The 112,686-nt window shown below is 69.8% G+C and carries 107 protein-coding genes and 1 tRNA gene (1 of these 108 only partly in view); 49 read left to right on the top strand and 59 right to left on the bottom strand.

Features of this window, described 5'->3' with window-relative positions:
- The 6 genes from VKV26_20725 to VKV26_20700 all read right to left on the bottom strand — a co-directional run.
- On the bottom strand, positions 1-892 hold the 5' portion of the coding sequence (locus VKV26_20725; GenBank protein ID HLZ72335.1) for an MFS transporter. 344 nt of this gene lie to the left of the window's left edge; only the first 892 of its 1,236 coding nucleotides appear in the window; it begins with the start codon at positions 890-892; its stop codon lies beyond the left edge, outside the window.
- Positions 893-1,230: 338 nt separating this feature from the next.
- The gene (locus VKV26_20720; protein ID HLZ72334.1) at positions 1,231-1,371 is read right to left on the bottom strand and encodes a hypothetical protein; all 141 of its coding nucleotides are present in this window, start codon (positions 1,369-1,371) and stop codon (positions 1,231-1,233) included.
- Positions 1,372-1,643: 272 nt separating this feature from the next.
- Entirely contained in the window at positions 1,644-2,084 is a 441-nt protein-coding gene (locus VKV26_20715; protein HLZ72333.1) for an ester cyclase, read from the bottom strand.
- A 372-nt stretch (positions 2,085-2,456) separates the two neighbouring features.
- Positions 2,457-2,942, bottom strand: a complete 486-nt coding sequence (locus VKV26_20710) for a CinA family protein (GenBank protein HLZ72332.1) — start codon at positions 2,940-2,942, stop codon at positions 2,457-2,459.
- 9 nt (positions 2,943-2,951) lie between these two features.
- The gene (locus tag VKV26_20705) at positions 2,952-3,770 is read right to left on the bottom strand and encodes an alpha/beta fold hydrolase (protein HLZ72331.1); all 819 of its coding nucleotides are present in this window, start codon (positions 3,768-3,770) and stop codon (positions 2,952-2,954) included.
- 223 nt (positions 3,771-3,993) lie between these two features.
- Complete coding sequence (locus VKV26_20700; protein ID HLZ72330.1) at positions 3,994-4,602, bottom strand: CehA/McbA family metallohydrolase; 609 nt, start codon at positions 4,600-4,602, stop codon at positions 3,994-3,996.
- Here VKV26_20700 and rhaD point away from each other — a divergent pair.
- From rhaD to VKV26_20680, 4 genes are all read left to right on the top strand, one after another.
- Positions 4,490-6,823, top strand: a complete 2,334-nt coding sequence (rhaD, locus tag VKV26_20695; protein HLZ72329.1) for a bifunctional rhamnulose-1-phosphate aldolase/short-chain dehydrogenase — start codon at positions 4,490-4,492, stop codon at positions 6,821-6,823. The two genes, VKV26_20700 and rhaD, sit on opposite strands and share 113 nt — an antisense overlap.
- A 53-nt stretch (positions 6,824-6,876) precedes the next feature.
- Entirely contained in the window at positions 6,877-7,644 is a 768-nt protein-coding gene (larB, locus tag VKV26_20690) for a nickel pincer cofactor biosynthesis protein LarB (GenBank protein ID HLZ72328.1), read from the top strand.
- A gap of 2 nt (positions 7,645-7,646) precedes the next feature.
- The gene (larC, locus tag VKV26_20685; protein HLZ72327.1) at positions 7,647-8,852 is read left to right on the top strand and encodes a nickel pincer cofactor biosynthesis protein LarC; all 1,206 of its coding nucleotides are present in this window, start codon (positions 7,647-7,649) and stop codon (positions 8,850-8,852) included.
- A 74-nt stretch (positions 8,853-8,926) separates the two neighbouring features.
- Positions 8,927-10,018: an IPT/TIG domain-containing protein gene (locus tag VKV26_20680; GenBank protein HLZ72326.1), complete on the top strand. Its 1,092-nt coding sequence runs from the start codon at positions 8,927-8,929 to the stop codon at positions 10,016-10,018.
- A gap of 15 nt (positions 10,019-10,033) precedes the next feature.
- Here the strand turns inward: VKV26_20680 and VKV26_20675 are convergent, their stop codons facing one another.
- The 4 genes from VKV26_20675 to VKV26_20660 all read right to left on the bottom strand — a co-directional run bounded on the left by VKV26_20675 (position 10,034) and on the right by VKV26_20660 (position 14,205).
- Positions 10,034-10,777, bottom strand: a complete 744-nt coding sequence (locus VKV26_20675; protein ID HLZ72325.1) for a glycerophosphodiester phosphodiesterase family protein — start codon at positions 10,775-10,777, stop codon at positions 10,034-10,036.
- 41 nt (positions 10,778-10,818) lie between these two features.
- Positions 10,819-11,778, bottom strand: coding sequence for an LLM class flavin-dependent oxidoreductase (locus tag VKV26_20670; protein HLZ72324.1), 960 nt, complete (start codon positions 11,776-11,778; stop codon positions 10,819-10,821).
- Positions 11,775-13,094 carry a (Fe-S)-binding protein gene (locus tag VKV26_20665; GenBank protein HLZ72323.1) on the bottom strand — a complete coding sequence of 440 codons (1,320 nt, stop codon included), beginning with the start codon at positions 13,092-13,094 and terminating at the stop codon, positions 11,775-11,777. The genes VKV26_20670 and VKV26_20665 overlap by 4 nt, the downstream gene beginning before the upstream one ends.
- Positions 13,095-13,218: 124 nt before the next feature.
- A complete protein-coding gene (locus VKV26_20660) occupies positions 13,219-14,205 on the bottom strand; it encodes a M48 family metallopeptidase (GenBank protein ID HLZ72322.1) in 987 nt (328 codons plus the stop codon).
- Positions 14,206-14,439: 234 nt separating this feature from the next.
- Between VKV26_20660 and VKV26_20655 the strand changes: the two genes are divergently transcribed.
- Positions 14,440-14,826 (top strand): hypothetical protein, encoded by a 387-nt coding sequence (locus VKV26_20655; GenBank protein HLZ72321.1) that lies wholly within the window; start codon positions 14,440-14,442, stop codon positions 14,824-14,826.
- A gap of 217 nt (positions 14,827-15,043) precedes the next feature.
- On the opposite strand, the gene VKV26_20650 is transcribed toward VKV26_20655, so the two are convergent.
- The 6 genes from VKV26_20650 to VKV26_20625 all read right to left on the bottom strand — a co-directional run bounded on the left by VKV26_20650 (position 15,044) and on the right by VKV26_20625 (position 19,377).
- Positions 15,044-15,535 (bottom strand): B-box zinc finger protein, encoded by a 492-nt coding sequence (locus VKV26_20650; protein ID HLZ72320.1) that lies wholly within the window; start codon positions 15,533-15,535, stop codon positions 15,044-15,046.
- A 6-nt stretch (positions 15,536-15,541) separates the two neighbouring features.
- Positions 15,542-15,961: a 3-hydroxyacyl-ACP dehydratase FabZ gene (gene fabZ / locus VKV26_20645; protein HLZ72319.1), complete on the bottom strand. Its 420-nt coding sequence runs from the start codon at positions 15,959-15,961 to the stop codon at positions 15,542-15,544.
- Positions 15,962-16,017: 56 nt separating this feature from the next.
- Positions 16,018-16,869, bottom strand: a complete 852-nt coding sequence (locus tag VKV26_20640; protein ID HLZ72318.1) for a PHP domain-containing protein — start codon at positions 16,867-16,869, stop codon at positions 16,018-16,020.
- Positions 16,870-16,871: 2 nt separating this feature from the next.
- A complete protein-coding gene (gene rny, locus VKV26_20635; GenBank protein HLZ72317.1) occupies positions 16,872-18,434 on the bottom strand; it encodes a ribonuclease Y in 1,563 nt (520 codons plus the stop codon).
- A 125-nt stretch (positions 18,435-18,559) separates the two neighbouring features.
- Entirely contained in the window at positions 18,560-19,216 is a 657-nt protein-coding gene (locus tag VKV26_20630) for a RecX family transcriptional regulator (GenBank protein HLZ72316.1), read from the bottom strand.
- Positions 19,217-19,303: 87 nt separating this feature from the next.
- Positions 19,304-19,377 (bottom strand) — tRNA-Gly (locus tag VKV26_20625).
- A gap of 165 nt (positions 19,378-19,542) precedes the next feature.
- Between VKV26_20625 and VKV26_20620 the strand changes: the two genes are divergently transcribed.
- Positions 19,543-20,418 carry an LLM class F420-dependent oxidoreductase gene (locus VKV26_20620; GenBank protein HLZ72315.1) on the top strand — a complete coding sequence of 292 codons (876 nt, stop codon included), beginning with the start codon at positions 19,543-19,545 and terminating at the stop codon, positions 20,416-20,418.
- Complete coding sequence (locus VKV26_20615; protein HLZ72314.1) at positions 20,372-20,902, top strand: hypothetical protein; 531 nt, start codon at positions 20,372-20,374, stop codon at positions 20,900-20,902. Before VKV26_20620 ends, VKV26_20615 begins: the two co-directional genes overlap by 47 nt.
- A 248-nt stretch (positions 20,903-21,150) precedes the next feature.
- On the opposite strand, the gene VKV26_20610 is transcribed toward VKV26_20615, so the two are convergent.
- Positions 21,151-21,345: a hypothetical protein gene (locus VKV26_20610; GenBank protein ID HLZ72313.1), complete on the bottom strand. Its 195-nt coding sequence runs from the start codon at positions 21,343-21,345 to the stop codon at positions 21,151-21,153.
- 304 nt (positions 21,346-21,649) lie between these two features.
- Between VKV26_20610 and VKV26_20605 the strand changes: the two genes are divergently transcribed.
- The 4 genes from VKV26_20605 to VKV26_20590 all read left to right on the top strand — a co-directional run bounded on the left by VKV26_20605 (position 21,650) and on the right by VKV26_20590 (position 27,272).
- Complete coding sequence (locus VKV26_20605) at positions 21,650-22,741, top strand: hypothetical protein (protein HLZ72312.1); 1,092 nt, start codon at positions 21,650-21,652, stop codon at positions 22,739-22,741.
- A 559-nt stretch (positions 22,742-23,300) separates the two neighbouring features.
- Entirely contained in the window at positions 23,301-24,455 is a 1,155-nt protein-coding gene (locus VKV26_20600) for a hypothetical protein (protein HLZ72311.1), read from the top strand.
- Positions 24,456-24,474: 19 nt separating this feature from the next.
- Positions 24,475-25,659: a DNA replication/repair protein RecF gene (gene recF, locus VKV26_20595; GenBank protein ID HLZ72310.1), complete on the top strand. Its 1,185-nt coding sequence runs from the start codon at positions 24,475-24,477 to the stop codon at positions 25,657-25,659.
- Positions 25,656-27,272, top strand: coding sequence for a PrsW family glutamic-type intramembrane protease (locus VKV26_20590; GenBank protein HLZ72309.1), 1,617 nt, complete (start codon positions 25,656-25,658; stop codon positions 27,270-27,272). Before recF ends, VKV26_20590 begins: the two co-directional genes overlap by 4 nt.
- On the opposite strand, the gene VKV26_20585 is transcribed toward VKV26_20590, so the two are convergent.
- Both VKV26_20585 and VKV26_20580 read right to left on the bottom strand, forming a co-directional pair.
- On the bottom strand, positions 27,229-28,170 hold the full coding sequence (locus VKV26_20585; GenBank protein ID HLZ72308.1) for a diacylglycerol kinase family protein: 942 nt from the start codon (positions 28,168-28,170) through the stop codon (positions 27,229-27,231). The two genes, VKV26_20590 and VKV26_20585, sit on opposite strands and share 44 nt — an antisense overlap.
- A gap of 228 nt (positions 28,171-28,398) precedes the next feature.
- Positions 28,399-28,857 (bottom strand): carboxymuconolactone decarboxylase family protein, encoded by a 459-nt coding sequence (locus VKV26_20580; protein ID HLZ72307.1) that lies wholly within the window; start codon positions 28,855-28,857, stop codon positions 28,399-28,401.
- A gap of 148 nt (positions 28,858-29,005) precedes the next feature.
- Here VKV26_20580 and VKV26_20575 point away from each other — a divergent pair, with 148 nt between their 5' ends.
- A complete protein-coding gene (locus tag VKV26_20575; GenBank protein HLZ72306.1) occupies positions 29,006-29,878 on the top strand; it encodes a sigma-70 family RNA polymerase sigma factor in 873 nt (290 codons plus the stop codon).
- A gap of 33 nt (positions 29,879-29,911) precedes the next feature.
- Here the strand turns inward: VKV26_20575 and VKV26_20570 are convergent, their stop codons facing one another.
- The 4 genes from VKV26_20570 to solA all read right to left on the bottom strand — a co-directional run bounded on the left by VKV26_20570 (position 29,912) and on the right by solA (position 36,152).
- Positions 29,912-30,928, bottom strand: a complete 1,017-nt coding sequence (locus VKV26_20570; protein HLZ72305.1) for a potassium channel family protein — start codon at positions 30,926-30,928, stop codon at positions 29,912-29,914.
- Positions 30,929-30,945: 17 nt separating this feature from the next.
- Positions 30,946-33,228 carry a VWA domain-containing protein gene (locus VKV26_20565; protein HLZ72304.1) on the bottom strand — a complete coding sequence of 761 codons (2,283 nt, stop codon included), beginning with the start codon at positions 33,226-33,228 and terminating at the stop codon, positions 30,946-30,948.
- Between the two features lie 94 nt (positions 33,229-33,322).
- The gene (locus VKV26_20560; protein HLZ72303.1) at positions 33,323-34,717 is read right to left on the bottom strand and encodes a magnesium chelatase; all 1,395 of its coding nucleotides are present in this window, start codon (positions 34,715-34,717) and stop codon (positions 33,323-33,325) included.
- A gap of 292 nt (positions 34,718-35,009) precedes the next feature.
- Positions 35,010-36,152: an N-methyl-L-tryptophan oxidase gene (gene solA, locus VKV26_20555; protein ID HLZ72302.1), complete on the bottom strand. Its 1,143-nt coding sequence runs from the start codon at positions 36,150-36,152 to the stop codon at positions 35,010-35,012.
- A gap of 185 nt (positions 36,153-36,337) precedes the next feature.
- On the opposite strand from solA, the gene VKV26_20550 reads away from it, so the two are divergent.
- A complete protein-coding gene (locus VKV26_20550; protein HLZ72301.1) occupies positions 36,338-37,303 on the top strand; it encodes a magnesium transporter CorA family protein in 966 nt (321 codons plus the stop codon).
- Between the two features lie 118 nt (positions 37,304-37,421).
- Here VKV26_20550 and VKV26_20545 read toward each other — a convergent pair whose 3' ends face one another.
- The 3 genes from VKV26_20545 to VKV26_20535 all read right to left on the bottom strand — a co-directional run bounded on the left by VKV26_20545 (position 37,422) and on the right by VKV26_20535 (position 41,157).
- A complete protein-coding gene (locus tag VKV26_20545; protein HLZ72300.1) occupies positions 37,422-39,182 on the bottom strand; it encodes an ABC transporter substrate-binding protein in 1,761 nt (586 codons plus the stop codon).
- A gap of 88 nt (positions 39,183-39,270) precedes the next feature.
- Positions 39,271-40,191, bottom strand: a complete 921-nt coding sequence (locus tag VKV26_20540) for an ABC transporter permease (GenBank protein HLZ72299.1) — start codon at positions 40,189-40,191, stop codon at positions 39,271-39,273.
- 18 nt (positions 40,192-40,209) lie between these two features.
- Complete coding sequence (locus VKV26_20535; protein ID HLZ72298.1) at positions 40,210-41,157, bottom strand: ABC transporter permease; 948 nt, start codon at positions 41,155-41,157, stop codon at positions 40,210-40,212.
- A gap of 253 nt (positions 41,158-41,410) precedes the next feature.
- On the opposite strand from VKV26_20535, the gene VKV26_20530 reads away from it, so the two are divergent.
- The 3 genes from VKV26_20530 (at position 41,411) to VKV26_20520 (ending at position 43,451) form a co-directional block, all read left to right on the top strand.
- Positions 41,411-42,088 carry a hypothetical protein gene (locus VKV26_20530; protein HLZ72297.1) on the top strand — a complete coding sequence of 226 codons (678 nt, stop codon included), beginning with the start codon at positions 41,411-41,413 and terminating at the stop codon, positions 42,086-42,088.
- 212 nt (positions 42,089-42,300) lie between these two features.
- Positions 42,301-43,098 (top strand): hypothetical protein, encoded by a 798-nt coding sequence (locus VKV26_20525; protein HLZ72296.1) that lies wholly within the window; start codon positions 42,301-42,303, stop codon positions 43,096-43,098.
- Positions 43,099-43,124: 26 nt separating this feature from the next.
- Positions 43,125-43,451, top strand: coding sequence for a hypothetical protein (locus tag VKV26_20520; GenBank protein HLZ72295.1), 327 nt, complete (start codon positions 43,125-43,127; stop codon positions 43,449-43,451).
- Positions 43,452-43,487: 36 nt separating this feature from the next.
- Here VKV26_20520 and VKV26_20515 read toward each other — a convergent pair whose 3' ends face one another.
- The gene (locus VKV26_20515; GenBank protein ID HLZ72294.1) at positions 43,488-43,934 is read right to left on the bottom strand and encodes an OsmC family peroxiredoxin; all 447 of its coding nucleotides are present in this window, start codon (positions 43,932-43,934) and stop codon (positions 43,488-43,490) included.
- A 299-nt stretch (positions 43,935-44,233) separates the two neighbouring features.
- Between VKV26_20515 and VKV26_20510 the strand changes: the two genes are divergently transcribed.
- From VKV26_20510 to VKV26_20470, 9 genes are all read left to right on the top strand, one after another.
- Entirely contained in the window at positions 44,234-44,446 is a 213-nt protein-coding gene (locus tag VKV26_20510) for a hypothetical protein (GenBank protein ID HLZ72293.1), read from the top strand.
- A gap of 2 nt (positions 44,447-44,448) precedes the next feature.
- The gene (locus VKV26_20505) at positions 44,449-45,099 is read left to right on the top strand and encodes a histidine phosphatase family protein (protein ID HLZ72292.1); all 651 of its coding nucleotides are present in this window, start codon (positions 44,449-44,451) and stop codon (positions 45,097-45,099) included.
- A gap of 253 nt (positions 45,100-45,352) precedes the next feature.
- Complete coding sequence (locus VKV26_20500; GenBank protein ID HLZ72291.1) at positions 45,353-46,501, top strand: acyl-CoA dehydrogenase family protein; 1,149 nt, start codon at positions 45,353-45,355, stop codon at positions 46,499-46,501.
- Between the two features lie 177 nt (positions 46,502-46,678).
- Positions 46,679-48,286, top strand: coding sequence for a carboxyl transferase domain-containing protein (locus tag VKV26_20495; protein HLZ72290.1), 1,608 nt, complete (start codon positions 46,679-46,681; stop codon positions 48,284-48,286).
- A gap of 77 nt (positions 48,287-48,363) precedes the next feature.
- Positions 48,364-48,621 (top strand): DUF433 domain-containing protein, encoded by a 258-nt coding sequence (locus VKV26_20490; GenBank protein ID HLZ72289.1) that lies wholly within the window; start codon positions 48,364-48,366, stop codon positions 48,619-48,621.
- 3 nt (positions 48,622-48,624) lie between these two features.
- On the top strand, positions 48,625-48,990 hold the full coding sequence (locus tag VKV26_20485; GenBank protein ID HLZ72288.1) for a DUF5615 family PIN-like protein: 366 nt from the start codon (positions 48,625-48,627) through the stop codon (positions 48,988-48,990).
- 15 nt (positions 48,991-49,005) lie between these two features.
- Positions 49,006-49,650: a hypothetical protein gene (locus VKV26_20480; GenBank protein ID HLZ72287.1), complete on the top strand. Its 645-nt coding sequence runs from the start codon at positions 49,006-49,008 to the stop codon at positions 49,648-49,650.
- Position 49,651: 1 nt separating this feature from the next.
- Entirely contained in the window at positions 49,652-51,718 is a 2,067-nt protein-coding gene (locus VKV26_20475; GenBank protein HLZ72286.1) for an acetyl-CoA carboxylase biotin carboxylase subunit, read from the top strand.
- 40 nt (positions 51,719-51,758) lie between these two features.
- Positions 51,759-52,688: a hydroxymethylglutaryl-CoA lyase gene (locus VKV26_20470; GenBank protein HLZ72285.1), complete on the top strand. Its 930-nt coding sequence runs from the start codon at positions 51,759-51,761 to the stop codon at positions 52,686-52,688.
- 81 nt (positions 52,689-52,769) lie between these two features.
- Here VKV26_20470 and VKV26_20465 read toward each other — a convergent pair whose 3' ends face one another.
- Positions 52,770-53,549, bottom strand: coding sequence for an enoyl-CoA hydratase-related protein (locus VKV26_20465; GenBank protein ID HLZ72284.1), 780 nt, complete (start codon positions 53,547-53,549; stop codon positions 52,770-52,772).
- Between the two features lie 158 nt (positions 53,550-53,707).
- Here VKV26_20465 and VKV26_20460 point away from each other — a divergent pair, with 158 nt between their 5' ends.
- On the top strand, positions 53,708-54,115 hold the full coding sequence (locus VKV26_20460; GenBank protein HLZ72283.1) for a heme-binding protein: 408 nt from the start codon (positions 53,708-53,710) through the stop codon (positions 54,113-54,115).
- A gap of 13 nt (positions 54,116-54,128) precedes the next feature.
- Here VKV26_20460 and VKV26_20455 read toward each other — a convergent pair whose 3' ends face one another.
- Positions 54,129-55,589 (bottom strand): phosphoglucomutase/phosphomannomutase family protein, encoded by a 1,461-nt coding sequence (locus VKV26_20455; GenBank protein ID HLZ72282.1) that lies wholly within the window; start codon positions 55,587-55,589, stop codon positions 54,129-54,131.
- A 739-nt stretch (positions 55,590-56,328) separates the two neighbouring features.
- The gene (locus tag VKV26_20450) at positions 56,329-57,189 is read right to left on the bottom strand and encodes a protein phosphatase 2C domain-containing protein (protein HLZ72281.1); all 861 of its coding nucleotides are present in this window, start codon (positions 57,187-57,189) and stop codon (positions 56,329-56,331) included.
- Positions 57,190-57,370: 181 nt separating this feature from the next.
- Here VKV26_20450 and VKV26_20445 point away from each other — a divergent pair, with 181 nt between their 5' ends.
- On the top strand, positions 57,371-58,096 hold the full coding sequence (locus VKV26_20445; protein HLZ72280.1) for an FHA domain-containing protein: 726 nt from the start codon (positions 57,371-57,373) through the stop codon (positions 58,094-58,096).
- A gap of 28 nt (positions 58,097-58,124) precedes the next feature.
- Here the strand turns inward: VKV26_20445 and VKV26_20440 are convergent, their stop codons facing one another.
- The 4 genes from VKV26_20440 to VKV26_20425 form a co-directional block, all read right to left on the bottom strand.
- A complete protein-coding gene (locus tag VKV26_20440; GenBank protein HLZ72279.1) occupies positions 58,125-60,128 on the bottom strand; it encodes an ATP-binding cassette domain-containing protein in 2,004 nt (667 codons plus the stop codon).
- Between the two features lie 86 nt (positions 60,129-60,214).
- Positions 60,215-63,190 (bottom strand): FHA domain-containing protein, encoded by a 2,976-nt coding sequence (locus VKV26_20435; GenBank protein ID HLZ72278.1) that lies wholly within the window; start codon positions 63,188-63,190, stop codon positions 60,215-60,217.
- Positions 63,191-63,224: 34 nt separating this feature from the next.
- On the bottom strand, positions 63,225-66,059 hold the full coding sequence (locus tag VKV26_20430; protein HLZ72277.1) for an FHA domain-containing protein: 2,835 nt from the start codon (positions 66,057-66,059) through the stop codon (positions 63,225-63,227).
- A 212-nt stretch (positions 66,060-66,271) separates the two neighbouring features.
- Entirely contained in the window at positions 66,272-66,703 is a 432-nt protein-coding gene (locus VKV26_20425) for a TIGR03668 family PPOX class F420-dependent oxidoreductase (protein ID HLZ72276.1), read from the bottom strand.
- A gap of 188 nt (positions 66,704-66,891) precedes the next feature.
- Between VKV26_20425 and VKV26_20420 the strand changes: the two genes are divergently transcribed.
- Together VKV26_20420 and VKV26_20415 are read left to right on the top strand one after the other, a co-directional pair.
- Positions 66,892-67,824, top strand: a complete 933-nt coding sequence (locus tag VKV26_20420) for an AlkA N-terminal domain-containing protein (protein HLZ72275.1) — start codon at positions 66,892-66,894, stop codon at positions 67,822-67,824.
- On the top strand, positions 67,817-68,941 hold the full coding sequence (locus VKV26_20415) for an aminotransferase class V-fold PLP-dependent enzyme (GenBank protein ID HLZ72274.1): 1,125 nt from the start codon (positions 67,817-67,819) through the stop codon (positions 68,939-68,941). The genes VKV26_20420 and VKV26_20415 overlap by 8 nt, the downstream gene beginning before the upstream one ends.
- 684 nt (positions 68,942-69,625) lie before the next feature.
- Here VKV26_20415 and VKV26_20410 read toward each other — a convergent pair.
- From VKV26_20410 to VKV26_20400, 3 genes are all read right to left on the bottom strand, one after another.
- A complete protein-coding gene (locus VKV26_20410; GenBank protein HLZ72273.1) occupies positions 69,626-71,617 on the bottom strand; it encodes an ABC transporter substrate-binding protein in 1,992 nt (663 codons plus the stop codon).
- An 89-nt stretch (positions 71,618-71,706) separates the two neighbouring features.
- Positions 71,707-72,759: an ABC transporter permease gene (locus tag VKV26_20405; protein ID HLZ72272.1), complete on the bottom strand. Its 1,053-nt coding sequence runs from the start codon at positions 72,757-72,759 to the stop codon at positions 71,707-71,709.
- Positions 72,760-72,793: 34 nt separating this feature from the next.
- Positions 72,794-73,762 (bottom strand): ABC transporter permease, encoded by a 969-nt coding sequence (locus VKV26_20400; protein ID HLZ72271.1) that lies wholly within the window; start codon positions 73,760-73,762, stop codon positions 72,794-72,796.
- Between the two features lie 297 nt (positions 73,763-74,059).
- Here VKV26_20400 and VKV26_20395 point away from each other — a divergent pair, with 297 nt between their 5' ends.
- The gene (locus tag VKV26_20395; protein HLZ72270.1) at positions 74,060-74,896 is read left to right on the top strand and encodes a hypothetical protein; all 837 of its coding nucleotides are present in this window, start codon (positions 74,060-74,062) and stop codon (positions 74,894-74,896) included.
- Between the two features lie 891 nt (positions 74,897-75,787).
- On the top strand, positions 75,788-76,915 hold the full coding sequence (gene ugpC, locus VKV26_20390; protein HLZ72269.1) for a sn-glycerol-3-phosphate ABC transporter ATP-binding protein UgpC: 1,128 nt from the start codon (positions 75,788-75,790) through the stop codon (positions 76,913-76,915).
- Between the two features lie 94 nt (positions 76,916-77,009).
- Here ugpC and VKV26_20385 read toward each other — a convergent pair whose 3' ends face one another.
- The 6 genes from VKV26_20385 to VKV26_20360 all read right to left on the bottom strand — a co-directional run bounded on the left by VKV26_20385 (position 77,010) and on the right by VKV26_20360 (position 83,566).
- Complete coding sequence (locus tag VKV26_20385) at positions 77,010-77,450, bottom strand: cupredoxin domain-containing protein (protein HLZ72268.1); 441 nt, start codon at positions 77,448-77,450, stop codon at positions 77,010-77,012.
- A complete protein-coding gene (locus VKV26_20380; GenBank protein HLZ72267.1) occupies positions 77,450-77,833 on the bottom strand; it encodes a DUF2203 domain-containing protein in 384 nt (127 codons plus the stop codon). Before VKV26_20380 ends, VKV26_20385 begins: the two co-directional genes overlap by 1 nt.
- Positions 77,834-77,853: 20 nt before the next feature.
- Positions 77,854-79,548 (bottom strand): 1,4-alpha-glucan branching protein domain-containing protein, encoded by a 1,695-nt coding sequence (locus VKV26_20375; protein HLZ72266.1) that lies wholly within the window; start codon positions 79,546-79,548, stop codon positions 77,854-77,856.
- A gap of 81 nt (positions 79,549-79,629) precedes the next feature.
- The gene (locus VKV26_20370; GenBank protein ID HLZ72265.1) at positions 79,630-80,913 is read right to left on the bottom strand and encodes a sugar phosphate nucleotidyltransferase; all 1,284 of its coding nucleotides are present in this window, start codon (positions 80,911-80,913) and stop codon (positions 79,630-79,632) included.
- 20 nt (positions 80,914-80,933) lie between these two features.
- Positions 80,934-82,235 (bottom strand): glycosyltransferase, encoded by a 1,302-nt coding sequence (locus tag VKV26_20365; GenBank protein ID HLZ72264.1) that lies wholly within the window; start codon positions 82,233-82,235, stop codon positions 80,934-80,936.
- A 74-nt stretch (positions 82,236-82,309) separates the two neighbouring features.
- A complete protein-coding gene (locus VKV26_20360) occupies positions 82,310-83,566 on the bottom strand; it encodes a glycosyltransferase (protein HLZ72263.1) in 1,257 nt (418 codons plus the stop codon).
- Positions 83,567-83,814: 248 nt separating this feature from the next.
- Between VKV26_20360 and VKV26_20355 the strand changes: the two genes are divergently transcribed.
- Entirely contained in the window at positions 83,815-84,666 is an 852-nt protein-coding gene (locus VKV26_20355) for a deoxyribonuclease IV (GenBank protein HLZ72262.1), read from the top strand.
- A gap of 86 nt (positions 84,667-84,752) precedes the next feature.
- Positions 84,753-85,163 carry a PaaI family thioesterase gene (locus VKV26_20350; protein ID HLZ72261.1) on the top strand — a complete coding sequence of 137 codons (411 nt, stop codon included), beginning with the start codon at positions 84,753-84,755 and terminating at the stop codon, positions 85,161-85,163.
- A gap of 174 nt (positions 85,164-85,337) precedes the next feature.
- On the opposite strand, the gene VKV26_20345 is transcribed toward VKV26_20350, so the two are convergent.
- The 7 genes from VKV26_20345 to VKV26_20315 all read right to left on the bottom strand — a co-directional run bounded on the left by VKV26_20345 (position 85,338) and on the right by VKV26_20315 (position 89,118).
- Positions 85,338-85,589, bottom strand: a complete 252-nt coding sequence (locus VKV26_20345) for an ArsC/Spx/MgsR family protein (GenBank protein HLZ72260.1) — start codon at positions 85,587-85,589, stop codon at positions 85,338-85,340.
- A gap of 132 nt (positions 85,590-85,721) precedes the next feature.
- On the bottom strand, positions 85,722-86,684 hold the full coding sequence (locus VKV26_20340; GenBank protein HLZ72259.1) for a LysR family transcriptional regulator: 963 nt from the start codon (positions 86,682-86,684) through the stop codon (positions 85,722-85,724).
- Between the two features lie 82 nt (positions 86,685-86,766).
- Positions 86,767-87,009 (bottom strand): ferredoxin, encoded by a 243-nt coding sequence (locus VKV26_20335; protein ID HLZ72258.1) that lies wholly within the window; start codon positions 87,007-87,009, stop codon positions 86,767-86,769.
- Between the two features lie 63 nt (positions 87,010-87,072).
- Positions 87,073-87,387, bottom strand: a complete 315-nt coding sequence (locus VKV26_20330; GenBank protein ID HLZ72257.1) for a 2Fe-2S iron-sulfur cluster-binding protein — start codon at positions 87,385-87,387, stop codon at positions 87,073-87,075.
- Complete coding sequence (locus VKV26_20325; protein HLZ72256.1) at positions 87,375-87,743, bottom strand: hypothetical protein; 369 nt, start codon at positions 87,741-87,743, stop codon at positions 87,375-87,377. The genes VKV26_20330 and VKV26_20325 overlap by 13 nt, the downstream gene beginning before the upstream one ends.
- 71 nt (positions 87,744-87,814) lie before the next feature.
- Positions 87,815-88,816 (bottom strand): DUF6687 family protein, encoded by a 1,002-nt coding sequence (locus VKV26_20320; protein HLZ72255.1) that lies wholly within the window; start codon positions 88,814-88,816, stop codon positions 87,815-87,817.
- 8 nt (positions 88,817-88,824) lie between these two features.
- Entirely contained in the window at positions 88,825-89,118 is a 294-nt protein-coding gene (locus VKV26_20315; protein HLZ72254.1) for a hypothetical protein, read from the bottom strand.
- A gap of 240 nt (positions 89,119-89,358) precedes the next feature.
- Here VKV26_20315 and VKV26_20310 point away from each other — a divergent pair, with 240 nt between their 5' ends.
- A complete protein-coding gene (locus VKV26_20310; protein ID HLZ72253.1) occupies positions 89,359-90,591 on the top strand; it encodes a trehalase family glycosidase in 1,233 nt (410 codons plus the stop codon).
- 57 nt (positions 90,592-90,648) lie between these two features.
- On the opposite strand, the gene VKV26_20305 is transcribed toward VKV26_20310, so the two are convergent.
- A complete protein-coding gene (locus VKV26_20305) occupies positions 90,649-91,851 on the bottom strand; it encodes a CoA transferase (protein ID HLZ72252.1) in 1,203 nt (400 codons plus the stop codon).
- Positions 91,852-91,968: 117 nt separating this feature from the next.
- Here VKV26_20305 and VKV26_20300 point away from each other — a divergent pair, with 117 nt between their 5' ends.
- From VKV26_20300 to VKV26_20260, 9 genes are all read left to right on the top strand, one after another.
- Complete coding sequence (locus tag VKV26_20300; GenBank protein ID HLZ72251.1) at positions 91,969-92,847, top strand: hypothetical protein; 879 nt, start codon at positions 91,969-91,971, stop codon at positions 92,845-92,847.
- A 32-nt stretch (positions 92,848-92,879) separates the two neighbouring features.
- Complete coding sequence (locus tag VKV26_20295) at positions 92,880-93,725, top strand: MBL fold metallo-hydrolase (protein HLZ72250.1); 846 nt, start codon at positions 92,880-92,882, stop codon at positions 93,723-93,725.
- 226 nt (positions 93,726-93,951) lie between these two features.
- A complete protein-coding gene (locus VKV26_20290; GenBank protein ID HLZ72249.1) occupies positions 93,952-94,596 on the top strand; it encodes a hypothetical protein in 645 nt (214 codons plus the stop codon).
- 6 nt (positions 94,597-94,602) lie between these two features.
- Positions 94,603-95,670 (top strand): hypothetical protein, encoded by a 1,068-nt coding sequence (locus tag VKV26_20285; GenBank protein HLZ72248.1) that lies wholly within the window; start codon positions 94,603-94,605, stop codon positions 95,668-95,670.
- A 152-nt stretch (positions 95,671-95,822) separates the two neighbouring features.
- On the top strand, positions 95,823-98,048 hold the full coding sequence (locus VKV26_20280; GenBank protein HLZ72247.1) for an LUD domain-containing protein: 2,226 nt from the start codon (positions 95,823-95,825) through the stop codon (positions 98,046-98,048).
- The gene (locus tag VKV26_20275) at positions 98,038-98,502 is read left to right on the top strand and encodes a hypothetical protein (protein HLZ72246.1); all 465 of its coding nucleotides are present in this window, start codon (positions 98,038-98,040) and stop codon (positions 98,500-98,502) included. The genes VKV26_20280 and VKV26_20275 overlap by 11 nt, the downstream gene beginning before the upstream one ends.
- Positions 98,503-98,572: 70 nt before the next feature.
- Positions 98,573-98,782 carry a hypothetical protein gene (locus VKV26_20270; GenBank protein HLZ72245.1) on the top strand — a complete coding sequence of 70 codons (210 nt, stop codon included), beginning with the start codon at positions 98,573-98,575 and terminating at the stop codon, positions 98,780-98,782.
- Positions 98,779-99,318, top strand: a complete 540-nt coding sequence (locus tag VKV26_20265; GenBank protein HLZ72244.1) for a methylated-DNA--[protein]-cysteine S-methyltransferase — start codon at positions 98,779-98,781, stop codon at positions 99,316-99,318. Before VKV26_20270 ends, VKV26_20265 begins: the two co-directional genes overlap by 4 nt.
- 65 nt (positions 99,319-99,383) lie before the next feature.
- Complete coding sequence (locus VKV26_20260; protein HLZ72243.1) at positions 99,384-100,268, top strand: radical SAM protein; 885 nt, start codon at positions 99,384-99,386, stop codon at positions 100,266-100,268.
- Between the two features lie 315 nt (positions 100,269-100,583).
- On the opposite strand, the gene VKV26_20255 is transcribed toward VKV26_20260, so the two are convergent.
- The 4 genes from VKV26_20255 to VKV26_20240 form a co-directional block, all read right to left on the bottom strand.
- Complete coding sequence (locus tag VKV26_20255) at positions 100,584-100,874, bottom strand: GYD domain-containing protein (GenBank protein HLZ72242.1); 291 nt, start codon at positions 100,872-100,874, stop codon at positions 100,584-100,586.
- Between the two features lie 152 nt (positions 100,875-101,026).
- Complete coding sequence (locus tag VKV26_20250) at positions 101,027-102,469, bottom strand: S41 family peptidase (GenBank protein ID HLZ72241.1); 1,443 nt, start codon at positions 102,467-102,469, stop codon at positions 101,027-101,029.
- A 13-nt stretch (positions 102,470-102,482) separates the two neighbouring features.
- A complete protein-coding gene (locus tag VKV26_20245) occupies positions 102,483-103,307 on the bottom strand; it encodes an alpha/beta hydrolase (GenBank protein ID HLZ72240.1) in 825 nt (274 codons plus the stop codon).
- Between the two features lie 79 nt (positions 103,308-103,386).
- The gene (locus VKV26_20240) at positions 103,387-103,833 is read right to left on the bottom strand and encodes a chromate resistance protein ChrB domain-containing protein (GenBank protein ID HLZ72239.1); all 447 of its coding nucleotides are present in this window, start codon (positions 103,831-103,833) and stop codon (positions 103,387-103,389) included.
- Positions 103,834-104,201: 368 nt separating this feature from the next.
- On the opposite strand from VKV26_20240, the gene VKV26_20235 reads away from it, so the two are divergent.
- The 5 genes from VKV26_20235 (at position 104,202) to VKV26_20215 (ending at position 109,897) form a co-directional block, all read left to right on the top strand.
- Positions 104,202-105,428, top strand: a complete 1,227-nt coding sequence (locus tag VKV26_20235) for a sugar ABC transporter substrate-binding protein (GenBank protein ID HLZ72238.1) — start codon at positions 104,202-104,204, stop codon at positions 105,426-105,428.
- Entirely contained in the window at positions 105,428-107,419 is a 1,992-nt protein-coding gene (locus VKV26_20230) for a histidine kinase (protein HLZ72237.1), read from the top strand. The genes VKV26_20235 and VKV26_20230 overlap by 1 nt, the downstream gene beginning before the upstream one ends.
- Positions 107,420-107,577: 158 nt before the next feature.
- Positions 107,578-108,420, top strand: a complete 843-nt coding sequence (locus VKV26_20225) for a class F sortase (GenBank protein HLZ72236.1) — start codon at positions 107,578-107,580, stop codon at positions 108,418-108,420.
- A gap of 3 nt (positions 108,421-108,423) precedes the next feature.
- Positions 108,424-109,188, top strand: a complete 765-nt coding sequence (locus VKV26_20220) for an SDR family NAD(P)-dependent oxidoreductase (GenBank protein ID HLZ72235.1) — start codon at positions 108,424-108,426, stop codon at positions 109,186-109,188.
- A gap of 157 nt (positions 109,189-109,345) precedes the next feature.
- A complete protein-coding gene (locus VKV26_20215; GenBank protein ID HLZ72234.1) occupies positions 109,346-109,897 on the top strand; it encodes a hypothetical protein in 552 nt (183 codons plus the stop codon).
- 94 nt (positions 109,898-109,991) lie between these two features.
- On the opposite strand, the gene sodN is transcribed toward VKV26_20215, so the two are convergent.
- Positions 109,992-110,510: a superoxide dismutase, Ni gene (gene sodN, locus VKV26_20210; GenBank protein HLZ72233.1), complete on the bottom strand. Its 519-nt coding sequence runs from the start codon at positions 110,508-110,510 to the stop codon at positions 109,992-109,994.
- Between the two features lie 165 nt (positions 110,511-110,675).
- On the opposite strand from sodN, the gene lepB reads away from it, so the two are divergent.
- Positions 110,676-111,170, top strand: coding sequence for a signal peptidase I (gene lepB, locus VKV26_20205; protein HLZ72232.1), 495 nt, complete (start codon positions 110,676-110,678; stop codon positions 111,168-111,170).
- Positions 111,171-111,228: 58 nt separating this feature from the next.
- Here the strand turns inward: lepB and VKV26_20200 are convergent, their stop codons facing one another.
- The 3 genes from VKV26_20200 to VKV26_20190 form a co-directional block, all read right to left on the bottom strand.
- On the bottom strand, positions 111,229-111,612 hold the full coding sequence (locus VKV26_20200; protein HLZ72231.1) for a DUF5615 family PIN-like protein: 384 nt from the start codon (positions 111,610-111,612) through the stop codon (positions 111,229-111,231).
- Positions 111,613-111,623: 11 nt separating this feature from the next.
- Entirely contained in the window at positions 111,624-111,860 is a 237-nt protein-coding gene (locus tag VKV26_20195; protein HLZ72230.1) for a DUF433 domain-containing protein, read from the bottom strand.
- A 99-nt stretch (positions 111,861-111,959) separates the two neighbouring features.
- Positions 111,960-112,686: zinc-binding dehydrogenase (locus VKV26_20190; GenBank protein ID HLZ72229.1), on the bottom strand; the 727-nt coding region annotated here is incomplete at its 5' end.

Here is a 112,686-nt window from a genome sequence, read left to right as displayed (position 1 = left end):
GCAGCCCGGCGCCGCGGCAGAGCAGCACAGCCTGTCCGACGCGCAGGCGTCGCTCACTCCAGATCCCCAGCAGCGCACCGAGGATCATTCCCGCGCCCTCCGCGGCGAAGATCAGGCCGATCGCCCCGGCGCCGGCGTGCTGACGTTGGGCGAGCACGATCACGATCAGCGGCATTGCCGGCGAGGCGAGCGCGCCACCAAGGTTGAGCATGGTCATACCGCGCAGCAGCGGCTGCCGCCACAGCCAGACGACGGCCTCCCGCACCTCGCGGTGCAGCGGTTCGTGCACCGCAGTGCGCTCGCCCTGAAGCCGCACGCGCATGGCGAGCAGCCCGGCCAGTGAGGCGGCGTACGAAGCAGCGTCGCAGAGAAACGGCAGCGCCCGGCCCGCGGCGAACAATAGTCCGCCCAGCGACGGCCCGACCAGCGCCACCGCGCCCTCCGTGACCTCGCTCTGCGCGACCGCGGCGGCCAACTGCTCGGCCGGCACGACGTGAGGCAGGCAGGCGGTCTCCGCCAGTCCGAAGACGACGCCGAGCGATCCCTCCACGAAGGCGACGAGGCAGACCAGCGCGAGCGTGAGCCGCCCGAGTGCGAACGCGAGCACAATCGCTGCAAGGCTCAGCGCGCGGCCGGCGTCACAAAAGAGCATGGTGCGCCGCCGGTCCCAGCGGTCAACCAGCGCGCCGCCGGGCAGCATGAACAGCAGCGCCGGCAGCGCCCGCAGCGCCGCGACCGCTCCTGCCGCGGCAGCCGAGTGTGTCAGCGCGAGCACCAGCAGCGGGAAGGCGAGATCGCTGACGCTCGTGCCGGTGGCCGAGACGGTCTGACCGGCCCAGAGCAGCAGATAGTCGCGATTGTGGAAGAGCCGCGGAATCCGAATCGCTCGCACGCGCCACCCCCGCGGGCATCACAAAACCGCGGACGGGAGCCGTCCGCGGTCATCGGAGGGTGGCGGAGCCGGCAGCGCCGGCCGTCAGCCCGCCGATGCGGACGGCAGGAGCGGGCGGAACAGCATCGTCGTCACCTCGGAACGCAGCGATCGTTCGCCAGCGTACGTGGCCACCGCGCGCGCGTCAACGGTTGACGGCGCGCCGCGGCGGGCATCGTGACGATTCGCCGTGTATCGGGAAGCGCGCCGAAGCCGCCCACCTCAGCTCAATGAGGTGGGCGGCTTCGGCGCGACGGCTGGCAAAGACCGGCTGCGCGATCGTGCGATCGGCCGCTGGCTTAGCCGCCGACGATGATAATGCCGCGCTCGGCGAGCGGGCTGTACACCCGTGGCGGCAGCGGCTGCGGGTTGAGCATGACCCATGCCCCGGGCGGCAGCGGCTGCGGATTGAGCATGACCCAGCTTGGATGAATCAGCATCGGGCGCGCCTCCTTGTCGTTAGCGTTGTCATCCGGGTGGCGTTCCCCCGCCATTCCGGTGACACCACCGTACGCGCCCCGGATGCATCGCCGCCGTGAAGTTGGTTCCCGGCGCGCGGTGAACCTGCTCACAGTGCCCGCGCGGCGAGTTCGAACGCTGGGCTGGAGCCGTCCACCACGCGCCCGCCGCGGATCACGCAATCGAACAGTGTCATCGGGCTTCCTTACCTATCTGGAGTGATCAGACACCGGCTGCGGCGGCTGAGCGCCGCTTAGGTCGTCGAGGGCGCGGCGGTAGGCGCGGACTTGGCGGCAAGCTGGGTCTGCAGGCTGTAGTAGTCGAGCCGCGCGTGATTCCCCACGATCTTGCCCATGGAAACGCGGAAGATGTCGGTCCAGCCGACTTCGATGCGGTTCCCCGTCGGCGCCATGCCCTGAAACTCGTTGCGGTGGGTGCCGCGAGACGTGCCGCGCACGGCGACCTTGTCGCCATCGGCCACCATCTCCTCAACCTGCTCTTCCAAGTCCGGGAAGGCGGCGATCGCGGCGGCGAGAAACCCCATGTAGCTCTCGCGATCCAGCGGGCGGGGCACGCCGGCGACGTGCGCGACGAACTCGGGCGCCAGCAGCGAGCCGATCGCGCCGAGGTCATGGGCGTTCACGCCCTCACTCAGGAAGTGATGAACCAGGGCCTTGTTCTCCTCGATCGACACGGCGGCGGCTCCTTTCGTCCCTGCCGCGGCGGCAGGGAGGCCGGTGGTCCGCGGCCCGACCCGGGGCAGCTTCAGCCCCGGCGCAGTATGGCGCGCGTGGCCCACTCAGCCGAATAAACGTGGAGTACCTGCGCCGTCGAGCGGCGGGATCTGGCAATGTTCTTGCGGAAAGGCGGTGCGAATGCGGTCAGCATACGAGAAGGAATAAGCCGACCGACGGTCGCGGCCTTCGCGCAGCGCCAATCGCGGGGAGCCGCGTGCGCTGGCAGTTGGCGAACTCAGCGCACGGCGGCTGCAGGACTCGCCCCCGGCGTGTTGGTCACGTTCGCCTGAAGCCGAGTCGTAGATGTGATGTGCTCGGTGTGCCGCACTTTACGCCTGCCCCTGCGTCGCATCCAGCCACTCGATCACGAAGCGCAGGGCGGTTTCGGCGACGCTGAGCATGTAGGCGCGGCGCGAGCCAGGGAAGAGGAAGCGTTCGATGCGGGTGCCCTCCGGCGTGGCGATGCCAATGTAGACCGTGCCCGCCGGCTTCTCCGCGCTGCCGCCCGTCGGCCCGGCGATGCCACTTTCGGCCACGGCGATCGTGGTGCCGAACGCCTTGCGGGCGCCCTCCGCCAGCTCGTGCACGCCCGGCTCCGAGACGCTGCCCACGCTTCTCGCTGTCTCCTCCGTCAGGCCAAGCAAAGAGCGCTTCGGCCCGTTGTGGTAGGCGGTGATGCCGCCGACAAAGACCTTGGAGCTGCCCGGCACGCTCACCAGCAGCGCGCCGATCAGACCGCCGGTGCAGGCCTCGGCCGTGGAAAGGGTCACGCCGCGCTCGGTGCAGCGCTGGATCACCTGCTCTTCGATCGCCATCGCCTCGCCTCAATCGCCCGCCGGCTGCGCCGCGCCCGTGACTTCAGCGACGAAACCCAGCACCTCGTTGACGAAGCGGTCGGGCTGGTCGCTGTGGATGTTGTGGCCGCAGTGCTCGATCATCACCAGCCGCGCGCCGGGGATCGCCCGCGACATGATCACGGAGCCGCCGGGCGGCGTCTGCTTGTCGTCCAGCCCTTGCAGGATCAGCACCGGCATGTGCAGGCCGCGCAGCTCGTCGGTGAAGTTGTAGCGCGCCACCGCCCGCGCCGCGGCGGCGTAGGCGTGCGGCTCGTTCAGCTGCACACGGCGCTCGTCCGCGGCCAGCGCCTCGGGGTGCGCGGCCTTGAACGCGTCCGTGTAGGCCGCCTGGCGTCGGGCGATCATCGGCGCGATGCCCTCGCGCTCGATCTCGTCGGCTTGGCCTTCCCAGAACTGCGCCGCGGCCTCCTTCACCTCGCTCGACGTGCTGGCGAAGATCGCCGCGCGGACCTTCTGCGGAAAGTCCAGCACCAGCCGCTGCGCGATCACGCCGCCCATCGAGTGGCCGAGCACGATCACGTCGCGCATGCCGGCTGCATCAAGCACGCCGGCCACGTCGGCGGCCCACTGCGCCGGCGAGTACGGTCCCGACGGCTTGGCCGAGTGCCCGAAGCCGCGTACGTCCAGCGCGAGCACGCGGCAATGCGCCGCCAGCCGCGGCAGGGCCTCGCCCCAGTCCATGGCGCTGCCGCCGATGCCGTGAATCAGCGCCAGCGGCGAGCCGGCGCCCTGGATCTCGTAGTAGATGCGTGTGCCGTTGACGTTCGCTTCCATTTCGGCCCTCATCCTCTCCTGTCTCCTTCCCCCAATTTGCAACATCGCGCGAAGCGCGATCTGGGATGAGGGAAGGAGACGATCCAGCCTGAAGCGTTCCGGTTCTCCTGCGGTTAGCCCGACGCCGTCCGAGTCGTGCTGCGCCCGATCGCCCCTCGCCCAGGATTGGGCGAGGGGTATGTGAAATGAGGTGAGGGCCGAGGGCCGAGCGCCGTGCACGTCCATCATCCCTCGATTATTTCCCGCTGAACCGGCGCAGATCGATCGCCCGGTGCCGGCCGCGGCGCAGTTCTTCGACAAGCCCCGACTCGCTCGTGACCGGGCGTTCGAGCTGCGTCGCCGCCGTGCCGACCTCGCGCGGGCTGTGGCAGTCGCTGCCGCCGGTCGGCGGCAGGACCAGCGACGCGCCGAGTCGCGTCGCCGCCGCGTTCTGCGCCGCGCTGTCGCTGCCGTTGATGCCTTCGACCGCATCGAACAACGTTGCGGCGGTGCGCTGATCGACCGCTGGCTGGCCGGGCCGCGCCGGATGCGCCAGCAGCATCAGCCCGCCGGCCTCGTCCACGTGCCGGCGCAGCGAGGCGGCGAGAAAGCAGTCGGGCGGCAGACTGTCCAGCCCGAAGACCAGAACATGACCCAGCTCGGTCGTGACCTCCATGCCGCGCAGCAGCAGCACGCCGTGCTCCTTGCTCAGCGCTTGCAGTTCTTCGAACGGGCGCAGCCGGTCGTGTTCGGTGAGGCAGACCGCGTCCAGATCGGCGGCTCGGGCCAGCCGTGCCAGCTCAACCGGCTGCAAGGAGCTGCAGGCCGAGAGCGGCCGCGTGTGGCAGTGCAGGTCGATCAGCACGGGCGTCTTTCGGGGCCGGCAAGGGCCGCCGCCATCTTCCCGCAGTGTGCCGCCCGCGGGCAACCGTGCCGCTGTACGGCTCTGCCCTCTCGCCGCCCTTCTCCTGTACGCTGTCTGCGGCAGCCGTGCCCGGACGCGTACGCATGAGCGAGGAGCGCGCACGATGCAAAACCGCTGGTCCGCCGCCGAGGCCGAGGGCAAGACGCCGTTTGAGCGGATGCTCTACGCCTCGAGGCTGGTCGGCGCCGACCCGGCGCTGGTGCTCTGGGGCGGCGGCAATACCTCGCTCAAGGTCGAAGAGGCCGACTTCCGCGGCCGCGTCGTGCCGGTGCTGCGCGTGAAGGGCAGCGGCTCCGACCTTAAAGCCATCGCAGGCAAGCACTTCCCCGGCGTGCGCATGGACGACGTGCTGCCGCTCTTCCACCGTGAGGGCATGTCCGACGAGGAGATGGTCGCCTACCTCGAACACACGCTGATGGAGCCGGCCTCGCCGCGCCCCTCGATCGAGACGCTGCTGCACGCCTTCATCCCGGACGCCTGCGTGATCCACAGCCACGCCGACGCGATCTGCGCCCTGACCAACAGCGCCCGCGGCGCCGAAGTCGTGGCCGAGGCGCTGGGCGACGACGTGGCGATCGTGCTCTACCGCCGCCCCGGCTTCCTGCTCTCGCGCGCGGTCGGCGAGGCGCGGGAGAAGCGACCCGACCTGCGCGGGGTGGTCTTGATGAACCACGGTCTCGTCACCTGGGCGGACGAGCCGCGTGAGGCCTACGAGATCCACATCGACCTGGTCGAGCGGGCCGAGGCCTACGCGCGCGAAAAGGCCGCCGGCCGCAGGAGCTTTGCGGCGGTGAAGTCGGCGCTGTCCGAGCGCGAGCGCGAGCGCGCGGCCGCCGCCTTCGCGCCGCGGCTGCGCGGCCTGCTGGGCGAAGAACGCCGCGCCGTGCTGCGCTACGACGCGGCCGAGGACGTGCTCGGCTTCGCGAGTTCGGAGGGGGCGGCGGCGCTGTCGCAGATCGGCCCGGCCACGCCCGATCATCTGCTCAACACGAAGCGATTGCCGCTGTTCGTCGCGGCGCCCGACCCAACGAACCTCGACGACCTCGCGAGCCGTGCGCGGAAGGCGCTGGCGGCCTACCGCGAGCAATACGCCGCCTACGTCGGTCGGCACAACAAGGATAACTACCCGCTGCTGGAGTCGAATCCGCGCGTGGTCCTCGTGCCCGGCCTCGGCATGTGGACGGCGGGCGCCGAGGCGCGGCGGGCGTCGATCGCGGGCGAGATCTACCACCACACGATCTCGGTGATGGCCGCGGCCGAGGCGGTCGGCGGCTACCGCTCGCTCAGCGAGCGCGACGCCTTCGAGGCGGAGTACTGGCCGCTGGAGCTGTACAAGCTCTCGCTGCTGCCGCCGGAGCAGGAGCTGGCGCGGCGCGTGGCGCTGGTGACGGGCGCGGGCGGCGGCATCGGCAAGGCGATCGCCGAGCGGCTGGCCGCGGCCGGCGCGCACGTCGTCGTCACGGACGTGGACCGCGCCGCCGCCGATGGTGTGGCGCAGGGCATCCGCGCGGCGCGCGGCGAGGGTCGGGCCGCCGCCGTCCCGCTCGACGTGACGGACGAGGCCTCCGTCGAGGCGGCGTTTGAGCGCACGGCCCTGCTCTACGGCGGCCTGGACATCCTCGTCTCCAACGCCGGCATCGCCCTGCCCGCTGCGGTTCACGAGCTGGCGCTGGCGGACTGGCAGCGCAGCTTCGCCGTCAATTCCACGGGCCACTTCCTGGTGGCGCGGGCGGCAGTGCGGCTGCTGCGGCGGCAGGGGCTGGGCGGCAGCATCGTCTTCGTGGCGACCAAGAACGTGCCGGCGCCGGGCAAGGATTTTGGCGCCTACAGCGCGGCCAAGGCCGCCGAGACGCAGCTCGCGCGCGTGCTGGCGATCGAGAACGGCGAGGCCGGCATTCGCGTGAACGTGCTGCACCCAGACGCCGTCTTCCGCGGCACCAACCTCTGGTCGCGTGAAGTGCGCGAGCAGCGCGCCCGCGCCCAGGGCATCGCCGTGGACGAGGTCGAGGAGTTTTACCGCAAGCGCAACCTGTTGCAGCTCTCGGTCACGCCCGGGGACGTGGCCGAGGCGGCGCTGTTCTTCGCCTCCGACCGCTCCTCGCGCACGACCGGCGCCACGCTGGCCGTGGACGGCGGCGTGCGCGAGGCGTTCCCGCGCTGAGGCGCTCCGTCTTCCTGCGTCTTCGTCTTCGTCGTTTGCAAGGAGTCACGATCATCAACCGCGAACGGCTGGAAAAGCTGCTGGAAGAGGTACGCGGCGGCACAGTGACGCCGGCCGAGGCGGCGGCGGCGCTGGAGACGTTGCCCTTCGAGGACATCGGCTTTGCGCACGTCGACCATCACCGCGCCCTGCGTGAGGGCTTCCCCGAGGTCGTGCTCGGCCTGGGCAAGTCGCCGGAACAGGTGGCCGCGATCGGCAGCCGCATCGCCGAGCACGCCGCGCGGCTGCTGGTCACGCGGGCCACGCCGGCGCAGTTCGCGGCGCTCGCTCCGCTCGTCCCCGACGCCAGCTATCGCGCCGAGGCGCGGGCGATCGTGGTCGATCGCTGCGCGGCTCAGGCGAAGCTGCCGGGCGTGGTCGTGCTCTGCGCCGGTACGGCCGATCTGCCCGTGGCCGAGGAGGCGGCGATCACGGCCGAGCTGGGCGGCAGCGCCGTCGAGCGTATCTACGACGTGGGCGTGGCCGGACTGCATCGCCTGCTGGCGCACCTCGACACGCTGCGCGCGGCCAACGCGCTGGTCGTGGCCGCGGGCATGGAGGGGGCGTTGCCCAGCGTGGTCAGCGGCCTGGTTGCCGCGCCGGTGATCGCCGTGCCGACCTCGATCGGCTACGGCGCCAGCTTCGGCGGCTTGGCGGCGCTGCTCGGCATGCTCAACAGTTGCTCCGCCGGCGTCGCGGTGGTCAACATCGACAACGGCTTCGGCGCCGGCTACCTCGCCGCCACGATCAACCGCCAGGCGCACGGCGCGGGGCGGCCCTGACCATGCGCGTCGCCTACTTCGACTGCCCCTCCGGCGCCAGCGGCGATATGCTGCTCGGCGCCCTGGTCGACGCCGGCGCCTCGCTCGATGCCATCGTCGCCGCGCTCGCCGGCCTGCCCGTCGGCGGCTATCGGCTGGAGTCGCGCCGTGTCGACCGCGCCGGCATCGCCGCCACCAAGGTAGACGTGCTGCTGGAGGAACGCGAGCAGCCGCATCGCTCGCTCAGCACGATTCTTGGCCTGATCCGCGGCTCCCACCTGCCGCCGAGCGACGTCGAGCGCGGCGCGGCCGTGTTCACGGCGCTGGCGGAGGCGGAGGCGAAGGTGCACGGCGTCGGCGTCGAGCAGATCGAGTTTCACGAGGTCGGCGCCGTCGACGCGATCGTGGACGTGCTCGGCGTCGTGTTGGCGCTGCGGCTGCTCCGCGTGGAGGCCTGCTTCGTCTCGCCACTGCCGGCCGGCGCCGGCACGGCGAAGACCGCGCACGGCGAGATCCCGGTGCCCGGACCCGCCACGCTGGAGCTGCTGGCCCGCGCCCGCGCGCCGATCGCCGCGCCGCGCGAGGGAGAGCGCTTCGAGCTGGTGACGCCGACCGGCGCCGCCCTGCTGACGACGCTGGCTCGATTCGAGCGCCCGGCGCTGCGTCTCGAACGGGTCGGCTACGGCGCCGGCGGCCGCGACACGCCGGGCCGGCCGAACGTGCTGCGTTGCTGGCTGGGCGAGGCTGCGGGTGAGGCGACGGCTGCGCACTCGCAGCGCGAGATGCGGCTGCTGGAAACGAACATCGACGACATGAGCCCGGAGCTGTTCGGCTGGGCGCTGGAGCGACTGTTCGCCGCCGGCGCGGTCGACGCCTGGTGTACGCCGATCCAGATGAAGAAGAACCGCCCCGCCGTGATGCTGCAGGCGCTCTGCCCACCCGAGGCAGAGGCCGAGGTCGTGCGCACGCTGCTGCGCGAAACCTCGACGCTCGGTGTGCGCGTGCGCGAGGTGCGCCGCTACGAGGCCGCGCGCGAGTCAATGACCGTGACCACGCGGCTGGGCGAGGTCCGCGTCAAGGTGAAGCGCCTGCCCGGCGAGCCGCCGCGCGCCGCGCCGGAGTACGACGACTGCCGCGAGCTGGCCCTGCGCAGCGGCTTGCCGCTGGCCGAGGTCTTCCGCATCGTGGGCGAGGCCGCGGCCCGCGTGCTGGATGCGCAGCAGGGCTGAGCCGCGCGGCCAATGGGAGGCGCTTCGCGCGACGGCGTGCAGGTCAATGCGGCTGCCTCCCGTACAATCGGAGCATGGCTCGACGGTCTCTGCCACGGTTGCTCGGCTGCTTGCTCGCCGTGTGCCTGCTTGCCGTGGGCGCGGGCTGCGGCTCGAAGTCCGCGGGCCCGCCGACCGTCAGCCGCGTCGAGCCGGCGACGGTGGCGCCCGGCCAGGACGCCTTTCTGATCGTCGAGGGCAGCAACTTCGCCCGCAACGCCGGCGTGAGCGTGGGCGGGCAGGCCGTCGCCGCAACATGGGTGAACGGCTCGGTGCTCACCCTCGTCGCGCCCGCCGGCCTGAGCGCCGGCGCCTACAACGTGACCGTGCGCAACCCCGGCGGCGCGGACAGCACCTTGCCGAACGGTCTCACCGTCGCCGGCGGCGCCGCCGCTGGTGCGGCGCCCACGGCAACCGCCGCGCCCGTCGCGTCACCCAGCGCCACGCCTCGGCCCACACCGAGCCCGATGCCGTCGCCCACGCCGAGCCCGACCCCCACGCCGTCGCCCACGCCATCGCCGACGCCCAGCCCGCGCCCGACGCCGTCGCCCAGCCCCTCGCCCAGTCCAACGCGGGCGCCGGCCGCCGTGCCGGCCGGCACGCTGGAAGGGATGGTGTGCCAGCCGGCGGAGTTCGGCAATCAGCAGCCCTTGCGCAAGCAGCGCATCGCCAACGACGCGCTCGACGATCCGGGCACCGCCGCGCGGCTTGGCCGGCTCGACGGCTACCAGGTGACCTACGCCAGCTTTCCCGGCACGCGCAGCTCGACGCCGGTGAGCGCCAACACCGACTGCTACGTCGAGCTTTACGGCACGCCGGAGGGGGCGGAGGCGGCCGTGAAGGCGCAGCAGATCTTTCCGCAGAATGTGAGCGTGCAGGAGGTCCAGGCAGGCGCGCTGGGCGGCGCCGCGCGCAGCTTCGAGGGTACCTACAGCGACAGCCGCGGCCAGACCTTCGCCTACACTTTCATCAAGTGGCAGCAGGGCCGTTTCGTCGGCTCGGTGACGATCATCGGCGCCAGCAACGCCCTGGCGCGCCCCGCCGTGCTCACGCTGGCGGCGGCGATGGACGCCCGCATGGCGGCCGCCGTCTCGCGCGAGGGCAGAGCCGGCGGCGTCGCTCGATGACGGCTGTTTGCCCGGCTACGCGCCCACGGCGGCGCGCACGCGCTCGGGGAAGTTCGAGCAGATGCCGTCCACGCCGAGGTCGCGCAGGCGGGCGATCTCGGCCGGCTCGTCCGGCGTCCAGGTGAAGACACGCAGGCCGCGGCGCAGCGCCCGCCGCAGCAGCGCGTCGGTGACGAAGGTATGATTCGGGCTCACCGCCTGCGCGTTCTGCGCCAGGGCCACGGCGCACATCTTCACCGGGTCGGGGTCGCGCTCCGACCAGAGCTGGCCGCAGGGGATCTCCGGCGCCAGCTCGCGCACGCGTCCCACCACCTGCGGCTGGAACGACCAGACCATCACGTCGTCGGCCACGCCCATGCGCCGCACGAGCTGCACCACCGCCGGCTCGATCGCGCGCTGCTTGATCTCGGCGATCAGCAGCGCCCGGCCACGGGTCAGCTCCAGCACCGCTTCCAGCGTGGGCACGCGCTCGCCGGCGAAGCGGTCGCCAAACGTGCGCGCGCCCGCATCGAGTCGTTGCAGTTCGGCCAGCGACTTCGTGCGCACATCGCCCGTGCCGTCGGTCGTGCGGTCTACCTCGTCGTCGTGCAAGAGTACGGGCACGCCGTCGGCGGTGCAGTGCACGTCGATCTCGATCGCCTCGCTGCCCAGCTCGAGCGCGGCGCGGATGCCGGCGAGCGTGTTTTCGGGCGCGTGCCCCTTGCACGCCGCGTGCGAGATGATCAGCGGCCGCCGGCCCCATTGGGGTGAAGCGCTCAAACCGGCACCCTCCGCATGCGCCTCGCCGCGGCTTTCGGCCCCTACCCGGCCAGCTTCGCCAGCAGCGCCGCCGCGCGGTCCAGCGAGACGCGCCGGTCGTCGCCGGCGGGGATCGGTGTGGCGATCACTTCGCCCGCGCCCGCCTCGATGAACTGGCGCAGCCGCGCTCCGACCGCCGCTTCGTCGCCGTGTGCCACGACCTCGTCGATCATCGCGTCGCTCCACTCGCCGCGCAGCGCCTCCTCGTAGCCGGCGTCGCGCAGCATCGTGGCGTAGTAGGGCAGGCGCGGATAGCCGGCGAGCTGCTGGCGGGCGGCGGCGCGCACGGCGGCGGCGTCCTCGTTCACGCAGATCGGCACATGCGCCACCAGCGGCGGCGCCTCGCGCCCGGCGCTCGCGGCGCCCTGGCGCAGCGCCGGCAACGCCACGTCGCGCACGTAGGGCAGCGGGCAGATCCAGGTGATGGCGCCGTCCGCCAGCTCGCCGCAGAGGCGGAAGGCGTTGACGCGCAGCGCCGAGGCCATCACCGGCACCGGCTGCGCCAGCGCCGCCGCCATGCGGCCATGCGCGTGGTAGAAGTCGCCGTCGAGGTCGGCGCCGCCCTCGTTCAGCGCGGCCTTGACGATGCGCAGGTACTCGCGCAGGTGGCCGAGCGGCTTGACGAAGGGAATGCCGAACATGCCCTCGACGCTGGGCTTGTGGCTTGGCCCCAGACCAAGGCGGAAGCGGCCGGGCGCCAGCGAGGCGATCGCCGCCGTCTGCTGAACCACCACGATCGGATGGCGCGGCAGGATGGGAATGATGCAGGTGCCCAGCAGGATGCGCTGCGTGCGCACCGCGGCCGCACCGAGGATCGTCAGTCCGTCGGCGCCCATGCCGCCGGTCGTCAGCCAGGCCGCCGGCACGCCCACCTGCTCGTAGCGCTCGATCGCCGCCAGCGTCGCCGCGGCGTCGCGTTCCTGCACGTGCAGGCCGATCGTCCCTGTGCTCATGGCACTCATGGCTGCTTCGCTCCCGCCCGGTAGGATTCTTCCAGCAGATCCACAACGTGCAGCACCCGCGCCTTCAGCCCGGCGCGGCGCACGCCGTTCTCCAGTTGCAGCATGCAGCCGGGGTTGGCGGTGACGATGATCTCCGGCATCGCCTCGCTGACCTCCTCCATTTTGCTGTCGAGCACCTGCAGCGACATCTCGCGCCGTACGACGTTGTAAATGCCGGCGCTGCCGCAGCAGCGATCCGAGCCAAGCTCCACGAACTCCACGCCCGGAATCGCGCGGATCAGCTGCCGCGGCGACTCCTTCACCCGCTGCGCGTGCGCCAGGTGGCAGGAATCCTGGTACGTGACGCGCGCGTTGACGGGGCCAAGCCGCTTCTCGTCGATGCCGTGCGCGGCGAGGAACTCGGTGACATCGCGCACCATACCGCTGAAGCGCTCGGCCTTCTCGCGGTACGCCTCGTCGTGCGCCAGCAGCTCGTGATACTCCTTCAGCATCGAGCCGCAGCCGGCGGCGTTGACGATCAGCGCATCGACGTTCGCCGCGAGCACCGCGTCGATGTTGCGCCGCGCCAGCCGGCGCGCTGCCTCGCGGTCGCCGCCGTGCACCAGCAGGGCGCCGCAGCACTGCTCGTTGGGCAGCAGCACCACGTCGCAGCCGTTGCGGCGCATCACGTTCAGCGTCGCTCGTTCCGAGGCGGCGTACATCTGCGGCATCACGCAGCCGACGAACATCGCCACCCGGTGCCGCCGCGGCCCCACGGCCGGGTAGAGCCGCCGGCGCGGGCGGAACGGCCGCTTCGAGAGTGAGGGCATCATCGCCTCAAGCTCGCGCAACGGCGGCGCCAGGCGCAGGACGCCGCTGCGCTGCACCAGCCAGCGCAGGCCGGAGCGTTGGTAGAGCCGCAGCGAGGCAGCGACGCCGGAGAGCACGGACGTATGCAGGAAGAGCGCACGCGTGATCGTCCGGCGCAGCAGCCGCGGCCGGGCCGGGCCTTTGCCCTGCGTCAAGATCTGCGAGCGCGTCGCCTCCATGATGCGGCCGAAGGGCACGCCAGAGGGGCAGACCGATTCGCAGTTGCGGCACTGCAGGCACAGCTCCATGTGCCCCACGAAGCCGTCCGAAAGCGGAATGCGGCCCTCTTCCGCGGCGCGCATCAAGTAGAGCCGGCCGCGCGGCGACTCGGTTTCGAGGCCGGTGGCCACGAACGTCGGGCAGTGCATCAGGCAGAGGCCGCAGTGCACGCAGCGCGCCAGGTCGGCGAAGGCGGGCGCGTCCGCCCCGCTGAACGCCGAGCGCCCCGTCGCCGCAGGAGAGGTCATCGGTGCCGTCCTCGCGCGGCCGCCAGGAGGGGAGGCCGCGCCCCCAGTGTCAGCGATCGGCGGGCGCAGCGACAAGCGCGGGACGCGCGCGGCGCGGCATCCCGGCCGGATTCTGCTCGGGCCGCTACTGCGAGGGGCCGCGGTAGCCGCGGTCGAAGGCCTCGCGCATCTTGCGGATGGTATCGCCGGCCTTCTCCGCCGCGTCCTGGGCGCCGCCGGTGTAGTGGCGCACACCCGCGCCGAGCTCTTCCTGCCAGGAGGGTTTGGCGTCGCCGCGGCGCAGGTATTCGCCGCGCAGGATGCGGTCGTAGCCGCCCTCCTGGATCCACTCGCGCAGCAGCGCGGCGCGCATCACCAGGAACGGATGCGTCATGTCCAGCGTGTTCAGCACCTTCAGCACCTGGTCGAGCACGTTGTCGACCTGGCGGTACTCTTCCGCCTGCACCAGGAACTCGTTGAGGTTCATCTCCTCCGGCGTGCCGCCGCCGGCGAGGCGCATCATCGTGCTCATCGCCGCCTCCGGCTGCTGCACGGTGAGCAGGCCGGCGCGGTCGGAAGACAGCTCGCTCTTGCGGTACCACTCCAGCAGCGCGTAGAGGATCGGTTTCGCCGCCATGCCGATCAGCGGGAAGCCCGAGGCCGCCAGCCGGATCAGGATCGCCAGCATCGTGTGGTAGAGGGCATGGCCGCTGAGCACGTGGCCCAGCTCGTGCCCCATGATGTTCTCGACCTCTTCGTCCGGCAGCAGCCGCAGCGATCCGGAGAGCAGCAGCACCCAGGGTTTGTCCACGCCGTAGGCGCCCGCGTTCACCGCCGGGCTCTGCGCCACGTAGAGCGGCACCTCCTCGGGCGAGTCGAGCGTGTCCTGCGCCTGCAGCCAGAGCCGGTGCAGGCGCGGAAACTGGCGCGGCGCGACGCGCACCGAGTCGGCTTGAAACGCCAGGCGCAGGCCGCGCTCGCCGAAGGCGCCGATGATCTTCTTCAGCACCTCGTCGAAGGCGGGGATGGCGCGCAGGGCGGCCAGCGCCGCGCGGTCGGCCGGGTGCTCCCAGGCGCGCGAATCGATCTGGTCGAGGCGGCGGCGGATCGGCACGATGGCGGTGCTGGTCATGGTCGTTCCTTGCGCGAAGCGCGAGCGGGGTCGTCGTCCGCCGACGGATCGCCCGTGTGCCTGCCTTAGTAGCCTTAGTAGTATGTAGTATCGCTGTGCGGCGCAAGCCCGTGAAGGTGCTGGCCCCGAATCCGACCTCATGCGCCTCAAGGACGATTCGGAAGCGGACCGGCTGCGGGCTGGACTGCCGGCGAGCGGCCTCGCTATACTGGCATCCGAAAGAGGAGTTCGAGCTTGCCACGTCAGACCCGCCGCAGCCGCAACCAGGCGCCCAGCCTGCGCAAGGGCCAGCAGCCCGCGGTGCCGGCGCACTTCTACCGCCGCACACCCGCGCCCACGCTCGAGCCGCCGCCCGGCAGCGAGGAGCAGGCGGGCGAGCCCGATCTCGATTCCGCGGCGCTCGATCGGCCGGCCGCGCCCAGCAGCAGAGCTCTAGCGGCCCCCGGCGCACCGGCAGCGACGGCCGGTCCCCGAGGCCGTACGGCCGCACGCGCGGAGGCCGCGCGCGAGCGGCTGAGCCACACCGATTACGGCTACGTGATCGGCGAAGTGAAGCGCATCTTTGTGACTGCCGCGATCATCATCGTCTTGCTGATCGTGATCGCCATCCTGCGGCATTAGGCGCGGCATTCGGCCCTCATCCTCTCGTCTCTCCTTCTCCCAATCCTGGGAGAAGGAGACGATCCAGCCTGGAGCGTTCCGTCGCCGGTGCGGTTACCCCAACGCCGGCCGATTTCTCCTCCGCCGGATCGCCCCTTTCCCTCATCCCAAATCGCGCCCCGCGCGATGTCAGAGATTGCGGGAAAGGGGACGGGGGATTGAGGGCCGTCAGCCACGCCTACTTCAAGTAGTTCACGGACACGACCGCGGCGATCACGACGAAGATGTATCCGTAGAGGTCGTTCTGCGGCAGCAGCGTATGCGGCGACGCCACCAGGTTGTGGATCAGGTAGACCAGCACGCATGATGCCGCCGCGGCCACCTGCAGCGAGACGCCGCGCCGCCGGTTGGTGACGCGGCCCATCGCCTCGGCCACCAGCCAGCCGTAGCCCAGCGCGGGCAAGAAGATGAAGATGCCGAAGATGCCCGCCGAGCGCGGAAGTAAATAGCCCCAGAGCACGCCGACCACCACCGCCACGACCGCCGCCGCCGCAATGCCGCGCACCAGCAGCGCCGGCGAGACGGAGTAGATCACCGGCCGGCGCAGGTTGGCGCAGCTCTTGCAGCGGGCGCCCACCGGTGTCTGCACCATGCAGCGCGGGCAGATGGGCGTATCGCACTTGCCGCAGCGCAGCTCGGTCTCGACTTGCGGGTGTTGGGCGCATTGCACCGAACGCTATCCCCTGGTCCCGTCCACATCTACCGCGAAGGTTAGCTCGCCCTCGCAGGCGAGGGCGCCGTCGACGGTAGCGCGCGCGGCGCCTTTGCCGATCGGTCCTCGCTGCCGCGTCAGTTCCACTGCCAGCCGCAGCGTGTCGCCGGGCACGACGCGGCGGCGGAAGCGCACGCCGTCGATGCCGGCGAAGAAGCCGATCTTGCCACGGTACTGCTCCTGGCTGAGCAGCGCCACGGCGCCGACCTGTGCCAGCGCCTCGACGATCAGCACGCCGGGCATCACCGGCAGGCCGGGAAAGTGGCCCTGGAAAAACCACTCGTTGATCGTGACGTTCTTGATCCCGACCGCCCGTTTCCCCGCCTCGATCTCGACGATGCGATCAACCAGCAGGAAGGGAAAGCGGTGCGGGATGATCTCCATGATGCGGGCGGCGTCCCAGACATTCGGCGTGATCGGCGCGGCGTCTCGCGGCTCGCTCACGATACGACGACCACGGGGCAAGCGCAGCCTTCGCCGGCGGCGAGCAGCGCCTCCACGGCCTCGTCGGGCAGGGGAATGTCGCCCGGCTCGCGCTCACCGGGGTTCTTGAGCGCGTGGTAGTCGCTGCCGCCGGTGGGCAGCAGCCTCAGCCGCGTGGCGATCGCCAGCAGCTCCGCCACCTTCTCGGGGCCGAGATCCTTGTAGTAGACCTCCATGCCGCCCAGCCCCTGCCCGGCGAGCTCCGCCAGGATCGCCTCCGCGTTCGGCGTGTAGTGCGGGTGTGCGACGACGGGTAAGCCGCCGGCCTTGCGGATCATCTGCACCGCCTCCGTCGGCGTCAGCTTCTCGCGCTCGGCGTAGGCGGGGCCGTTGCGGCCGATGAAGCGGTCGAACGCCTCGGGAATCGACTCTACGTAGCCGCGTTCCACCAGGTGCTGGGCGACGTGCGGCCTGCCCACCGAGGCGTCGCCGGCGATCTCCTGCACCCGCTCCCACGATACGTCCATACCCAGCGCCCGCAGCTTCTCGATCATACGCAGGCCGCGGCCCAGCCGGCCCTCGCGGAAGCGGGCCAGCTCCGCCTGGAACGCCCGGTCGTCGATGTCCATGAAGTAGCCGAGCACGTGCACTTCGCTGCCGGGAATGTCGGTGCTCAGCTCCACGCCGGGCACGAGGCGGATGCCGTGCGACTTGAGCGCGGCCGCCATGTCGCGCACCCCCGCCGTCGAGTCGTGGTCGGTGAGGGCGATGGCCCGCAGGCCGGCGCGCGCCGCCAGGGCAGCGAGCTCGCCTGTCGTCTTCTTGCCGTCTGAGTGCGTGGAGTGGGTATGAAAATCTCCGCTCGCCATGGCTAGCGCGCGTACTCGACGGCGCGCGTCTCGCGCACGACCGTGACCTTCACCTGGCCGGGATACTCCATCGTCTCCTCGATCTTGCGGCTGAGGTCGCGCGCCAGGCGCATCGTCGCCAGCTCGTCGATCTGCTCGGGCTTCACGATCACCCGCACCTCGCGCCCCGCTTGAATCGCGAACGACTCGCGCACGCCCTCGAAGCCGTTGGCGACGACTTCCAGGTCTTCGAGCCGCTTGACGTAATACTCGAGTGACTCGCGCCGCGCCCCCGGCCGCTGCCCGGCGATCGCATCGGCGATCTGCACGAGCGTGGCCTCGACGCTGCGTGGCTCGACCTCGTCCTTGTGCGCCTCGATGCAGTGCACCACGGCCGGCGGCATGCCGAAGCGCTTCGCCAGCTCGGCGCCGATCTGCGCGTGGCTGCCTTCAACCTCGTGGTCGGCCGCCTTGCCGATGTCGTGCAGCAGGCCGGCGCGGCGCACGATCGAAACGTCGGCCTTCAGCTCCGCCGCCAGCAGGGCGCCGATCTGCGCGGTTTCCTGCGAGTGCTTGAGCACGTTCTGACCGAGGCTCATGCGGTACTTGAGCTTGCCCAGCAGGCGCATCAGCTCGGGATGCAGGTTCGGCACGCCCGCCTCCACCGCCGCCGTCTCGCCGTCGCCGCGCAGCGACGCCTCCACCTCGCCGCGCGCCTTCTCCACCACTTCTTCGATGCGCGTGGGGTGAATGCGTCCGTCCTGCACGAGGTGCGAGAGGGCAATGCGCGCGATCTCGCGGCGCACGGGGTCGAAGCCGGAGAGCGTGACCGCGTCTGGCGTGTCGTCGATGATCAGGTCGCAGCCGGTCGCCTGCTCCAGGGCGCGGATGTTGCGCCCCTCGCGCCCGATGATGCGGCCCTTCATGTCGTCGCTGGGGATGGGAACGACCGAGACCGTGGTCTCGGCCGTCACGTCCGAGGTAATGCGCTGGATGGCGGTGGCGACGATTTCGCGGGCGCGGCGGCCGGCCTGCTCCTTGTACTCGGCCTCGATCTGCTGCATGCGCCGGATCGCGTCCTCGCGCACCTCGCGCTCGACTTCGCTCATCAGCAGCTCGCGGGCCTCGGCGCTGGAGAGCTGGCCCACGCGCTCGATCTCGTGCAGCCGCTGCTGGCGCAGCTCTTCGAGCTGGGCGCGGGCGGCCTCAGCCTCCTGCTCGCGCTGCGTAAGCTGCCGTTCGCGCCGTTCGTAGGCTTCAGCCTTGCGGTCGAGGTTCTCCTCCTTCTGCACGAGGCGGCGTTCCTGCCGCTGCAGCTCGCCGGTGCGCTCGCGCAGCTCCAGCTCGGCCTGGGTGCGCAGGCGGATCGCCTCTTCCTTCGCTTCGAGCAGGATCTCTTTCTGGCGGGTCTCCGCCTCGCCGACGATGCGCGCCGCATTGGCCTGGGCGGCCTGCCCGTCCGGTTGCTCCGCCTGCGGCTGCCGGAGCGGCTCGGTGGCCGGACCGGGCTTGCGGGCGTAGAGATACATCGCACCGGCGGCGAGAAGGAGGACCGCAATCGCCAGTACGATCACCAGTACCAGCATATGCGCCTCGCTTTCGCAGGGATGGACAGACAGCACCGCGCCGCGGCCTGCCTGTCAGACCAGTGTACGAACGTGGTTAAGCCAGTGTCAACGGAGGATCGGTAACAGAAAGTACGTAAGCGGTATTACTCGTCGTCCTCGGCCGACTCGCCGCCGCGTTCACGCCACAGCTCGCGCACGATCGGCCCGACCACGCCGTAGCCGAAGCCGCGCCGCTGCAAGAAGCTGCCCAGCCGCCGGTAGAACTCCTCGTACGTCGCCACGCGCAGCTTCGCGGCGTGGGCACGGGCGACGGCGCGGACCTGCGCCTCGTCGTCGACTTCGCTCAGCGCCGCGGCGGCGCCGGCGTCGCGCACGCCGCGCGCCCGCAGCTCGGCGGCCAGCAGCGAGCGGCCGCGGGCGTGGGCGCCGCTGCCGCGTTCGGCCACCCACTGGCGGGCAAACTGCTCGTCGTTCAGCAGGCCGGCGCCGCGCAGGCGCTCAACCGTCGCCGCGATCGCCTCGGCGGGCAGCCCTTTGCGCCGCAGCCGATCGCGCAGCTCCTGCTCGGAGCGCGGACGGTAGCTGAGGAGATGAAGCGACGCTTCGTAGGCGCGGTGGCGCGCGTCTTCCTGCTCCAGGCGGTCGCGGAGGTCGTCGCTTGCTTCCTGCCCGACGCGCAGGCCGAGCGCATAGACGGCCTCGCGGTGCACCCGGACCCAGGGTTCGCCGGCCGCTTCGTCGACGATGACCGCGACGCGTCCGCCGCGCCGCTCGCGTTCGATGCTGGTGATCGTGCTCATCTCATCGGTTCATCGGCCGGCCGCAGGGAGCGGGCGAAACAAAGAACCGGCGCCCACCGGCGCCGGAGGTGCGGTTCTGCATCGCGGTGGAGCGGGTGGCGAGAATCGAACTCGCGCATCAACCTTGGGAAGGTCGCAGGCTACCATTACATCACACCCGCGCAGCCCCACAAGTTCGATTGTAGGCCGGGCGCCGAACTGGCTGTCAAGCGCGTGACCGCCGACGGCCAGCCTCTCGGCGGGCTGTCGCTCTGGACGATGCGCGGCTAGACTGAAGGCGGCCCGCGCCGGATGCCGCATCCAGCCGGCGTGGTTCGGAGGCAGCGATGAAGCTCGGCGTCGTCTTCCCGCAGACCGAAATCGGCAACGATCCCGCGGCGATCCGTGATTACGCGCAGGCGGCGGAGGGCGCCGGCTACAATCACCTGCTGGTCTTCGACCACGTGGTCGGCGCCGATCCGGCGCAGTACAGTCCCTGGCGCGGCCCCTACACGTTTCAAAGCGCCTTCCACGAACCGTTCGTGCTCTTCGGCTACCTGGCCGGGCAGACGCGCCGGCTCGAGCTGGTGACGGGTATCCTGATCGCGCCGCAGCGGCAGACGGCGCTGATCGCCAAGCAGGCCGCCGCGGTGGATGTGCTCAGCGGCGGCCGGCTGCGCCTCGGCGTGGGCGTGGGCTGGAACGCCGTGGAGTTCGAGGCGCTCGGCCAGGACTTCCACACGCGCGGCCGGCGCATGGCGGAGCAGATTGGGCTGCTCCGCGCCCTGTGGACGAAGCCGGTGGTGGACTTCGACGGGCGCTGGGACCGCGTGCGCGCCGCCGGCATCAACCCGCTGCCGGTGCAGCAGCCGATCCCGATCTGGATGGGCGGCATGAGCGAGCCGGTGCTGAAGCGCATCGCCCGCCTGGCCGACGGCTGGTTTCCGCAGTTCCAGCCCGGCGATGAGGCGCGGGCAATCCTCGATCGCCTGCACGGCTACCTGCGCGAGGCCGGCCGTCCGATCAGCGCCGTCGGCATCGAGGGGCGCCTAAGCACGTCGCAGGTGCCGCAGGAGCGCTGGAGCGAGGCCGCCCGTGCCTGGCGCGAGATCGGCGCTACGCACCTCTCCTTCAACACGATGGGCGCGGGCTTCAGCACGCCGCAGCAGCACATCGATGCCGTACGCCGCTTCCATGATGTCGTCGCAGCCGTCGCGGTCTAGCGGCGCGGCGCCTCTTGCTGGCGGCGACACGGCCGCGATCGCCGCGCTGCCGGGCGTCATCGCGGTGCACCGCAACACCACGCACTGGTACAACAACGCCAGCTTCGCGCTGCCCTTGCTGGCCGCGGTCGTCGTCGGGCTCGTCGGCCTGGCGCTGCGGCGGGGAGACGTGCTGGCCTTCGCGGGCTTCCTGTTCGTGGTCACGGCCTGCATGGCGCCGGTCGTGCTCGTCTCCTGGCGACAGACGCCGACGGCGGTGGTGCTGACCGGGGACGAGATCGTCGCCCTGCACGACGGCCGCACGCTCAAGCGCCTCGCCTGGACGGAGGTGCGCGGCGTGACGCGGCGCGAGACGCAGGGCAACGTGCGCTGGCACGTCACGGCGGCAACCGGCGAACGCATCGCCCTCGACGGGGAGATCGCGGATCTCCCCGGCCTGCTGCGTGAAGCGCGCCGGCTGGCCGGGCTGCCCGCGGCGGAGTAGGGCGGTGCTGCCCGCGTGGCGACGATCGTTGCAAGGACCGCGACCGGGCGCTTTCTGACGCTCGGGCACGGAACCATGAGCCGGCTCCGACACCGCGTTTGAGAACGCGCCCCCTGCTCGCGGCGGCGCAGCTCCGGCGGTCGGAGATGGGGTGCGAACCGCGTTGGCGAAAGTGAAACGAGCGCCGTGCCCGCCGCCCCACCCGACGTGGGGCGGCGGGCACGGCGCTCGCTCGTGGCATCGGCAGCCTAACGGTGCTCGGCGAGCTGGACGATCGCCAGCGCGGCACGGAAGTACTTATTCCGGCCGAGATCGCCGATCGTCTTGATGTTGAACGCCTTTTGCAGCAGTTCGGCATCGCCGGCGGAGACACCCTGCAGCGCGTCCACCGGCGCGTTGACGAGCTCGTGGAACGGCGTCTGCTCAAACGCCTTGTCGACCACCTGGCGCGGCGCCCGATCGGCGCCATCCGTCGCCGCTTGAGTGTGTCCGGCAGCAGCACCGGCACCGGACGGTGCGGTTGCCGCGGCGCCGGCCGAGGGACCGGCGCTCGGCGCGCTTCCGATCGGTGGACTCGTGGATGGGCTCGCGCCGGCCGCAGCACTGCCGGACGATGATGGTGCAGCCGCGCCTGCCGGCTGTGCGACCGGCGCCGAGGGAGCGCTCGCTGCCGCGGGCGTGCTCGACGCGCCCGGGGCTGCCGGCGTGGCCGGCGTGCCGGACGGAGATGCTCCGGCCGGGTGCTGCATGCCGGCTGCAGCGCTGCTCGGCGCCGCTGCCGAACTCGCTGCACCATACGTACCTGGCGTGCCCGGCGCCGATGGCGAGGCAGGAGCCGCCGGTGCGCTTGCTCCAGACGGCGTGCCTTGCGAAGCCAACCCGCTCGGTGTGGCCGGCGCCCCCGACGCCGATGGCATACCGGCTGCCGACGGCGCACCGGGCGACGCGGCGCCCAGACCAGACGGCGTCCCCGACGGGGCCAAGGACCCCGCTGCCGTGGCGCCCTGCGAAGCGATGCCGCCGGGCGACGCCGGCGCGCTCGGCATCGACGAGCCGGAGGGCACACTCGACGCGGCCGGCGCGTTTGCCATACTCGGCGTACTCGATGCCGATGGCATGCTCGGCGTGCTTGGCATGCTCGGCGTGCTTGGCGCAGCCGGCGTGGCTGGCGTACTTGTCGCTCCCAGACCGCCCAGAGCCGACGGGGCGCCTGGCGCACTGGATGCCGTCGGGCCGGCGGGCATTGCCGGCGCCCCTGACGCGGCCTGCGCGCTCGGCGTTGACGGTGCGCCTGCGGCGCTGGAAGCGGATGCGGGCGTGCTGCTCGGTGTGGCCATTCCGCCTGGCGCGGCCGAGGCCGCAGGTGCGGACGGTGTACTGGCAGTCGGCGCCGCGCCGGACGCCGCGGAGGATACCGCCGGCGTGGGCGCCGCAGGCGGCGCGGCATGTTCCGCTACGCCGCCGGCGCTTGAGGTCGAGGGATGCAGCGGCGTGACGTTTCCCGTCTCGGACAGCCGGGATGTGACCTCACCTGGAGTTTCTTCCCCCAGCTTCGCCGTCTCGCTGCCGAGCGACGGCATGGAGGGCAGCCTGCTCGTCACTTCGCTCGCGCCCGGCAGCTTCTCGCCGATCTCAGCCGCGCCCGGCGCCTTCGCTGCGAGGTCGCCCACGCCGGGGGCCCTGGCGGCAATATCGCCCGCGCCGGGCATCGAACGGATATTGGACTCCAGCTCGCCTGCGCCTGCTGCACCGGCGGTCCCTGCCGAAGCCACGGCGCCGCCGATGCCATGCCCGCCGACCTCCGCCAGCCCCGGCCGAGACTGGGACGTGTCCGACTGAGCCGCGGCGGCGACCTGCTGGTCATCAAGATGCTCGGCGTCGTCCGCGACCACCACGTCGTTCGGGCTTGCGGAGCGCACCGAAGCCACCGGCAGCCAGTAGTCGCGCCAGAAGGTAACATCGACCTTGAAGTAGCGCCCGCTAATCTCCTTGACCTTGCCCAGATGCTTCCCGCTCTCCGTGTAGACCTTCGTGCCGACCCTGAGTTCCTCAGACGCGTCAGACATCGATCTCCTCCGTCTTCGAGCGTACGTCGCACCGCGGGGCACGATCGGCCGTGATCGCACCCCATTGCTCGTGACACGTAACAATCTGCTTACCCGCGTAGTCTGTCAAGTGCCGTGAGCGGTAGGCACGCGGCGGCACAGGCCGGCTTGCAGGGGCGTTCACGAGGCATCGCCGCCGCGTCCGGCGCCCTCCTCGCGCTGCCGATGATTCCGCAAGCACCGTGATCCGACCGACGGCGCCCGTCCCGTGCGGCCGGCGGACGACGCGCCGCGCCGGGGTATAATCGGCACGAAAGCGGAGGGGCGTGGCAGGGCGCCTCCCGGGAGGCGCCGTGTCCGGTGCACGTCGCTCAGCGCAGACGCCCGCCTGGCGGACGGGGCTGGCCGCGGCCCTGCGCCGCGCCGCCCGCGTGATCGCGCCCGGAGGCTCAGCGGGCATCCCGCCCGTGACGCCGGCGCCGCGCGATGCGGCCGGTGAGGTGGACGCGCGCGATCAATCGACCGAGGAGGCGCGACCCGCGGATAGTGCGGTCGTCGATCCGCTGGAACGCGCCCGCGCCGCCCTGCGCGATGCACGGCAGCATATGTCGGCCCTGATCGAGAGCGACGCGCCTCCGCCTGCGGCACGGGCCGAGCTTACGCCTTCCATCCCCGACGAGTCCGCCGAGCTGCGAGGGTTGATCCGGGAGCTGCGCGCGGAGCGGCTGCGACTCACCCAGGAGGTTGCGGAGCTACGCGGACTGCTGCTCGACCTCGGCGCAGACGTGCGCCGGCTCAGCGAATCGCTCACGGCCGCGCGGCTTCCTGGCGCCGCTGGCCCGCGGCCCCTGTTGCCCCCAGCCATCCCGTCGATCTCTGCGCGTGAAAGCGTTTGGTCCGAGCCGTCGCCCGCATTGCCGGCGGGCGCGGGTGAGGCATCGCCGCCGGCGCCGGCTGCTGCCCCACAGGCCGGCGATCGGCAACCCGCCGCGCAGGCGCTCGAGTCCAACAGCGCCTCGGCGCCCCTGCCGTTTGCGGGCCGGCTGATCGGGCGGGATTTCGGTTGGCGCGCTCGCCCGGAGGCGGCCATCGCCGCCGGGGGCGCCTGCGAGGAGGAGACGGCCGGGCCGGCCGAACGCCCGGCGCCTGCCGCGTCCGAGGCCGGAGCTCCCCCGGTTCAGGAAGCCGCGGCAGCAGTCCCAGCCGCCTCCGCCGAGATTCGGCTCTCCGCGGTCAGCACGCGGCTGGTGGTCGGCCCGGTGCGCTCGATCGGCCGGCTCACGGCGTTGGAGCGTCGCCTCACCCGCGATCCCGTGCTCGGCCAGGCGACGCTCGCCGACTACCGGCGCCAGACGGCCACCTTTGTCGTGACGCCGCGCGAGCCGATCGCCCTCACGGCGCTGGAGCCGGCGCTCTGCGGCGCCGAGGCGGTCCGGATCGAGGCAGCCTGGCAGCCGGATGGCGCCCTGCGTCTCTCGCTGCTGACGGCACAGGAACACGGCGCCTGAAGGCGGCGCGGACGGGCGTATGTACCTCGCGCGCCTGAGGCTCAGCAACTTCCGCAACTACGAGCGCCTGGACTTCACTCCGGGCGCCGGCGTCACGTTGATCCACGGACAGAACGCCCAGGGCAAGTCGAACCTGCTGGAGGCGATCTACCTGCTGGCGACGACGCGTCCCGCCCGCGGCAGCGAGGCCGATCTGATCCGCTGGCAGGCTGCGGCCGAGGGCTTCGGCGTGGCGCGCGTGGTGGGCGAGGCGGAGCGCAAGCAGGGCCCCGTCGCGGTGGAGATCGCCGTGGCGCCGCGCCAGGAGAACGGGAGCGTGCCGGAACGGCGGGGCGCCGGCCACGCCAGCAAGCGGCTGAAACTCAACGGCGTGCCGCGCCGCGCCTCGGACGTAATCGGCCAGATCGCCGCCGTGCTCTTCACCGCCGCCGACATCGACCTGATCACGGGACCGCCTGCACTGCGGCGGCGCTACCTCGACATCACGATATCACAGACCGATCCGCTCTACGTCCGCGCCCTGCAGCGCTACCAGCGCGTGCTGCTGCAACGCAACTCGCTGCTGCGCCGCATCGGCGAGGGCCAGGCGCGCAGCGACGAGCTGGCCTACTGGGACGAGCAACTGGTGCGCGAGGGGGCGCAGATTGTGCGCACGCGCCGGCAAACGATGGCGGCGCTGGAGATCGCCGCGCGCGAGGCGCACGCCGCGCTCAGCGGCGGCCGTGAGCGGCTGACGATCGCCTACGCGCCGCAGACGCCGCTGCCGGACGGGCCTTCGCCGCCGCTTGGTGAGATCGAAGCCGGTCTGCGCGGCGGCCTGCACCGGCAGCAGCGCCGCGAGATCGCCCTCGGCCAAACGCTGATCGGTCCGCACCGCGACGACCTGCAGTTCAGCCTCGACGGCGTGCTGGTCTCCGCCTTCGGCTCGCGGGCGCAGCAGCGCACGGCGGCGCTGGCTCTGCGCCTGGCGGAAACCGTCTTCCTCACCAGCGCCGGCCGCGATCCGCCGCTGCTGCTGCTGGACGACATCTTCTCGGAGCTGGACGAGACGCGGCGCTCGGCGGTGCTGGACGCGCTGGGCGGCGCGGAGCAGGTGTTCGTCACCACGGCCGAGCCGGAGCGCTTCGGCGCCAAGTTCCGCCGCGGTGCCGCCGTTTACGAAGTCTGCGCCGGCGTCTTGCGCCGCGAGGAGCAGAGCGCGTGATCCGTGTGCCGATGCCGACCTGGACGCGGTGGATCCTCTTCTCCGCCGCGCTGCTGTGCTGGTGGCTCGGGCTGGTCCTGAGCTTCGGCGGCTTCGCGGCCTGGGCTCAGGCCAAAGCCTCCGCCGATCCGCTTGCCGAGGTCGTTCTGGGCAGCGTCGGCGTCGTCCTCTACGTCGCCGGCTGCGGCCTCGGCCTGCTGGCGATGCCCAAGTTCACGGGCATCACCGGCATCGCGCTCGCGCCGGTCTTCGCGCTCGCGGCCCTGGCGATGCTCTCTGGCGCCGTCGCCGTGCAGCGCTACGGAGAGATGGACGATCCGGCTCGGGCGAGCACTGCTCTGATCGTCGGCGGCGTGCTCTGCCTGGGGCTGGCGTTGCTGTTCCTGGCGAATTGGCTCGCCTGGATCAAGCAGCCCGGTGCCTCGGCCACCGTGACGCACGTGCTGCGCGCCGCCGCGATCTGGTGGGGCACACTGCTTGTGGCGCAGGCGGTCGAAGCCGCCGTGCTGGCCTTCGCCGAGCTGTCGCGAGGCGTAGGGCTGCACGGCGACGGGCACGATCATCTCTTTCTCGTCCTGACGTACGCCGGCTCGGCCGCCATCTACATCGCGGCGGGCGCGGTCCTCTTCTGGCACGGCGCAGGCGCGCTCACAGGCGTCCCCTCGCGTGGCTACCGGCCGCCCGCATTCTGGAAGCCTGGGCTCATCGCCGTGACCGCGATCGGCGCCGGCGCCGTGCTGCTGCTGGGCAACGCGGCGATCTGGCTGCTGCCCCTGCTGCACGTGCTCGCCGTGCTGCTGCCCGGCATCAGTATCCTGGCGCTGGTCTCTCGGGCCGGGCGCCGCGGCGGCTTGCAGGCGCATTCGTCCTGGCGCGAGATCACGCTGATGGTCGCCTACGGCGCCGCGCTTGCCGCCACCGTCGCCGGCATTGTCAACACCACGCTGCTCGTGGCCGAGTTTCTGCCTTTCCTCGGCGAGTTCAACCGCAGGTCGGTCACGGCGCTCAACGATCGCACCGCCTTCGTCCTGCTGTTGATCGGCATCTCGGTGCTGGCGCCGCTGGACGAGGAGTTTTGCAAGGGCTTCGGCGTGCGCCTGCTGAAGCGGCACAACCCCACGCGCTACCAGGCGTTCCTCTGGGGGCTGGCCTCGGGCGTCGGCTTCGGCATGGTCGAGGCCAACGCCTACGGCGCCGGCGCCTTTCATCAGTCGGCGTACCGCTGGTGGGACGGTGTGCTGCTGCGCGGCGCGGCCAGCTCGCTGCACGCACTGACCAGCAGCATCGTCGGCATCGGCTGGTTCTACTGCTTCCGCGGCCGCCGGCTGCGGTTTGCCGGCTTCTACCTGCTGGCCGTCGTCCTGCACGGCTCCTGGAACGCGATGAACCTGCTGACCGTGGCGCGCGTGCTGCCCGGCTTCAAGCGCCTCTCCGACCACGCCGTCGAGATCGGGCTGGAAGTTGGGTTGGCGATTATCGCCCTGGGCATCCTCACCGTGCTCTGGCGGCTGGCCCGCCGCCTGGCGCACGACGACACGTCGCCGGCTGAGTTGCCGCCGGCGCCGCCACTCAGCGCCGCTCGGCCGCTGCCGGCCGCGTCGGCGTCGGCGTGAACAGCGGCGAGTCCAGGCCGGGGGGCACGATCACCGTCAGGGCACGCGGCACGGCCGAGAAGGTCATCGGCGTCGTGCCAATGGGTTCGCCGTCCGCCTGCACCGGCAGCGGCCGCGCCGCCGCGATCCGGACGCGCGCCGCCTGCACGTAGACCTCGTCCGCCCGCGGCGGCCGCCCGGCCAGCGTGCGCACCACCTGCGGCAGCAGTTGCCGCACGCCGGCGCCCGCATAGACGCGGAGATCGAGCAGGCCATCGTCGATGCGGGCGCGGTGGGCGGCGTGCAGCAGGCCGGCGTAGAGCCGCGTGTTGCCGACGATCGCCGCCAATGCTCGCCCACGGAAGTGAACCTCGCCTGCCTCGATCGCCAGCGGCCTGCCGCCGTGGCGCAACAGGTCGGAAACGCCCGCGGCGAGATAGGCGTAGCGCCCCCAGCGCCGTTTGCGCTCCGCCATCACGGCCCGCACCGCGACTGCATCGACGCCGACGCTGGCCAGCATGAGGAAGTAGCGATCGCCGACGCGGCCAAGGTCTACGCGCCGCCGCTCGCCGCTCAGCATGAGGCGTACGGCCGCGGCCGGATCGGCGCTCAGCCCCACTTCGCGCGCCCAGAGATTGATGGTGCCCGCGGGCAGCACGGCCAGCGCCGTTTCGCTGCCGGCGAGGCCGTTCACCGCTTCGTTGATCGTGCCGTCCCCGCCGCAGACGAGCACCGCCTCGCTGCCGCGCTGCGCGGCCAGTGCGGCCAGTGCGGTCGCGTGCCCGATATGGGCCGTGGTGCGACATTCGACGCGCCAGCCGCGCCGTTCAAGCTTTTCCAGCGCCGCCGCAAGGCGAGACAGCCGCAGCCGGCGGCGGGCGCTCGGATTGCGGATCACGGTGAGCAGCCTGGCACTCATGCGGGGCCATTAGCCTTGACGGCCGGCAGGGCGCCAGGTACACGCGGCGCCCATGCCGGCCGGAGGGTGCGACCGACGATCGGCGGCGTGCTGGTCGGTCTCGTCAGTTTCGCCACGTGCTCGCTGATCGAGCAAGCCGCCGGCCGAGAATCGCGGTGATGTCCGAGGCTGACAAGGGCGGCGCCGTCCTCGTTGCGGCACGCGGTGTCGGCGCCGCCCGGCTGCCGCTCAAGGCGCCCAGCAGCCGGCGGGCTGCCGCGTGGCGACGTTGAAGCGATTCCAGACGTTGATCAGCGCGATGTGAACCAGCAGCTCCGCGAGCGCCGGCTCGTCATAATGGCGGGCGGCCTCCTCCCAGACGGCATCCGGCACGGGATCCTCACGGTCGCTGAGCCGGGTGACGGCCTCGGTGAGCGCCAGCGCGGCGCGTTCGGCGTCGCTGAAGTAGGGCGTGTGCCGCCAGGCCGCCACGGCGAAGAGCCGCTCGTCGCTTTCGCCGGCCTGCTTCAGAAAGCGGGGGTGCATGTCGACGCACACGCTGCAGCCGTTGATCTGGCTGGCGCGCAGCTCGATCAGGCCGATGGTAGAGGCCGGTACGCCGCCCTTCTCGGCGGCCGCCGCCAGGGCCTGCAGACCCGGCACCACGTCGGGCATGATCGTCGCGATATTGTTCATTCGCGGTTCCACGGTTGCGCTCCTTCAGAGAGTTTCAGACGTTTCGGATGAAGTTGCTGACGCAGGACGCTGGACCGCCAACCGTATTCAGCCCCCTTGTCACAGCGGCCGGCTTTGGCCCGTCATGGTGTTGACGGAGCGAGGCGGAGGATTGTGACCGATGAACGAGCGCGAATGGCTGGCAGACCGCTTCGAGGAGCAGCGCGGCCACCTGCAGGGCGTGGCCTACCGCATGCTCGGCTCGCTGAGCGAGGCGGACGATGCCGTGCAGGAGTCGTGGCTGCGGCTGAGCCGCGCCGGTGCGGACGGTATCGATAACCTGGGCGGCTGGCTGACGACGGTGGTGGCGCGCGTATGCCTGGACATGCTGCGCTCGCGCAAGTCGCGGCGCGAAGAGTCGCTGGACGTGCGGACTGGCGAGCCGCCCGCGAGCGCCGCCGCCGGCGCCGACCCCGAATACGAGGCGCTGCTGGCCGACTCGGTTGGGCTCGCCATGCTCGTGGTGCTCGACACCCTGAGTCCGGCCGAGCGGCTGGCCTTCGTGCTGCACGACCTGTTCGCCGTGCCCTTCGAAGAGATTGCGCCCATCGTGGGGCGTTCACCGGTTGCGGCACGGCAGCTTGCCAGCCGCGCCCGCCGCCGGGTGCACGGCGCGGCGCCGGCTCGCGCTGCCGATCTCGCTCGCCAGCGCGAAGTGGTCGACGCCTTCCTCGCCGCCTCGCGCGCCGGCAACTTCGAGTCGCTGCTCGAGCTGCTCGACCCGGACGTGGTGTTCCAGGCCGACGAAGCCGTGCCGGCGGGCTCACCGCGGGAGGCCCGCGGGGCGGCGGCCGTGGCCGCGCAGTTCTCGGGGCGTGCGCTGCTGGCGCGGCCAGCGCTCGTCAACGGCGCCGTGGGCGTGGTCGTGGCCCCGCGCGGGCGGCTGATGCTCGTCCTCGGTCTCACGCTCGCGGGCGGCAAGATCGCCGCGATCGACGTGATCGCCGACCCGGAGCGCCTGAGCCAGCTCGAACTGGCGGTGCTCGACGACTGACCGGCAAGGGAACCGAAGCGGAGCGGCGTCAGCTCAATTCGGCCCCCGCGGCGGCAGGCGCGCCGGCACCGCCACGCCGCCGGCGTGGATCTGCGCCAGTTCGGCCTCCGGGCCGAGCACGATCAGCTCGTCGCCGCCGGCCAGGTCGTGCGTGCGCTGCGGCGCCACGATCAGCTCGCCCGCACGTCGCAAAGCCAGCACGGTTGTCGTGGGACAGGCGGCCAGCAGCCGCGCGACGGTCGTCGGCTGCTCGGCGGCGTCGTAGAGCAGTTGCGCGAGAATCGGCTCGCTCTCGCCGGCCGATGAGGCTTGCAACGCGTCGACGAACAAGGGCTGGATTGCCCAGAGGGCCATCTGGCGGCCGGCGATTAGATAGGGCGAGACGACGCGGTTGGCGCCGGCCTGGCGCAGCTTGCGCTCGTTCTCCGCCTGGCCGGCGCGGGCGACGATGAAGAGCGCCGGGTTGAGCGATTTCGCGCTCAGCACGATGTAGGTGTTGTTGGCGTCCGTGTCCGAGGCCGCGATCAGGCAGCGCGCCCGCTGCACGCCCGCGCCAATAAGCGTCTCGTCCCGCGTCGCGTCGCCAGGAGAGACGAGGTAGCCGCGGCGCTCCGCGAGCGTGACGCGCTCCGGCGTGGTATCGACCACGACAAAGGGCATGCCGCGCGCCGCAAGCTCGGTCGCCACCTCCTCACCGACGCGGCCGAAGCCGCAGATGATGAAGTGGTCGCGCAGCGCCTCGACGCGGCCGCGCATGCGCTGCCCTCCGAAATAGGCGGCGAACTCGCCTTCGAGCGCCAACTGCGCCACCGTGCCCGCGGTGTAGACGAGTACGCCCGCGCCGATCACCAGCAGCACGATCGTCAGCAACTTGCCGGCGACCGTCGTGACCTGCGGCCGCTCGATGCCCGCGGTGGCGATCGTCACCACGGACTGATAGAGCGCATCAAACGGATCGATACGCTCCACCAGCGCGAAGCCGGCCGTCCCCAGCGCCAGCAGCGCGAGCACCGCCAGCGCCGCGCGGAGCAGCCGGCGTCGCGCGGACACGCCGGGACGCTCAGTCGTTATTTGCCGTTGATCGTCTTGCGCTTCGACGCCACGTAGTCGACGAGGATGTACTGACCCAGCTTGTCGGGCGTCGTGTAGAAGACGCGCCCCTTGTTGATCCGCGCGACCTGGTTGACGAACTCCTTGAGGTAGTAGTTACGGTCCAGCATGAAGGTATTGATCACGATGTCCTTCTGCGTGCACCGCTTCACTTCTTTGAGCGTCTCCCGGATCGTGACCGGGCTGGGCGGATAGGCGAAGTAGGAGCGGCCGCGCTCCAGGTGCGCCGTCGGCTCGCCGTCCGAGATCATGATGATCTGCCGGGTCCCCGCCTTGTGCTTGGCCAGCAGGCTCTGCGCCAGCATCAGCGCGTGGTGCATGTTCGTACCCAGCACCGACTCGTCCCAGCGCACGTAGGGCAGCTGTTCCGCCTGCAACTCCCGCGCGTAGGCGGAGAAGCCGATAATGTAGAGGCTGTCGCGCGTGAACTGGCTGCGAATCAGGTTGTTCAGCGCCAGCGCCACCTTCTTCGCTGCCTGGAAGCTGCCGCGCAGCGCCATCGACCACGACAGGTCGAGCATCATCACCGTCGCCGTCTGCGTCAGCAACTCCGAGCGGTAGACCTCGAAGTCGTCCGGGTGCAGCTTCACCGGCACACTGGGGCCGTCGCGGTAGAACGAGTTGGTGATCGTGCGCTGCAAATGCAGGTGGAACGGGTCGCCGAACTCGTAGAGCTTGGTGTCCTCGTTGCGCTCGCCGCCCTGGCCGCGCTCCTTCACCGCGTGCTTGCCGAAGCTGTCCTTCTTGAGCTGCGCGTAGATCTCGGTCAGCGCCTTCTGGCCGATCTTGCGCGTGCCGCGCGGCGTCAGCTCCCAGGTGTTGCCCTTGCGGCGGATGTAGCCCGCCTCTTCGAGGATTTCGAGGAACTGCTTGAGCTGCTTCAGCGTTTCGGCCGCCTCGTCGCCCAGCAGCTCGCGCAGCTTCTCCTCGTCGATCTCGTCGATGTCGCCGCCGTACTGCGTCTTCTCGAGCTGGCGCTCGAGCTGGTCCATGCCCTGCATGCGCTCCATCAGGCGCATCGCCTCGGAGAGGTCCAGCTCTTCGTCGCCGCGGAAGGCGTACTGGTTCTGCAGGTCGCGCATGTTGCCCATGAACTCGAGGTTGGCGCGCAGCTCGTCTAACTCGGCCTGCAGCTCCGGATCGCCGATCTTGTCGTTGAGCAGGTCTTCAAGCTGGCGGCGCATCTCGCCGGGCATGCTGCTCAAGAGGTTCTGCATCTGCGCGATCTGCTGCTGCATGCCCTGCAACAGCTCGTCGAGGCTCTGCGGCGGGTTGTCGCCGAACAGGTCGCCGTACTGCTGCATGAACTGGTCGAAGTTCGGCTCGCCGCCGCCCATCTTGTCCTGGAGCATCTGGTTGAGGTCGCGCACCATCTGCTTCATGCGCGCCAGATCTTCCGGCGACATGTTCTGGATCTGGTTGTACATATCCTTGAAGAAGGTATCCATCATCGCCTTCTTCAGGGATTCCATCAGCTCCTGGAACTGCGCCTGCGCCTCCGGGTCCATGAACTCGTAGTTCTGCAGCTCCTTGACGGCGCCGCCCAGGTCGCCCGGCAGGTTTTCGAGGAAGTTCTTCTTGCGGCCGGCGATGTTGCGCAGCATCTGGCCGAACTCGTCCTGACCGCCGCCCTGCTGGCCTTGCTGGCTGCCCTGCTGCCCGCCTTCGCCGCTCTCGCCCTGCTGCGCCCGCGCGCCTTGTTGCCCGCCCTGTGCGCCGGCCTGCCGTCCCTGCTGCTGGCCGCGCTGCCCGCGTTGCTGCTGCCCGCCCTGCATCCCCTGCTGGCCGGCGGCCTGCATGCCGTCTTCGCCCGCTTCGCCCTGCTCGCCGGATTCGCCGGCCTGCTGGCCTTCCTGCGGCTGGCCGTCCTGGCCGCCACGGGCTTGCGGCTGGCCGCCCTCGTCCCGGCCGTTGACCTCGTCCAGGCGGCGGTCGATCGTCTCGCGCTCGCGCTCCACGATCTCGTTCAGCTTGCGCTTCAAGTCGTCGAAGACAGAGCTGAGGTTGAAGCGGTCGAGCTGCTGGCGGCGTTGCTGCCGCAACTGTTGCAGCAGATCGCGCAAGCCCTGCATGCGCTGCATGCCGGGGCCGCGCATGCCGCGCTGCATCATCTGGCGCAGCGCGTGTTGCAGGTCGCCGAAGTTCATCAGGTCGTCGGTAAGCGACTCGAGCACGTCGTCGGCGTTAAGCTCGGGGATCTCCTGCGTGCCGTCCCACTCGGTATAGCGGTAGAGAACCATCGTGTCCGTCCGTCCTGCCCGCGGTTCCTGCCGCGAACCGTTGGGCGGCTGCAGCCGCCCTGCCTGTCTGCGCCGTTGCCGAACGCCGCCGGGCTCAGCCGCGGTACTGGGCGCGCCCGCCGACTTTGTCCTTGTTCAGCCGCTTGTTCAGGTGCAACCCTTCCAGGATGAACTCGACCGCCGAGGCGGTGAGCGCCGGGTTGCCGCCGGCGCCGAGCTTGTTCACGGCGCGGTCCAGCCCCTCGATGCTCTTCGCCACCTTGACGTAATCCCTGGACGGCATCTGGTCGGAGACGTCGAGCGAGAGGCCGCTCTTGAATTTGGCGACCACGTCTTCCAGCTCGCCGATGTTGAAATTGCGGTTGAACACCGCCGCGGCGCCGCCCTGGATCAGCTTGTCGATGATCTGGTCCTCGCGCCCGTCCTCCACCGTCTCCAGCTCGATCTTGCCGCTGATCGCCGGCACGATGTAGGGCAGATCGGAGATGCGCGGCACGACTTCGTCCTCGCTCAGGCGAATCGAGCGCCGCAGCGCGTTGGCGAGCAGGCTCTCGTAGTCCGCGATCGAGGCGCGCACGGAGACGCCGGAGCGCTGGTTCACATCGGGGCTGCGCCGCGCCAACCGCGTGATCTCGGCCACGATCTCCTTCATGTACTGCGGGACGGTGACCTTGTAGTCCTCCGCCGGGAACTGCCACATCTCCCGCTCCATGATGTCGATCTCGTGATCGACGTTGCGCGGGTAGTGGGTGCGGATCTGCGCGCCGTAGCGGTCCTTCAGCGGCGTGATGATGCGGCCGCGGTTGGTGTAGTCCTCGGGGTTGGCGCTGGCGACGACGACGACATCGAGCGGCAGGCGGATGCGGTAGCCGCGGATCTGCACGTCGCGCTCTTCCATGATGTTGAGCAGGCCCACCTGGATGCGCTCGGCCAGGTCTGGCAGCTCGTTGATGCAGAAGATGCCGCGGTTGGTGCGCGGCACCAGGCCGTAGTGGATCGTCATCTCGTCCGAGAGGTACCGGCCCTCCGCAACCTTGATCGGGTCCACCTCGCCGATCAGGTCGGCGATCGTGATGTCCGGCGTGGCGAGCTTCTCACCGTAGCGATCGTCGCGCCCGAGCCACTGGATCGGCGCCGCGTCGCCCTGCTCGGCGATGATGTCGCGGCCGCTCCTGGTGATCGGATCAAACGGGTTCTCGGGGATCTCACAGCCGGCGAGCACAGGGACTTCCTCGTCAAGCAGGTTGACGAGCGAGCGGATCAGGCGCGACTTGGCCTGGCCGCGCTCGCCGAGGAAGATGATGTCTTGCCCGGCCAAAAGCGCGTTCTGAATCGCCGGGATCACCGACTCCTCGAAGCCGACGATGCCGGGAAAGATCAGCTCGTCTCGGCGGATCTTCTCGATCAGGTTCTTGCGCATCTCCTCGCGGACGCTGAGCACCCGGTAGCCGGATGCCCGTAGCTCGCCCACGGTACGGGGTTTCTCCATCGATGGTGCCACAGTGTCCTCGTCTCTTTGGTCTCCGACGGCGTCCAGGCCAGGCCCGGTCCCCGATCAGGCGGCCGGCCGCGCCGGCGATGCAGCGTGATGGGCGGATCCAGCCGGCACCGCCGTGATCCAGCGCGCCGGTGCCCCGCGATCCCGCCAGCCCCAGTATAGCGCCTGCTATCGTCCACGCTGCGCGCGGCTATGCAGCAGCAGCGGGCCAGCGGTGCGCGCATCGTACTCCGGCGGGCGCCCGCGCCACAACCCGCCAGATCGGTCAGGAGTTCGTCGCGGGCTACGCCTCCGCCGGCGCAGCGAAGCGATCGAGGGTAAACAGTTCGATCGGGTGCCGCGTGCGGCCATCGATCGCGAGCTCGGCCAGGACTTCGCCCATGACGCTCGCGAACTTGAAGCCGTGGCCGGAGAAGCCCGCGGCGATCGCCACCCGTGGGTACGCCGGATGCAGGCCCACGGCGAAGTGCTCATCCGGCGTGTTGGTGTACATGCAAACGGCCGTCTCAGTCGGCTGCCCGTCCAGCCCCCTGAACGAGGCGCGCAGGCAGGCGCGGATCGCCGCGATCTCCGTGCCGCCCACGCCGCGCTCGAGCGCGTCCGGGTCCACGCTGATGCCGCTGTGGTGGAAGCCGGCCTTCACGCCTTCGCCGTGCAGGTCCGGCAGGCCGTAGAAGGCGTGCACGGGCTTCTCCCAGATGAAGACCGGCAGCCGCTCGGAGCGGAAGCGCTCGGCGCCTGCGTCGGGCCGGAACCAGCAGAGCACGTTGCGCTCGGGCGCCAGCGCCAGGCCGAGATCCGCGAGCAGCCGTCCTGCCCAGGCGCCCGCCGTGACCACCAGCCGATCGGCCTGAAACCGCTCGCCTGCCGCCTCGACTTCAACGCCGTCGCCGGCGATGCGCCAGCCGCTCACCGGCGTCTGGAAGCGCAGATCGGCGCCGAGGGTGGCGGCGCATTGCAGGTGGGCGCGGATGCAGTCTTCGGGAAACAAGGCGCCGGCGGCCGGGTCGACGAGCGCGACCTCGGCGTCGTCCGGCGTGATCGGGTAGCGGCGGCGCAGCTCTGCCGCGTCGAGGATCTCGTGCCGCAGGCCATGCTCGCGGGCGCTGGCCAGCGAGCCGGCGACGGTGGCGCTCTCCGGCCTGCCGATCATCAGCCCGCCGGTGATGCGCAGCAGCTCGTGCCCGGTCTGCAGCTCCAGCTCGCGCCACAGCTCGTAGGCGCGCAACAGCAGCGGCACGTACTGCGGCCCTTCGATATAGGACTGGCGGATGATGCGCGAGCGCCCGTGCGAGGAGCCGCGGTCGTGGGCAGGGGTGAACTGTTCCAGACCGAGCACGCGCCGGCCCCGCCGGGCAAGGTGGTAGGCCGCGGCGCTGCCCATGCCGCCCAGCCCCAGCACGATTGCATCAAAGCGTGCCGCCACGCCACGCCTCCCGGTACCGCGCTTCCCGCTTCAAGTGATTCAAGTCAATGGGCGCGGAGGCGCGGCGTCAAGCGGCAACGCAAGCCGGCGCCGCCACGGCTGGCGGAAACAGAGGCGATCGGACACACTCGGGCGAGGGCCGGTCGGTGGGCCGGTGCCGCCCCAACGCTGCGGAGGCAACCACCATGATCCATGTGCGCGCCCGCGGCAGCGACGGCCGCGTTTATATCGATCTCCCGATCGACAGCCTGCACGCGATGGCCGACGACGAGCATGCGCTCGTCTGGCTCGACCTTGAAGCACCCACGCCCGATGAGATCGGGCTGGCCGGCACCATCTTCGGCTGGGTGCACCTGACCGTCGAAGACCTGGTGCGGCAGGGCCAGCGCGCGAAGCTGGAGAGCTTTCCCGGCTACTCCTATCTGGTGATGCATGCCCTCAGCTACGACGCTGCCGGTGGACGCCTCGCCACGCCCGAGCTCGATTTTGTCATCGGCCGCAACTACATCGCCAGCGTGCACGCGCAGCCGCTCGCGCAGATCACCCAGAGCCGCGAAGCGCAGCAGCGCACGGAGCAGATGCTCGGCGCCGGGCCGGACTACCTGCTCTACACGCTGACCGACCTGCTGGTCGACAGTTACTTTCCGGTGATGGATCAGCTCGACGATGCCCTCGACGGACTGCAGGACCAGATCGTCACGAAGCCGACCAACGCGGAGATGTCGCGCATCTTTGATATGAAGCGTGACGCCGTGCTCCTGCGCAAGGTGATCAGCCCGCAACTGGAGATCTTCTCGCGGCTCACCAGCCCGGACACGGGCATCGTGCGGCCGGAGACGGCCGTCTACTTCCGCGATGTACACGATCACGTGATCCGCATCTTCGAGGTGGCCGACGGCTACCGCGACCTGCTCGCCGGCGCGCTGGACGCCTACCTCTCGACGGTCTCGAACCTCATGAACGACGTGATGAAGCGGCTGACCGTGCTGACGGCGTTGTTTCTGCCGATCACCGCGGTCAGCGGCCTGCTCGGCATGAACCTGCGGCGTTCGCCGCCGTGGACGGACTCGCTGTTCTGGGTGTTGGTCGGCGTGCTGCTGGGCCTGAGCGCGGCGCAGTTCGTCTACATGCGGCGCCGCGGCTGGACCTGACGCCGGACGGTGCATCAGGCGGGAGAAAGCGGCGATCGCCTCGCGCCGAGCGAGCAATGGCGCTGGAAGCAGCGCTCGCCTGCGCCACTGCTGCTCTGAGTCGGTTTCGCTGCACGGGTTAGCTATTGGGCAGCGGATCGAACCAGCAGTTCTCCCACTCGCGGTAGCTGTTCGAATTGCCCATCTGCATCTGCTTATAGTTGCGGAAGCGCTTGCGCGCCAGCTCATCTGTACCGGTCGAGACTAGCCAGACGTTCGGCGCATCGTCCACCAGCAGCAGCTGCAGATCGCGCACGATCTTCTTCCGCGCGTCCAGGTCGAACTCTCCGCGCTGCTGTTCGAGCAGGGCGTCGGCCTGCGTGCTGGTGTAGTGCGTGTTGTTGGCGTTGCCGTCGGAGTGGAAGTAGGCATAGAGGCCGCGATCGGGATCTTCCCACGACCAGTCGCCGAAGCTGGTCATCTGGTAGTTCTGGCCGCCGCGGTAGACCTGCGTGATCCAGGCGGTGTCTTCGATCTGGTCGATATCGATCGTGACGCCGACGGGCTTCATCACCTGCTGCAAGATCTGCGAGACGGCCGGCCCGGAGTACTGGCGCGAGATCGTCGTCTTGACGCGCAGGGGCTTGTCCGCGGTAAAGCCGGCCGCTTCGAGCAGCGCCTTGGCCTTCGCCACGTCGGTCTTGGGGAAGTCACTCTCTTTGAGGCCCCAGACGCTGGCGAGGGGCATGGGGCCGGCACGCTGGGCGAGGCCGCCGAAGATCTTGATCATGCTGTCGTAGTCGGCGCCGTAGAGGAACGCCTGGCGCACGCGCTTGTCATTGAACGGCGGCGCGGTCGTGTTGAAGAACGCCTTGGTGCCCGAGTTATTTGAGCCGGTGCGCTTGATCTCGTTCACATCGGGGAGCGAGTTCTTAATCTCGTCAATGGTCGAGAAGGGGATCGTCGGCGGCGAGCCGCCCCAGATTTCCGTCTCGCCGGCGCGGAAGTTGGCCGTGCGGGCGCCGAGGTCCGGCACCACGCGCATCACCACGTGATCGAGAAAGGGCTGGCCGCTGCGGAAATACTCCGGGTTGCGGTCGAAGTGCAGCGCCACGCCCGATTGCCAGTCCTTGAAGAGGAACGGCCCGGTGCCGATCGCTTTGCGGTTCACGTCGGGCGTGTCCGCCAGCTCGTGCGGCATGATGATGCTCCACGTGTGACCGGCGATGGCGATGAAGGCGGCGTAGGGCTGCTTGGTGGTGACGACCACGGTGTTTGGATCGGGCGCCTCAACCTTGTCGACCGGCGCCCAGGCCGAGCGAGTGCGCAGCTCCGGGTCCGAGCCGCGCATGCGGTCGATGCTGTACTTAACATCGTCGGCGGTGAACGGACGGCCGTTCACGGGCGCCGTGTTGTGCCACTTCGCGTTCTTCACCAGCGAGAAGCGGTACGTCAGCTTGTCGACCTGCTCCCAGCCGCTGGCCAGCTCGTCGGAGACATAGATGATGCCCGGCGCGGCCACGAAGTCCTCGGCGCGTTTGAGCAGGTGGTTGTAGACCAGGTTCGCCGCCTGGATCGATCCGGGCGTCTCTTGGCGATGGTTGTCGAGCGAGATCGGCTCGTCCGGCTGGTCAATGTTGAACGTGCCGCCGCGCTTGGCGTTCGCAAGCGCGGGATCGGCCGTTGCGAGGGCCTGGGCGGTCGGTGGCGCCGGCGCCACGGTGCCCGCAACGCGGGCGTTCGACCCCGCGGTTGCCGCCGGCTTACTGCTGTTGTTGCCGCTGGAGCAGCCGGCGGCGGCGGCCATCGCCGCCGTGAGCGCCGCCGCGCCGCCGGTCAGGAAGCCGCGCCGCCGCACGCCTCGTCGCGCCAGTGCTGTCCAGTAGCCGTCCTCTGCCATGGTGCCTTCTCCTTGTCCTGCTGTCCTGCGTGGCAGACGGCGCGGGCGCCGGGGCCGCGCCGTGGTGTCCTTGCGCGTCGGCGCGCGGTCATGCTCGGCCGCGCAGCCGTGGGTCCAGCACATCGCGCAGCGCGTCTCCGAACAGGTTGAAGCCCAGCACCACGAGGGTGATAGCCGCGCCGGGGAAGAAAGCCAGCCACCAGGCCGTCTGCATGATGTAGATCGCGTCGCCCGAGAGCATTGAGCCCCAGGTGGCCGTGGGCGGCGGCGGCCCCAGGCCGAGGAAGCTCAACGAGGACTCCACCAGGATCGCCGTACCGAAGCGCGCCGTGACGACCACGATGATGATCGCCGTGATGTTCGGCAGGATGTGCCGCACCATGATGCGCAGGCTGTTGGCGCCCGTACTGCGCGCCGCCTCCAGGTACGGTTGTTCTTTGATCGAGAGCACCGGTCCACGCACGATGCGCGAAAGCGAAGGAAAGGTGACCAGCCCAATGGCGATGCTGACGTTCTTCACCGATGGACCGACGAGGCCGACCAGCGCGATCGCCAGGATCAGCCCCGGAAAGGCCAGTGCGGCATCGACGACGCGCTGCAGCACCATGTCTACTGCACCGCCGAAGTAGCCGGAGACCACCCCGATTGCGGTGCCGATCGCGGTGCCGATCGCGACCGAGATGATGCTCACTTCCAACGACGCCCAGGCGCCGTAGACGACGCGGCTGTAGACGTCGCGGCCATAGTTGTCCGTGCCGAAGTAGTGCCGGCCGCTGATGCCGTGCAGCACCTCGTTCGGGTTGAGCGCATTGGGATCGTGCGTGGCGATCCATGGATGCACGATCGCCATAACGATCAGCACCAGGGTAATCGCCCCGCCGAAGGCGCCCAGCGGCTTGCGGCGGCAGAAGCGGGCAACCGCCAGCGGCCAGGAGACGATGCTCGTCGCCGGGGTGTCGGGCGCGAACACCAGCCGATCGTCGCGAGCGGCGCGTTCCGCGGTGGCCATCTGCTGCGTTCCCCCCGCTTACGAATAGGTGATGCGCGGATCCAGATAGCCGTACAGCAGATCGACGAGCAGGTTCATCAACAGATACACGAGGGAGAAGATCAGGACATAGGCCTGCACCAGCGGGTAGTCGCGACGGCTGACCGCGCCGAGCAGGCTGCGGCCCATGCCGGGCAGCGCGAACACCTGCTCGGCGATGACGGCGCCGCCAAGCAGCACCGAAAACTGCAGGCCAAGCACCGTGACGATTGGAATCAGCCCGACCTTGACGCCGTGGCGGAGGACCACGGTGCGTTCGCGCAGCCCCTTGGACCACGCCGTGCGGATGAAGTCTTGCCGTAGGATCTCGAGCAAGCTGGAGCGCATCAACCGCAGCACGAAGGCGGCGGAGCCGACACCGAGCACCAGTGCCGGCCAGATCATGCGCCGGAAGTTCATGCCCGGGTCGTGCCACGGCGTGGCATAGCCCGTGAGCGGCGGCTTCCAGCCGAACCAGATCTGCGGCAGGGTGATCAGCAGGATCGCCAGCCAGAAGGAGGGAATGGCGAGGAAGAGGATGGCCGTGAAGCGCAGCGACTGGTCGAGCAAGCTGTCCTGGCGCACCGCCGAGAGGATGCCCAGGGGGATGGCGAAGACGGTCGAGATCACCACGGCGAGCAGCGCCAGTTCGAGCGTGACGGGGAACTTGTCGCGCACCACGTTGGCCACCGGGCGATATTCCCATTGCGACTGGCCGAAATCGCCGGTGAGCGCGTGGCCGATCCACTTGATGTATTGCACCGGCAGTGGGTCAGTCAGTCCCAATTTGACACGGTAGTCGTGGATCTCCTGGGGCGTGGCGTCGTTGCCCAGCTTGAGGGCCGCGAGATCGCCGGGGATGACTCGAATCAGCGCGAAGGCGCCGAACGTCACCAGCACCAGCACGGGGATGCTCGCGAGCAGGCGGCGCAGGATGTAGGTCGACATCGGCGCCCCCCGCAATGCTGGCAGGATCCGGTTTCGATGGCGGACTGGTCAAGCGCTCAGTATTGGTGAAGATAGGGCATCAGCCGGCCGCTGGCAACTGTGTGTTGTTCCGCTTTCAGACGAGCCCGTAGTCCGGGCCCGGTCAGGATTCGGCGCCGGTACACCCACGATGTTGTGCCCGCTCGGGATCGATCCTCGAAATGTGGTAGCGTGCGCGGCAAGGACGACAAGCAGCAGTTTCGGAGGACAGACCATGGGTGGAGAGAAGTGCGCACTGCTCTTTGTGCAGGCCGACGTGGAGCCGGGGCATGAAGCCGAGTGGAACGGCTGGTACAACCGCAAGCACGTGCCGGACCTGCGCTCGGTGCCGGGCATCACCAGCGGCCGGCGCTTCGAAGTTGCGGCGGAGTACCCGGGTGTCGGCCCCGCCGGGTCTCTGCCGCGCTACCTCGCCCTCTATGACCTGGAGAACGCCGCCGTGCTCAGCGGCGAGGCATACGCCGCCCTGTCGAAGCCGCCGCTGCGCACGGACGAAGACCGCGCCATGCTGCGCCTGTTCCGCAACGTGAACCGCGCCGTGTTCGAGCAGATCTCGGACGGCCGCGGCCAGGCGAGCGATCCCACGACCGCTGCCGGCGGCCAGCTCGCCGTCGGCCTGGTGCCGAAGACCGGTTACGACGAGGAGTACAACGCCTGGTACGACGACGAGCACATCCCCTTATTGCTGAAGGTGCCCGGCGTGCTGCGCGCCCGCCGCTTCCGTGCGCTGGAAGGCGAGCCCCGCTACCTTGCGCTCTACGACCTGGCCGCGCCGGAGGTGCGCCACAGCCCCGCCTTCTCGCAGGCGGCCGACACGCCCTGGTCCGCTCGCATGCGCGCCCACTGCGAACGACGCCTCACCGGACTCTACCGGCCGGTTGCATCGTCGTAACAGCACCTGCGGCCGCGCCCGCTCCGCGTTTGCAATAGGAAACTCTCGTTTGACCGATTTTGCCGGTCTATGCGCGCTCGGTTACAGTACGGTCCTGCGGCGAACGATCTGACTCACGGTGGCACGTATGTGTGCGATCCGCGGGAACCGGTGCACAGAAAGGAGAAGCCCACGCGATAACCGGGCTCGGCGCCCGTTGAAGGATGACACCGATGAATCGTCGAACAATGTGGCTCGTGGGCGTCGCCGTGGCCGTGCTCGTCATCATTCTCGTGCTGGTCGGGTTGGTGCTCGCCACACGCGGCTCGGGCAGTGGCACGGCAGATAACCCCGGCGGCGGCGATGTTGGCGGGGGAGCGGCGCCCGCCAACGCCCAGGCAGACAAGCAGACGGCGACGCAACTCCCCGTTCAGCTGGCGAAGTTGCCGCCGCCCGAACAGCCGTTTCACGGCTGCCCGGGAACCGGCGACGGCGGCGATCCGGTGCTCAATACCCTCAAGAACCGCACCGATACCGGAAACTGGACCCCGGTCGCGTTCGATGCACTGGAAAAGCTCGCCTGGCCCCATGCAGCCGAACGCACGAAGTACGACTCCTGGTCGAAGGATGTGCGCGCGCAGATCGACAAGTACAACGGCATTCCGGTGCAGATCGAGGGCTATCTCTTCGCTGCACATAAGCAAGGGCCAGAGTCCAACAACTGCCATGCCGCCGGCCTGACGGACTTCCACATCTGGCTCACCGCCGGACCGAAGGAGGACCGCACGGCCTCGATCGTGGTCGAGATGACACCGCGCATGCTGGAGCAGCACCCGAAGTGGACGGTCGACGTGCTCAACCAGATCGCCCACAACAACGAACGCGTGCGCGTCAGCGGCTGGACGATGTTCGATCCCGAGCACCCCGACCAGGTGACCAAGACCCGCGGCACGATCTGGGAGATCCATCCCGTGATGCAGCTCGAGGTGATGCGGGATGGCCGCTGGCAGAGCCTCGACGACCTGAAGTGAGGCGTCGGACGCGAGGAGGAGACGCCATGAGCTTGTTCGATAAGGCCAAGGACGCGGTCGATCGGCTGGCGCACCAGGCGGCGCCGGCCAAACCTCGTGCGGACCAGCCACCGCCGGCGTCGAGCGCCGCGGACGCGTCCGCACCGATCCACAAGGCGGTGAACCTCAAGCTGTGGCTCACGGTGGAAGGCGACCAGCCCCCGGCTGCGGACTTTTCCGCGCTGGCACAAGCCGCGGTGCGCTCGGCGCTGGGCTCAGGCGCGACCGCCGACGGCACGGCCGTGACGTTCCAGGTCTTGTCTGTCGAAGAGACCTCGGAGACGCCCGACGAGGCCGACATGTCCCACGCCTGACCGCGCGACGGCAGGGCCGCGACGCGCCGCCGCGGCTCAGTCCAGTGTGGCGTTCACCGTGATCCCGACGTTGCCGCGCAGGGCGTTGGAGATCGGGCAGCCCTGTTCGGCGGTGTGCGCCGCCTCGGCAAAGGCGGCCTGCTCGAGGCCGGGAACCACGCCGCGCACGTCCAGTGTCATGGCCGACACGCGGAAGCCGCCGCCCTCGTTGCGATCGAGCGAGCAGACGGCGTTGACCGTGAGGCGCTGCGGCGGCGTCTTCTGCCGCGCCAGCGTGGCGGCGAAGGCCATGGCGAAGCAGCTCGCATGCGCCGCGGCCAGCAGCTCTTCGGGGCTGGTGCGGCCGTTGGCCTGCTCCGTGCGCGACGCCCAGGTGACCGGCGCCTCGCGCAGGGCGCCGCTGCTTTCCAGGCTGAGCGAGCCGCTGCCGTCGATCAGCTGGCCGGCCCACACGACCACGGCCCGGCGTTCTGCCACTGCCATCACGCACTCCTTCTGCACCGGTCGTCCTTACAGATGGTTTCAAAACCGGCGTTCAGGTGCGATCGCACACCTACAAGCGGGAACTCGAGCCGGTTTTGAAACCATGTCTTAGCCGGCTGCCTGGCCGGCCGGCCGTCCTCAGTTCAGCGGCACAGGAGGGCTGCCGCAAGGCGCGCAGGAGCTATCTCGGCAGCGGCCCAGGCGCTGCGTGTAAGCGCGGGCTCGGATACACTCGCGCAAGACCTGCCGCCCGCGGCCGTGGGCCGGGAATCTCGAGATCGAGCGAGGAGTCGAACACGATGGCCGTAGCGTGGGCGGAGATCGCGCCCTTTGTGCAGGAAGCGTTCGACCGCGTGGGCCGTGTCGAGCGCGCCGACGTGGTGGACCTCGCCTACGACCAGAATGCGAACGATGACGTGGTCGACGCGCTGGACATGATCGGCTCGCGCGTGTTCCCGACCGTGGAAGCGACGCGCGATTTCCTGGTCGGTCAGAAGGCGGTCAGCGAGTAGCGATGGCGCGCCAGCCGGGCAACGAGGCGGCGGCCGTGCCGGCCGGCACGGTCTATTGCGTGCGGCACGGGCTGGTTCACAACCCCAACCGCATCGCCTACGGCTGGCTGCCGCGCTACCGCCTGGCGGAAGTAGGCCGGCTGCAGGCGGCGGCCACGGCAGAGTACCTTGCGGGCCGCGGCATCGGCTTCGTCCTCACCAGTCCGCTGCTGCGGGCGCGGCAGACGACAAGCATCATCGCCGCGCGGCTGCCGGACGTGCCGGTGCGCCGCAGCCGGCTGCTGATCGAGAGCGGCCTGGCGCGCCACTGGCAGGGCGAGAGTTGGAGCGAGATTCCCCTGAACCACGCCGCGGCCTGGGAGCTGTTCCAGAATGCGCCCGGCGCGCTGACGCTGGGCGAGCCGATGGCGGCGATGGCCGCGCGGCTACGTCGGGCGCTGGCGCTGGCGCTGCGGCTCTCCGGCGGCCGCCCCGCCGTCTGTGTCTCCCACCGCGACCCAATCCTGGCGCTGCGGCTGGCGGTCGAGGGGCGCTCCTTCGATTTGCTGCACCGCACCGCCTGCAACCCCGCCTCCGTCACCGCGATCGAGTCCAATGCCGGCCATCTGCGGCTCGTCGAGTATGTTGAGCCGTACGCCGGCCCGGCGGAGTGACATGGCCTTGCGGCCCTCTATCCCCCGTCCCCTTTCCCCAATCCTGGAGGGAAAGGGGCGATCGTGTGGAGCAGGAATCGGACGGCGTCGGGTTAACCGGTCAGCGATCGGAACGCTGCGCACATGATCGCCCCTCGCCCATTGCGATGGGCGAGGGGCGGGGGTGAGGGGCCGTGGCTGCTTTCCGCGGCGGCGCCCGCGGCGCTACCGTGAAGGGGAAGCGTTTGCCGTGGCGGCGAGGGAGGCTCTGGCCATGGAGTTTGAACTGGACGAGGCGCATCGCCTGCTGCGCGACACGGTCGGCAACTGGGCCGCGCGCGAGATCGGCCCGATCGCGGCCGAAATCGACCGCCGCGACGAGTTTCCCATGCAGCTCTGGCCGCAGATGGGCGAGTTGGGCCTGCTCGGCGTCACGGTGCCGGAGGACGCCGGCGGCAGCGGCTTTGATCTGCTGGCCGGGGTGTTGGCGATCGAGCAGATCGGCCGCTTCTCCGCCTCCGTCGCGCTCTCCTACGGCGCCCACGCGAACCTGTGCGTGAACAACCTCTATGTAAACGGCAACGAGGCGCAGCGCCGCCGCTATCTGCCGCCGCTGATCTCCGGCCAGGCCGTTGGCGCGCTGGCGCTGACGGAGCCGGACGCCGGTTCGGACGCGGTCGGCCTGCAGACCACGGCGCGGCGTGACGGCGACGACTATCTGCTAACGGGCTCGAAGCTGTACATCACCAACGGCCCGATCGCCTCGACCTTCGTGCTCTATGCCAAGACCGAGCCCGAGCGCGGCTCGCGCGGCATCACCGCCTTTATCGTCGAGCGCGACTTTCCTGGCTTCGCGGTGGCGCGCAGTCTGGAGAAGCTTGGTCACCGCGGCTCGCCCACGGCCGAGCTGCGGCTGGACGACTGCCGCGTGCCCGCGCAGAACGTGCTGGGCACGCTCAACAACGGCGTCGAAGTGATGATGTCCGGCCTCGACAGCGAGCGGGCGTTCCTGGCCGGCGAGCAGCTCGGCATCGCTCAGGCCTGTCTCGACGACTCGATCGCCTACGCCAGGGAGCGCAAGCAGTTCGGCCAGCGCATCGGCGACTTCCAGCTCGTGCAGGCGATGCTGGCCGACATGTACACCGAGCTTGAGGCCGCGCGCTGGTTGACCTACCGCACCGCCTGGCTCGCCTGGCATGCGCCCAAAGGCGTCCGTTTCAACAAGGAAGCCGCGGCGGCGATCCTCTACGCGGGCGAGATGGCGACGCGCTGCGCACTGAAGGCGGTGCAGATCTTCGGCGGCGCCGGCTACATGGCCGAGGCGCCGGTGGCCCGCTACCTGCGCGATGCCAAGCTGCTGGAGATCGGCGCCGGCACCAGCGAGATCCGCCGCCTGATCATCGCCCGCGAACTGCTCAAATAGCCCGTACCGCACTCTCCCCCTCTCCAGTGCATGGAGTGCATGGAGTGCATGGAGTGCATGGAGAGGGTGCCGGGGCCAGAGCGCAGCGCAACCGTCGGAGACTTGAAACGAGGCCACGCTATGACCACCACACTGGACCGGCTCTCCCTCGACGGCGCCGCCGCGCCGCTCGCCGCCCTGCCGCAGCTGCACTCCGCGATCGATCCGGAAAGCCGCGAGTTCCGCCAGAACGCCGAGGCGATGCGCTCGGCGGTGGCCGAACTGCGCGAGCGCGTGCGCACGGTGCAAGCCGGCGGCGGCGAAGCCGCGGTGGAGCGGCATCGCCGCCGCAACAAGCTGCTGCCGCGTGAGCGCATCGACCTGCTGCTCGACGCCGGCTCGCCGTTTCTGGAATTGAGCCCGCTTGCCGCCTGGGAGATGTACGACGGCGACGCACCCGCGGGGGGCATCGTCACCGGCATCGGCCGCGTCTGCGGCCAGGAGGTCGTGATCGTCGCCAACGACGCGACGGTGAAGGGCGGAACGTATTACCCGATCACCGTGAAGAAGCACCTGCGGGCGCAGGAGATCGCGCAGCAAAACCGGCTGCCCTGCATCTATCTGGTCGATTCCGGCGGCGCCTTTCTGCCGCTGCAGAGCGAGGTCTTTCCCGACCGCGAGCATTTCGGCCGCATCTTCTACAACCAGGCGCAGATGTCGGCGGCGGGCATTCCCCAGATCGCGGCGGTGATGGGCTCCTGCACGGCCGGCGGCGCCTACGTGCCCGCGATGAGCGACGAGACGATCATCGTGCGCGGCAACGGCACGATCTTTTTGGGCGGGCCGCCGCTGGTGAAGGCGGCGACGGGCGAAGAGGTCACGGCCGAAGAGCTCGGCGGCGCCGACGTGCACACGGCCGTCTCCGGCGTGGCCGACCACTACGCCGTCAGCGACGAGCATGCGCTCTCGATCTGCCGCAGTATCGTCGCCAATCTCAACCGTGAAAAGCAGTTTCCCTGGCCCGTGACACCGCCCGAGCCGCCGCTCTACGACCCGCAGGAGATCTACGGCGCGGTTCCGGCCGATCTGCGGCGCAGCTTCGACGTGCGCGAGATCATCGCCCGCATCGTGGACGGCAGCCGCTTTCACGAGTTCAAGGCGCGCTACGCCACCACGCTCGTCTGCGGCATCGTGCGAATCATGGGCTTTCCCGCCGGCATCGTCGCCAACAACGGCATCCTGTTCTCCGAAAGCGCACTGAAGGGCGCACACTTCATCGAGCTGTGCGCGAAACGCAAGATTCCGCTGATCTTCCTGCAGAACATCACCGGCTTCATGGTGGGCAAGGAGTACGAGAACAAAGGCATCGCCCGCGACGGCGCCAAGATGGTGATGGCGGTGGCCAACGCGGCGGTGCCGAAGTTCACGGTGGTGATCGGCGGCTCGTTCGGCGCCGGCAACTACGCGATGTGCGGCCGTGCCTACTCGCCGCGTCAGCTCTGGATGTGGCCCAATGCGCGCATCTCGGTGATGGGCGGCCAGCAGGCGGCCAACGTGCTGCTGACCGTGCGGCTGGACGGCCTGCGGGCGCAGGGCCGTGAGATGAGCGGCGAGGAGCAGGCCGCCTTCATGCAACCCGTGCTCGATACGTACGAGCACGAGGGCAGCCCCTACTTCAGCACGGCACGGCTCTGGGACGACGGCATCATCGATCCGGCCGACACACACACCGTGCTCGGTCTCGGCATCTCCGCCGCGCTCAACGCCCCGATCGAGGAGACGCGGTGGGGCGTCTTCCGGATGTAGACTTGAGTTGAGCGAGCGGCCCGCGGATTGTCTGGTTGACCGGCCTGCACGTCGGGAAGAAACGGATGGCTAGAGCAATGGGCACGAACTTCGCTGAGTGCGAAGATTGGCGCGATCTGATCGTGCATAATCCCGATATTTTGGGCGGAAAGGCAACGATACGCGGCACGAGACTTGCCGTGGACATGATTCTCGACGATCTGGCGGGTGGCCATGCGGCCACCGAATTGTTAGAAGCGCTGCCCACGCTTACGGAAGCGGGGCTGCGCGCCTGTCTTGCCTATGCCGCCGAGAGTGTCCGATCGGAGCACGTTCTCTCGCTCGAAGCCGATTGACAGGTGAAGTTTCTAGCCGATGAGAACGTGCGCGAACCGATCATTTCTGCGCTTCGAGCAGACGGTCATACCGTTCTGAGTATTGCGGAGACATCGCCGGGAATTGATGACGTCCGCGTGCTTGAAATGGCGCGCAAGACGGAGTCCGTTCTGCTCACCCACGATCTTGGAATCAGCGAACTCGTGTTTAGGCGTCGCCTGCCTCCGCTTCCGGGCATCATGCAACTGCGCTTCCCCTCGCGGATGCGATACTCCGAAATGGCTCGGCTGGTCGTCGCCGTGGTTCGCACGGGTGCCAACTTTCGCGGCCAAATCGCAACGATCACGCGCCGCCGGGTACGCTTCGAGCCGCTGCCTCCCAATACGTGAACTGGAGTACGTCGCGTGCCGCTGCAGAATCGCGTAACGCCGTGGGGCGAGATCATCAAGACGCCGGCGCGCGGCACGCTGTTCGGCAACCGCGGCGGCTGCTTTCACACGGTGGACCAAGAGCTGCTGCCGCTGAAGCGCTGGGTGGGGCGGCGCTGGATCGCTTGCCTGCTGGAGTTCAAGGGCCGCCGACGCAAGCTGATGCAGCCCAACCGCTACACCGAGCTGTTCTTCCTCGACGAGGCGACGGCGCTCGCCGCCGGCCACCGCCCATGCGCCCAGTGCCGCTGGGGCGACTACAACCGCTTCATCGACGCCTGGCTTGCCGGCAACGCGGTGCTCCGCATCGAGCGGGCGCGCTGCACCGACGCGATCGATGCCGTGCTGCACCGCGAGCGCGTAACGCCGCGCCGCGAGAAGGTCACCTATCTCGCGCGGCTCGGCGATCTGCCGGACGGGGTGTTCGTCACGTTCGACGGCGCGGCCGGCGCCTGGACGCCGCGTGATGGCCGGCTGCACCGCTGGACGTCGGCAGGGTATGCCGAATCGCGGCCGGCAGCCGCCGTGCACGAGGTGAGGGTGCTGACGCCGCGCTCGATCGTGAACGCCATCGCCGCGGGCTACGTGCCGATGACGCATCCAACGCTGGCGAACGCGTAGAATCCGGGTAGGGGCCATCGCGGCCACGCACTCCGCGGAGAGCGCCGTTCTGTTCGGAAAAATCCTGATCGCCAACCGTGGCGAGATCGCGGTGCGCATTGCACGGACCTGCCGTGCGCTGGGCGTGCGCGTCGTCGCGGTGTATTCCGATGCGGACAGCACCGCCCTGCATGTGCGCGTGGCGGACGAGGCGTACCGCATCGGTCCGCCGCCCGCGCGTGCGAGCTATCTCAACATCGACGCGATCCTCGAAGCGGTGCGGGAGAGCGGCGCGGAGGCGATCCATCCCGGCTACGGCTTTCTCTCTGAAAACGCCGAGTTCGCGGAGCGTGTGGCGGCGGCAGGGATCGCCTTCATCGGCCCGCCGGCCGCCGCGATCCGGGCGATGGGTGACAAGGCGGAGGCGAAGCGGCTGATGGAGGCCGCCGGCGTGCCCGTGGTGCCCGGCTACCAGGGCGAGGACCAATCCGACGCACGGCTCGCGGCCGAAGCGCAACGCACCGGCTTTCCGCTGCTGATCAAGGCGTCCGCCGGCGGAGGCGGCCGCGGCATGCGCGAAGTGCCCGACCTGGCTGCCTTCCCCGAACAACTGGCCGGGGCGCGGCGCGAGGCGCTTTCGGCCTTCGGCGACGATCGCATGCTGCTGGAGCGGCTGGTGCAGCGTGGGCGTCACGTCGAAATGCAGGTCTTCGGTGATGCGCGCGGCAACATCGTCTACCTGGGCGAACGCGACTGCTCGGCTCAACGCCGGCACCAGAAGGTGATCGAAGAAGCGCCCTCGCCGGCCGTGGACGAGGCGCTGCGGCGGCGCATGGGCGAGGCGGCGGTGCGGGCGGCGCGTCGCGTCGGCTACACGAACGCGGGCACGGTCGAGTTCCTGCTGGCCGAGGGCGGCGCGTTTTACTTCCTGGAGATGAACACGCGCCTGCAGGTGGAGCACCCGGTGACGGAGTTCGTGATCGGGCTTGACCTGGTGGAGTTGCAACTGCGCGTGGCCGCCGGCGAGCCGCTGTCCTTCACTCAGGATGCGGTGCACTTGCGCGGTCATGCGATCGAGGCGCGGCTCTACGCCGAGGATCCGGCGCACGGCTTCCTGCCTTCGACCGGCCAGATCACCCGCTTCGATTTGAAGAGTGCGTTTCCCGTTCGCCGGCAGCCGGCTGGTGAGGACGTGCGCATCGACTCCGGCTTCGCGGCCGGCGCTGCCGTCAGCCCCTACTACGACTCGATGCTCGCCAAGATCATTGCCTTCGGCGCCGACCGCGAGCAGGCGCGCGAGCGCTTGCTGCACACGCTGGAGACGGCGCACGTCCAAGGCGTGCAGACGAACCTGTCATTGCTGAGCGCGGTCATCGCTTCGGACGCCTTCGCGGACGGCGCCGTGACGACCGACTGGCTGGAACCGTTCTGGCAGGAGACGCTCGCAGAGCACGCCACCGCCGCGTTTCCCCACGAGGCGCTGCTCGCCGCGGCCGGCCTTGCGCTCACGGAAGCGGCGGCAGACCTGGCGAGCGATCCCTGGCGCTCGCTCGGCCCGTGGCGCGTTTCGGCGTTGCCTCGAACGTTACGCTTCCAGAGCGGTGCAGCTACGGCGATAGTCACGGCCACGCCGGATACCGAGGCAAATGCCTGGCAGGTGCAGATCGACGGTCGCTGGGTCACTTGCCGCTTCGAGCGTGTTTCGCCCGACGAGCTGCTGGTCATGCGTGGGCACAAGGTGGTGGACGTCCGCCTGCTCGATCGGGCGGGCATGACGGCGCGGTTGCAGGTCGGCGGCAGCGAGTACGAGGTTGTGAGCCTTGCTACACCAGCGCCCGACATCGCGGCGGCGGGCGCCGAGGCGGGGACGGGCAGCGGCCGGCTTACGGCGCCCATGCCCGGTGTGATCGTCAAGCTGGGCGTGGCGGAGGGCGAGCGCGTGCAGGCGCACCAGACGCTGGCCGTGCTCGAAGCGATGAAGATGGAGCACGCGATCCAGGCGCCGGCGGAGGGCATCGTTTCCAGGGTCCATGTGAGCGAAGGCAGCCGTGTCGCCGGTGGCGCGCTGCTGATCGAGCTGGAGCTGTGAGCACGGCCGCGCCACGGCGGGAGAGACGGGCATGGGTGTGTTGAGCGGCGTGCCGCGCAAAGTCCGCATCGTCGAGGTCGGGCCGCGCGACGGCCTGCAGAACGAAGCGGTGATGGTGCCGGCGGCGGACAAAGTCCGCTTCATCAATATGCTGAGCGCCGCCGGCTTCCCCGAGGTCGAAGCGACCTCGTTTGTGAGCCCGAAAGCGATCCCCCGCCTGGCGGACGCCGGCGAGGTTTTCCCCGCGATCGAGCGGCGGGACGGCACGCGCTATCCTGTGCTGGTGCCGAATGTGCGCGGGCTGGAACGGGCCGTTGAGGCGGGTGTGACGGAAATCGCGGTCTTCACCGCCGCGTCAAACACGTTCAATCAGCACAACATCAACGCCACGATCGACGAATCACTGGAGAACATCGCCGCCGTGATGGCGCGGGCGAAGCCGCTGGGCCTGCGCGTGCGCGGCTATGTCTCTACCTGTTTCGGCTGCCCCTTCGAGGGCGAGGTGCCCGCCGCGGCCGTACTCGACGTTTCTGTGCGCCTGCACGACCTCGGCGTGGACGAGCTCTCGATCGGCGACACGATCGGCGTGGGCACGCCGAACCAGGTGGAGGAAGTCGTCGGGCTGCTGCTGCAACGGATTCCGGCGGGGCGGATCGGCCTGCACCTGCACGACACGCGCGGCACGGCGCTTGCCAACACCGTCGTGGCCTTGCAGATGGGCATCACCTGCTTCGACTCGGCCGCCGGCGGGCTGGGCGGCTGCCCCTACGCGCCCGGCGCCTCGGGCAACCTGGCGACGGAAGATCTGCTGTACCTGCTGCACGGCATGGGCATCGAGACCGGCGTCGATCTGGAAAAGGTGGCCGAAGCCTCGCGCTTCATCCAGGGCGTGCTCGGCCACGCGCTCACCAGCCGCTATCTGGCGGCGGGGCGTCCATCCTTCGGTTCATCCCCTGGCCCCCAATTCTAGGAGACGGGGAGTCTTCTTCTCAGTTCGTGCCGAAGCTCCCCCTCCATGCCATGGAGAGGGGCCGCGGGTGAGGCCGCGCGCTCATCGCCCGGTGAACTGCGGCGAGCGCTTTTCGATGAACGCGGCGATGCCCTCTTTGGCGTCGGCGCTCTGACTGGCGCGTTCCTGCTGCTCTGCCTCGAAGTCCAGCATGGCCGCCAGCGGAGTGGTGGCGCTCAGGTCAAGACCGCGCTTGATCGTCGCGTAGGCGGCGGTCGGCCCGGCGGCCAGCTTCTCGGCGAAGGCGAGGGTGTCGGCAAAGAACGTATCGGCGGGGAAGACGCGGTTCACCAGGCCGATGCGCTCGGCCTCGCGCGCGGCGATGATCTCGCCGGAGAGCATCAGCTCCATCGCCTTGCCGTGCCCCACCAGGCGCGGCAGATAGAAGAGGCCGCCGGCGTCGGGAATCACGCCGATGCCGACGAAGACCTGGCCGAAACGCGCTGCCTCCGAGGCGAGGCGCAGATCGCAGCAGAGCGCCAGGTTCAGCCCCGCGCCGACGGCCACGCCGTTCACCGCGGCAATCACCGGCTTGGGTAGCTCGCGCGTGCGATTGATGATGGGGAAGTACCACTGGCGCAGGATCTCGCCGGAGCCGAGGCCGGATGCCATGGCCCTCAGGTCTTGCCCGGCGCAGAAGCCGCGGCCGGCGCCGGTGATCACGACGCAGCGCACGCTCGCGTCCTCGCCGCAGCGGTCGAGCGCCTCGCGCCACTCGCGTGCCATCGCTTCGTTCATCGCGTTGAGTTGCTGCGGCCGGTTCAGCGTGATCAGCGCCACGCCGTTCGGCTGCACTTCGAACTGCACAGCCTCGTCGCTCATCGTCTTCCCCCAGACCGGCAGCGCCGCCCCGGCAGGCGAATTGTTGCCCGCGCCGCCCACGCGGCCGCCGCTCGTGCGGATAGCAATGCTACCATGCTGGCCGGCGGCCGATCTGGAAACCATCTGCAACGGTGTACGGTGTACAAGGAGCACTGGCGATGAGTCTCACCAGCAACGAGGCGCTGCGCATGGTCGCGGCCGCGCAGCAGAAGGCCGGCGAAGCCGGCGCCGCGATCAGCACCGCCGTGGTCGATGCAGGAGGGCACCTGCTCGCGCTGGTGCGCATGGAGCGTTCGCCCTGGCTCACGGCCGACTCGGCGCACGCCATGGCGTACACGGCCGCCGGCTTCGGCATGGCGGGCGCGAAGCTCACCCGCTTCGCCGCGGCGCCGTGGTTCCAGGCGCTCACAGTCCAGAGCGGCGGCCTCGTCACCGCCGCCGACGGCGCCCTGCCGATCAGGCGCGACGGCAGCGTAATCGGCGCCATCGCCTGCAGCGGCGCCAGCGACGAGGTCGATCTGGCCTGCGCCGAAGCCGGGATCGCGGCGCTTGGCGTCAGCGTGTGACGCCGCGCGGCGGTCAGCCCACGCCGGCGAGCTGCTTGCCCGCCTCCAGCACCCGCGGCACCAGTTGCTCGTCCTGCACCTCGGTGTAGATACGCATCAGCGGCTCAGTGCCGGAGAAGCGGATCAGCAGCCAGCCGCCGCCGGCGAGGTTGAACAGATAGCCGTCGAGCCGGCTGCTGCCGGTCACCTTCTGGCCGGCGACTTCGCCGGGAGCCGCCTTGTCGAGGCGGGCGATGATCGCGGCGCGCTGCGCGGGGTCGAACTGCACGTCGGCGCGGTCGTAGAAGTGCGGCCCGACCTTCGCGTACAGATCCTGGATGAGCTGCGTCGGCCGCTTGCCGGTGCGCGCCACGAGGTCGAGCATGAACAGCCCGGCCAGCACGCCGTCGCGCTCGGGGATATGGCCGCGGAAGCCGTAGCCGCCCGATTCCTCGCCGGCCAGCAGCGCGTCGAGCGCCATCATGCGCGGGCCGATGTACTTGAAGCCGACGGCTGTCTCCTCGACCGGCACGCCGTAGATCTCACCCAGGCGATCGATCATGCGTGTCGTGGTCAGCGAGCGCACGATCGGCCCGCGCATGCCGCGCACTTCGAGGAAATAGTAGGCGAGCAGCGCGAAGACCTGCAGCTGAGTGACGAAGGCGCCGTTCTCGTCCAGCACACCCAGCCGGTCGGCGTCGCCGTCGGTGGCGAGGCCGAGGTCGAAAACGGCGGTTTCGCTCTCACTGAACGGGTCGGCGCGCTGCTGCATGACCTCGGTGATGGCCTGCAAGTTGCGGGCGATCGGCTCCGGCGCGTGAATGCCGGGGAAGCGCGGGTTGTACTCATTGTGCAGCTCGGTGATGCGCACGCTGCCGCCGGCGAACAGCTCGGCGAAGCAGCGCTGGCCGGCGCCGTACATCGAGTCCACGGCCACCCGCAGCCCCGATTGCTGCAGCCGCGGCAGGTCGACCATGCCCGAGATACGTTGCAAGTACGCGGGCACGAAGTTCGGCCGCTCCAGCAGCCCCTTGCTCTCGGCTTCCTCCAGCGCCAGGCGCGGCGGCTCGCCCGCGGCCAGGATCTCCTCCAACGGCGCTTCGAGCTTCGCGACGACCTCGGGCGAGGCGGAGCCGGCGTAGTCGGGCTTGTACTTGAAGCCGTTCCACTCGGCCGGGTTGTGGCTGGAGGTGATCACCACGCCGCCGCCGGCGCGCCGCTCGATCACGCCCACCGAGCAGGCGGGCGTGGGCGCGAACTGAGCGCCAAGAAAGACCTTGATGCCGGCAGCGGTCACGACCTCGGCGACGGCTTCGGCGAAGCGGTTGGAGCCGAAGCGCGTATCCCAGCCGACGACGAGGCCGCGTTCTGCCAGTCCTTCGGCCTTCAGCAGCCGCGCGACCGAAGCGGCGAGGGCACGCACGTTGCGAAAGGTGTACTCCTCCGCCATTACCGCGCGCCAGCCATCCGTGCCGAACGTGATCGGGACCGTCATGCCTCTCTCCGGCGACGAGTGCGTCAGCGCAAGTATAGGCGGCGCCGAGGAGACGGAGCAGTAGCGCTCCGGGGTGGGGCGAAGGGTCGATGCTGCACTGAATCAGGTGATTGGCACTGTGAGGCTCGCGGTGGGCGGAGCGAACGGCAACCAAGATTCAACCGATCCTTCAGCGCAGGAGCGTGACGCGCGGCCTGATGGCTGGCGAAGTTCACGGCGCCGCGTCCAGAGTTCGATGAGAAGACGCTGCGCTGGCGCAGCGTGAGCCTCGAGGAGCGTGGCCGAGCACTGGTCGATCTGCTTCGCTTCGTCGACGCGATCGCCCGCTGCCCTCCGAAGCGCGAAATGTTCCCGGCTTTCCGCGCAGCGCCTGGCATCGCCGCGGTGGGAATGGCTAAGACATGGTTTCAAAACCGGCGTTCACGGGCGATCGCATACCTTCAAGCGGGAACCCGAGCCGGTTTTGAAACCATCTGTAAGGCGTCCGCGTGCTGAGCTTCCCGCAGCGGGTGGAAGGCCTTGCCCAGGCACCGCGGACCGCGCGGATCTCCTTCGCCTTCGGCGGAGCGATCGCGCTGAATTACTGCCATAGGCTGCATGAAATGCTCGGAGCAGATGATACCCGCGCCAGCCGCGCGGCAGGGCTGCTCCCCGCCTAAACGCTTCATCGCGGCGCGTGGAACGCCGTCTCCAGCTCTGCCGTGCGCCGGCACGCATCCCTGCAAACGTTCTGCGCGGCTCAGCGGCGGCGGCGGAAGATGCGGAAGATGCGCGGGAAGAAGTCGGCCTGCGCCGGATGCTCTTCCTCTTCGATGCTGACTCTCGTGCCAACTTCGACGACGACGAGGGTGGCGTCGTCGCGGCCTTTGCGCTCTTCGACGAGCGCCAGCACGCTCTCGACGGCGGCCTGCGGCTCGACCCCCTCAATCTTCGCGGCCAGCTCGTCGTCATCGATCACGCCGTGCACGCCGTCGCTGCACAGCACCAGACGTGTCTGGCCGCCGGTGTCGGTTTCGGTCTTCACCTCGGCCTCGACCTTGTGGTCGAGGCCCAGCGCCCGCGTGATGATGTTGCGCCGCGGGTTGTGACGAGCCTCCTCGGGCGTGAGCTTGCCGCTGTCGAGCTGGTCCTGCACCCAGGAGTGGTCGTGGCTGAGCTGGCGGATCTGGCCGTCGCCGACGACGTAGGCGCGGCTGTCGCCCACGTTGGCCACGATGATCTGGTCGTCCAGCACCGCCGCGGCGACCACGGTGGTGGCCATCGGCAGCCCCTCATCGGTCTGCTGCGCGGCCGACTCATGAACGCGCCGGTTCGCCTGCCCCACCGCCTCGATCAGGTCAGTTACCGGATCGCCGGTCTGGGCGGCGAAGTAGGCCCGCTCAACGCTTTCCACGGCGAGGGCGCTGGCGACTTCGCCCTTGAGGTGGCCGCCGACACCGTCGGCCACCACGTAGAGGTTGCCATGGGAGGCGCGCAGGGCCGCGCGATCTGGCTCCGAAAGCCGGAAGCTGTCCTCGTTCTCCAGGTGCTTCGGCCCCTGGCGGCTGCCGCCGGCGGCGAGTCGCCCGGTCTGGATGTTGAAGCGATGCGTGTCGGTCATGAAACGGGCCGCCACTCCTGCTGAGCGCCTTGGCGCGCCGCCGCTGCCGGCGAGCCGATCGTGCCGCAGCACCCGGACCGGCTGCAATCACACCTATTTTATCCATGGCGGCCGTGTTGGCTACACGCCGGCGTTCTGCTGCGCTACGCTGTTGACCGCAGCGCCATGCGGAGGTGACAGAATGGCGGACGCCGACGCCATCCGCCTGACGATTCGGGGGCCGGGGGGCGGCGAACGCGAGGTTCGCCTCGACGCCGACCTGATCCGCATCGGGCGGGCGCGCGACTGCGATGTGACCCTGGACAGCGGCTACATTTCGCGCTACCACGCCCGCCTGGAGCGCAGTGGCCGTAGCTGGCAACTGGTCGATGAGGGCAGCAAGAACGGGGTGATCCTCAACGGCAAGCGCGTCTCTCGCAGCCATGCGCTGTTCGCCGGCGATGCGGTGCGGCTGGGCGACTTTACGCTGATCGTGCACATGGCCGACGAGCAAGACGCGGATCGAACGATTATCTACCCCTTCCCTGCCGACGCCGAGGCCGAGCCGGAGACCGCGGGAGCCTCAGGCACCGAGGCGGCCGAAGCGCCGGCCGAGCTCCACGCCGCGGCCATGCCGGCGGCTCAGCCGGCGCCGGCAGCGGCCGTCGCAGCTCCCGAGCCGCCGCGGCCCGTGCACCTTGAGCCGCGTGAAGCGACGATCTTCAGCACGCTGGAGGCGGCCGCGTCGGCCGGCGCCGCGCCGCGGGCGCTCGGCGATGCCGCCTGGGCCGCCGGGACGTGGGACGGCGCGATGCTCGAACGGCTGCTGGCGCGGCTCGATCGCAAGCTACGCGATCAGTCCTGGCCGGGCGTCGAAGCCGACCAGGCCGGCGTCTATCGACTGGTTGGCGCGGCGGGCACGCGCTAGGTCCGCTCGCGGGCGGCGGGACCGCTGCTCAGCGCCGGTCCTTCAGCCGTTGCAACACCATCGCCGCGAGCAGCCCCACCACGACGAAGCAGGCGAGAATCAGCCAGCGGCCGGCCGCGTCGCCGTCCAGGGCGTCGGCGTACGGGAAGGTCTCCGGCACCGCGGCCACGGAGAGCACATGCGTGACGCGCCCGATCGCTTCGTGCGTCCAGCGCGTCGCCACAAGCGCCGCCAGCGGCTGTGCCGGCCCCAGATCCTGCACCGGCGTGAGCCCGCCCGCAAAGAGGATCTGCGGCACCATCAGCAAGGGCGCCGCGACGATTGCGCGGTCGGCGTTCGACACCGCGGCAGAGACGGCCAGCGCGACGGCGACCGAGGCGATGCCGCCCAGCAGCAGCGAGAGGAACACGCCGTCGATCGGCCCGGCGGGATACGGGAGATTGACGGCGCGCACGCTGCCGACCGCGTGCGGCAGGGTAACCAACCAGTGGTCGACGTGGCCGGGGAAGTCGATGTGCGCCGCGGCGACGCCGAGCAACAACAGGCTCTGCACGGCCATCAGCAGCGACAACACGAAGAACTTTGAGCCCACGTACGGCCCGATGCGCAGGTTGACCAGCCGTTCGCGCCGGTAGATCGCGTGCTCCTTCGCGATCTCGCGGATCGCGTTCAGCGTGCCGAGCCAGACGGCGACGGCGGCGAGGATGAAGGCGAGCTGTGCGCCCTTGAGTGCGCGGTTGTTGCCGTTGCCGCCGGCGAGCTGGCAATCTGCCGGCAGCGTCGTGGGCGAACTGACGCTGGTGCAGCCCGGACCGGAGAGCGCAACCAACTGCGCACCCGGCGGGACGTTCACGATCTCACCGCTGCGCAGATCGCGCGATGCCACCTGCGCGTTGCCGCCCTTCACCGCGATCACCACCACATCGCTCTGCGGCTTGTAGATGTCGGGCTGAAACAGCGCCCAGAGCAGCAGCGCGATGATCGGCGCCTGCAAGACCAGGACGAGCAGGTATTTGGGGTCGTTGACGATCGTGTTCGCGTAACGACGGCTAAGCACGCTGAACTGGCGCAGTGGGCCGATCGGCTTCAGCGCCGCCTTGGCCGGCAGGGCGCGCGGGACGGCCGCGGGCGTCTCTCCCGGCCCGGTTGCCGGCGGGCCGAGCTGGTCGGTGATCTGTGCGCGATACTGCGGCGAGTCGAGAAACGTCTGCTCCCACTCCTCCGACGTGCGCTCATCTGACAGCTTGACGTAGACCTCCTCGAAGTCGGCGGCGTTGAAATAGGAGAGGGCGGCGTCCGGCGAGCCGAAGAAAGCCATGCGCCCGCCGCCGGCGAGGAAGAGCACGCGATCGCAAATGGCGATGTTGCGCGTGGCGTGCGTGACGATCAGGATCGTGCGGTCCTGGTTGGCGAGGCCGCGCAGCAGGTCCATCAAGCGGCTCTCGGTCGCCGGGTCGAGGCCAGCGGTCGGCTCGTCGAGGAAGAGGAGCGGTGGCCTGGTCAGCAGCTCGACGGCGATGTTGACACGCTTGCGCTGGCCGCCGCTGAGGTCGTGGATCATCTTCTTGCGCTGTTCCTGCAGGCCAAGCTCCTCGATCAGCTCGGCGACACGCCGCTTGCGTTGCTTGCGCTTCGTGCCGGCGGGCAGGCGCAACTCCGCCGCGTAGCGCAGCGCTCGCTCCACGCTGAGGCGTGTGTGGATGATGTCGTCCTGCGGCACGTAGCCGACGTGTGTGCGCAGCAGGCGGAAGTTCTCGTACAGAGGCAGCCCGTTGACCGTGACCGTGCCGCGGGAGGCCGGCCGCACGCCGCTGAGCGCCCCGAGCAGCGTGGTCTTGCCCGCGCCGGAGATCCCGACGATGGCGACCAGCTCGCCGGGCTCGGCGATCAGCGAGACGTCGTGCAGGATGACCTGGCCGCGGCCGATCTCGGTGCACAGGTCGCGGGCTTCGAGCCCGATGCCCTCGGTCGAGGGCGCGGCATCGGCATGCGTGTGCGGCCGAGATGGGCGGCGGAAGGGCAGTTTGAGCATGACGCCGTCATCGTACGGAGCGCTCCGGCGCTGCCGGCATCCTCCGGCCGGGCCACACAGGCGGATGGATGGAGTAGGGCCGAGGGCTAGCGCCGGTCCTTCAGCCGTTGCAGGCTGGTGGCGATCGCCCCGAAGACGACGACGAAGCCGAGCAAGATCAGCCAGCGGCCGATCGCAGAGCCGTCGATCGCCGCCGTCTGCGGGAACTGCTCCGGGATGATCGCCAGCTTCACCACGTCGAGCACCCGGCCCAGCGCCTCGTAGGTCCAGCGCGTCGTCACCAGTGCGGCCAGCGGCTGCGCCGGGCCAAGATCCTTCACCGGCTGCAAGAGGCCGCTGAAGAGGATCTGCGGCAGCATAATCAGCGGCGCGGCGAAGACGGCGCGATCGGGGTTGGAGACCGCGGCGGAGACCGCCAGCGCCACAGCCACCGAGCCGGCGCCGCCCAACGCCAGCGAGAGCCAGGCGCCGCTCAAACCGCCCATGCCGCCAGGGATGTGGATGCGCAGCGCCGTGAGGCCCAGCAGCAGCGTCGCCTGGATCACGATCAGTGCGAACAGCACGGCGAACTTGGAGGCGATGTAGGGAAAGACCCGCAGGTTCACCACGCGCTCGCGCCGGTAGATCGCGTCCTCGCGGCAGATCTCGCGGATGGCGTTGAAGGTGCCGAGCCAGACGATCATCGCCGCAAGGATCAGGGCGAGCTGCGTGGCTTTGCCCGCGTTGGTGTTGCCGTTGCCGCTGGCCAGGTCACATTTGCCGCTCAGACCGAGCGTGGCGATCGCCTGCTCGTTGCAGTCCTCGCCGGTGACGGCGACCAGCGTCGCTCCCTTCGCAATGCCCGTGATCGCACCCGTCCTCGGATCAGGCGTCACCGGGCGCACCACGCCGCTCTCTTTGGCGAAGACGAGCACGCCGCTCGGCCGTGTGAACACCGCTGGTTTGAACAGCAGCAAGAGGAAGAGCGCGAAGATCGGCGCCTGCAGCAGCAGGATCGCCAGGTTCTTGCGGTCGTTCAGCACGATGTTGGCGTAGCGCCGTGTCAGGATCTGGAACTGGCGCCAGGCCACGGGCTGTGGCCGGTGCTTGCCGGGGCCGGCTGCCTGCGGCCTCGGCTGCGCCGGCGCCAGGCCGGCGGCGACGCCCTGCGGGTGCTCCAGCCGCGCCTGGATCTCGTGCTGGAAGAAGGGCGACGCCTGGTACGACTGCTCCCATTCTTCGGGCGAGCGAGTGTTCTCGATCAGGTCGTAGATGTCTTCGAACTCGGAGACGCCGAAGTAGTCCAGCGCGGCGCGCGGCGGGCCAAAGTAGGCGATACGCCCGCCGCGGGCGAGGAAGAGCGCCTTGTCGCAGAGCGAGACGTTACGCGTTGCGTGCGTGATCAGCAGCACTGTGCGCCCCTGGTCGGCGAGCTGGCGAAGCAGCGCCATCATGCGCGTTTCCGTGCCCGGATCGAGGCCGGACGTCGGCTCGTCCAGAAAGAAGAGCGGCGGCTGCGTCAGCAGCTCCACGCCGATGCTGACCCGCTTGCGCTGGCCGCCGCTGAGGGCGCTGATCGGCGTCTCGCGCTGGCGTTGCAGGCCGAGCTCCTCGATCACCTCGCCGAGGCGGGCGGCGCGTTCGGCCGGCGTCACGTCTTCCGGCATGCGCAGTTGCGCCGCGTAGTCCAGCGCCCGCTCGACGCTCAGCTCTTTGTGGATGATGTCGTCCTGCGGCACGTAGCCGATCTGCGCCCGCAGCGAGTCGAAATGGTCGTAGAGCGAGAAGCCGTTGAGCAGGACCTGGCCACTGGTCGCCGGGCGCAGGCCGCTGAGCGCGCCGAGCAGCGTCGATTTGCCCGCGCCGGAGACGCCGACCACGGCCACGAACTCGTGCGGCTGCACGACCAGCGTCACGTCCTGCAGGATCGCCGTACCCTTGCCGACAAGCTTGCGCAGGTTCCGCGCCTCCAGCAGGATGCCGGTCGTTTCGTCGAAGTGCTCGATCTCGCCCTGGCGCACCGTCAGCCGGTACGGCCCGATGCGGATCACGTCGCCCTCGCGCAACTGGCGCTCGGCGATCGCCTCGCCGTTGACGTAGGTGCGGTTCGTGCTCTTGAGATCGGTAATCACCCAGGGCGCATCGGCGGCGGCGCGGACGATCACAGCATGCTCGCGCGAGACCTGCGGCGAGGCAAGCACCAGGTCGTTGCTGCTGACGCGCCCGACGCTGATGCGCGCCGCGCCCGGCGCGTGCGGCACCACGCGCGGCCGCGTATCGCCGCCGGCCGGCAGCGGCGCGGGCGCGAGCGGCGGCGCGCTGCCGTCGCGGGCCGGCTCGATCGCGGCGGTGGCGCCGAACACACCAGCCGCAGCCGGCGCCTCGGCGCCGCCTTGCCGGTGAATCGCCTGCGTAATGCCGTCGGGGTCCGGCGAGCCTGCAGGCGAGGGCACGAGCGTGGGCGGATCGTCCGGACGCAGCGCGAAGGTGATCGTGACCGCGCCGGAGAGCTGGAAAGCCTCGCCGTCGTTGAGCAGCGCCTCTTCGATCGGGCGGCCGTTGATCGAGGTGCCGTTGCGGCTGTGCAGATCGACCAGTTCCCAGCGTTCGCCGCGCCGGCGCACCACGGCATGGTGTACTGAGACGGTGGGCAGGTCGATCGGGATGTCGTTGCTGTTGCCGCGGCCGATCGTCACCTCGTCGCGCTGCATGCGCACGCTGAACTGGCGGTTGGGCGTGTGCACATACAGCACCGGGCGGAAGTCCGCGGCCGCGGCGGGGCGGACCGGCTCGGGCGGCGCGTGCAGCGTGACCTGGAACGAGCCGATGCCGATGCGGTCGCTGGGCCCGACTTCGGCGGTCTCGCTGCGCAGCACGCGGCCGTTGAGCGTGGTGCCGTTGGCGCCGCCCAGGTCTTCGACAAAGACCGAGGCGGCGCGGCGCACGATGCGCGCGTGGTGGCGCGAGACACTGGCATCGGCCAGCACCAGGTCGTTGTCGCTGGAGCGGCCGATGGTGAGATCGTCCTTGTCCGATGCCTCCCGGCGGGCGTCTCCGTCGCGTTCGATCAACAGTTCGAGCATGGTCCGTCCATGATAGTGATCGCGTGGCAGATCGTCATCGCCGGTCCTTCAGCCGCTGCAGGCCCACGGCCAGCGCCCCGAACACGGCCACGAAGCAGAGCAGGATCAGCAGCCGCGCGATCGCGCTGCCGTCGGCGGCGTCCCGAAACTGGAACTTACTCCTCAGGGTCGTCGCGGTGGAGAAGAGGTTCGAGACGCGGGCCAGCGCTTCGAACGTCCAACGGCTGGCGACCAGCGCCGCCAGCGGCCTCGCCAGGCCGAGCTGGCTCACGGGCACGAAGATGCCGGCGAAGAAGACCTGGGGCAGCATGATCAGCGGCGCCGCAAAGACCGCCCGATCCGGATTCGAGACGGCGGCGGAGACGGCCAGCGCCAGCGCCACGGCGGCCGAACCGCCGAGCACGAGACAGATCCACATTGCCGCGTCGGCGCCGCCGCCGGGCAGATCGACCTTGATCGCGACCACGCCGAGCAGCAGCGACGCCTGCACGATCACCAGGGCAAGCAGCACGGCGAACTTGGAGGCGATGTAGGGAAAGACGCGCAGGTTGACCAGCCGCTCGCGCCGGTAGATCGCGTCCTCTTTGGAAATTTCGCGCACGGCGTTCAGCGTGCCGAGCCACACGGCCGTGGCCGCGAGGATAAAGGCAAGCTGCACCGCCTTGTTCGCCTTCCAGTTACCGTCGCCGCTGTCCACAACGCAGGTGTTGGACGGCGCCGGATGCAGGCGGTCGCAGTTGCCGGTGAAGGCGGCGGGCTGGGAGCCGAGCCGGCCGATCGTGTAGCCGCTGGGCCGCTGGAACAAGTTCGGCTGCGGGAAGAGCGCCCAGAGCAGGATGGCGATGATCGGCGCCTGCAAGAGCAGGATGGCGAGGTTCTTGCGGTCGCGCAGCACGATCTCGGCGTAGCGCCGCGTGAGGATGCCGAACTGCCGCCAGGCTTCGTTGCGTGTGCCGTGCTGGCCCGGCCCCGCCGTGACCGGCCGCGGCTGCGCCGGCGTGGCGGCCGCGGCGCCCGGCTGGTTGACGATGCGGCCGGCGATCTCCGACTGGTAAAGCGGCGCGCCGCGGAAGCGCTGCGCCCACTCCTCCGGCGAGCGCGTGTTCTCGATCAGGTCGTAGATCTCGTCGAAGCGACGCACCCCGAAATACTGCAGCGCCATGTCGGGCGCCCCGAAGAAGGCGAGCCGCCCACCGCGCGCGAGGAAGACCACACGGTCGCACTGCGCGATGTTCACCGTGGCGTGCGTGATCAGCAGGATCGTGCGGCCCTGGTCGGCGAGCTGCCGCAGGAGGGTCATCATGCGCGTCTCGGTCGCCGGGTCGAGGCCGGACGTCGGCTCGTCCAGAAAGAAGAGCGGCGGCTGCGTCAGCAGCTCCACGCCGATGCTGACGCGCTTGCGCTGCCCGCCGCTGAGGCTGGCGACGACCGTGTGCTTCTGCTGCTCCAACCCCAGCTCCGCGATCACCTCCGACACGCGGGCGTGGCGCTCGGCCGGGGTGGTGTCCGCCGGCATGCGCAGCTCGGCGGCGTAGCCCAACGCCCGCTCTACCGTCAGCTCCCGGTGAATGATGTCGTCCTGCGGCACGTAGCCGATCTGCTGGCGCAGTGCGTCGAAGTGCTCGTAGAGCGAGAAGCCGTTGAGCAGCACCTGGCCGCTGGTCGCCGGGCGCAGGCCGCTGAGCGCGCCGAGCAGCGTCGACTTGCCCGCGCCGGAGACGCCGACGATGCCGACGAACTCGTGCGGCTGCACGACGAGCGTGATCTCGTTCAGGATCGTCTTGCCCCTGCTCACCTGCTTGCTGAGGCCGAACGCCTCCAGCAGCATGCCGGCGGTCTCGTCGTAGTGCTCGATCTCGCCCCGGCGCAGCGTGAGCCGCACGGGGCCGATGCGCACCACGTCGCCTTCGGCGAGCCGGCGCTGGGTCACCGCCTCGCCGTTGACGTAGGTCCGGTTCATGCTGCCCAGGTCGGTAATCGTCCATGGCGCGCCCTCGGCCGGCCGCTCCAGGAGCGCGTGTTGGCGCGAAACCTGCGGCGAGTCGAGCACGAGCTGGTTCTGCGGCGAGCGGCCGATGGCGATGCGCACCGCGCCCGGGCCATGCGGCAGGATGCCGTGACCGCCCGTCCGCCCGCCCGACGAGACGCCCAGCGCCGGCGGTTTCAGGCGGAAGGTCAGCGCCACGTCGCTGCCAAGCACGATGCGGTCGCCGTCGCGCAGCGCCGCCGACTCGACCTGGCGGCCGTTGACGAAGCTGCCGTTGCGGCTGCGCAGATCGATCAGCGCCCAGCCGTCGTCCTGGCGGCAGATGATCGCGTGGCTGGCGGAAAGCGTGGGCGCCGAAAGCGAGATGTCGTTGCCAGAGGCGCGGCCGACGGTCGCCTCGTCGCGCTGCATGACGTAGCTGAAGCTGCGCCCATCCGCTTCGATCAGCAGCTCAGGCCGGTCCAGCGGATCGGCGTGCCCGGCCGTTCCTGCCGTGCCGGCAGCGGCGGTCTGGCGCAGGGTGTCCGGCGCGGGTGACGGCGGGGACGGCTGGCCATTGCCGCCGGCGGCCGCGGTCTCCACCAGAGGCCGGCCGATCGCGAACACGCGGATACGATACGTGCCGACGGTGAATTCTTCGCCCGCGCTCAGCGGCGCCGACTCGCTGCGCAGCAGGCGGCCGTTCAGCCGCGTGCCGTTGGCGCCGCCCAGGTCTTCGAGGTAGAGCGCGCCGGCGCGCGTCAGCACGCGCGCGTGCTGACGCGACACGCTCTCGTCGGGCAGCACCACGTCGTTGCCGGGGGCGCGGCCCAGCGACGCCTCGTCGCGGGCAACGGTCTGTTCGCACGCCGCGGAACTGCCTTCGATGCGAAAGCGCAGCATCGTCGCCGTTTCTTACGCAGCAGTCGTGGCCGTGAAAATCACCGGCGCTCCTTCGCCCAGCGCACACTGTTGCCCGTCCGGGCGCAAGGGAGCGTGGTTGCCGATAGCGCCAGGAGGGTTTCGTTGCTGGAGGCGCATCCGCCGGTCCGTAGCCGGCATCGGCGCTGGACGGCCGAATCATGCGTAACTCCGCGGCAACGCCGGCCGGCGTGTCAATCTTCTATCGCCGGCCAGTGCCAGTCTAGCACGCGCTCCGGCTGAACGCGGATCACCGGCAACTCCTCCAGCGACATCTCGCGGTACTGCGCGTAGCGTGCGCGCAATGCGGCGATCGCCGCCCGTTGCTCCTCGCCCGGCGGCACAATGCGGGCGCGGCCGCGCAGCTGCAGCCAGTGCAGGCGGCGCCAGTCTTCGTCGTAGTCGTCCACCGTCAGGCAGACGGCGGGATTCCCCTCCAGGTCGCGCACGCGGCGCAGGCGCTCGACCGGCACGCGTTTCGGCTTGCGATCGAGCGGCGTGTAGACGAGGCCCTCGTGCAGCGCGAAGCAGACGGGTACGACGTGCGGCCGGCCCGCGGCATCCGCGGTCGCCAGGTGGGCGACCCGATGGGCGAGAAGGAAGGCGGCCTGTTCTGCCGTGAGCACCGTTGGGCCTCCTGGTCGGCGCCGGCTCGCCTATCCCTGCCTCGTTCGGGCGTGGCTGTTCCCTCCCGACACGGGAACGGACCTTTGCAGCACGGCCGATGACGTGCGTGCGGAGCGGAAGGCCGGTTGAGCCATGGCGCACTCCAATCCGATCGCGGGCCGGCGGCGCTCTCGGCTACAGTGAATGCATGGGATGTGCTGCCCGCCCGCTGCGCCTGTCGCCGCGCCAGCCCTATGCCTTCGATCACGCCCTCACCTACTTTAATCGCCGCGCCGGCGAGCTGGTCGATCGCGCGGATCTCGGCTGCTATCGACGGCTGTTCGCGCTGCCTGACGGCCTGTTGCTGGCCGAGCTGCGCCCCGGCGAAGCTGGCAGCCTCGTTTTGACCGTGCGCGGCGTTGCCGGCGGCCACCAGCCCTGCGAGGCCGACGTGCAGGCCGTGGCCGCAACGTTGACGCGCACGCTCGGACTTGAGGACGATCTTGCGGACTTTCGTGACGCGGCGGCGGGCGATGCGGCACTCGCCGGCCTTGTGCGGCGCTTCGCCGGTCTGCGCCTGATCAGCACGCCGGCGCCGTTCGAGGCGTTCGTCTGGGCCGTGCTGGGCCAGCAGATCAGCCTGCACGTCGCCTTCCGCCTGAAGGCAGCGCTGGTGCAGCGCTGCGGCGCGCCTGCCGAGATCGACGGCACGGTGTTTTGGGCGTTTCCAACCGCCCGGGTCCTGGCTGCGCAGAATCCGGACGAACTGGCGGCGCTGGGCCTCGGCCGCCGCAAGGCCGCGACGATCGTACACGTCGCCGGCCTGGTGGCCGGCGGCGCCCTGAAGCTCGAACGGCTCGCCGCCCTGCCGCTTGACGAGGCGGAGCGCGAGCTGACGGCGCTGCACGGCGTCGGGCCGTGGACGGCGCGCTACACGTTGCTGCGCGGGCTGCGCCTGGCCGATGCCTGCCCGGTGAGCGACGGGGGCCTGATGGCGGCCTGCGGCTCGCTCTACGATCTCGGGCGCAAAGCCACCAGCGCAGAGGTCGAGGCGTTTTCCGAGCGCTGGCGTCCGTATCGTGGCTACGCGGCGTATTACCTCTGGTTCATGCTGGCACGGATGGGGAGGGGCGATGGCTAGCCTGGTGGCGCGGTCCGATTTTGAGCTGCCCGACGGGTTGATTCACCTCGCGCCCGGCGGCGAATCACCGTCGTTGCGCACGCACCGCGCGGTGCTGGAGCGCTACTTTGCCAGCAAGGGCACGGGCCCGGCGGGCCAGCGCACGCGGGAGGAGGTGACGCAGTCGGTACGCGGGCTGGCGGCCGAGCTGTTCGGCCTGCCCGGCGCCGAGACGATCGCCTTCGTGCCCTCGGTCTCGGACGGCATGAACGCCCTCTCGCACGCACTGCCGGTGCGGGCCGGCGACAACGTGGTGATCGAAGACCGCGAGTTCGGCGCCGTGCTCTATCCCTGGCTGCATCTCGAACGGCAGGGTGTCGAGGTGCGGTTGGTGCGCCAGCGCGATTGGGAGCCGGCCGAGGGCGCCTTCCGCGCCGCGATCGACGCGCGCACGCGCGCCGTCGCCTGCAGCCAGGTCAGCTTCCTCACCGGGCTGCACCACAACCTCGAAGCGCTCGCCGAGCTGGCGCGCGCGCGCGGCGCCTGGCTGGTGGTGGACGCGACGCACGCGGCGGGCGCGGTGCCCGTGCCCGGGCCGCTCTGCGACTTCGTGCTCTCCGCCTGCTACAAGTGGCTGCTGGGCTGGCATGGCGTGGCGCTGCTGGGCTGGAACCGCGAGCGCGTGCCGGAGATCGAGCCGGCGCTGCTGGGCTGGAAGACGCCCGAGGCGGTGCCCGACCGCGAGCAGCCGAAGACGTACGTGCGCAGCAGCGACGCGACGCGGCTGGAGATCGGCAACCCGAGCTACGTCGGCATCTTTGTGCTGGAGAACGCGCTGCGCTACCTGCAGGCGATCGGCATTGAGCGCATCGCGGAGCACGATCGCGCTCTGAGCGGCCGCCTCAACCGGGCCCTGCGCGAGCTGGGGCTCGACGTGGCTACCCCTCTCGACGCGAACTACCGCGCGGGCAACACCTGTTTCTGGCACGCTGAGCCGCAGGCACTGGCGACGAAGCTGGCCGCGGAAAGCATCTGGGTGAACGGCAGCGACGGCCGTATCCGCATGGGCACGCACCTCTGGTGCGGCGAGGCGGATGTGGAAGCGGCCGTGGTGGCGGTGGATCGCGCGATCGGCTGATCTTTGGCCCTCGGCGCTCGCCTCATTTCACATACCCCTCTCCCAATCCTGGGCGAGGGGCGATCGGTCGCAGCACGACTCGGACGGCGTCGGGCTAACCGCAAACCGATCGGATCGCCCGGCGCCGGATCGTCTCCTTCTCCCAGGATTGGGGGAAGGAGACAGGAGAGGATGAGGGCCGAACGGCAGAAACAAACACAAAAGTGCGAGAGGAGCGCCACCCCTGCGCTCCTCTCGCGTGGCTGCGGTGATGCTTCGGTGCGCGACGGACCGAACCCCGACCGTTGCGCCACATCCCCGACGCCGATGCACGCGGCGGGCGACCGGGCTACTGCGCCCGCCGGTCCACCAGCAGGATAGGTCATGGCGCCGCCGGAGAAAGTCCGGCGGGTCGCGCATCGGCTGTCAGGATTTTCCTGACAGCGGGATTCTCGGCCCTCTCCCCCGGCCCCTCTCCCAATCCCGGGAGAGGGGAGCTTGCAGGCAAGAAGATGGAGGCTGAAGGCGCGGCCGGGGCGGCGCGAAGGGCCCAGGCAGGGAAAGATGGCCGCTCCGCAGCCATGCGGGTGCGACCCTGCGGCAACCGGATAACCCGGCGCGGCCCCGGACCTTGCTCCCCAGGATCGCCCCTCTCCCTCTCTCCAGTATTGGGAGAGGGAGAGGGGACGGGGGTGAGGATGAGGGCTACGCCGGCCGCCCCTTGAACGTCGGGTCGGTATTGTCAATCCAAACGTTCGCCCACAGGTGATAGTACTGGAACCACGGGACCATGGGGACGTTGTGCAGGTAGTTCCAGGCGTTGAAGTCATCGATCAGGCAGATCATGCCGATGTTCTGGAAGACCTTGTCCAGCATGTAGTTCTGGATGTCGTAGCCCGTCTGGCGGCGCGTCTCGTAGTTGAAGTCGCCGCGCTGCTTGTCGAGCATCGCATCCAGGTCTTTGTCGGCAAGACCGGTGAGGTTGTACGGCGAGCCGGAGTGCAGGCCGTTGTACACCCACTCATCCAGGTCGGCGACGCCGTTGCCGTAGCTCCAGTAGAAGTCGAACTTGTGCTGCAGCAGCGCGGCGATGATCTCGGTGTAGCCGGTCGTGTCCTCGTGCCCGTTGAACTTGAAGCCGAGCACGTCCTGCAGATTCTTCTGCAGCTGCGGGAAGTACGCGGGAATGTAGCCCGGCGTGTTCGAGTAAATGATCTCCGTGCCGGCCGGCATGCCCGCGGCGCCGCCGGCCGCGTCAAAGAGCTGCTTCGCCTGCTTGATGTCCGCGTCGCGGTCGGCCGGGTTGTCGTAGCGGTAGCCGGGCTTCTTCAGCAGGTCCGACTGCGGAATCGCCCAGTGCGTCACCGGCCAGGAGATCAGGCCGTTCAGGCGGTAGCGGCCCTGGTAGACCGTGTTGCCCATGGCGTTGCGGTCCACGGCGATGCTGACCGCCTGGCGGTAACGGGCGTCCTTGAACGGGCCGTGATCCACGGGCAGCAGACCGCCGATCGGACCCGTCACCGGGACGGAGATCAGCTGCATGCCCGCGTTCTCCTTGGCGACGCGGGCGCCGTTCGAGTAGTTGTTGTACTGGACGAAGTCGACCTGCTTGGCCTTGATCGCCGCCTCGATCGCATTGTCGTCGCCGGGGATCCAGGTGTTCTCGATCACATCGAGGAACGGCCTGCCCTTAGCGAAGCCGGAGTCCTTCAGGTGCCAGTCCGGGTTCTTCAGGTAGCGGACGATCTTCAGCGCCTGGAACTGGTCGAGAATGAACGGCCCGGAGCCGATCAGCTTGTCCGGCGAGTTCATCTCGTCCGACGCGGCGTCGACCAGCGTCTGGCTGATGATCGAGCTCGTCGGGCCGGCGACGATCGCGAGGAACGGGGCGGCCGGCGCCTTGGTCGTGAACTTGACGGTGGTGGCGTCGGGCGCTTCGATCTTGTCGACCATCGAGAGCAGGCTGTAGAGGTTGGGGTAGTTGCCGGCGCGCGGGCTCTTGGCGTTCATCTGCCGCTGGAAGCTGTAGACCACGTCGGCGGCCGTCACGGCCTTGCCGCCAAGCGCATTGTTGGGCGCCAGCGGCGTCTTCGTCTGCCACTTGGCGTTCGGGTTGAGCTTGAACGTATAGGTGAGTGGATCCGGTTGCTCGGGCATCGCGGTGGCGAGGTCCGGCGAGAGCGCCTCCGTCGACGGATCGTCGAAGACCAGCAGCTTGCTGAACAGCATCGACCAGATGCCCCACATCGGGCCGAAGCCCGACTGGTGCGGGTCGAGGTTGTCCGGCGGCAGCGCGTCGTAGCTGAACTGGCGCCAGGTGCCGCCCGTGGTCTTCGGCATGTCGAGCTTCTGCAACGTGCCGCTCGGCTTGCCGTAGGTGGTGTTCTGAATCGCGCCGCCCGCGGCGGCGGCCGGCGAGCCGGCAGGAGCGGCGGGGCGTGCGGTGCCCGCGGGCGCGGCGGTGCCCGCGGGCGCGGCCGTCGCCGCCGCGGTGGCAACAGACGATGCCGTCGCCGCGGCCTTCGTCGCCGTGGCCGCGGTTGTGGCGGCTGCGTTCTTTTTGTTGTTGTTCGACGAGCTGCAGCCGACCAGCACAATGCCGGCCGCGCCGGCGCCCACCATCGCCCCCCGCTGTACGAACGTCCGCCGGGCCAGGCGGCGGCCTGCTAGCCTCGTCCAGTAATTGCTATCGGCCATCTCCTCGCTTCCCTTCCCTTGATTCGCCCCAGCGCACTCTGGAGCGTGCCCATTCCAGCCGCGTTCGTGTGCGGCAGTGGGGCCCTCGATCAGCGCGCCCGCAGGCGGGGGTCGAGCACATCGCGCAGCGCGTCGCCCACGATGTTAAAACCGAGCACCGCAAGTGAGATCGCGGCGCCGGCGAAGATCGCTTCGCTAGGCGCCTGCTTGATCAACTGCGTGCCCTCATACGTCATGTAGCCCCAGGAGACGCCGACGGGGGCGACGCCGAGGAAGGAGAGCGCCGCTTCGGCGAGGATGCCGGCGCCCACGCCGATCGTGAAGATCACGATCACCGGCGCCCAGATATTGGGCAGGATGTGCGAGACGAGGATGCGACGGTCGGGTGCGCCGATCACCTGCGCCGCTTCAACGAAGGGCAGGGCGCGCACCTGCAAGACCGTGCTGCGGGCGATGCGTGAGATCTGCGGCGTGGCCACGATGCCGATGCCGGCCGTGATCAGGGCGATGCTGGGCTGGCCCACGGCCGTGAGCAAGAGCAGAAACAGCAGCGGCGGGAAGGCCTGCAGCGCATCCATCACCCGCTGGGTGACCGTGTCGAACGTGCCGCCGACGTAGGCGGAGAGACCGCCCAGCACGACGCCGAGGAAGGTGCCGATCAGCAACGAGCCCAGACCGACGCCGAGCGAGCGCCGCGCGCCGAGAATGACGCGGGTGAAGAGGTCACGCGAGCCGCCGTCAGTGCCGAACCAGTGCTTCGCTGATGGACCGGTGTTCGAGATCGCCTGCGCGGCCTGCGCGTGCGCCTTCGCGGTGCACTCAGGAGTCACGCAAGAAACATCGTCGGGATTCGTGTTGGCCGCCGGTGCTGCCGCTTGCGGCCTGACGGTGAAGCGCGTTTCGGCGCCATACGGCGCGACCCAGTGCCCGAACAGCGCGAGGAAACCGAGCACGACGATGAGCGCGAGGCCGAAGACGCCGAGCGGCTTGTGGGTGAAGAAGGTGCGCGCGGCTTTGAAGCGCTTCGGCGCCAGCCGCTCTTCCGGCTCCGCCAGGGCCTGAACCGCGCTCGTACTCCTCGCGGTGGCAGTCGTCGCGTTCAATGAGGTCTTCGCATTCGCCACGGTTTCGCCGTCCCCCATGTGCGCTGCGATCGGTTCGCGAACTCCGCTGCACTCACGAGTAGCGGATTCGAGGATCGAACCAGGCGTATGCCACATCAACGAGGATATTCGTCAGCACGATCACCACGGCGACGGAGATGACCGCGCCGAGCACCACGGGCAGATCGTTGAGCCGCAGCTCGGTCACCAGGTACAAGCCGATGCCCGGGATATTGAAAATCGACTCGAGTACGACGTTACCGCCGATCAGGCCGGCCGTCAGCAGACCGATGATCGTGATTACGGGGATCATTGCGTTCTTCAGCGTATGGCGCATCACAACCACCGATTGGCGCAGGCCCTTGGCCGTTGCCGTGCGCACGAAGTCCTGTCGGGTCACTTCCAGCATCTGTGAGCGCAGCAGGCGCATGATCGCCGCACTTGAGGCGAAGGCGCCGGCCAGTGCCGGCAAAAGCATGATCGATAAGTTGCGCAGCGGATCGTCGAATAACGAGCGATAGGCCGTCTGATTCAAACTTGGCGTCCAGTTGAAGGTCTTGATCGTGAAGAGCAACATCAGCGGGGCGAGGAAAAATGATGGAATGGCGAGCAGACCGATGGAGAAGATGCGTAAGACATAGTCAACCCACGAATCCTGCCGCACCGCGGCCAGCACGCCGATGGGAATGGCGATGATCGTCGCGAGAATGATCTGAATCAGGCCGAGCTCGATCGAGGGGCCGGCGCGATTGCCCAGCTCGGTGCGCACCGGATTGTACGGCGCCGTCAAAGACTTGCCGAGGTCGCCGACAAGGAGATGGCCGACGTAGCGCACGTACTGCACCACCAGCGGCTTATCTTCGCCGAGCTGAACCTGAATGGCGTGCTTGTTGCGTGCGCAGATCTCCTTGGAGAGCTGGCACGAGGCGGCAAGTTGCTCGGCGCGTGACGGCCGCACGTGGCTGACAAAAAACACCAGCGTTACGACCATCCAGATGACTGGAATGGCGAGCAACAGGCGCCGGATGATGTAGCGCTGCACGCCTGGTTACCTCGCTGACCCCGGGGACTGGCGGAAAAGTGAACGCGGGTCGGGTCCCGAAGGCCCGCTGTTCCACGCGCATTGCAGGGAGTATACGCACGATTTCCGCAACCGAGTCAACCCTGATCGCGGCTAAACGGCGGCGCGCCGGCCGCGCCGGCGTTGACTCCCGGCGCCAGCGAGTATAGCCGAGGGTTGCGTGCAATCAAAGCGCCGTGCTGGTGATCCGCGCGCTCGCGTAGGATGGACGGGACCCGCCATGCTGGTTCGGCGCCGGTGCAGCCCGCGGGAGGGGCGGTGTTCGGGACGTTACGCTGCGGTTGCTTCGCGCTACTGGTGTTCGCCGCGGTGCTGCTCGGCGCCGCGGCGCTCGTTCTCTGGCTGCTGACTCGCGACGTCGGCCCCTCCTTCAGCAACGGCGCATACACGGTGGAGGCGCCCGGCGGCGTACGCGTCGATCGCATCACGCCGCAGGCCGCGGCCAGCTTCGAGGCGAAGGTGCCGGCGCCGAACGGCACGCTCGACGTCGGCCGCATCGGCCCGGCCGACCTGCTGCGGCTGAAGCTGGGCGGCATCACCTTCTCCGAGGAGGAGGTGAACTCGGAGCTGGCCCGCCGCCTGGCCGCGCAGCCGGTGCACGGCGACGGCATCGACGTCGACCGGATCTTTCTGGAACTGCACGCGCAGAACAGCCGCGCATACCTGTATGCACGCGTCTACGGCGTGAAGATGACCTTCTCCGCCCGCATCGCCTTCAGTGTGCAGAACCGGCAGGCGCGCGCCACGCTCTCGGACATTCATGCCGGCAGGATGCCGATCGGCTTCGTGCTGCCGTCGCTGCTCGATTGGACCGGCAACACGGCCGCACTGGAGAACCGGCTGGCGCTGGCCCTGCCCTCGCAGGTGACCGCGGTGCAGACCAAAGAAGGCGAGCTGCACGTCGATATCGACCCGCTACGCCTCGGCCGCGCCCTGCCGGCCTCACTCGCTGGCCTTGCGGCGGCGCCGGCGCGGTTTGGGCGGCGGCTCGTCTCCCTGCGGCGCAGCAGCGTCGCCTGGGGGTGCGCTCGCGGCCGCTCCGCCGGCGCCGGCGGCCGCTTCGGCCGCCTGGGCAGCCGCGGGCGTCTCGCCTGACGCGGCAGGAGCTGCCGCCTCAGCCGATTCCGGCGCGGCGCCGTGCTCGCCGGCGGCGTCCGCGCCGGCGGCCGGCTCAGCGGCGGTATCCTCGCGTGGCGGCCCGCTGTAGGAGGGCGCGGCGAAGGCGCGCAGCAGCGCGGCGCGGAACTTTTCGCGCGTGGTCGGCAGCGTGGCCACCAGCCGCTTCTGGCCAGCGATGACGATGCTGATCCGCTCGTCGCCGCTGCCCGAGTTGGGCACGCCCAGCAGGTAGCGCGGCCCGACGCGCACCTCCACCGCGTACTCCGCCTCGGGCGGCGCCTCGCGCCGGCTCGCCCGCGGGTCGTCCAGCGCGTGCCAGAGCAGCGCGAGCGAGCGGGTGAGGCCGTAATTCAGCCGGGCGCTGTGCAGCCGCCCCGCGTCGTTCAGCAGTTCGCGCGCCAGCCGCGCAAGGTGCTCTTCGACGCCGAGCTCGGCGAGTTGCTGCTCCACGCCCTCGCGCACGCCGCGCACCAGCTCCAGCTGCGCCGCCATCGCTTCGCAGGTGGCCCGCCACTGCTCGTCCTGGCCGCGCAGCTCCTCGGCCAGCGCCGCCAGCTCGGCCCACTCGTCGCTTCCCGTCTGCTCCTCGGCCATGCCGCCTCCGTCTTCTATGCATAGATGCACATCTGCACGAGTTTCGGGTCGAGCCGACGCCGGAGGGGGCCGGGCCCGACGCCCGCGCGGCTTCGGCCCGCGCGAGCGGCAATCGCCTATTCAGTATAACGATCACGCTATCGACACTCTCCGGCCGGACCCGTATGATGGCGAGTCAGAATCCGCGGGCGGCGGGCAGCCCCGCCGGCGGCACAGGCGGCCGAATCCCGCGCGAGGAGCGCCGGCGGCCGCGCCGAACGGGAGAGCGAGCTCATGGCCAGGGTCTACCTGGAAAACGTCACCAAGCGCTTCGAAGGCGGCGTGATCGCGGTCAACGACCTTTCGCTGGAGATCCGCGATCAGGAGTTTCTGGTGCTCGTCGGGCCGTCCGGCTGCGGCAAGTCGACGGCGCTGCGCATGATCGCCGGCCTCGAACAGATCACCGACGGCAGCATCTACATCGGCGAGCGCCGCGTGAACGAGGTGCCGCCGCGCGACCGCGATATCGCTATGGTCTTCCAGAGCTACGCGCTCTATCCGCACATGAGCGTCTACGACAACATGGCTTTCGGCCTGAAGCTGCGCCATGTGCCCAGGCGCGATATCGAGTCGCGCGTACAGGAGGCGGCGCAGATCCTGAGCATCGAGGCGCTGCTCAAGCGCAAGCCGCGCCAGCTCTCCGGCGGCCAGCGCCAGCGCGTCGCGCTGGGCCGGGCGATCGTGCGCGAGCCGCAGGCCTTCCTCATGGATGAGCCGCTCTCCAACCTCGACGCCAAGCTGCGCGTGGAGACGCGCGCCCAGATCGTCAAGCTGCACCACCGCCTGCGCACGACGACGATCTACGTCACGCACGACCAGGTCGAGGCGATGACGATGGGCGATCGCATCGCCGTGATGCGCGACGGCATCTTGCAGCAGCTCGACACGCCGCAGGCGCTGTACGACCGGCCCGCCAATGTGTTTGTGGCCGGCTTCATCGGCAGCCCGACGATGAACATGCTGCCCATGGCCGTGCACGCCGAGGGCGGCGAGGTTGAGCTGGTGCGCGAGAGCGTGCGGCTGTCCGTGCCGGCGAGTTTGGCCGGCGGCATCGCGCACTACAACGGCCAGGACGTGATCGTGGGGTTGCGGCCGGAGGACGTCGGCGACCGGGCGGAGGCCGATTGGTCGGCCGGCACGCTGCCGGCGACGGTGGATGTGCTCGAGCCGCTGGGCAGCGAGGCGTTCCTCTACGGCACGGTGGGCGGCCAGACGGTGATCGCCCGCGTCAACCCGCGCGCCCAGTTCGGCATCGGCGACCATGTGCAGCTGCAGGCCAACCTGAACCACCTGCACGTCTTCGATCAGGAGAGCGGCGTAAACCTGCTCCACCCGGCGGCGGAGCTGGTGGGCGCACGGTAGGGAACAGGGAACAGAATGTGCAGGGGCGCATCGCGTGCGCCTTTCGCAGCGCCAGCCGCGACACCCAGCCCCGGTGGGGAACAGAAGATCGGCGCTAAGGAACGACACGGATCGTGCCGCTGAGGCGGGGGTTGACGGCGTCGTGCCAGTCGTGCAGACCGGCCGCCGTGACCGTCACCTGCGCCGAGGCGCCGGGGGCGATCTGACCCGCGTCGAACAAGTTGGCCTCGACCGAGACGGGATGGTGCGGCACCGTGTCGCTGTTCACGAAGGTCACGGCGCGGCCCGCCTGCACCGTCACCGTGTCCGGCGCCGCGCCCCCGGCCGACAGCACGATTTGGCCCGGCGTGCCCGGCCGGGCCACGACGGTTGTGGATGGCACGGCCGCCGCCGTGCGCGCGGCGGGCGCTCGCGTGGGCGATACGGTCGCGGTTGCGGCCGGATGATTGTTGCTCGCCTTGCAGGCGCCGAGCAGCAGGCAGGCGGCGGCCGTGGCGATCACGGCGCAGCACCGGCGCGTCGGGTCGGCCGGCATCAGAGCTCGCTCAGCGGCCGGCGCCCGGCGAAGCCGGTATCCGTGCCGTGCCAGAAGGCGATGTCCGCTTCACCGAGCCGGTAGCAGAGCAGCACTTCTTCGCCGTTGCGCAGATGGGGAAAGTCGATCAGCCCGGACTCCACATCTTTGACCTGCACGCCCAGCGCGTTGATCCGCTCGAGCGCCCGCCGGGCCAGCAGCAGCGGGTCGTCCGGCCGCGAGGCGCCGTGGCCGTTCGCGGACAAACGCGCCCCCGGCGTCACGACGCCGGCAGCAGCGCCGGCCTGGGCCTGCCGTGCCAGCGCCCGCCGCAGTTCTTCAAGCAGGCCGATCACTTCGGGCAACGCGGCCCGCGCCTCTTCGACCGTCCAGTAGCGCGGCATCGGTGCATCGCCTCGGCGGTTCAACCAGCGGCCGGCTCGCGGCTGCGGAAAAGCCGGTAGTCGATCATGGGAAAGACCTTGTCCAGCTCCCACAGCTCCTCGGCCAGCGTACACCCGGCCGGCCCCGGTTCGCCGCTGTCGGCGAACGCGGCCAACCGGTTGAAGCGGTCCACGTGGCTCTCGAAGCGCTCGATCGCGTACTCGCGCGCCTGGCCGGTGGTGACGAGGAATGGCCAGTCGCTCGACTCCAGCAGCAGCAGCTCGCGGGCACACTGGTTCAGCACGATCGCCAGGCCGCCCTCCGCGGCCGGATGTTGCTCCACCAGCCGCTCCATGCGGCGCTCGCCCGCGTGGATGATCGGCCACATCCATTCCGTGTCGGCGTTGAGCCAGGTGAAGTGATTGCCCGCCTGCCCCCACGAGCTTTCCGGCAGCGCCAGCACCTCTTCAGCAGGATGCGCGGCCACCCAGCCGCCCGCGGAACTGAGGGCGATGCCCGGCCGCCGGCTCAGCCGCTCCAGCACCTTGCCCAGCCACTCGATGCCCTCAAACCACCAGTGGCCAAACAGTTCCGTATCGTACGCCGCGGCGATGATGCCCGGCCCGCCGGCGCGCGCCCGGTAGCCGTTCAGCTCGTCCTCGACGAGCCCGGCGAAATGGTCGGCGTGCGAGTTGGTGCGATCGAAGGCCACAGCCGGATCCCAGCGATCCTTCTCACCCAGGTCGACGCCGGCGCCGGTCACGCGCCAGTAGTGCAGGCCGGAGACACCGTCGCGCTTGTGAAACTCGCGGTAGTCGAAGTCGCCGGGGTAGCCGTGCGAGGCGGACCAGACCTGCAAGCCGGTGCGGCTGTTGCGGCCCAGCACGGCTACGTCGGGCGTCTCGACCCAGTAGGGCAGGAAGGTCGTGCGGTCGCGCGGCGGCGGATAGTCGGGCAGCGGCACGACGTAGCGCCGCGGAATGCTGCCGTAGGGACCGACCGCGTCGCCCTGCGCCTTGCCGACGGGCGCGCCGCCTTCGAGTGTGTGCGTCTCCACGAAGAAGAGGTTGAGCCCGTTCTCGGCCATGAAGGTCTGCACGCCGGGCTTCACGTAGCGCTGGCCGCCCAGCTCGGCCATGAACGAGGGCCGGTAGGCGCACTCGGGCAGCCAGCAACTGCGCGGCTCGCGGCCGAAGTGGCGGCGGTACGATTGCGCTCCGACAGCGAACTGGGCGCTGATCGTCGAGTCCCGCTCCATCAGGGGCATGTAGCCATGCGTGGCGGCGCTGGTGGCGATCTCCAGCAGCCCCGCGTCTTGCAAGGCTTTGAAGCCGCTGAGCACGCTGCCGCCCAGCTCCTCATACAGCGCCAACAGCCGCTCGTACCGGCCGCGATACCAGCGCGCCGCGGCCAGCCGGCGATCGTCGCCCGCGTGTGCGAAGCGCTGCACGTCCTCGGCGGCGCGCGCGTGCTTCTCTTCCATGAAGTCGCGCAGGTTGGCGCGCACGGTGCCATCGGCGAGCTGCTCGGCCAGGATCGGCGTGATGCCGATCGTGAGGTTGAACGGCACGCCGCGCCCTTGCAGCCCGCGCAGCACGTCCAGCAGCGGCAGATACGTTTCCGAGGCCGCCTCGTGCAGCCACTCTTCGCCGTGCGGCCAGCGGCCGGCGCGGCGGCAGTAGGGCAGGTGGCTATGCAGAACGAAGGAGAAGGCGCCGATCGGTTCCTCGCCCATTGTTGCTTCCGTATTCAAGCTGGCCGCGTGTGCGGCCATGGCTAACCCAAGCTGGCCGCGGGCGCGGCCATGGTACGGCGGTCAGACGCCATGGATGGGCGAGGCACGGAACGAGCGCACCGTCTCACCGCTTTCCACCCATGGACCGAAGAAATCCTCTTCGCGGGCATTGGGCGGGATGATGCAGTTGCGGCCGATGCCGAGTCCGGCGGGCAGGCGAGCCCGCTTGCCGACAAGCGTGATTCCACTCCAGAGCAGGTCGGGCCGCGCCTTGTTCGGGGTGAAGTCATCGCCCGCGCCCACGCGGCAGCCCTCGGCCACGTGCACGCCCTTGTCGAGAATGGCGCGCTCGATCACGGCGCCGCGAGCGATGAAGCAGTCGTCGAACAGGATCGAGTCGCGCACCACGGCGCCGTCCTCGACGTAGACGCCGGGTGAAAGCACCGAGTGTTCCACCTGGCCGTTGATGATGTCGCCGGCGTTCAGCAGGCTGCGGGTGACGTAGGCGCGCGGCCCGATCTTGGCCGGCGGCAGCGTGGTGTGGCGGGTGTGCAGGGCCGTGTTGGGGTTGTAGAGGTCCAGCTCCGGCAGATCGACCAGCAGATCCATGTTCGCCTGCCAGTAGGCGTCGATCGTGCCCACGTCGCGCCAGTAGCCGTGCAGGCGGTAGCCGTAGACGCGGCAGTCATCGATCATCTCCGGCAGAATATCGCGGCCGAAGTCGTGCGTGGTGTTGCGCGCCGCGTCGGCCACCAGCCGCTCGATCAGCACGTCCTTTTTGAAAACGTAGATGCCGGTGCTGGCGGTGGTGGTGCGTGGCTCGGGCGGCTTCTCATCGAAGCCGATCACGCGGCCGTCACCGTCCATCGTGATCAGGCCGTAGCGGCTCGCCTCCTGCAGCGGCACGTCGTAGACCGGCACGGTCACGTCGGCGCCTTTGGCGTGGTGAAAGGCGATGAGCTGGTCGTAGGCCATGGTGTAGACATGGTCGGCGGAGAGGAGCAGCACCGTCTCGGCCTGCGATTCCTCCACGAAATAGAGGTTTTGATAAACGGCGTCCGCCGTGCCGCGATACCAGTCGGAACTCTCTCGTCCAAGGTAGGGCTGCATCAGGGCGATGCCGCTGCCTTCGCGGTCCATCCCCCAGGGCCGGCCGATGCCGATGTGGGCGTTGAGCGATCGCGGCCGGTACTGGGTGAGCACGCCCACCCGCCCGATGTCCGAATTCATGCAGTTGCTCAGCACGAAGTCGATGATCCGGTACTTGCCGGCGAAGATCACGGCCGGCTTGGCGCGCTCCTCCGAGAGAATACTGAGGCGGTCGCCCTGCCCGCCGGCCAGCACCAGCGCGAGCACATCTTTCACGCGTGGAGTCCTCCTGCTGCCTAGCGGCCGGCGCGGGTCAGCAGCCGCGCCGGCGAGCGGGCCGCCTCCACGTGGCCGGCGAGCGTGTTGAAGATCGCGAGGTAGTCGCGCAGGTAGCGCGTGATCAGGAAGTTCTCGCGCACGTGCTCGCGGCCTTCCGCGCCCAAATGATCGGCCACGTCGGGGTGCTGCAACAGGTAGCCAGTGCGATTGACGCATTCAGCGGTGGTGTTCACCAGGTAGCCCGTGCGGCCGTAGAGGATCTGCAGCGGGATGCCGCCGACGTTGCCGGCGACGACGGGACGGCCCTTCCACAGCGCCTCAGAGACCACCAGGCCGAAACCCTCGCGCACCGACTTCTGGATCACGACCTTCGCCAGCGACTGAAAGGCGTTCACCTCGACGTTGCCGACGCCGTTGAGGTTGGAAAGGATGTGGATGTCGTAGTCTTCGCCGGCGCGGCGCACGGTGCGCTCGTACCAGGCCCAGCCTTCGGGGTCGTCCGCGGCCATGCTGGCGACCAGCACGAGCTGCAGGTCGGGCCGGTCCTGTTTCAGCGCCCGGTAGACATCGATCACGCCCAGCGGGTCTTTCCAGGGGTCGAAGCGGGAGATCTGCGAAATCAGCGGCCGGTCGGGGTCCACGCCGTAGCGCTGGAGGATGTCGCGCCCCACATTCTCCGGCAGCGGCACATTCTTGGGGCTGAGTGGGTCGATCGCGGGCGGAATGGTGAACAGCAGGGGCTTTTCGAGATCATCCTTGACGTACTCGGCCATGGTGAAGATCGCGGCGTCGTACGGCTCAAGATACGGGTGCAGCAGATCCCAGACATCGACCTGGCTGTCGGTCAGGTCGATGTGACAGCGCCACACCCATTTGCCCGCCGGCCGGTGGCCGAGGCGCGCGGCCGCCATCGCCAGGATGCCCGCCGGCTGCGGGTCGTGGATCACGACGAAGTCGTAGTCCTCGTCGAACATGTCGGCGTTCTGCTGGTTGTAGCGCGTCCAGATCTCGCGCATCTGCGGCGTCCACTCCAGCAGCATGCCTTGCAGACTGTTGTGCATCGCCTTGGTGACGTTGAAGAACTCGTCGGAGCCGCGGATCACCTGCCAGTCGGCTTCGAGGCCCAGGTCGGTCATCAGCGGCACGAGCGTGGCCAGGATCTCGGCCACGCCGCCGCCGAAGGCCGTGGCGTTCACATGCAGCACGCGCGCCCCGCGCAGGCGCCCGGCGAGCTCGAGGATCTCTTCGATGCGCGCGTCGCCGATGATCGGCCGGTACGCTTCGATGCTCTTGGGGGTCGTCGGCACAGATCCAAACATTGCCCGCTTTCCACCCGCGCCGCCCGGCCCGTGAACGGCGGCATTCTTGCGATGCTGCGATCGCCGGCGTTCGCTCAGGCGCTGACCCCCACGGACACGACGCGCCGCAGCAGTTGCAGCGTGTCTGCGAGGTAGCGTGTGATCAAGAAGTGGTTGGCCACGTGGCGGCGGCCGTTTTCGCCCATCCGCTCGCGCAGCGCCGCGTCCGCAAGCAGATCGGCGATGCGGTCGCTGCTCACCGTGGTGGTCGGCACCAGGAAACCGGTGACACCGTCCACCACCTGCGCCGTGGTGCCGACCGTACGCCCGGCCACCACCGGCCGGCGCTGCCACATCGCTTCGGAGAGCCACAGCGCGAAGCCGCGGCGCAACGATTTTTGCACGACGATACTGGCGGCGTGACGGCAGGCGTTGATCTCGGCGTTGCCAATTTCGGCCGCGAGCGAGGGCAGGATGCAGGACGGCCGCTCGTTGGCCAGCCGGGCCACGGCGTTGAAGTACCCGCGCGTCTCCTGGTCGTCGCGCAGCGAGGTCGGGATAATCGCGAGCTGCAGATCGGGGAAGCGGTGCAGCAGCTCGTCGTAGACCTCGATCAGGCCGAGTGCGTCCGCGCCTACATCGAACGGCGCAATCTGCGCGATCAGCGGGCGGCGCGCATCGATGCCCAGCTTGCCGGCCAGCAGTTCCACCGTTTCGGCGTCAAGCGGCACGTTGCGCGGGCCGAGCGGGTCGATGCCGGGCGCGATCACCTGCACCAGCCGCGCCTGCCAGCCGGGCGGGGAGAATGACGGGTCTTCGAGCATCGTCGCGTCGAACCCCGCGGCGGAGGGGGAAAGGTCGCTCCAGGCGTCGGCCGCGGAGGCGGAGAGATCGGTGTGGCAGTTCCAGATCCAGCGGGCGCCGCTCGCCTGCGACTGTCCCTCGTCGATCATGCCGATCAGCTGCGGATCGTGCACGATTACCGTGTCCCAGCCGCCGCTCAGCGAACGACCGGCATCGGCCACGGCGCGTAGCCAGGCGCGGCGGGTTTCGGCGGTCCAGGTGTCGCCGGCGCCGTTCAGACCCTCGTACAGGGCGACCAGTGCCCCCTGCGATTCGTGGTCGGTCTGCACCACCTGCCAGGCCGCGTCGATGCCCAGGTCGCGCAGCAGCGGCACCGAGGAGGTGAGCAGATCCGTCGTCCACGAGCCGAACGAACGCAGCGACAGGGCGAGCAAGTGCAGGCCGCGCAACGGCTCGGCCAGCCGGCGCAGTTCGGCCACGCGCTCCGGGCCGATCAGCGCTTCGTACTCTTCCAGCCGGCGGGGCGAGAGGGCGACGGTACCCAGCATCGGCAGCTCCGCGGCAGGGTGGCGGTCAGGCGCCGGAGAATGCTCCAACGCCGGATGGGAGCGCGGGTGAGCGGGGTCGTTTGCGAGCGGCGGACGGGCCGCGAGCGGCGCGGGTACGAAAACTCCGCGCGCCGGGCACGGCGATCGTATCGACGCCGTTCTGGCGCTGTCAATCACGCCGCGTTAGCCTTGAGAGGTCGCGACGAACACGCGTTCGTTGCCTGAGCATGGATCGGGAGCGGTGTTCCATGAAGATTGGCGCTCATGTCTCGACGGCCGACGCCCTCTCGCGCTGCGTTGATCGCTGCTGCGAGATCGGCGCCGAGGCGGTCCAGATCTTCGCCTCGGCGCCGCAGAGCTGGCGGCCCCTCGCGCACGGCGAAGAGGCGATCGCCCAGCTCAAGAGCCACGCCGTCGAGGCGGAGGTTGCGCCGATCTTCGTGCACGGCATCTACCTCATCAATCTTGCGGCGGAGAGCGCGGAGCACGTCGAGAAGTCGGTCACATCGCTCGCCGCGGCGCTGCAGTTCTGCGAAGGCGCCGGCGCCCTGGGCACGATCTTCCACGTGGGCAGCCATAAGGGCGCCGGTTTCGACACAGTGCGGCCGCGCATCGTCGCGGCGATGCAGGAGGCGCTGACACGGGCGCCCGGCGAGAGCTGGCTGATCATCGAGAACAGCGCCGGCGCCGGCAACACGATTGCGGCGAAGTTCGCGGAGATCGGCGAGCTGATCCGGGAGACCGGCAGCGATCGCGTAAAAGTCTGCATCGACACTTGCCACGCCTTCGCCTCCGGCTACGACATCGCCGAGCCGGCGGGCATCGAGGCGGCGATGGCGGAGTTCGACCGCGAGATCGGCCTTCACCGGCTCGTCGCCGTGCACGCCAACGACTCGAAGGGGCCGCTGCTGAGCGGCAAGGATCGGCACGAGAACATCGGCGAAGGCTACATCGGCATCGGCGGCTTCCGCACGGTGATGAGCCACCCGGCCTTCCGCGACGTCCCCTTCCTGCTCGAGGTGCCCGGCTTCACGGGCAAGGGCCCCGACCGCGAAAACGTCGAGATCCTCAAGCGCCTGCGCGACGAGGTGTTCGGCTGAGGCGAAGACCGCCGCTCAGCGCCCGCCGCAACCAGCCACCCTGCAGACGTTCCTCTGCGGCGCCTTGCCGGCAAGGAGAGTTGACCGTGACGACATCGACCAACGAGCTGATCGCCGGCATGCCCTTCGCGCAGTTGCTGGGCATCGAGATCGTGAGTGCGGCGCCGGAGCGCGTGCTGGCGCGCATGTCGGTGCGCGCGGACCTGTGCACCTCGCCGGCGATCTGTCACGGCGGCGCCTTGATGGCCTTCGCCGACTCGCTGGGCGCGGTTGCCACCTCGCAGAACCTGCGCGCCGGCCAGGGCACGACGACGATCGAGTCGAAGACCAACTTCTTCGCGCCTGCGCCGCTGGGCAGCGTCGTGCATGGCGAGTGCACGCCGCTGCACCGCGGCCGCCGCACGATGGTCTGGCAAACGCGCCTCACCAACGCTGAGGGGCGCCTGCTGGCGCTGGTCACGCAGACACAGATGGTGCTGGAGGCGGCCGGGGGATGAGGCCGCTTGTGGCCCCCATCCCCTGCCCCTTCCCCCAATTCTAGGGGAAGGGGAGATCTATGATCGGGGCATTGGGGCTGAAGACGGAGCTTCTGCGTCTCCCCTCTCCCAGGATTGGGAGAGGGGTACGTGAGATGAGGTGAGAGCCGATGGCCGTGGGGTGGGACCAAATCCTCAGCCCAGCACCCGCTCCAGCTCTTTCGGATCGCCGCCGATGACGAGGCGATCGCCGGTCAGCACAATCGGGCGGCGGATCAGGCGCGGCTCATGCGTCATGAGATCGAGCAACTGCGCGTCGTTCGCCGTGGCCGGGTCGAGGCCGAGCGGGCGGGCGCTGGGGCTCTTCCAGGAGAAGATCGCCTTCATGCCGCCGGCAAGCCGTGCCAGCGCGGCGATCTCCTCGCGCGAAAGCGGCTTGCGGAAGATCTCGCGCGGGTTGTAAGCGACGCCGTGCAGATCGAGCCAGCCACGGGCTCGGTTGCAGGTCGTTCAGCCGCGTTTTTCGTAGAGCGTGATCGTACGTTCGGCCATCGGCACCTCCTCACGCCATTTGTCGGGTCAGTCGCCGGAGCGCGCCAGCACACGCGGCGGCGGCGCCAGGTCGGGAAACGTATCGCGCGCCGATTCGGGCAGGATGAAGCGGTACATGTTGTGCAGCGTCTCCACGAAGGCGTGCACGGTGCGCGCGTGCTTGCGGTTGCGGCGGAAGATCAACGCGATCTGGCGCTTGAAGCGCGGCACGCCGATGATCTCGACCTCGGCCAGGATGCCCAGCTTCAGCTCGCGCTCGACGGAAACGCGCGGCAGGATGGCGATGCCCAGCCCCTCCTCGACCATCTTCTTGGTCGCCTCCATGCTGTCGAGCTGCATGGCGTGGATCGGCACCAGGTTCGCCTCGCGGAAGATGCCGTGGATCAGGCCGTAGTAGCTCGAGCCCTTGTCGAAGAAGATCAGCGGCTGGCGGCTGACCTCTTCAATGCGCGCCGTGCGCGTCTGCGCGAAGGGGTGGTTGTGCTCGGTGACGAGGATCACCTCGTCGTCGTACAGGTGGATCGTTTGAATCTCCGGGTGCACGAGGGCGCGGACGAGGCCGACCTGCACCTCGTCGTTGAGCAGCAGCTCGAGCACGTCGTCGGAGCGGCCGGTACGGATCGAGACATCCACGCGCGGATAGTGGCCGCGGAAGGACTTGAGGATGCGCGGCAGCACGTAGGTGCTGATCGTCAGCGCCGAGCCGATTCGCAGATTGCCCGCCTCGGCGTTGCGCAGCGCTTCGAGCGCGTCCTTGCCTTCCTGCACCGAGGCCAGCGCCTTCTCGGCGTACGCCAAAAATGTCTGGCCCGCGTCCGTCATGCGCACGCTGCGGCCGGTGCGCTCGAACAGCTCCTCGCCCAGCTCGCGTTCGAGCGTCTGGATACGCGCCGTCACAGACGGCTGCGTGAGATAGAGCGTCTCGGCGGCGCGGCTGAAGCTGCGGTGCGCGGCCACCTGCACGAACGCCTCGATCTGCGCCAATTCCACGCCGCGCCCCCGCTCATGCCGCTTATATCTATGATGCGTAACTGTAGCATGGGGCGGTGTCTATGGGAACGGCGGTCGTGCGTTATGTGTTGGCCGCGCTCCAGGCGCGGTTCTTCTCGATGTAGTCACGCCACTGCTTGGGCACGTCGTCTTCGTGGTAGATCGCCGTCACCGGGCAGGCGGCCTCGCAGGCGGCGCAGTCGATGCACTCGTTGGGATTGATGTAGAGCTGGTCCTCGCCCTCGTAGATACAGTTCACGGGGCAGACATCGACGCAGGACTTGTCTTTCACGCCGATGCACGGCTCGGCAATGATGTACGGCATGACGGAGTTCCACTCCCTGGCTGCAGCGATTGATGGGCCGGCGGCGCCGCTCAGGGCGCCGACTCACTCCGGCGGCGGCAGCACGCCCGGCTTGCGCACCTCGACATCGCCCTGTACGCGGGCCTGGCAGGCGAGGCGCACGGGCGTGTTCAGCACGGCGCGGCCACGCCCTTCGGCCAGACTATACGACTCAAAGCGGCTCATAGAAGAGAGTTGGTCGCCCCCGGCCAGCACCGAACAGGCGCAGGTCGTGCACTCGCCCTTGCCGCCGCAGGTGGTGGGCCAGTAGTAGCCGCGGGCGTTGGCGCCCGCCATGATCGTCTCGCCCTCGGCAACGTCGATCACATGGCCGGCCGGCTGCACGGTCACGCGGGGCATACGGCCTCCCATGCCCGCTCGATCGTGCCCTCCGCGATCAGGCGGCCGTCTGCGTCGGCCGTAGCCGTGACGTGCCACTGCTCTCGATCGCCCGGCATTCCCGGACTACGTTGTGCACGCAAGTGAATGTACTCGCCTTGCTTTAGCCCTGCTCGATGGTTAATGTCCGCCGCAATGCTTAGCCAGCGCCCGTCGTGACGTTCCAGCCGCTGCTCGGACTTCGCGATACATCGCTCCATCAATGCGACCAGCGCCGGCGTGGTGATCACGGCGCGATCGGGCGGCAGGTGCGTGGTCGTGTGCGCCGCAACCACGATCGTGTGCAAGTTGGAGACGGTTCGCACCACGTCGGACAACGCGGTCTCCCGCTGCGTGCTGCGAGGAGACGAGCACCCTCGTGCAACCATCGTAGCGCACGGGCCCGCGATCAGCGGCGCTCAGAGTAGGGGCTCCAGCGCAGCGTTTCGTCGTGGGCGTGCGTGCGCAGGAAGTCCAGGGCTTCGGCTACCACCGTCTCGCGGTCGATCGAGGATGGCGAAGCTGAGCCGCGGCCATCGTCGAACCAGAGGCGCGACCGCGGCTGCCAGACCGGATCGGCGCGCCAGCGGCCGTCCCTGCGCTCGAACATGTTCAAGCGCGTGGCGAGGCCGCTCAGATTGATGCGTGGCCGCGGCCGCCACGAGCGCAGCTGCACCCAGCTTTCGTAGCGGTATTCGAGCGTGTAGGTGTTCTCCGAGCGCACGGTGAGCAGCCGCGAGCGGCCCGCCGAAACCGTCAGTCCGATCAGCGGGTGCAGGCGCAGCGGCGTGTCGAGCACGACGAGATCGAGCTCGGGCACGCTCTCGATCTGCACGGCGCCGGAGTTGAAGAGGCTGTCCGCCTGCAGGACGTCCGAGTACTCGCCGATCCAGAGCAGATCGAAATCGCGGATGTTTTCAAGCATGGCGGGCATCTGCGGCAGCAGCGCCTCGAACAGGGCGGCGCCGCGGCCGGCGTCGTCACGACCGGCCAGTGTGGCGGCGAGCGGTGACTCTGCCGGGTCGCGGAAGGCATTCACCGCGCAGACGAAGCCGGTTGCATCGAGATCGTGGGCGATGCCGAACTCGGCCCCCTGCGCCAGGCCGGCGATCTGCTCCGCGCGGCGCAGCGCCTCCTCCGGATGCAGGAGTGCCCAGATGGCTAGCAGGGCGCCGGCATCGAACGCCGGGCACGTGACGGCTGCAGCGCGGGCGATCAAGGCGCACGCCTGCGGGTCGCGCAGGGCGCGGAGCACGGTTTCGGCGGCGGTGTCGTCGATCAGGCGGGGCGGTGTGGCCGAGCCGGGGTGATTGCTGATGGCGAGCAGGGTGTGCGCGGAGGGAGAAGCGTTGACGGCGATGTGGGGCGTCGCCTCGAGTTCAGGTTCCGGCGGCAGGAAGCGGGAGGGCATTCTGCGCCTCAGGCGGGCCGCGGCCGGCCGGCAAGGGCCATAAACTCGTCTTCCCACTGCAAGACGATGAACAACAGGCGGGCGTTGATCGCATCGGGCACGCCGCGCACGCCCTGCTCCTGCAGCCGCTGCTCCAGCTCGGCGGCCAACTCCGGGCTGGCGGCGCGCGGCGGGCCGGCCTGGCGCTCCGTCTCCATGATCAGCGAGACGAGGCCGGGATCGACGAAGACGTTCTCTTCTTCAAGCTGCGCGGCGACCCATTCCGCGCACTCGTCCAACAGGCTCTGGCTCTCGGTCTCCATCCGGCTCCGGCTCGGCCTCGTTCTTGGACTTTTTGTCTCCGTGCGGCCAGGGCAGGCGCAGAGCGCGGACAACTTCCGCGGCGTCTACTGCCGTTTGCGCCATCCTAGCATGCCGGCGGGTGCGCGGTGGCAAACGACGTCGCAGCCCTCCTGCACCGCGCGGGCAACCCCGGCTTGCGCGGACCAACCCGTCCCTGCACCCTTCACCCTGTACCCGCTACCCTTCGCCGAGGCCCGCTGATGGACGAACGCTCTGGCCTGCTCGCCCTCGCCGAACGCCAGCTCGCGGCGAACCGTCAGCGCGGCGTCGGCGCGGCCAGCGGCCTGCCCTACGACTTCGTCTGCCCCTCTCGCAGCCACTATCCCTTCCAGTGGTTCTGGGACTCCTGCTTCCACGCCATCGCCCTGACACACATCGACGTGCGCCTGGCCGAGCAGGAGCTGCGCTGCCTGCTGCAGGGCCAGCGCGCCGACGGCTTCATGCCGCACATGCTCTTCTGGGACCAGGCCAGCTACCGCGCGATGGCCGAGTCGTACAACCTGCCGAAGCTCGGTGGCTGGACCAGCGACATTACACAGACGCCAATGCTGGCCGCGGCGCTGCGGCGCGTCTACGAAGCGGGCCGCTCGCGCACATTCCTTGAACAAACGCTGCCCGCCGCCGTGCGCTGTTACGACTGGCTGCGCCGCAACCGTGACCCGGACGGAGACGGCCTGCTCAGCATCCTGCAGCCCGACGAATCCGGCCTCGACGCCTCGCCGAAGTACGACCGGGTCCTCGGGCTGACGGAGCCGACCGAGGCCGGCCTGCGCGCGGCGATGCAGGGGCTGTTCGACCGCTACGCGCCGCTGCGCAGCGACAACGCGGCCATGTTGGCGCTCGACGCCTTCAACGTCGAGGACGTGCTGGTGAACACGGTCTACGCCGACAACCTGCGCGACCTCGCGGCCCTGCTGCGCGAGGCCGGCGACGCCGTGGCCGCCCACCGGTACGAGGACGAGGCGGCGCGCACGCTGGCGGCCCTGCTGTCAAAGTGCTGGGACGAGGGGGCCGGAGCCTTCTGGGACCTGGCCGGCGCCGCGGAGGAGCCGCAGCGCGTGCTGACGATTACCTCGCTTTTCCCGCTGCTGCTGGGCGACCTGCCGGCCGAGATCGCTGCAAAGCTCGTCAAGCACGTGACCGACGAGGGCAAGTTCTGGGCGCGCGTTCCGGTGCGCTCGGTCGCGGCCCGCGAGCCGTCCTACGATCCGGGCGAGGGCATCATCTGGCGCGGGCCGGTCTGGCTCAACACGAACTGGTTCTTGATTCGCGGCCTGCGCCGCCACGGCTACGATGCCGAGGCCGAGACGATCGCCGCCGCCAGCCGCGAGCTGGTGCTGCGCCACGGCTTCCGCGAGTACTACAACCCGGAGACCGGCGCACCCGGCGGCGCCGTGGGCTTCGGCTGGTCCACGCTGGTGATCGACATGTGAGCTGGCGCAAGCACCATCGGCGACTCGGCGGCCGCGGAGACGGCGCCCCGCCGGCGCTCAGATCACGCCGCGCTCGTGCAGGCCGCGCAGGTCCGCCTCGTTCAGTCCCAGCAGCTCACCGTAGACGGCGGCGTTGTACTCGCCCAGTTCCGGGCCGGGCCAGCGCACGGCGCCGGGTGTCTCGGAGAACTTGGGCACGATGCCGGGCATCTTCACGGGGCCGATCTGCGGGTGATCAACGCTGATGATGTCGCCGCGGGCGTTGATGTGCGGGTCGGCGACGATCTGGGCGGCGTTCATGATCGGGCCGGCGGGCACGTCGGCGGCGTCCAGCGCTCCGAAGGCATCCTCGAAGTCGCGGGCGGCGATCCAGTCACGGATGATCGCTTCCAATTCGTCGGCGTTGGCGGCGCGGGCGCGCTGCGTGGCGAAACGCTCGTCCGTCGCCAGCTCGGGACGTCCGATCGCCTCGGCCATGCGCGCCCAGACGCGGTCGCCGCCCGCGGCGATCTGCAGCCAGCGGCCGTCGCGCGTCAGAAAGTTGCCGGCGGGCGCAAAGCCGGGGTTGCGGTTGCCGATGCGCTCGCGCACCACGCCGAGCCGGTCGTAGGCCGGGATCAGGTCTTCGGAGATGCGCAGGATCGGCTCGAACAGCGCCAGGTCCACGTCCTGGCCGGCGCCGCCGTGCACGTCGCGGTGATAGAGCGCCATCAGCGTGGAGAGGGCGCCGAACATCGCCGTCGTGAAGTCGGCCATGGCAAAGGCCGGGCGCACGGGCGGGCCGTCGGGATAGCCGCTGACGTACATCAAGCCGCTGTAGCCGAGGGCGATGCGATCATAGCCGGCGCGGTGGCTGTACGGTCCCGTCTGGCCGAAGCCGGAGACGCGGATCACGATCAGCCGCGGGTTGACCTGGCGCAGCCGCTCCGGGCCGAGGCCGCGCCGCTCCAGCGTGCCGGGCGTGAAGTTCTCGATCAACGCATCGGAGACGCGCACGAGTTCGAAGAAGAGTGCCTGGCCCTCCGGTTCGCGCAGGTTGAGCGTGACCGAGCGCTTGTTGCGCCCCGTCGTGGCCCAGGCGAGCGAGACACCGTCCACGCGCTGGCCGCCGGAAGTGCGCAGCGAGTCGCCCGTGCCCGGCTGCTCGACCTTGATCACGTCGGCGCCGAAGTCGGCCAGCAGACTGGCGCCGAACGGCCCGGCGATCAGCGTGCCGATGTCGAGCACGCGCAGCCCCGCGAGCGGTCCCGTGCCGGTCATTGTCCCAACCTCCGCGCTGATCGCGCCGCAGTTCATCCTACGCCGCCCGCCCCGCCGCGGCCACGCCGGCCCCGTGTATAGTGGGGCGTGCGAGGCCGATCGGGCAGGAGGACGCACATGACCACGCCGGCAGCGCGAGCCCAGGATCTGCAGCTTGGCCAGAGCGCGCCGCCGCTCGTGAAAGTGGCGCGCAACTTCGCCTCCGCCTCCGAGAACAAGATCCACGACGACGAAGAAGCGCGGCGCTACGGCCTCAAGGGCGGCCTCGTCGGCGGCGTCTCGCTCTACGCCTACGCCAGCGAGCTGATCGTCGCGCTGCTGGGGCCAGGCTGGCTGCAGAGCGGCCGCGCCTCGGTGCGCTTCGTCAAGCCGGTCTACGACGGCGAGACGGTGAGCATCGTCGCCACGCGCGGCTCGCCGGCCAGCAGTGACGGACTGCGGCTCGAATACGCCATCTTCGGACCCGAGGGCCAGACCTGCGTGCTGGGCGACGCCGCGATCGGCGGGAGCATGGCGCCCGCGGCCGAGTGGAACTATGCGCCCTGGCCGGGCCGCGCCTCGCTGCACGGCGCGCGGCCGGCGCTCACGGCGTCGTCGGTGCCGCTGGGCGTGGCCCTCGATCCGCATACGGTCGTCTTCGACCCCGAGACGGTGCAGCAGTACGCCGACGACCACGAAGACGCCGGCCCGTGGTATCGCGGCGGCTCGGTCTTTGGCCTGCCGATCGTGCCGCCGGGGCTGATCGCCGGCCAGGTGGCGCGGCTGCTGCGCGAGAACTTCGAATACGGCCCCAGCGTTCATACCGGCAGCGAGATTCAGCACCTGGCCGTGCCGCTGGCGGGCGGCGCCTACACCGTTGATGCCGCGATCGTGGACCGGTTCGAGAAGCGCGGCAGCGACTACCTGGTCGCCGACGTGCTGGTGCGCGACCACCGGCAGCAGCCGGTGACACGCATCGGCCACAGCTCGATCTTCCGCTTCGCGCCCCGCGGCTGAGCGGCGGCGCAGCTTCGCAGGAGGCTTCAGGCATGTCGGGCGAAACCGTGCAGATCGGCAAGGTCAGTGTGCAGGCGATCCAGGACATCGCCACGCCGGCGCGGCCGAGCATCATGTTCCCGATGTCCACGCCGGAGAAGCTGGAGCCGTTCCAGCACTTCATCAACGAGCGCGGCCACTTCACCATCAATATCGGCGCCTTCGCCGTGCGCTCGGCCGGGCGGCTGATCCTGGTGGACACGGGCATCGGCAACAAGAACCGCGAGCAGTTCCGCAACGGCATCCTGCCCGACAACCTGCGCGCCGCCGGCATCGCCCCCGACGAGATCGACACGGTGCTGATCACGCACCTGCACATCGACCACGTCGGCTGGAACACGGTCGAACACGAGGGCACGTTCGTACCGTTCTTCCCGAAGGCGCGGTACGTGATCCAGCGGCGCGAGTGGGAGTACTGGACGCAGCCGGAGATTGCCGCGGCGAACGCCTGCATCGGCGACAGCGTGCTGCCGCTCAAGGACACCGGCCAGGTGGACCTGATCGAGGACGTGACCGCGATCACGGCGGAGATCACGACGGTTCCCACGCCGGGCCACACGCCGGCGCACCAGAGCATCGCCATCCACTCCGGCGGCGAGAAGGCGCTGATCACCGGCGACGTGGCGCATCACCCGGTGCAGCTCACCGAGTGGGAGTGGGGGCTGGCCGTGGACGTGGACCCGGCGCTGGCGCGCGATACGCGCAAGGCGCTGATCGAGCGTGTGGACCGTGAGGGCGAGCTGGTGGTCGGCACGCATTTCCCCTTCCCCGGCTTCGGCCGCCTGGTGCGCCTGTACGGTCGCCGCTACTGGCAGGCGCTGGCCCCGGCCACAGCGTAGCTTCCTCGCGGCCCCTGGAAGTCGGTCATGGTTCGCTCGGCGGCGGAACCGCCGAGCCGCGCCGATCGCAACCCTTCTGAAGCGAAACCGCCGTATAGCGGTGGAATCTTCGCTGCTCCCGCGCTCGTACTACAGCGAGCGCAGGAGACGAGATGCACGCGGCCCGAAGCCCTCCATCGCCCGTTTCACGCCGTTCACTCCGCGTGAACCGAACGGAGCATGGTTCATGGGCTTGAAAACGGTTACTCCACGACGGGTCGGACTCTTCGCCCTGCCGCTGCTGGCGGCGACGTTCGCGATCGCGCTCGGCTTCACCCTCTCGGCGCCGCACCAGGCGCATGCGGACGGCCATGACGGCGCCCAGACGGGCACCACACTGGGCTGGCTCGACGGCCAGACGGTGCAATTCTTCTACAGCAAGCCGTTTTTCTGCGCACAACCGCCGAGCAGCGGCGCACCCTCCGGCTGTGAGGTCGGCGCCGACGGCACGGTCGATCCACGCCCCGGCCCGATCCCGGTGCTCTACGTGATGACCCCGCTCGGCTTCCGCCCGGCCGACTCAACGCTGCATTGCCCGGTGGTCGGCAGCTGTATCAACCACCCGAGCACGATCGACGCATCGCGCCTGTTCGGCGCTGCGGCGGCCGACATTCCCCTGCCGGCGCACAGCCACATCGTCGACCAGAAGCATGGCGGCTGGTGGGAACTGAAGGTAATCGGCGTCAGCGATCCGGCCGTCTGGGACCAGATCGTGGCCGGGAAGAGTCTGGCCACGGTGCGGCAGCTGCAGATGGCCGGCCACGGCATCACGGGCGATATCGACACCAACACCTATCTCTTCTTCAGCGTGAACCAGGCGCAGGGGCAGTAACCACGGTTGCACGGCGTGCAGCGGACGGCCGCAATGGCTGCCGGCGCACGCCGTGCGCTCTCCCCGCCTTATGAGGGAAACGGCGGGAAATGGAGGGCGGTGATGGCCATCGATGCGGCGAACAGCGTTCGTCGCCGGTCAGTAGCGCGTTCGGCCCGGCTGCGGCGTCTACCGATTGCCGCGATGGCGATCGGCGGCGGTCTGCTCGTGAGCCTCGGCGCGTTCCTGCCCTGGCTGTCGCTCTTCGCGGGGCTGCGCACGCTCGCCGGAACCAGCGGGCCGAATGGTTGGCTGCTCGTGGCCGGCGGCACGGTGAGTGTGGTGGCAGGAGCGTGGTTTCTGGTTCGCGGCGGCGGCGCAGCGCGCTGGACGATCGGCCTGCTCGGGCTGGCGCTGCTGGGCTTCTGCGGCTGGCTGCTGCTCCAGTTGCTCGACATCTACCGCCGGCTGAGCGCGGACGCCTTCGTGTTCAGCCAAATCCGACCGGGCCTGTTTGTGGCGACCGGCGGCGCCGTGATCATCGCCGCCTCGCTCCTGGCCGGCGAGCCGTCGGCGCCGCGCGCGCACGACGGCGCCGGCACCACGAAGCCATTTGCGCTCGCGCCGGTGCTGGCGGGGCTGTCGGCCGGCGCGGGCGTCATTCACTTCGCCGTGATCGGCTCCCACGCGCACGAGTCGATCGTGCTTGCCATCGCCTTCTTCGCCGCAGGCCTCGCACAACTGCTCTGGGCATGGCTCTTCCTCGTCGCCTTCGGGCGCTGGATCGCACTCAGCGGCGCGGCGCTCAGTGCGCTGTATGTTGCCGTGTGGGCCGTCTCGCGCACGGCCGGCCTGCCGCTCGGAGATTCGCCCTGGCGGGCCGAGCCGGTGGGTGTCGCGGACCTGATCACGGTGACATTTGAAACGCTGACCGTACTCGGCGCGCTCACGGTCTGGCGCTGGCCGCAGCGCCGGCTTCGGCTCGCGCGACCCGCAGCCGGCGTCGTTTGCGTGTTGGTCGGCGCCGCGATCGCCGCCCCGACGTTCCTCGCTGCACTTGACGGCAGCGGCGCCGCGCATCTGCTGCGCCGCTGAACTCCGTTCAGCGCCGGCGAAGGCATGCCTGCCGGTCCGCCGGGAGCGGTTCTGCGCCGCCGATGCAGCGCAGCCGCCGCTGCCGAACCGCGTCTTGACCGCCTTCCCGCCAGCCGTGATGATCGGCGTGCGCATTCGCGCCGGGGGCGGCCATGTCGGGCGCACGCGCGCCGTTTCGGCAACGCTTGCACGAGGCGCTCGCCTCCGAGACGCTGCCTGTCGCCCTCGACCGCGCGCTGGGCATGTTTCGCCAGCGCCGCGCCGCCGCCTTCCGCGAGGCCGATTGGCAGACGCTGCGCGATAACGCCACGCGCGTGCGAAGGGATTCAGTCGACCGCCTGCCCGAGCTGGTGGAGCAGTTCACCGCCGAGGCGGAGCGCGCCGGCGCCGTCGTGCATCTCGCCGGAGACGCGGCCGAGGCGCGGCGCATCGTCGGCGAGATCGCCCAGCGGCACGGCGTCACGCTTGCCGTCAAGGGCAAGTCGATGGCGACCGAGGAGATCGAGCTCAACGCCTACCTCGAAGGGCTTGGCGTCGAGACGGTCGAAACCGACCTGGGCGAGTGGATCATCCAGCTCGCGCACGAGTCCCCATCGCACATCCTGGCGCCCGCCATTCACAAGCGCCGCGAGGACGTGGCCGCGCTGTTCACGCGCGTCACCGGCCGGCCCGTGCCGCCGGACGACATTCCCGCGATCGTCCAGGTGGCGCGGCAGGAGCTGCGGCAGAAGTTCATCGACGCCGGCATGGGTATCTCCGGCTGCAACGTCGCCATCGCCGAGAGCGGCACATTAGTCCTGGTCAGCAACGAGGGCAACCACCAGCTCAGCACCACGCTGCCGCCCGTGCACGTGGCGGTGCTCGGCATTGAGAAGATCGTCGGCACGCTTGAAGACGCGACCGCGGTGCTCAAGGTGCTCGGCCTGGCCGCGACCGGGCAGAAGCAGTCGAGCTACGTCAACTTCATCACCGGTCCCAGCCGCACCGGCGACATCGAGGTCTCGCTCACCGTCGGCGTGCACGGGCCGAAGGAAGTGCACATCGTGCTGCTGGACAACGGCCGCACGCCGATGCGCGCCGACCCGGCCTTCCGCGAGGCGCTGCGTTGCATTCGCTGTGGCGCCTGCTCCAACGTCTGCCCGCCCTTCAGCGTCGTCGGCGGGCACGCCTTCGGCTACATCTACACCGGCCCGATCGGCCTCGTGCTCACGCCCTGGCACCACGGCGTCGAGGCCGCCTCCGGGCCGCAGAGCCTTTGCTTCTCCTGCAATGCCTGCGAGACGGTCTGCCCGGTCAGCATCCCCTTGCCGCGGCTGATCATCGGCGTGCGCGAGCAGGCGGCGAAGCGCGGGAAGCCGCCGCTGGCGAAGCGCTTGGGCACGGGCATGCTGGAAGACCCAGCTGGGCGTGGCGCGGTTACGGCGCTGGGCCGCGTGGCGCAACTGCCGCTGGGCAAGGGCGACGGCTTCATCGCTGGTCCCGGACTGCCTGGATCGGCCTGGCGGCACCTGCCCGCGCTGCCGGCGAAGCCGTTCCGGGCGCGGCTCTCGCGGCGCGAGCGCGAGGGCGCGGTGCTGGCGCCGCGGCAGGCGCCGATCGCCGGCTCAGCCGCGGCGGGGCTGCGCGTCGCCTACTTTCCCGGCTGTATCACCGACCGCTTCTACCCGGCGATGGGTGAAGCCGTGGTGCGGCTGTTGCAGGCCTGCGGCTGCGAGGTCGTCTTCCCGCCGGCGCAGGGCTGCTGCGGCCTGCCCGCGGCCAACGCCGGCGGGCGCGAACGGGCGGAGCAGATGGCGCGGGACACGGTCGCGGCCCTCGGCGGGGCGCGTGTGGACTGGATCGTCAGCTCCTCCACGAGCTGCGCCGTGGCGATCACGCAGGACTACGCGCACCTGCTCGCCGGCGACGCGGCCGTCAAAGACGCCGAGGCTCTGGCCGGCCGCGTGATCGACCTCACGCATTTCCTGCACGACGTGGCGAAGCTGCCGGCCGGAAGCCTGGCGGTGGCGTCGCGCCGCGCGACGTATCACGACTCCTGCCAGTCCTTCAACTGCCTCGGCCTCAGCGCCGAAGGGCGCCGGCTGCTGTGCGAGGTCGCCGGCGCCGAGCTGGTGGAGATGGAGGAGCCGAGCGTCTGCTGCGGCTTCGGCGGCGGCGCCTCGTTCGAGCATCCCGAAGTGGCGCGGCGCATCGCCGCCCGCAAGCTCGACCACATCGGCGCCACGCAGGCCGCGTTCGTCGTGACCGACAATCCCGGCTGCATCCTGCACCTGCGTGGCGCCCTGCACGCGCGCAGGAGCCGCGTGCGCGCGCAGCACCTGGCCGAATTCCTGGCCGAGGGCCTGCCACCGGCGGGAGGGCGGGCCGATGCGCGCTGAGGACGGCCTGCGCCTCGACCTGGACGGCGCCCGCGAGGCGATCGGCCGTTGCGACGTGCTCGTGCTCGGCTTCCGTCATCTCGCGCCGCGCGTGCTGTTCGACACGCGCGAAGGGACCGCCAGCAAACCGCTCTTCCGCATCGTGCCGCCGGTGAACACGCCGAAGGAGCGCTTCGCCCAGTTGCGCCGGCTGCGGCCCGACCTGGGCGAGCCGGAGCGCTTCCTCTTCATCCAGTGGCCGCTCGGCCTGGAGAGCCTGGTCGAGTCGGGCATCTGGAGCTGCATCGTCGAACGCTGCCGCGCCGCGGCGCAAGAGCGCGGTTTGCAGGAGTGTGAAGGTCTGCTCGAACGCTTGACGCGGCTCGACCAGAAGGAAGTGCAGGAAGCGATCGACGGCGAGTCGTACCGCACGCTCTGGCCGCCGAGCCCGGGCCAGCCGCGCGGCGAGCGCTGAGCCGGCGGCCCAGGCCGCGGCCGCAAGGCGTTACCATGCGCATGCCGATTCGTTCTCAGGGGCATGATGCATGAAGACCGAGATCTACGAGGCCGACCCCTTCACCAACCAGAAGATGGCGCACTTCCTCACGCTGGACACGGATTACCGCTTCGAGCCGCGCGACGAGTTCTTCCTGACCACGGAGAAGGGCCAGAAGCTGAAGGTGCGCGTGACCTACGTGCGCGTCGAGGTCGCGGCGGCGGGACTGCGGCGCGAGCTGATCGTGATGAAGCTGTGAACGGCGCCTCACGCGAGCCGCTGGCGCTCGCCGCCGTCGAGACGCCGTTCGGCGCCATGCGCATCGCCTGCAGCGACGTGGGCCTCGTGCTGCTCGCCCTACCTGGCAGAGAGGCCGGCCAGTTCTCGCGGCGGCTGGAAGCGATCCAGACGCCGGACGCGGCCGCATCGCCGCGGGCGGCCGCATACGCCGCACAGACCGGCGAGGAGCTTGCCGGCTACTTCGCCGGCGCGCTGCGCGAGTTCTCCGTGCCGCTGGCGCCGCGCGGCACGGCCTTCCAGCGCGTCGTCTGGCAGGCCGTCTGCGCCGTGCCCTACGGCGAAACGCGCAGCTACGGCGCCGTGGCCGCGGCGATCGGCCGGCCGGCGGCGTTTCGCGCGGTCGGCCATGCCAACGGCGCGAACCCCTTGCCCGTGATCGTGCCCTGCCATCGGCTGGTCGGCAGCACCGGCGCGCTCACCGGATACGGCGGCGGTCTGCAGATGAAGCGCTGGCTGATCGAGCAGGAGCGCTGCAACAGCCGTTCCGCGACATAACCGTTTGACAGCACAGATGTTCTGTTGAGACGATCGCCGCGCCGGATTCCGGTGGAGGCAGGGGCGTGGCGCGCGTCTCGGTGCAGGAAGTGACCTGCCGCTCGGCGCTCAACCGTGTGCAGGGCATGCCCTTCAAGTGGAGCCTGAATCCCTACCGCGGCTGCGCCCACGGCTGCCACTACTGTTACGCCCGCGCCACGCACCGCTATCTCAATCTGAACAGCGACGCCGGCTTCAGCACGGCGCTGCTCGCCAAGACCAACATCGCCGAAGTGCTGCGCCGCGAGCTGTCGGCGCGCGGCTGGCGCCGCGAGTCGATCTCGCTGGGCACGGCCACCGACCCCTATCAGCCGATCGAAGGGCGCTACCGCCTCTCCCGCGCCTGCCTCGAAGCCGCGCTCGACTTCCGCACGCCGATCTCGATCGTGAGCAAAGGCACGCTAGTGCTGCGCGACGCGGATGTGCTGGAGGATCTGGCGGCGCGCGGCCTCGCCACGGTCTGCATCAGCGTGCCGACCGTCGACGCCGTGGCGGCCCGGCTGACGGAGCCGGGCACACCGCCGCCGGCTCAGCGGCTGAGCGTCGTCGAGCGGCTGGCGGCGCGCGGCATTCGTGCGGGGGTGATGATGGCGCCGCTGCTGCCGGGCATCACCGCCGACGAGGCGCATGTCGCGGCCACGGTGCGGGCCGCGGCGGAGCATGGCGCCCGCTTTCTCTGGTGCGGGTTGCTGCACCTGGACGCTGGCGTGCGGGCGCATTACCTCGACTTTCTGCGGGCGACCTTTCCTGAGCTCGTCGATGGCCATCTCAGGCTCTATCACGGCAAATACGCACCGGAGCCATACGCCCGGCGCGTGGCCGAGCGGGCGGCCCGACACAAGGACGAACATGCGGTGGGCGAGCGCTACGACGTGCCGCGCGAGGCGCCGCGCCAGCTCGCGTTGCTGTAGGCTTGTGGGCCGGCACCGGTTCGCGGCATGGGGTCTGGAAGTGTCCTCAACAGCCTGGTTGCGAGAGCGAATCACCTCGGCCGCCGGGCCCGTCCGCCGCGAGCGAGCAGTTTGCACGGCCGCAGGGAGCGGCGGTCAGGCGGTCAGGCGGTCAGGCGGTCAAAGGACGGATACGTTCACCTGCCGCGCAGCCGCGGTGGGGGAGCGCCGCGTTGCCCTGCCGTTTGCCGTTTCATGAGACATGGGTTCAAAGCCGGCTCGTTTGCCTGCGCTGGGCGTCAGGTGGCGCCCCGTCGCCGGTTTCGAACCCATCGGTTAGACCTTGCTGATGATTTGCTCCATCTCCTGCTCTGTGAACGCGCGCAGCGTCTCGCTGTGCACGTTCCCCGCTCCCGCGATGTTGAACAGGCCGGCCATCATCGCCTGTTCGTCCGGAGCCTCCACCAGCGCGACGAGATCGTAGCGGCCCTGTGTCCAGTACAACCCGTTCACTTTGAAGCCACGTCGCTCGTTTTCAGCACGCGCCTCCTTCGCGCGCTGCACGGTGCTCTTCGCGTCTTTCCGCCCCTGGTCCGTGAAGCGATATAAGACGATATACGCTGGCATGCTGCTGCTCCTCCGGCGCCCCCCCGCGTGCCCACGAGTATATGGCGGCTGTCAACGTGCTGGCTGGTGGCGCTCCGGCTGCCGGGCATTGGCTCGCGTTGCCGCCGGTCTCGCCCCGCGGTAGTCGTGTACGACAGGCGCAGGCGCGCCGCCTACGGTCCGGCCTGCGCCACGGCGGCTCGCAGCAGGTTTTCGGCCCGTTCAAGCTGGCTGTCGCGGCCGGTCGTCACGTCGTCGGGGTTGGCCGCGATCTCCGCATCGGGCGTCACGCCCTGGCCGTCGAGCGGGCGACGGTCCACGCCGCTGAGCGACTGCACCGCCGTGACCGAGAGACCGCCGCCGTCGGGCAGGGCGTCCAGATTCGCCGCGTTCGCCACGCCGGCGCTCCTCTCGCCCACGATGGTGGCCCGCCCGCTCTCCTGCAACGCCGAGGCAAGGATCTCGGAGGCCGAGGCCGAGCCGGCGTTGATCAGCACCGCCAGCGGCCTGGCCGGCAGGTGCTGGCCGCGGCCGGCACGGCTCACGGAGTCGCCGCCCCGCGTGTGGCTCACCAGCAGCGGCGAGCCGGGAGGCAGGAAGCGGCTGGCGATCTCGTTCATCCCGTCCAGATAGCCGCCGCCGTTGCCGCGCAGATCCAACACCCACGAGCTGACGCCGGCCTGCTCGAAGCCGTCGAGCGCCTGATCGAGCGCCTGTGCCACCGTGTGGCCGTCGGGCAGCCTGGCGCCGGCGGGCGGAAAGCTGCGCAGGCGCACGTAGCCGACGCCGCCGTCCAGGACGCGGCTCTCGAAGGCGAAGATGCGGATCACGGCGCGCGTGATCGCCACCTGCACACTGCCGGCGCCGCGCTGCACGGTGACGGAGACGCCGGTCCCCGCCGGGCCGCGCAGCCGGCTGACGAGCTGCGCCAGCTTCAGATCCGCGACCAGCGCGTCGTCGACCCTGGTGAAGCGGTCGCCGGGATGCAGGCCGGCCTGCGCCGCGGGCGTTCCCTCGAAGACTTCGCCGACGTAAACGCCGTCCGGCCGCTCGTTGAGCGTCACGCCGATGCCGGCGTAGGAGCTGACCGTATCGCCGCGGTGCTGCCAGTGGTCCGGGTCGATGAAGTAGGTGTGATTCTCGTGCACGGAGGAAGCGAGCCCGGCGATCGCCGCATGCCCCAGCGCGGGCGTGCTGACGCTGCCGGCCGACGCCGCGCTCAGCGCCCGGAACGCCGCGTCGAAGGCCAGGCGCGCCGCGCCCGCGTCGCCGTCGAGGCGCGGCCGCGGCAGCGCCGCGACTGCCGGGCCGGCCGGTTTCGCCGCGCCGATCGCCGCGTCCCAGGCGCCGCTCAGCGCGGCGTCGGCGTCGATCGGCCGGAAATATTCGTGCTGCAGGTCGGAGAGCGCGGCATGAATCGCCGAGAGCTCGCTGTCGGCCGCGTTTGGCGCAACGACGGGGCGGCGCAGGAAGCCCGTTGCCTGGCCGACGCCGGCGACCAGCCCGACCGCGAGCAGGGCAAGCGCCAGCGGCCGCAGCAGCGCACGCGGCGCGAGGCCCGCGGCCACGTTTCGCGGGGCAGCGCGCACAGTCCAGCGTCGCGGGGAGCGTGGCACCGTTGACCTCGTGTTACCGCGGCCGGGCGGGCGCGGCCGCCGGCGCCGTTTCCAGGAAGGTGAGCACGTCCGAGGCAGACCCGGCCGCAAACTCGACGTGGAAGCCGTGCCGTGCGCCGGGATAGAGGACGAGCTTCGCGCCCGGAATGCGCTCGGCCAGCAGGCGGCCGTTCGCCGCCGGCACCAACTCGTCCGCGTCGCCGTGCAGCACCAGCGCCGGGCAGCCGATCTGCGGCAGTTGCGCGAAGCTGTCGTGCGCGACAACCGCCGCCATCTGGCCGTTGATGCCGGCCTCGCCGGCGCGCAGCGGCGCGTTCTGCTGTGCCCGCTGCCACAGCTCGGCACGGTGCGCGGCGGCAAAGGCATCGCTGTACATCAGCGGTAAGGTCAGGTCAAACGCTTGCTCCAGCGGTGCGGTCGCCGCCTGGAGCAGCGCCGCGATCACCGCATCGGACGCGGGCGTGGCCTGCGTTCCGCCCGGCGTGGTGCAGCCGAGGATGAGGGACAGGGTGCGCTGGGGGGCGCGCAGCGCAACGTGCTGGGCGATCATGCCGCCCATGCTGACGCCGAAGACGTGCGCCTGCTCGATGCCGAGCTGCGTGAGCAGGCCGAGCGCGTCATCGGCCAGCTCGGCCATCGTGTAGGCGGCCGCGGGCGCGTCGCTGCGCCCCGCCCCGCGATTGTCGAAGGCGATCACGCGGTGGCGGCTGCTCAGCGCCGGCAGCAGCGGCCCCCAGGCGGTGGTGTTGGCGGCGAAGCCCATGATCAGCAGCAGGGGCGAGCCTGCGCCGTGCGCTTCGTAGTAGAGGGAGATGCCGTTGACGGACGCGTGAGGCATGGCGGGGTGATGCTCCGGCGCGAAGGGCGCCCGTACAAGGTACTACACCGCTGCAAGCAGCGCCGATCGCGCCCCGCGCTCAGGCATCTTGCACGTCGCCTGCCTCCTGGCGGGCGCACCAGGCGAGCAAGGCGTCGTACAGCGGCCACTGCAGGTGTTGGCGCTCGACATCGCTTTCCACGTCGAGCGCGAAGCCCTCGGCGATCGCCCGCAGGCCGGCGCCCTCCGGCACGCTGTTCAGATCCTCGGCGATGTCGGCGGCGTGCACGATGCGCGCCAGCCGCTCGAGGCCGGGCGCGACGAGGTTGAACTCCTCGATCAGGACTTCGAAGCTGCACTTGCCCTCGCGGTGCGTGTAGCGGGCGCCGGGAGCGTCGAACGAGCGCGCCTGCTCGCGTTCCGCCACGGCCAGCACCTGCTGCGCCGGCACGAAGCCGAACTCCGCCTCGTCGTCGATGAAGCGGGCGATCAGCCAGGGACAGGCGACCCGATCGACCGTGACGTTCTCACGCGTGACCCATTTCATCTGCCGGCCTGCGCATCCTTCGCCGTCTTTGCCGGATTGAACATACCCTGCGCCGTCCGCCGCCCCGGGCCGGTCTATCATGGCCGTAGTCCGCGGCCCGACTGCCGGCCGGCGCCGGATTCCTCCGAGCGGTACCTATGTCCGCCGTCGATCGATACCTCGGTACGCCCCGTCGCGTCGCGTCACCGGATAGGCTGAGTTTGTACGGAAATTGTAAACTTGGTAGGGCGCCGCTGCGCCCCGGCGTGGCAGGAATGGGCGTCCGCTGGCTATTGGTAGTTCCCCTTTTTGCGCTGCTGACTGCGTGCGGCGGCTCGGTTCACCATACCCTGCCGCCGGCGGCCCAGGCATCGCCGACGCCGGCAGCGGTGACAACGATTAGCTGGTCGTTCTGGGGCGATCCGCAGGAGCGCTCAATCAACGAGCGCATCGTCGGGCTGTTCGAGAAGGAACACCCCGAGATCCACGTCGAGACGCGCTGGGCCGCGTATGGCGACTACATCCTGCGCATCAAGCAGTGGGACGCGGAAGGCGATCCGCCGGACGTGGCCTTCCTTTCCGACGTGCCGCCCTACGCCGAGTCGGGCTACGCTGCCGACCTTTCGCCCCTGATCGCGGCCGATCACTATGACCTGAACGATTTCTATCCCCAGATCGTGGACGGCTTCCGCTACCGCGGCGACCTGTACGGCCTGCCGCGCGACAACGACACGAAGGTCATCTTCTACAACAAGGACCTGTTCGACGCCGCGCAACTGCCGTATCCGCAGGAGGGCTGGAGCTGGGACGATCTGCGCCGCGATGCAATTGCGCTGAGCACCGGCGGCGCCCAAGCGCGCTACGGCTTCGCCTTCGAGCCCGATACCTGGTGGAAGCTGTGGGTGTGGCAGAACGGCGGCGAGATTTACGATGGCCAGGCAGCGCCGAAGCGGCTGACACTCGACAGCCCGGCCGCGCTGGGTGCGTTGCAATACCTGCACGACCTGATCTACGTCGATCATGCCACGCCGCCGTACAGCGCGCTGACCTCTTCGGAGCAGATCGGCCAGCTTTTCGTCGCCGGCAGGCTGGCGATGGCCTTCGGCAACCACGCGCTGGTGCCGCTCTTTGCCGGCACGGCGGGGTTGCACTGGGCCGCGGCGCCGCTGCCACATGCGGCGCAGTCGGTCAACTACGCGGGCGGCGCCGGCTACGTGATCGCCGCCCGCTCGCGGCACCCGCAGCAGGCGTGGACCTTCCTCAAGTGGTTGCTCAGCACCAAGGGCGAGGCGGTGTTCACCGAGTCCGGCCTGATCGTGCCCAGCCGGCGTTCGGTGGGCAACAGCAACCTGTTTTTGCAGCAGGGCGTGCCCGCCGCCTCGCACGGCCTTTCGCCTGCCTCCGGCGACGGACCGGGCGGCCTCTCGCCCGAGGTTGGGCGGGTGTTCATCAGCGAAACCGAGCGCGGACGGAAGGACGCGCAGTTTCACGGCTACCTGGCGATCTTCGACGCCGTGAATGCCGGCGTAACGCCGATCTTTGCAGCCGGCGCCGACCCGCGTACCGTAATCAGCGGTCTGACCCCGCAGATTAACGCCATGCTGGGAGGGCGCTGATGCGCGGCGGTGGCCACCACGATGGGCATACCGTGCGCTGGCCGTTCGTGCCGACGTGGATCCACCGGCTGACGCTGGCGCAGCGCGTGCGCTGGATGTTCGGCGTGGGCGCGGCGGTGGTGATCATCGTCGGCCTGGCCGCGAGCATCATCATCCGCCTGACCACCGATGCGCTGAGCCAGGCCGTCGTCGTCGTGCGAGCCGACCAGCAGACGGTGGGCGCGATGAAGGACGCGCTCAGCACTGAGAACGCCGGCGTCCAGGGCTTTTTGATCACCGGCGATGCAACGTATCTGCAAAAGTTCGACAGCGGCCATGCGAACTTTACCGCCGCCGCCGCGCAGCTTGCCGGCGGCCAGAGCAGCGCCGCCGATCGGGACGCGGCGGCCGCCGTCAGCGGTCTGGAAAACGCGTTCCGCCAGATCGCCCAGCAGGAGATCGATCTCAGCCGCGCGGGCTTCCCCAGCGCCGCTGCCTTTCACTGGCAAACCGAAGGTCAGCAGTCGGAGGCGGCGCTGCGCTCGCGCCTGGACGACGTCGTCGCGGCCAAGCAACAGCAGTTGCAAAGCCTGCTGAACGGCGCCAACCGCCACGAGCTGAGCACGCGCTTCATCTTCGCGCCGATCGTCGGTTTCACCGCCGCGGCCGGCATCCTTTTCGCCTTCCTCGCCAGTCGCAGCGTCTCCGTGCGGATCGAGCGGCTGGACGAAGCGATCGAGCGCATCGAGGGCGGCGATTACAACGTGCAGATCGCTGAGCACCGCCACGACGAGCTGGGCCGGCTCGCCCGCTCAATTCAGAACATGGCGCGGGCGCTGGAGACAGAGACGCGGGAGCGCGATCAACTGCTCGCCGAGCGGGTGCGCGCCAACGAGCGCATCACCGCACTCTACGACGTCGCTCGCACCGTGAACCAGTCGCTCGATCCGGACGAGGTGCTGCGGCTGGCGCTCGCCCGCCTGCAGGCGCACACGCAGATGCGGGCCTGCGTGGCGCTGCTCCGCGACGAAGAGACCGGGCGGTTCAAGATCGTGCTGATGGAGGGTCTGGGCGAGGAAACCGCGGCCGAACTGTCGGGGCTGATGGAAGAAGAGGGGGCGCAGGAGTTCGCCGCCGGCGTGCTGCGACGTGATGGCCTGACGCCGATCGACCTCGACGCGCTGCCGATCGAGACGCAGCCGTTTCGACTGGCCGTCGCCGTGCCCCTGCGGGCGAAGGGCACCGACCTGGGCGTCCTCATCCTCGCCACGCCCAACGCCTCGACCGTCAGCGAAGACGAGGAGCAGCTCATCGAGGGGCTTGCCAAGCAGGTGGGTACGGCGCTCGAACACGCGCGGCTCTACAGCCAGAGCCGCCAGCTTGCCGTCACCGAGGAGCGCAACCGCCTGGCGCGCGACCTGCACGATTCCGTCACCCAGTCGCTGTTCAGCATGTCGATGATGGCGCAGGCGCTGCCCAGCCTGATCGAGCGCAACGCCGGCCGCGCCGCGGAACGCGCCACCCGCCTGAGCGATTTGGCGCGCGGCGCCCTGGCCGAGATGCGCATGCTGATCCTCGAGCTGCGCCCCGCCGCCCTGCGTGAGATGGGCCTGGTGGACGCGCTGGAGCGCTACGTGCCCGGCTTCAGCAGCCGCGAGGACATGGAGGCGACCTTCTGCGTGGAGGGCCTGCAGCGTCGCTTGCCGCACGATCAGGAGGACGCGCTCTTCCGCGTGGTGCAGGAAGCGCTGAGCAACGTGGCCCGCCACGCCCAGGCCAGCCGCGTTTCCGTGGTGCTGCAATTTGAGCCGCAGACCGCCAGCCTGGCCGTCACCGACGACGGCGTTGGCCTGCCGGAGCCGTTGCCCAGCGGCGGCTTCGGCATGATCTCGATGCGCGAGCGGTTGGAGCGGCTGGGCGGCACGCTCACGATCGAACCGGCCGACGATCACGGCTGCCGCCTGTTCGCCACGGTGCCGGTGCCGACGGCGACGACCTCGATCAGCGTGTAAACCATCCTGTCGCCGCGTTGGCCCGATCACAGTCGCCCGCACGTTCTCAGGGCATGCGTGACGGCGACGCGCGCTGGTGTACCTGTGGATGGGTACACTGAAGCTGCCGGTGGCGCCTGCGTGCGCCGAAGCCATGGACAGCGGGTGGGGGTGGCGGCATGTGGCGGCTGGCGGGTCGGGCGGGTCGAATCAAGCGATTCCTGCTGGGGCGGCCCGGTGCAACGCGGGCGGCGCGGGCCTACCGTGCAGCGGCGGCGGTATGCCTGATCGCGGCGCTGGGGCTGCTGGCGTTCAGCGCCTACAGCGTCGCCAACCAGGGGCCGACGCAGAAGAAGCTGGCGCGCGGGGTCGTTTTCGATCAGCCGCTGCTGGCCGCGGCCGCGACATCCGAGCCAACCGCGCCGCCCAGCCCCTCGCCGGCCTCTGCCACCGGAACGCCCACGGCATCGCCCTCTGCCACGCCGTCGTCGCCGCCCACCAGCGCCCCGGAGCCGCCATCGCCGACGCCGGCGCCGAGCCAGGCGGGCATCGTGCGGCTGAAGATCGCCGCGATCAACGTTGACGCTCCGATCAGCGTGAAGGGCGTGGACGGCCGCGGCGTGATGGAAGATCCGAACAGCTGGAACGACGTGGTCTGGTACAACTTCAGCGGCCGGCCCGGCTTTGGCAGCGGCAACAACGCCGTGTTCGCCGGGCATGTGGACTACATTCGCCACGGGCCCGCGGTCTTCTGGGATCTCAGCAAGCTCAAGCCCGGCGATGCGGTGGATGTGGTGCTCGGCGACGGCACCGATTACACCTACCGCGTCACCTCGATGGCGGTGTACGGTGCGAATGACGCCCCGGTCGACGCGATCATCGGCCCGACCTCGACCGAGTCGGTCACGCTGATCACCTGCAACGGCACCTTCGCGGCCGGGGAGTACAACAACCGGCTGGTCGTGCGCGCGGAGCGGCTGAGCAACGCGCCGCTGCCGGACCAGGTGACTCCGAGGGGATAGCGCGTGGATATCGGAGGAACCGTCGCCGTCGTGACCGGCGCCGCATCGGGCATCGGCCGCGCGATGGCGCTGGCCCTGGCGCACGAAGGCGCCAGGGCCGTGGTGATCGCGGATCTGGACGAAACGGGCGGTGAAGAGAGCGCGGCGCAGGTGCGCGCCGCCGGCGCCAAGGCCGCCTTTGTGCGTGTGGATGTGACCGATGCCGCCGCGGTGCGCGCTTTGCTGGACGAGGCGCAGATGCAGTTCACACGGCTGGACGTGCTCTGCAACAACGCCGGCGTGGGCGAGCCGGCGGCCGGCCTCTTCGACGAGGCGGGCGACCTCGACGCATTCGAGCGCGTGGTGGCGATCAACCTCACGGCGGTGATGCGCGGCACGCAGCTCGGCGTAATCAAGATGCGCGAGCTGGGCCGCGGCGGCGTGATCGTCAACACCGCCTCGATGGGCGGGCTGCGGCCCATGCCGACCTCGCCGGTCTACGCGGCGACGAAGGCGGGCGTGATCAACTTCTGCCGCTCACTGAAATACTTGTACGAAGAGGCCAACATCCGCGTCAACGCCATTTGCCCGAGCTTCGTAGATACGCCGCTCGTGCAACGAGAAGGCCCGGAGCGCCTCGCAGCGCTCAGCGGCGGCTTGCCCATGCTCAAGCCGGAGCTGGTGGCGCAGGGGCTGATCGAGCTCGTCACCGACGACTCGCGCGCCGGCGCCGTGATGCGTGTCACCAGCCAGAAGGGCATCGACTACGCCCGCGAGATACTTCCTTAGGGAACAGGGAACAGGGAACAGGGAACAGGGAACAGGGAACAGGGGTTCGGCGGCGGAGTCTCGGCACTTTGGCGGGCGATGCCCGGGCTTCTGCCCGTCGCGCACGCGCGACGTAACGAGCCGCGTGAACGGCTGGTCGGTTTCCTACGATAGAGAGGTGACGAGGCGAGCTTACCTGCTCGTTGCCGCGGCGGCGATGGCGCTGATCGGTGGCGCGGCGCGGCCCGATCGGCCGCTGGCCAGCGCCCTCAGCGTGACCTATCCGGCTGGCTGGAACCTGGTCGGCGGTCCGGCGGGCACGACGTTGACCGGCGCCTCCGGCAAGCTCTACACCTTCGGCTTCCGCGACAAGCAGTACGAATCGCTCGCCTCAGACACGCCGTTGACCGGAGGCCTGGGCTACTGGGCCTATTTCCCCAGCGGCGGCAGCGCCACGCTGGGCGAAAGCGGGCCGTGCGTGATCGCCGTGCCGATCGGCGCCGGCGAGTGGGTGATGGTCGGCCATCCCTGGGCCACGGGCACGGCCACGGTGCGCGGCGCCGAGCGCGTGCTGAAGTACCAGCCCGGCAGCGGCTACGTCGCCGGCGTCACGCTGCGTCCGGGCGAGGCGGCCTGGGCCTACTCGCACGTGGCGACGAGCGCGGCGGTGGTGGTGGACGATTGCCCCACGATCAACTCGGTGCCGCCCTCGCCGCCCGTGCAGCCCTGATGCGCACGCCGGCGCGACCGGGGGAGAGACGCCAGCGCCCCCGGCCGGTGAGACAGCCGGAGGCGCTGAGCGATGTCGCGGCGCCAAGCCGCTGCTACGTGGTCGGGTAGACGAACTCGCCGCCGGCCGCGCCCTGGTTGCTGGCCTGGCGCCTGGTCTTCACGCCCTTCGTGTCCCAGAAGATCTCGGCGATCTGCTGGCAGGCGGCCAGCAGTTGCTGCGAGGCGTCCATGTTGACGGCCTGCTTCACGGTCGAGGTCAGCTTGGTCGCCTTCCAGAAGGTGTCGTGCAGGTTGGGGTGCTTCTCCACGTGCTCCGGCTTGAAGTAGTCGCTCCAGAGAATCACCAGCTCGTGCTCGCAGATCTTGGCGTGCTCTTCCTTCACCGCCGTGTAGCGCGAGACCTGCATGCCGTAGGTGTCCATCGCCGCCTTGTCGCCGCCGGCGGGCGCGGGCAGCGCCTCGATCAGCTGCACCATGCGCACGACGGTGAGCGCCGCCACCTGGGCCATGTGCGGATCGTAGATGCCGCAGGGAATGTCACAATGGGCGTGGGCCTCGCGCGGCGCCCGCACGCGGTCTGCCAACCGCAGGGCTCGATCCAGGACAGACATGGGTTCGCTCCTTCTCTCCAGTGTGCCGGCGCTGGCGGCCGGCGCTGACTCCGCACTCACGTCGCATGAGCGCGGCGATAGCCATGAGCTGCGGGATCGACGGCCATGAAGGGCGGTGCGCTGCGCGTCAGCCGGCGTCTGGACGGGTTACGCCGGACCGTTCGCGTGGCTCTGCACCTCCTCGGGGGCGTGCGCGTTGCCGTCGTCGGTCAGAGTATGCACCCCACGCTGCGCGACGGCGACCGGCTGCTGGTGAGCCGAATGGCCTACCGGCGGCGGCGGCCACGGCGCGGGGAGATCGTGCTGCTGCGGGCCGGGGCGGGCGGCGCCCGCAACCCCGAGTCTATCAAACGGATCGTTGGCCTGCCACACGAACGGGTGCAGGTAGTTGCCGGAGAAGTACACCTCGACGGCCGCTCGCTGCCAGAGCCGTACCTGGCCCGGCCTGCGAGCGAAGCCGAACGCGCGATGCGGGCCGCGGCGCTCGCGCTCAGGCCGCCGTGCGAGTGGCGGCTCGGCGCAGACGAGTACATCGTCCTGGGCGACAACCGCGCCCGCAGCACCGACAGCCGTGCCTTCGGCCCGCTGCGCCGCCGTGACATTGTAGGGAGAGCCTGGTATCGCTACGCGCCGCGCGGGCGTGCGGGGCGGCCGGGTTAGATGCCTCAAAACAGCGCGGGGTTCGACCAGTTCGATGCGCCAGAGCGCCGGTCAGAAGTCATGAATTGTCTACATCGCCGGCTCCGGGTAAGGCAGGCGGCAGAGGTGCAAGCCGCAAGCGTTGCTCATCGAGCACGACAAACGTGCCGGACCAATCTGGAGAGCTTTCGAAAGCCGAAACTACCAGGTCAGCCATGTTGTTCCAATTCAGATCCGCTGCCAGCCGAACAAGAATCACGCCAATCGGGGGAGGCAGCCGATCACGAAAGATGAGAGCGCCAAAATCTTGATCGAAGGTCAACAGGTAGCGCTGCGTCGCCCTTGCACGGAAGAGGAGATCCCGATCGGCGCTCCCGCGGGCATCTTCGTAGATCCATTCAACATCGTGCCCGGCGGCGCGCAGTGCGAACACGACGGGGCCGGGAACATTTTCATCGGCCAAGAGCTGCACGGTCAGGCTGGGCGCCGGTAGCCGTAGACGCGTTCGGCGTGCACCGCATCGCGCCCGTAGGCGATGCAGGCGCGGATGTCGTCTTCCGTCAAGCCTGGCCAGGCGGCAACGATCTCCGCCGCCTTCTTGCCGCCGGCCAGCAGATCGAGCATGTATTCAACGCTCAGCCGGGTACCGCGGATGACCGGCTTCCCGCCCATCACATCGGGATGAAGACTGATCCGCTCGCGCCAATCCACGAATCGCCTCTCCCCCGAATGTAGCCTGTACAGCATTACACGCCCCGGCTCGACCAGCGTCGAGCCGGGGCGACGTTATTCCGCGCGCGGGATGTGCGTTTACCGAGCCGCGGCCGCGGCTGCCCGCGTGCCGCTCTTGACGGCGTCTTCGTCGAGAATGAGGACGCTTCTGGCGACCTCGCCGGCCTTCATCGCCCGCATCGCCTCGTTCACGTCGTCCAGCTTCCCCCGCCGCGTGATCATCTCATCGAGCTTCAGCCGCCCCTGCCGGTAGAACTCGATGTACTGCGGCATGTGAATCCGGAACTTGTTCGAACCCATGCTGCTGCCCTGGATCTTCTTCTCGCGCAGGAAGGACGGCCCGTCCAGCTCCACCTTCTGCCCCACGGGGATCATGCCGATGATCGTGGCTACCCCGCCGTTCTTGAGGCACTCGAAGCACTGCTCCGCCGCCTGCTTCAGGCCGATCGCCTCGAAGGCGTAGTCCACGCCGCCGCCGGTCAGCTCGCGGATCGCCTTCACCGCATCGGTCGAGCTGGCGTCCACGCCGTGGGTGGCGCCCAGCTCCTTGGCGGTGGCCAGCTTGTGCTCGTGCACATCCACGGCGATGATCATGCGGGCGCCGGCGATGCGGGCGCCTTGGATGGCGGAGAGGCCGACACCGCCGGTGCCGAACACGGCCACGGTCGAGCCCGGTGCCACCTGCGCCGTGTTGAGCGCGGCGCCCACGCCGGTGGTGACGCCGCAGCCGATCAGGGCGGCGGCGTCCAGCGGCATCGCGTCATCGATCTTCACCACGGCGTTCTCGTGCAAAAGCATCTTCTCG

The organism is Dehalococcoidia bacterium, assembly GCA_035310145.1.
Classification (GTDB): Bacteria; Chloroflexota; Dehalococcoidia; order CAUJGQ01; family CAUJGQ01; genus CALFMN01.
Note: the sequence above shows the minus strand (reverse complement) of the source record. Positions and strands in the feature narration are given on the sequence as shown.

Excerpts from the sequence above, each read along its gene's own strand:
- VKV26_20660 (HLZ72322.1), bottom strand. The coding sequence starts at position 14,205 with ATGACCAGCACCGCCATCGTGCCGATCCGCCGCCGCCTCGACCAGATC.
- VKV26_20560 (HLZ72303.1), bottom strand. The coding sequence starts at position 34,717 with ATGGAGAAACCCCGTACCGTGGGCGAGCTACGGGCATCCGGCTACCGG.
- VKV26_20460 (HLZ72283.1), top strand. The coding sequence starts at position 53,708 with ATGAGTCTCACCAGCAACGAGGCGCTGCGCATGGTCGCGGCCGCGCAG.
- VKV26_20585 (HLZ72308.1), bottom strand. The coding sequence starts at position 28,170 with ATGAGTGCCAGGCTGCTCACCGTGATCCGCAATCCGAGCGCCCGCCGC.
- VKV26_20575 (HLZ72306.1), top strand. The coding sequence starts at position 29,006 with ATGAACGAGCGCGAATGGCTGGCAGACCGCTTCGAGGAGCAGCGCGGC.
- larC (HLZ72327.1), top strand. The coding sequence starts at position 7,647 with ATGCGCGTCGCCTACTTCGACTGCCCCTCCGGCGCCAGCGGCGATATG.
- VKV26_20320 (HLZ72255.1), bottom strand. The coding sequence starts at position 88,816 with ATGCCCTCCCGCTTCCTGCCGCCGGAACCTGAACTCGAGGCGACGCCC.
- VKV26_20540 (HLZ72299.1), bottom strand. The coding sequence starts at position 40,191 with ATGGCCACCGCGGAACGCGCCGCTCGCGACGATCGGCTGGTGTTCGCG.
- VKV26_20430 (HLZ72277.1), bottom strand. The coding sequence starts at position 66,059 with ATGCTGCGCTTTCGCATCGAAGGCAGTTCCGCGGCGTGCGAACAGACC.
- VKV26_20315 (HLZ72254.1), bottom strand. The coding sequence starts at position 89,118 with ATGGAGACCGAGAGCCAGAGCCTGTTGGACGAGTGCGCGGAATGGGTC.
- ugpC (HLZ72269.1), top strand. The coding sequence starts at position 75,788 with ATGGCCAGGGTCTACCTGGAAAACGTCACCAAGCGCTTCGAAGGCGGC.
- VKV26_20550 (HLZ72301.1), top strand. The coding sequence starts at position 36,338 with ATGATCCATGTGCGCGCCCGCGGCAGCGACGGCCGCGTTTATATCGAT.
- VKV26_20640 (HLZ72318.1), bottom strand. The coding sequence starts at position 16,869 with ATGGCGAGCGGAGATTTTCATACCCACTCCACGCACTCAGACGGCAAG.
- VKV26_20375 (HLZ72266.1), bottom strand. The coding sequence starts at position 79,548 with ATGGGCGAGGAACCGATCGGCGCCTTCTCCTTCGTTCTGCATAGCCAC.
- VKV26_20505 (HLZ72292.1), top strand. The coding sequence starts at position 44,449 with ATGGCGCGCCAGCCGGGCAACGAGGCGGCGGCCGTGCCGGCCGGCACG.
- VKV26_20385 (HLZ72268.1), bottom strand. The coding sequence starts at position 77,450 with ATGCCGGCCGACCCGACGCGCCGGTGCTGCGCCGTGATCGCCACGGCC.
- VKV26_20445 (HLZ72280.1), top strand. The coding sequence starts at position 57,371 with ATGGCGGACGCCGACGCCATCCGCCTGACGATTCGGGGGCCGGGGGGC.
- VKV26_20710 (HLZ72332.1), bottom strand. The coding sequence starts at position 2,942 with ATGGCGATCGAAGAGCAGGTGATCCAGCGCTGCACCGAGCGCGGCGTG.
- VKV26_20305 (HLZ72252.1), bottom strand. The coding sequence starts at position 91,851 with ATGACCGGCACGGGACCGCTCGCGGGGCTGCGCGTGCTCGACATCGGC.
- VKV26_20380 (HLZ72267.1), bottom strand. The coding sequence starts at position 77,833 with ATGCCGCGCTACTGGACGGTCGAAGAGGCGCGGGCCGCGTTGCCCGAA.
- VKV26_20270 (HLZ72245.1), top strand. The coding sequence starts at position 98,573 with ATGAAGACCGAGATCTACGAGGCCGACCCCTTCACCAACCAGAAGATG.
- VKV26_20440 (HLZ72279.1), bottom strand. The coding sequence starts at position 60,128 with ATGCTCAAACTGCCCTTCCGCCGCCCATCTCGGCCGCACACGCATGCC.
- VKV26_20245 (HLZ72240.1), bottom strand. The coding sequence starts at position 103,307 with ATGCCTCACGCGTCCGTCAACGGCATCTCCCTCTACTACGAAGCGCAC.
- rny (HLZ72317.1), bottom strand. The coding sequence starts at position 18,434 with ATGCTGGTACTGGTGATCGTACTGGCGATTGCGGTCCTCCTTCTCGCC.
- VKV26_20240 (HLZ72239.1), bottom strand. The coding sequence starts at position 103,833 with ATGAAATGGGTCACGCGTGAGAACGTCACGGTCGATCGGGTCGCCTGT.
- VKV26_20330 (HLZ72257.1), bottom strand. The coding sequence starts at position 87,387 with ATGCCCCGCGTGACCGTGCAGCCGGCCGGCCATGTGATCGACGTTGCC.
- VKV26_20300 (HLZ72251.1), top strand. The coding sequence starts at position 91,969 with ATGACCACGCCGGCAGCGCGAGCCCAGGATCTGCAGCTTGGCCAGAGC.
- VKV26_20295 (HLZ72250.1), top strand. The coding sequence starts at position 92,880 with ATGTCGGGCGAAACCGTGCAGATCGGCAAGGTCAGTGTGCAGGCGATC.
- VKV26_20670 (HLZ72324.1), bottom strand. The coding sequence starts at position 11,778 with ATGAGTGCCATGAGCACAGGGACGATCGGCCTGCACGTGCAGGAACGC.
- VKV26_20515 (HLZ72294.1), bottom strand. The coding sequence starts at position 43,934 with ATGGCAGTGGCAGAACGCCGGGCCGTGGTCGTGTGGGCCGGCCAGCTG.
- VKV26_20405 (HLZ72272.1), bottom strand. The coding sequence starts at position 72,759 with ATGGGGGACGGCGAAACCGTGGCGAATGCGAAGACCTCATTGAACGCG.
- VKV26_20565 (HLZ72304.1), bottom strand. The coding sequence starts at position 33,228 with ATGGTTCTCTACCGCTATACCGAGTGGGACGGCACGCAGGAGATCCCC.
- VKV26_20605 (HLZ72312.1), top strand. The coding sequence starts at position 21,650 with ATGCCGGCTGCAGCGCTGCTCGGCGCCGCTGCCGAACTCGCTGCACCA.
- VKV26_20680 (HLZ72326.1), top strand. The coding sequence starts at position 8,927 with ATGGCTCGACGGTCTCTGCCACGGTTGCTCGGCTGCTTGCTCGCCGTG.
- VKV26_20435 (HLZ72278.1), bottom strand. The coding sequence starts at position 63,190 with ATGCTCGAACTGTTGATCGAACGCGACGGAGACGCCCGCCGGGAGGCA.
- VKV26_20225 (HLZ72236.1), top strand. The coding sequence starts at position 107,578 with ATGTGGCGGCTGGCGGGTCGGGCGGGTCGAATCAAGCGATTCCTGCTG.
- VKV26_20280 (HLZ72247.1), top strand. The coding sequence starts at position 95,823 with ATGTCGGGCGCACGCGCGCCGTTTCGGCAACGCTTGCACGAGGCGCTC.
- VKV26_20530 (HLZ72297.1), top strand. The coding sequence starts at position 41,411 with ATGGGTGGAGAGAAGTGCGCACTGCTCTTTGTGCAGGCCGACGTGGAG.
- VKV26_20510 (HLZ72293.1), top strand. The coding sequence starts at position 44,234 with ATGGCCGTAGCGTGGGCGGAGATCGCGCCCTTTGTGCAGGAAGCGTTC.
- VKV26_20720 (HLZ72334.1), bottom strand. The coding sequence starts at position 1,371 with ATGCTGATTCATCCAAGCTGGGTCATGCTCAATCCGCAGCCGCTGCCG.
- VKV26_20535 (HLZ72298.1), bottom strand. The coding sequence starts at position 41,157 with ATGTCGACCTACATCCTGCGCCGCCTGCTCGCGAGCATCCCCGTGCTG.
- VKV26_20310 (HLZ72253.1), top strand. The coding sequence starts at position 89,359 with ATGGACGAACGCTCTGGCCTGCTCGCCCTCGCCGAACGCCAGCTCGCG.
- VKV26_20520 (HLZ72295.1), top strand. The coding sequence starts at position 43,125 with ATGAGCTTGTTCGATAAGGCCAAGGACGCGGTCGATCGGCTGGCGCAC.
- VKV26_20620 (HLZ72315.1), top strand. The coding sequence starts at position 19,543 with ATGAAGCTCGGCGTCGTCTTCCCGCAGACCGAAATCGGCAACGATCCC.
- VKV26_20415 (HLZ72274.1), top strand. The coding sequence starts at position 67,817 with ATGGCTAGCCTGGTGGCGCGGTCCGATTTTGAGCTGCCCGACGGGTTG.
- VKV26_20465 (HLZ72284.1), bottom strand. The coding sequence starts at position 53,549 with ATGAGCGACGAGGCTGTGCAGTTCGAAGTGCAGCCGAACGGCGTGGCG.
- VKV26_20665 (HLZ72323.1), bottom strand. The coding sequence starts at position 13,094 with ATGACCTCTCCTGCGGCGACGGGGCGCTCGGCGTTCAGCGGGGCGGAC.
- VKV26_20490 (HLZ72289.1), top strand. The coding sequence starts at position 48,364 with ATGGGCACGAACTTCGCTGAGTGCGAAGATTGGCGCGATCTGATCGTG.
- VKV26_20420 (HLZ72275.1), top strand. The coding sequence starts at position 66,892 with ATGGGATGTGCTGCCCGCCCGCTGCGCCTGTCGCCGCGCCAGCCCTAT.
- VKV26_20290 (HLZ72249.1), top strand. The coding sequence starts at position 93,952 with ATGGGCTTGAAAACGGTTACTCCACGACGGGTCGGACTCTTCGCCCTG.
- VKV26_20455 (HLZ72282.1), bottom strand. The coding sequence starts at position 55,589 with ATGACGGTCCCGATCACGTTCGGCACGGATGGCTGGCGCGCGGTAATG.
- VKV26_20705 (HLZ72331.1), bottom strand. The coding sequence starts at position 3,770 with ATGAGGGCCGAAATGGAAGCGAACGTCAACGGCACACGCATCTACTAC.
- VKV26_20275 (HLZ72246.1), top strand. The coding sequence starts at position 98,038 with ATGCGCGCTGAGGACGGCCTGCGCCTCGACCTGGACGGCGCCCGCGAG.
- sodN (HLZ72233.1), bottom strand. The coding sequence starts at position 110,510 with ATGTCTGTCCTGGATCGAGCCCTGCGGTTGGCAGACCGCGTGCGGGCG.
- VKV26_20525 (HLZ72296.1), top strand. The coding sequence starts at position 42,301 with ATGAATCGTCGAACAATGTGGCTCGTGGGCGTCGCCGTGGCCGTGCTC.
- VKV26_20500 (HLZ72291.1), top strand. The coding sequence starts at position 45,353 with ATGGAGTTTGAACTGGACGAGGCGCATCGCCTGCTGCGCGACACGGTC.
- recF (HLZ72310.1), top strand. The coding sequence starts at position 24,475 with ATGTACCTCGCGCGCCTGAGGCTCAGCAACTTCCGCAACTACGAGCGC.
- VKV26_20630 (HLZ72316.1), bottom strand. The coding sequence starts at position 19,216 with ATGAGCACGATCACCAGCATCGAACGCGAGCGGCGCGGCGGACGCGTC.
- VKV26_20335 (HLZ72258.1), bottom strand. The coding sequence starts at position 87,009 with ATGCCGTACATCATTGCCGAGCCGTGCATCGGCGTGAAAGACAAGTCC.
- VKV26_20360 (HLZ72263.1), bottom strand. The coding sequence starts at position 83,566 with ATGCTGGGTACCGTCGCCCTCTCGCCCCGCCGGCTGGAAGAGTACGAA.
- VKV26_20545 (HLZ72300.1), bottom strand. The coding sequence starts at position 39,182 with ATGGCAGAGGACGGCTACTGGACAGCACTGGCGCGACGAGGCGTGCGG.
- fabZ (HLZ72319.1), bottom strand. The coding sequence starts at position 15,961 with ATGGAGATCATCCCGCACCGCTTTCCCTTCCTGCTGGTTGATCGCATC.
- VKV26_20230 (HLZ72237.1), top strand. The coding sequence starts at position 105,428 with ATGCGCGGCGGTGGCCACCACGATGGGCATACCGTGCGCTGGCCGTTC.
- VKV26_20615 (HLZ72314.1), top strand. The coding sequence starts at position 20,372 with ATGCCGTACGCCGCTTCCATGATGTCGTCGCAGCCGTCGCGGTCTAGC.
- VKV26_20450 (HLZ72281.1), bottom strand. The coding sequence starts at position 57,189 with ATGACCGACACGCATCGCTTCAACATCCAGACCGGGCGACTCGCCGCC.
- VKV26_20365 (HLZ72264.1), bottom strand. The coding sequence starts at position 82,235 with ATGTTTGGATCTGTGCCGACGACCCCCAAGAGCATCGAAGCGTACCGG.
- VKV26_20410 (HLZ72273.1), bottom strand. The coding sequence starts at position 71,617 with ATGGCCGATAGCAATTACTGGACGAGGCTAGCAGGCCGCCGCCTGGCC.
- VKV26_20355 (HLZ72262.1), top strand. The coding sequence starts at position 83,815 with ATGAAGATTGGCGCTCATGTCTCGACGGCCGACGCCCTCTCGCGCTGC.
- VKV26_20255 (HLZ72242.1), bottom strand. The coding sequence starts at position 100,874 with ATGCCAGCGTATATCGTCTTATATCGCTTCACGGACCAGGGGCGGAAA.